The sequence below is a fragment of the Acinetobacter sp. genome (assembly GCF_041911495.1).
Taxonomy (GTDB): Bacteria; Pseudomonadota; Gammaproteobacteria; order Pseudomonadales; family Moraxellaceae; genus Acinetobacter.
In genome coordinates this window covers 1-115,343 of sequence record NZ_JAYROT010000038.1, presented here as the reverse complement: position 1 = coordinate 115,343, position 115,343 = coordinate 1, and the positions used below count along the sequence as shown (strand labels likewise).

Annotated in this window: 92 protein-coding genes, 4 tRNA genes and 1 pseudogene (1 of these 97 running past the window's edge); 56 read left to right on the top strand and 41 right to left on the bottom strand. The window is 42.8% G+C overall.

What is annotated here, in order from left to right:
• Positions 1–911, bottom strand: partial view of a hypothetical protein gene (locus ACE3PQ_RS05130; RefSeq protein WP_298890276.1) — the 5' portion only. 478 nt of this gene lie to the left of the window's left edge; the window shows 911 of its 1,389 coding nt (coding positions 1–911); the start codon lies at positions 909–911; the stop codon falls past the left edge of the window.
• Positions 912–1,061: 150 nt separating this feature from the next.
• A complete protein-coding gene (gene xerD, locus ACE3PQ_RS05125; RefSeq protein WP_374295788.1) occupies positions 1,062–1,982 on the bottom strand; it encodes a site-specific tyrosine recombinase XerD in 921 nt (306 codons plus the stop codon).
• Between the two features lie 274 nt (positions 1,983–2,256).
• Here xerD and ACE3PQ_RS05120 point away from each other — a divergent pair, with 274 nt between their 5' ends.
• The 9 genes from ACE3PQ_RS05120 (at position 2,257) to ACE3PQ_RS05080 (ending at position 13,736) form a co-directional block, all read left to right on the top strand.
• Complete coding sequence (locus tag ACE3PQ_RS05120; protein WP_374295786.1) at positions 2,257–2,511, top strand: ferrous iron transport protein A; 255 nt, start codon at positions 2,257–2,259, stop codon at positions 2,509–2,511.
• A 26-nt stretch (positions 2,512–2,537) separates the two neighbouring features.
• Entirely contained in the window at positions 2,538–4,385 is a 1,848-nt protein-coding gene (locus tag ACE3PQ_RS05115; RefSeq protein WP_374295830.1) for a ferrous iron transporter B, read from the top strand.
• A gap of 70 nt (positions 4,386–4,455) precedes the next feature.
• The gene (locus tag ACE3PQ_RS05110; protein ID WP_374295785.1) at positions 4,456–4,719 is read left to right on the top strand and encodes a DUF6587 family protein; all 264 of its coding nucleotides are present in this window, start codon (positions 4,456–4,458) and stop codon (positions 4,717–4,719) included.
• A gap of 135 nt (positions 4,720–4,854) precedes the next feature.
• Positions 4,855–5,295, top strand: a complete 441-nt coding sequence (locus ACE3PQ_RS05105; protein ID WP_374295784.1) for a cation efflux protein, CzcI-like — start codon at positions 4,855–4,857, stop codon at positions 5,293–5,295.
• Positions 5,296–5,428: 133 nt separating this feature from the next.
• Positions 5,429–6,799, top strand: coding sequence for a TolC family protein (locus ACE3PQ_RS05100; protein ID WP_374295782.1), 1,371 nt, complete (start codon positions 5,429–5,431; stop codon positions 6,797–6,799).
• A gap of 14 nt (positions 6,800–6,813) precedes the next feature.
• Positions 6,814–8,076, top strand: a complete 1,263-nt coding sequence (locus ACE3PQ_RS05095; RefSeq protein ID WP_374295781.1) for an efflux RND transporter periplasmic adaptor subunit — start codon at positions 6,814–6,816, stop codon at positions 8,074–8,076.
• Positions 8,066–11,254, top strand: coding sequence for an efflux RND transporter permease subunit (locus ACE3PQ_RS05090; protein WP_374295779.1), 3,189 nt, complete (start codon positions 8,066–8,068; stop codon positions 11,252–11,254). Before ACE3PQ_RS05095 ends, ACE3PQ_RS05090 begins: the two co-directional genes overlap by 11 nt.
• A gap of 150 nt (positions 11,255–11,404) precedes the next feature.
• Positions 11,405–12,943, top strand: coding sequence for a hypothetical protein (locus ACE3PQ_RS05085; RefSeq protein ID WP_374295777.1), 1,539 nt, complete (start codon positions 11,405–11,407; stop codon positions 12,941–12,943).
• 145 nt (positions 12,944–13,088) lie between these two features.
• Positions 13,089–13,736, top strand: coding sequence for a response regulator (locus tag ACE3PQ_RS05080; RefSeq protein WP_374295775.1), 648 nt, complete (start codon positions 13,089–13,091; stop codon positions 13,734–13,736).
• A gap of 309 nt (positions 13,737–14,045) precedes the next feature.
• Here the strand turns inward: ACE3PQ_RS05080 and ACE3PQ_RS05075 are convergent, their stop codons facing one another.
• Both ACE3PQ_RS05075 and ACE3PQ_RS05070 read right to left on the bottom strand, forming a co-directional pair.
• A complete protein-coding gene (locus ACE3PQ_RS05075) occupies positions 14,046–14,807 on the bottom strand; it encodes a hypothetical protein (protein WP_374295774.1) in 762 nt (253 codons plus the stop codon).
• Between the two features lie 282 nt (positions 14,808–15,089).
• The gene (locus ACE3PQ_RS05070; protein ID WP_374295772.1) at positions 15,090–18,614 is read right to left on the bottom strand and encodes a PAS-domain containing protein; all 3,525 of its coding nucleotides are present in this window, start codon (positions 18,612–18,614) and stop codon (positions 15,090–15,092) included.
• A gap of 204 nt (positions 18,615–18,818) precedes the next feature.
• Between ACE3PQ_RS05070 and ACE3PQ_RS05065 the strand changes: the two genes are divergently transcribed.
• The 3 genes from ACE3PQ_RS05065 (at position 18,819) to ACE3PQ_RS05055 (ending at position 22,085) form a co-directional block, all read left to right on the top strand.
• Entirely contained in the window at positions 18,819–19,181 is a 363-nt protein-coding gene (locus ACE3PQ_RS05065; protein WP_374295769.1) for a DUF485 domain-containing protein, read from the top strand.
• 26 nt (positions 19,182–19,207) lie between these two features.
• Positions 19,208–20,902, top strand: a complete 1,695-nt coding sequence (locus ACE3PQ_RS05060) for a cation acetate symporter (RefSeq protein WP_374295828.1) — start codon at positions 19,208–19,210, stop codon at positions 20,900–20,902.
• A 115-nt stretch (positions 20,903–21,017) separates the two neighbouring features.
• Positions 21,018–22,085, top strand: a complete 1,068-nt coding sequence (locus ACE3PQ_RS05055) for a leucine-rich repeat domain-containing protein (protein WP_374295767.1) — start codon at positions 21,018–21,020, stop codon at positions 22,083–22,085.
• A gap of 83 nt (positions 22,086–22,168) precedes the next feature.
• Here ACE3PQ_RS05055 and purC read toward each other — a convergent pair whose 3' ends face one another.
• From purC to ACE3PQ_RS05025, 6 genes are all read right to left on the bottom strand, one after another.
• Positions 22,169–22,888: a phosphoribosylaminoimidazolesuccinocarboxamide synthase gene (purC, locus tag ACE3PQ_RS05050; protein ID WP_374295765.1), complete on the bottom strand. Its 720-nt coding sequence runs from the start codon at positions 22,886–22,888 to the stop codon at positions 22,169–22,171.
• A 40-nt stretch (positions 22,889–22,928) separates the two neighbouring features.
• Positions 22,929–23,525, bottom strand: a complete 597-nt coding sequence (locus ACE3PQ_RS05045) for a lipoprotein-34 precursor (NlpB) (protein ID WP_374295826.1) — start codon at positions 23,523–23,525, stop codon at positions 22,929–22,931.
• A gap of 80 nt (positions 23,526–23,605) precedes the next feature.
• The gene (dapA, locus tag ACE3PQ_RS05040; protein WP_374295763.1) at positions 23,606–24,511 is read right to left on the bottom strand and encodes a 4-hydroxy-tetrahydrodipicolinate synthase; all 906 of its coding nucleotides are present in this window, start codon (positions 24,509–24,511) and stop codon (positions 23,606–23,608) included.
• A gap of 380 nt (positions 24,512–24,891) precedes the next feature.
• Positions 24,892–26,109: a DUF445 domain-containing protein gene (locus tag ACE3PQ_RS05035; protein ID WP_374295824.1), complete on the bottom strand. Its 1,218-nt coding sequence runs from the start codon at positions 26,107–26,109 to the stop codon at positions 24,892–24,894.
• A gap of 236 nt (positions 26,110–26,345) precedes the next feature.
• Positions 26,346–27,830: a YifB family Mg chelatase-like AAA ATPase gene (locus ACE3PQ_RS05030; RefSeq protein WP_374295761.1), complete on the bottom strand. Its 1,485-nt coding sequence runs from the start codon at positions 27,828–27,830 to the stop codon at positions 26,346–26,348.
• 67 nt (positions 27,831–27,897) lie between these two features.
• The gene (locus tag ACE3PQ_RS05025) at positions 27,898–28,128 is read right to left on the bottom strand and encodes an accessory factor UbiK family protein (protein WP_374295759.1); all 231 of its coding nucleotides are present in this window, start codon (positions 28,126–28,128) and stop codon (positions 27,898–27,900) included.
• Positions 28,129–28,349: 221 nt separating this feature from the next.
• Here ACE3PQ_RS05025 and glnK point away from each other — a divergent pair, with 221 nt between their 5' ends.
• The 6 genes from glnK (at position 28,350) to ACE3PQ_RS04995 (ending at position 35,094) form a co-directional block, all read left to right on the top strand.
• Complete coding sequence (gene glnK, locus ACE3PQ_RS05020; protein ID WP_241570323.1) at positions 28,350–28,688, top strand: P-II family nitrogen regulator; 339 nt, start codon at positions 28,350–28,352, stop codon at positions 28,686–28,688.
• Positions 28,689–28,777: 89 nt separating this feature from the next.
• On the top strand, positions 28,778–30,184 hold the full coding sequence (locus tag ACE3PQ_RS05015; RefSeq protein ID WP_374295757.1) for an ammonium transporter: 1,407 nt from the start codon (positions 28,778–28,780) through the stop codon (positions 30,182–30,184).
• Between the two features lie 153 nt (positions 30,185–30,337).
• Entirely contained in the window at positions 30,338–32,137 is a 1,800-nt protein-coding gene (gene uvrC, locus ACE3PQ_RS05010) for an excinuclease ABC subunit UvrC (protein WP_374295755.1), read from the top strand.
• Positions 32,138–32,260: 123 nt separating this feature from the next.
• Positions 32,261–33,055 (top strand): acyl-CoA thioesterase, encoded by a 795-nt coding sequence (locus ACE3PQ_RS05005; RefSeq protein ID WP_374295754.1) that lies wholly within the window; start codon positions 32,261–32,263, stop codon positions 33,053–33,055.
• A gap of 156 nt (positions 33,056–33,211) precedes the next feature.
• Positions 33,212–33,796, top strand: a complete 585-nt coding sequence (gene pgsA, locus ACE3PQ_RS05000; protein WP_374295822.1) for a CDP-diacylglycerol--glycerol-3-phosphate 3-phosphatidyltransferase — start codon at positions 33,212–33,214, stop codon at positions 33,794–33,796.
• A 143-nt stretch (positions 33,797–33,939) separates the two neighbouring features.
• Entirely contained in the window at positions 33,940–35,094 is a 1,155-nt protein-coding gene (locus tag ACE3PQ_RS04995; protein WP_374295752.1) for a hypothetical protein, read from the top strand.
• A gap of 44 nt (positions 35,095–35,138) precedes the next feature.
• Here the strand turns inward: ACE3PQ_RS04995 and ruvX are convergent, their stop codons facing one another.
• The 8 genes from ruvX to ACE3PQ_RS04955 form a co-directional block, all read right to left on the bottom strand.
• Positions 35,139–35,600, bottom strand: a complete 462-nt coding sequence (gene ruvX / locus ACE3PQ_RS04990; protein ID WP_374295750.1) for a Holliday junction resolvase RuvX — start codon at positions 35,598–35,600, stop codon at positions 35,139–35,141.
• Positions 35,593–36,159 (bottom strand): YqgE/AlgH family protein, encoded by a 567-nt coding sequence (locus ACE3PQ_RS04985; protein ID WP_374295748.1) that lies wholly within the window; start codon positions 36,157–36,159, stop codon positions 35,593–35,595. The genes ruvX and ACE3PQ_RS04985 overlap by 8 nt, the downstream gene beginning before the upstream one ends.
• A 164-nt stretch (positions 36,160–36,323) precedes the next feature.
• On the bottom strand, positions 36,324–38,000 hold the full coding sequence (gene recN, locus ACE3PQ_RS04980) for a DNA repair protein RecN (protein WP_374295747.1): 1,677 nt from the start codon (positions 37,998–38,000) through the stop codon (positions 36,324–36,326).
• 184 nt (positions 38,001–38,184) lie between these two features.
• Positions 38,185–38,442 (bottom strand): hypothetical protein, encoded by a 258-nt coding sequence (locus tag ACE3PQ_RS04975; RefSeq protein ID WP_374295744.1) that lies wholly within the window; start codon positions 38,440–38,442, stop codon positions 38,185–38,187.
• A 38-nt stretch (positions 38,443–38,480) separates the two neighbouring features.
• Positions 38,481–39,053: a M23 family metallopeptidase gene (locus ACE3PQ_RS04970; protein ID WP_298890226.1), complete on the bottom strand. Its 573-nt coding sequence runs from the start codon at positions 39,051–39,053 to the stop codon at positions 38,481–38,483.
• 39 nt (positions 39,054–39,092) lie between these two features.
• The gene (mutY, locus tag ACE3PQ_RS04965; RefSeq protein ID WP_374295742.1) at positions 39,093–40,232 is read right to left on the bottom strand and encodes an A/G-specific adenine glycosylase; all 1,140 of its coding nucleotides are present in this window, start codon (positions 40,230–40,232) and stop codon (positions 39,093–39,095) included.
• A gap of 184 nt (positions 40,233–40,416) precedes the next feature.
• Positions 40,417–40,635: a dodecin family protein gene (locus ACE3PQ_RS04960; RefSeq protein ID WP_241570312.1), complete on the bottom strand. Its 219-nt coding sequence runs from the start codon at positions 40,633–40,635 to the stop codon at positions 40,417–40,419.
• Positions 40,636–41,199: 564 nt separating this feature from the next.
• Entirely contained in the window at positions 41,200–42,555 is a 1,356-nt protein-coding gene (locus ACE3PQ_RS04955) for an alpha/beta fold hydrolase (RefSeq protein ID WP_374295740.1), read from the bottom strand.
• Between the two features lie 422 nt (positions 42,556–42,977).
• On the opposite strand from ACE3PQ_RS04955, the gene parE reads away from it, so the two are divergent.
• Positions 42,978–44,858 (top strand): DNA topoisomerase IV subunit B, encoded by a 1,881-nt coding sequence (gene parE / locus ACE3PQ_RS04950; protein WP_374295738.1) that lies wholly within the window; start codon positions 42,978–42,980, stop codon positions 44,856–44,858.
• 23 nt (positions 44,859–44,881) lie between these two features.
• Here the strand turns inward: parE and ACE3PQ_RS04945 are convergent, their stop codons facing one another.
• Positions 44,882–45,277, bottom strand: a complete 396-nt coding sequence (locus ACE3PQ_RS04945) for a hypothetical protein (protein WP_374295736.1) — start codon at positions 45,275–45,277, stop codon at positions 44,882–44,884.
• A gap of 14 nt (positions 45,278–45,291) precedes the next feature.
• On the opposite strand from ACE3PQ_RS04945, the gene ACE3PQ_RS04940 reads away from it, so the two are divergent.
• Both ACE3PQ_RS04940 and ACE3PQ_RS04935 read left to right on the top strand, forming a co-directional pair.
• Positions 45,292–45,552 (top strand): TonB-dependent receptor, encoded by a 261-nt coding sequence (locus ACE3PQ_RS04940; protein WP_241570308.1) that lies wholly within the window; start codon positions 45,292–45,294, stop codon positions 45,550–45,552.
• A 188-nt stretch (positions 45,553–45,740) separates the two neighbouring features.
• Complete coding sequence (locus tag ACE3PQ_RS04935; protein WP_374295733.1) at positions 45,741–46,136, top strand: hypothetical protein; 396 nt, start codon at positions 45,741–45,743, stop codon at positions 46,134–46,136.
• A 115-nt stretch (positions 46,137–46,251) separates the two neighbouring features.
• On the opposite strand, the gene pyrE is transcribed toward ACE3PQ_RS04935, so the two are convergent.
• Complete coding sequence (gene pyrE, locus ACE3PQ_RS04930; protein WP_374295731.1) at positions 46,252–46,902, bottom strand: orotate phosphoribosyltransferase; 651 nt, start codon at positions 46,900–46,902, stop codon at positions 46,252–46,254.
• 54 nt (positions 46,903–46,956) lie between these two features.
• Here pyrE and ACE3PQ_RS04925 point away from each other — a divergent pair, with 54 nt between their 5' ends.
• Positions 46,957–47,778: an exodeoxyribonuclease III gene (locus ACE3PQ_RS04925; protein ID WP_374295729.1), complete on the top strand. Its 822-nt coding sequence runs from the start codon at positions 46,957–46,959 to the stop codon at positions 47,776–47,778.
• Between the two features lie 24 nt (positions 47,779–47,802).
• On the opposite strand, the gene ACE3PQ_RS04920 is transcribed toward ACE3PQ_RS04925, so the two are convergent.
• Positions 47,803–48,576, bottom strand: coding sequence for an IS5 family transposase (locus tag ACE3PQ_RS04920; RefSeq protein WP_374295820.1), 774 nt, complete (start codon positions 48,574–48,576; stop codon positions 47,803–47,805).
• A 371-nt stretch (positions 48,577–48,947) separates the two neighbouring features.
• On the opposite strand from ACE3PQ_RS04920, the gene creB reads away from it, so the two are divergent.
• From creB to ACE3PQ_RS04890, 6 genes are all read left to right on the top strand, one after another.
• On the top strand, positions 48,948–49,673 hold the full coding sequence (gene creB, locus ACE3PQ_RS04915) for a two-component system response regulator CreB (RefSeq protein ID WP_374295727.1): 726 nt from the start codon (positions 48,948–48,950) through the stop codon (positions 49,671–49,673).
• A gap of 418 nt (positions 49,674–50,091) precedes the next feature.
• Entirely contained in the window at positions 50,092–50,550 is a 459-nt protein-coding gene (locus ACE3PQ_RS04910) for a DUF441 domain-containing protein (RefSeq protein ID WP_374295725.1), read from the top strand.
• Between the two features lie 45 nt (positions 50,551–50,595).
• On the top strand, positions 50,596–51,327 hold the full coding sequence (locus ACE3PQ_RS04905; protein ID WP_374295724.1) for an aspartate/glutamate racemase family protein: 732 nt from the start codon (positions 50,596–50,598) through the stop codon (positions 51,325–51,327).
• Positions 51,328–51,342: 15 nt separating this feature from the next.
• Complete coding sequence (creC, locus tag ACE3PQ_RS04900; protein ID WP_374295722.1) at positions 51,343–52,848, top strand: two-component system sensor histidine kinase CreC; 1,506 nt, start codon at positions 51,343–51,345, stop codon at positions 52,846–52,848.
• Between the two features lie 120 nt (positions 52,849–52,968).
• Positions 52,969–54,375 (top strand): cell envelope integrity protein CreD, encoded by a 1,407-nt coding sequence (gene creD, locus ACE3PQ_RS04895; protein ID WP_374295720.1) that lies wholly within the window; start codon positions 52,969–52,971, stop codon positions 54,373–54,375.
• A 133-nt stretch (positions 54,376–54,508) separates the two neighbouring features.
• On the top strand, positions 54,509–54,826 hold the full coding sequence (locus ACE3PQ_RS04890; protein WP_374295718.1) for a hypothetical protein: 318 nt from the start codon (positions 54,509–54,511) through the stop codon (positions 54,824–54,826).
• Between the two features lie 25 nt (positions 54,827–54,851).
• Here ACE3PQ_RS04890 and ACE3PQ_RS04885 read toward each other — a convergent pair whose 3' ends face one another.
• The 5 genes from ACE3PQ_RS04885 to ACE3PQ_RS04865 form a co-directional block, all read right to left on the bottom strand.
• Entirely contained in the window at positions 54,852–56,471 is a 1,620-nt protein-coding gene (locus ACE3PQ_RS04885) for an ABC1 kinase family protein (RefSeq protein ID WP_374295715.1), read from the bottom strand.
• A gap of 28 nt (positions 56,472–56,499) precedes the next feature.
• A complete protein-coding gene (locus ACE3PQ_RS04880; RefSeq protein WP_374295713.1) occupies positions 56,500–57,195 on the bottom strand; it encodes an SCP2 domain-containing protein in 696 nt (231 codons plus the stop codon).
• A gap of 145 nt (positions 57,196–57,340) precedes the next feature.
• Positions 57,341–58,288: a bifunctional demethylmenaquinone methyltransferase/2-methoxy-6-polyprenyl-1,4-benzoquinol methylase UbiE gene (gene ubiE, locus ACE3PQ_RS04875; RefSeq protein WP_374295711.1), complete on the bottom strand. Its 948-nt coding sequence runs from the start codon at positions 58,286–58,288 to the stop codon at positions 57,341–57,343.
• A 185-nt stretch (positions 58,289–58,473) separates the two neighbouring features.
• Positions 58,474–59,181, bottom strand: coding sequence for a hypothetical protein (locus ACE3PQ_RS04870; RefSeq protein ID WP_374295709.1), 708 nt, complete (start codon positions 59,179–59,181; stop codon positions 58,474–58,476).
• 30 nt (positions 59,182–59,211) lie between these two features.
• Positions 59,212–59,973 (bottom strand): hypothetical protein, encoded by a 762-nt coding sequence (locus tag ACE3PQ_RS04865; RefSeq protein WP_374295707.1) that lies wholly within the window; start codon positions 59,971–59,973, stop codon positions 59,212–59,214.
• Positions 59,974–60,179: 206 nt separating this feature from the next.
• Here ACE3PQ_RS04865 and ACE3PQ_RS04860 point away from each other — a divergent pair, with 206 nt between their 5' ends.
• Positions 60,180–61,619, top strand: a complete 1,440-nt coding sequence (locus tag ACE3PQ_RS04860; RefSeq protein WP_374295818.1) for a phosphate--AMP phosphotransferase — start codon at positions 60,180–60,182, stop codon at positions 61,617–61,619.
• Positions 61,620–61,660: 41 nt separating this feature from the next.
• Here ACE3PQ_RS04860 and ACE3PQ_RS04855 read toward each other — a convergent pair whose 3' ends face one another.
• Positions 61,661–62,173 (bottom strand): hypothetical protein, encoded by a 513-nt coding sequence (locus ACE3PQ_RS04855; RefSeq protein WP_374295705.1) that lies wholly within the window; start codon positions 62,171–62,173, stop codon positions 61,661–61,663.
• 268 nt (positions 62,174–62,441) lie between these two features.
• On the opposite strand from ACE3PQ_RS04855, the gene ACE3PQ_RS04850 reads away from it, so the two are divergent.
• The 6 genes from ACE3PQ_RS04850 (at position 62,442) to ACE3PQ_RS04825 (ending at position 77,149) form a co-directional block, all read left to right on the top strand.
• Entirely contained in the window at positions 62,442–66,104 is a 3,663-nt protein-coding gene (locus ACE3PQ_RS04850) for an exodeoxyribonuclease V subunit gamma (protein WP_374295703.1), read from the top strand.
• Between the two features lie 12 nt (positions 66,105–66,116).
• Positions 66,117–70,007 (top strand): UvrD-helicase domain-containing protein, encoded by a 3,891-nt coding sequence (locus ACE3PQ_RS04845; protein WP_374295701.1) that lies wholly within the window; start codon positions 66,117–66,119, stop codon positions 70,005–70,007.
• Between the two features lie 205 nt (positions 70,008–70,212).
• Positions 70,213–72,018 (top strand): exodeoxyribonuclease V subunit alpha, encoded by a 1,806-nt coding sequence (gene recD, locus ACE3PQ_RS04840; protein WP_374295699.1) that lies wholly within the window; start codon positions 70,213–70,215, stop codon positions 72,016–72,018.
• Between the two features lie 920 nt (positions 72,019–72,938).
• Positions 72,939–73,208 carry a 30S ribosomal protein S15 gene (rpsO, locus tag ACE3PQ_RS04835; protein WP_092616504.1) on the top strand — a complete coding sequence of 90 codons (270 nt, stop codon included), beginning with the start codon at positions 72,939–72,941 and terminating at the stop codon, positions 73,206–73,208.
• A 432-nt stretch (positions 73,209–73,640) separates the two neighbouring features.
• Positions 73,641–75,749, top strand: coding sequence for a polyribonucleotide nucleotidyltransferase (gene pnp, locus ACE3PQ_RS04830; RefSeq protein ID WP_374295816.1), 2,109 nt, complete (start codon positions 73,641–73,643; stop codon positions 75,747–75,749).
• A 179-nt stretch (positions 75,750–75,928) separates the two neighbouring features.
• Positions 75,929–77,149, top strand: coding sequence for a magnesium transporter CorA family protein (locus ACE3PQ_RS04825; RefSeq protein ID WP_374295697.1), 1,221 nt, complete (start codon positions 75,929–75,931; stop codon positions 77,147–77,149).
• 68 nt (positions 77,150–77,217) lie between these two features.
• On the opposite strand, the gene ACE3PQ_RS04820 is transcribed toward ACE3PQ_RS04825, so the two are convergent.
• From ACE3PQ_RS04820 to ACE3PQ_RS04785, 8 genes are all read right to left on the bottom strand, one after another.
• Positions 77,218–77,454, bottom strand: coding sequence for a DUF333 domain-containing protein (locus tag ACE3PQ_RS04820; protein WP_374295694.1), 237 nt, complete (start codon positions 77,452–77,454; stop codon positions 77,218–77,220).
• 144 nt (positions 77,455–77,598) lie between these two features.
• The gene (locus tag ACE3PQ_RS04815; RefSeq protein ID WP_374295692.1) at positions 77,599–79,029 is read right to left on the bottom strand and encodes an efflux transporter outer membrane subunit; all 1,431 of its coding nucleotides are present in this window, start codon (positions 79,027–79,029) and stop codon (positions 77,599–77,601) included.
• Positions 79,030–79,044: 15 nt separating this feature from the next.
• Entirely contained in the window at positions 79,045–81,033 is a 1,989-nt protein-coding gene (locus ACE3PQ_RS04810) for a MacB family efflux pump subunit (protein ID WP_374295691.1), read from the bottom strand.
• Positions 81,034–81,036: 3 nt separating this feature from the next.
• Positions 81,037–82,380, bottom strand: coding sequence for a MacA family efflux pump subunit (locus ACE3PQ_RS04805; protein ID WP_374295689.1), 1,344 nt, complete (start codon positions 82,378–82,380; stop codon positions 81,037–81,039).
• A gap of 140 nt (positions 82,381–82,520) precedes the next feature.
• Positions 82,521–83,510 (bottom strand): DNA polymerase III subunit delta, encoded by a 990-nt coding sequence (holA, locus tag ACE3PQ_RS04800; protein WP_374295687.1) that lies wholly within the window; start codon positions 83,508–83,510, stop codon positions 82,521–82,523.
• A gap of 25 nt (positions 83,511–83,535) precedes the next feature.
• Positions 83,536–84,060 (bottom strand): LPS assembly lipoprotein LptE, encoded by a 525-nt coding sequence (gene lptE / locus ACE3PQ_RS04795; RefSeq protein ID WP_374295684.1) that lies wholly within the window; start codon positions 84,058–84,060, stop codon positions 83,536–83,538.
• Positions 84,061–84,457: 397 nt separating this feature from the next.
• Complete coding sequence (leuS, locus tag ACE3PQ_RS04790) at positions 84,458–87,097, bottom strand: leucine--tRNA ligase (protein ID WP_374295682.1); 2,640 nt, start codon at positions 87,095–87,097, stop codon at positions 84,458–84,460.
• Between the two features lie 169 nt (positions 87,098–87,266).
• On the bottom strand, positions 87,267–87,731 hold the full coding sequence (locus ACE3PQ_RS04785) for a DUF4124 domain-containing protein (RefSeq protein WP_374295680.1): 465 nt from the start codon (positions 87,729–87,731) through the stop codon (positions 87,267–87,269).
• Between the two features lie 593 nt (positions 87,732–88,324).
• Here ACE3PQ_RS04785 and ACE3PQ_RS04780 point away from each other — a divergent pair.
• From ACE3PQ_RS04780 to ACE3PQ_RS04745, 8 genes and pseudogenes are all read left to right on the top strand, one after another.
• Positions 88,325–90,049 (top strand): acetolactate synthase 3 large subunit, encoded by a 1,725-nt coding sequence (locus tag ACE3PQ_RS04780; RefSeq protein WP_374295678.1) that lies wholly within the window; start codon positions 88,325–88,327, stop codon positions 90,047–90,049.
• Complete coding sequence (gene ilvN / locus ACE3PQ_RS04775) at positions 90,049–90,540, top strand: acetolactate synthase small subunit (protein WP_374295676.1); 492 nt, start codon at positions 90,049–90,051, stop codon at positions 90,538–90,540. Before ACE3PQ_RS04780 ends, ilvN begins: the two co-directional genes overlap by 1 nt.
• Positions 90,541–90,616: 76 nt before the next feature.
• The gene (gene ilvC / locus ACE3PQ_RS04770) at positions 90,617–91,633 is read left to right on the top strand and encodes a ketol-acid reductoisomerase (RefSeq protein WP_374295674.1); all 1,017 of its coding nucleotides are present in this window, start codon (positions 90,617–90,619) and stop codon (positions 91,631–91,633) included.
• A 365-nt stretch (positions 91,634–91,998) separates the two neighbouring features.
• Positions 91,999–92,163 carry an MHYT domain-containing protein gene (locus tag ACE3PQ_RS04765; protein ID WP_374295672.1) on the top strand — a complete coding sequence of 55 codons (165 nt, stop codon included), beginning with the start codon at positions 91,999–92,001 and terminating at the stop codon, positions 92,161–92,163.
• Complete coding sequence (locus tag ACE3PQ_RS04760) at positions 92,136–92,363, top strand: MHYT domain-containing protein (RefSeq protein ID WP_374295670.1); 228 nt, start codon at positions 92,136–92,138, stop codon at positions 92,361–92,363. Before ACE3PQ_RS04765 ends, ACE3PQ_RS04760 begins: the two co-directional genes overlap by 28 nt.
• Positions 92,354–92,479, top strand: a complete 126-nt coding sequence (locus ACE3PQ_RS04755) for an MHYT domain-containing protein (RefSeq protein WP_374295668.1) — start codon at positions 92,354–92,356, stop codon at positions 92,477–92,479. The genes ACE3PQ_RS04760 and ACE3PQ_RS04755 overlap by 10 nt, the downstream gene beginning before the upstream one ends.
• Before the next feature lie 75 nt (positions 92,480–92,554).
• Positions 92,555–93,203 (top strand): annotated as a pseudogene (locus tag ACE3PQ_RS04750) (diguanylate cyclase domain-containing protein); the annotation flags it as partial.
• The gene (locus ACE3PQ_RS04745; protein WP_374295814.1) at positions 93,204–94,034 is read left to right on the top strand and encodes a putative bifunctional diguanylate cyclase/phosphodiesterase; all 831 of its coding nucleotides are present in this window, start codon (positions 93,204–93,206) and stop codon (positions 94,032–94,034) included.
• A gap of 115 nt (positions 94,035–94,149) precedes the next feature.
• Here ACE3PQ_RS04745 and ACE3PQ_RS04740 read toward each other — a convergent pair whose 3' ends face one another.
• Together ACE3PQ_RS04740 and ACE3PQ_RS04735 are read right to left on the bottom strand one after the other, a co-directional pair.
• Positions 94,150–95,634: an amino acid permease gene (locus ACE3PQ_RS04740; protein ID WP_374295666.1), complete on the bottom strand. Its 1,485-nt coding sequence runs from the start codon at positions 95,632–95,634 to the stop codon at positions 94,150–94,152.
• A gap of 59 nt (positions 95,635–95,693) precedes the next feature.
• Positions 95,694–96,710 carry a methyltransferase gene (locus ACE3PQ_RS04735; RefSeq protein ID WP_374295664.1) on the bottom strand — a complete coding sequence of 339 codons (1,017 nt, stop codon included), beginning with the start codon at positions 96,708–96,710 and terminating at the stop codon, positions 95,694–95,696.
• A gap of 407 nt (positions 96,711–97,117) precedes the next feature.
• On the opposite strand from ACE3PQ_RS04735, the gene typA reads away from it, so the two are divergent.
• From typA to ACE3PQ_RS04720, 3 genes are all read left to right on the top strand, one after another.
• Positions 97,118–98,953 carry a translational GTPase TypA gene (gene typA / locus ACE3PQ_RS04730; RefSeq protein ID WP_374295662.1) on the top strand — a complete coding sequence of 612 codons (1,836 nt, stop codon included), beginning with the start codon at positions 97,118–97,120 and terminating at the stop codon, positions 98,951–98,953.
• Positions 98,954–99,055: 102 nt separating this feature from the next.
• Positions 99,056–99,244, top strand: a complete 189-nt coding sequence (locus ACE3PQ_RS04725; RefSeq protein WP_374295660.1) for a hypothetical protein — start codon at positions 99,056–99,058, stop codon at positions 99,242–99,244.
• A gap of 397 nt (positions 99,245–99,641) precedes the next feature.
• The gene (locus tag ACE3PQ_RS04720) at positions 99,642–100,328 is read left to right on the top strand and encodes a pirin family protein (RefSeq protein ID WP_374295658.1); all 687 of its coding nucleotides are present in this window, start codon (positions 99,642–99,644) and stop codon (positions 100,326–100,328) included.
• Between the two features lie 78 nt (positions 100,329–100,406).
• On the opposite strand, the gene rnr is transcribed toward ACE3PQ_RS04720, so the two are convergent.
• Positions 100,407–102,959 (bottom strand): ribonuclease R, encoded by a 2,553-nt coding sequence (rnr, locus tag ACE3PQ_RS04715; protein WP_374295656.1) that lies wholly within the window; start codon positions 102,957–102,959, stop codon positions 100,407–100,409.
• 230 nt (positions 102,960–103,189) lie between these two features.
• On the opposite strand from rnr, the gene ACE3PQ_RS04710 reads away from it, so the two are divergent.
• The 5 genes from ACE3PQ_RS04710 (at position 103,190) to ACE3PQ_RS04690 (ending at position 104,739) form a co-directional block, all read left to right on the top strand.
• Positions 103,190–103,281: transfer RNA gene (locus tag ACE3PQ_RS04710), tRNA-Ser, on the top strand.
• A gap of 29 nt (positions 103,282–103,310) precedes the next feature.
• Positions 103,311–103,387 (top strand) — tRNA-Arg (locus tag ACE3PQ_RS04705).
• A gap of 44 nt (positions 103,388–103,431) precedes the next feature.
• Positions 103,432–103,508: transfer RNA gene (locus ACE3PQ_RS04700), tRNA-Arg, on the top strand.
• Between the two features lie 229 nt (positions 103,509–103,737).
• Positions 103,738–104,544, top strand: coding sequence for an alpha/beta fold hydrolase (locus tag ACE3PQ_RS04695; RefSeq protein WP_374295654.1), 807 nt, complete (start codon positions 103,738–103,740; stop codon positions 104,542–104,544).
• Between the two features lie 118 nt (positions 104,545–104,662).
• Positions 104,663–104,739 (top strand) — tRNA-Arg (locus ACE3PQ_RS04690).
• Positions 104,740–104,865: 126 nt separating this feature from the next.
• On the opposite strand, the gene ACE3PQ_RS04685 is transcribed toward ACE3PQ_RS04690, so the two are convergent.
• Entirely contained in the window at positions 104,866–106,218 is a 1,353-nt protein-coding gene (locus ACE3PQ_RS04685; protein WP_374295652.1) for an SRPBCC family protein, read from the bottom strand.
• A 502-nt stretch (positions 106,219–106,720) separates the two neighbouring features.
• Here ACE3PQ_RS04685 and ACE3PQ_RS04680 point away from each other — a divergent pair.
• Both ACE3PQ_RS04680 and ACE3PQ_RS04675 read left to right on the top strand, forming a co-directional pair.
• The gene (locus tag ACE3PQ_RS04680) at positions 106,721–107,218 is read left to right on the top strand and encodes a hypothetical protein (protein WP_374295650.1); all 498 of its coding nucleotides are present in this window, start codon (positions 106,721–106,723) and stop codon (positions 107,216–107,218) included.
• Positions 107,219–107,293: 75 nt separating this feature from the next.
• Complete coding sequence (locus tag ACE3PQ_RS04675; RefSeq protein WP_374295648.1) at positions 107,294–107,926, top strand: fumarylacetoacetate hydrolase family protein; 633 nt, start codon at positions 107,294–107,296, stop codon at positions 107,924–107,926.
• Positions 107,927–108,004: 78 nt separating this feature from the next.
• On the opposite strand, the gene ACE3PQ_RS04670 is transcribed toward ACE3PQ_RS04675, so the two are convergent.
• Positions 108,005–109,270, bottom strand: coding sequence for a YihY family inner membrane protein (locus tag ACE3PQ_RS04670; RefSeq protein WP_374295646.1), 1,266 nt, complete (start codon positions 109,268–109,270; stop codon positions 108,005–108,007).
• A 173-nt stretch (positions 109,271–109,443) separates the two neighbouring features.
• On the opposite strand from ACE3PQ_RS04670, the gene wrbA reads away from it, so the two are divergent.
• Positions 109,444–110,037, top strand: a complete 594-nt coding sequence (gene wrbA, locus ACE3PQ_RS04665; protein WP_374295644.1) for an NAD(P)H:quinone oxidoreductase — start codon at positions 109,444–109,446, stop codon at positions 110,035–110,037.
• A gap of 36 nt (positions 110,038–110,073) precedes the next feature.
• Here wrbA and ACE3PQ_RS04660 read toward each other — a convergent pair whose 3' ends face one another.
• Positions 110,074–111,642 (bottom strand): sensor domain-containing diguanylate cyclase, encoded by a 1,569-nt coding sequence (locus ACE3PQ_RS04660; protein WP_374295642.1) that lies wholly within the window; start codon positions 111,640–111,642, stop codon positions 110,074–110,076.
• Between the two features lie 281 nt (positions 111,643–111,923).
• Between ACE3PQ_RS04660 and ACE3PQ_RS04655 the strand changes: the two genes are divergently transcribed.
• Both ACE3PQ_RS04655 and glnE read left to right on the top strand, forming a co-directional pair.
• The gene (locus ACE3PQ_RS04655; protein ID WP_374295640.1) at positions 111,924–113,165 is read left to right on the top strand and encodes a sensor histidine kinase; all 1,242 of its coding nucleotides are present in this window, start codon (positions 111,924–111,926) and stop codon (positions 113,163–113,165) included.
• A 190-nt stretch (positions 113,166–113,355) separates the two neighbouring features.
• Positions 113,356–115,343: bifunctional [glutamate--ammonia ligase]-adenylyl-L-tyrosine phosphorylase/[glutamate--ammonia-ligase] adenylyltransferase (gene glnE / locus ACE3PQ_RS04650; RefSeq protein WP_374295638.1), on the top strand; the 1,988-nt coding region annotated here is incomplete at its 3' end.

Sequence of the window (115,343 nt, the reverse complement as noted above, 5' to 3'; positions counted from 1 at the left end):
ATAAAACCTAAATCTCCTCGGCTATCGAAAATAGAAGAAACAGTAGTCACTGGATATTTAGATCCATCCTTATCTGTATATGACAATGGAGTATTATCTTTTAGGCAATGTCCTGCTGTAAGTACGCCTTGTTGCCCTGATGAGTGTTTTGCAACAAACCCTGTCATACAATGCAGATTGCCATTATCGGTCTTAACAAGTTTTGAACCACCTCTAGTATGTGTTGCAACAATACCTGATGGAATTACCTCAACCGTAATAGGCATATTGAGGATGCTTTCAGCTATTTTTTGTACACTTCCATTATCCGCTTTAACATATAAAGTAGCCCCACCAGTCACTTCGTTGTCAGCAATCATTTCAAAGGAAGGTATTTTTGAAAGAAGATTTTGCTTTGCTTGCTCTAATATTTTTAATCTCTCGTCTTTATTGTGTTTGGCATTACCACTAAACGAAACTTTGGCTGAAATATTTTGACCTATCTTGGCTTGTGCCTTGTTAAGACTTTCTGTAGCAATACCTAGTTTTTTAAGATTACTATTTAAATTGTGAGTTAATATGTTTTTAACAGATGTTGATGCTTTTCGAATGAGCTCTACATCACTTGGTACATCATTTCCAGTTAAATTAACCTTTAGACCAAAATCTTTACCTTGATCAAAGTATATTCCAGATATTTTTGTCCCATATTCTTGTTGTAGTTGTTTAATTTGATCTGAACTATCATGCATGATCAGTATTCTTCTCATTGCCTCATCTTCTGAGACACCATATGATTCTGCGTAATATTTAGCATCAATGGCAAGCGCTTCTGCTGCACTTAATGGGGTTGAATTTTGATCACTAGCATATGTAGTGACTGGCGAACATATAGCTAGGAATAAACATATTCTTATATTGAAAGAAGTCACAAGAAACTCCATAATTTTAATAATCTGTGTAGAAAAACTCTATCTTAACCTGCACCCTTAATTTGTTAGTTTTGTGTTAATTTGTATTAATTTTTTTGAATCAATATTGTTAGGCTGAAAACTACAAATAAGATTGTAGTAGTCAATAAATTAGCCCCGAGGGTGATGTTGTTTGTGCAGTTGTTGCATACGTGCTTGCGCAACGTGGGTATAAATCTGCGTGGTGGATAAATTGGCATGACCGAGTAGCATCTGCACCACACGTAAATCTGCACCATGATTGAGCAAGTGCGTCGCAAAAGCATGGCGTAAAACGTGCGGTGAAATGTCCTGTTGGATATTGGCTTGCAGAGCGTAGCGTTTGATCGCATACCAAAAGTTTTGGCGTGACATCACACCGCCATGTTGGGTGAGAAAGAGTGCATCGGTTGAATGTTTGTAGAGTTCAGGTCGTGCACTTTGTAGATATTTTTTGATCCAATCTATGGCAATTTCGCCAAGTGGTACAAGGCGCTCTTTGTTGCCTTTGCCTTTGATACGGACAAAGCCTTGCTCGAGATTGAGCATTTGTGTTTGTAAGCCAATCAGTTCGCTGACCCGAAGCCCACAGGCATACAACACTTCAAGCATGGTACGATCACGCAGTCCTAAAGCCATTGAAGTGTCAGGTGCATCAATGAGCTGTTCGACCTCAATATTAGATAAATTTTTTGGTAATGGTCGCCCTTGACGTGGTGTTTTTTGCTCAGCCAAAGGATCGTCTTGGCGAATACCAGTTTCACGTAAAAATTTAAAAAACTGTCGTAATGCGGACATGGCACGTGCAATCGAACGAGGGTTTTTGGCTTGTTCGGTCAATTTTAATAAAACGGCTTGAACGTGTTCTGCGCTCCAATCAGGAATTGCCACGTCACTACATTTTGCACAGAGAATCAGATCAGATAAATAAGCATTACGAGTATGTACACTACTGCTATGGCTGATCAAATAATCACGAAAACCCTGTAAATAGCTAAACTCTGACGGAATGCTGACAGGTGTAGGTGTGCGGACTTTTTTGGCATTCAGCATAAATGATTCAGCATAAAATAGTGTTCAATCGGAAAAATGAAGCGTATGAAGAATTGAGCGATGTAAAAAGTGTTCACTCAAAAAAACAGGTTAAGAGAAAGTCAGAGTTAGCGCAATTCAAAATTTAAAAATCGCTTTTCACATTGAATAAAAACAAAGTGCATCAAAATTGTGCAAAAAAGCAAGCATTCTTCCTTAAGCTGTAATGGAAAAAATTCTCATTTATATTTATACTGTGTGATTAACATTTTACATTCATCCAAAAGGCTGTGCCGTGCGTTTATCTCAACTCAAATCCAATCAAATTGCTCGAATTACCCAAGTGCATCATCACTTGGTTGAAGAGGTTGCTGAAAAAAAAGATGCGATCGCAATACGTTTAACCAGTTTGGGCTTTGTTACAGGCGAAAAAGTTGAGGTGCTGGCTCGAGGTATTTTTGGTGGAGAACCATTGCTGATCAAAATCGGGTTTACTCGATTTGCACTGCGCAGTAATGAAGCAGAACGTATCGAAGTGGAATTAGTTTAAGGAACACGAGCATGAGCGAACAAACCATGAATGACATGCTACGTGTCGCCTTAGTCGGCAACCCAAACTGTGGCAAAACCTCACTCTTTAACCAACTGACAGGCACACGTCAGAAAGTCGCCAACTACGCAGGTGTGACCGTTGAACGTAAAGAAGGGCATTTTAGTCTACCGTCGGGTCGTAATGTGCGGGTTTTGGATTTGCCGGGTGCGTATAGCTTGGAAGCGACCAGTCCAGATGAGGCGATCACTCGTGATGTTTGTCAAGGTGTGCTGAAAAGTGAAGCTGAGCAAGATGCATTGTTAGTCGTCATTGATGTGACCAACTTAAAGCTTCATTTGAATCTACTCTTAGAAGTCGTGGCATTACAACGCCCAATGTTGATCGTCTTGAATATGATGGATGAAGCTCGTCGTCGTGGCATGCAGATTAACGCTCAAGCACTGTCTGAAAAGCTTGGTGTCAGTGTGGTTGAAACGGTTGCTGTACGCACAGGTGGCGTACAAAACTTGTTAAATTCTTTAGATAAAAGTGACTTTGAAGTCCCGACCTATCAAGTACAGTCGAGCATTCACGATTCGATTGATGAGCTACTTGGCGTGACCGTGACTTCTGCTGTACAAGAAGATAGTCGTACCACATTCTTAGATAAATTGTTTTTACATCCTGTGTTGGGTTTGCTCAGTCTTGCAGTGCTGATGTTTGTGGTTTTCCAAGCGGTTTTTGCTTGGGCAGCTCCATTTATGGATGCCATTGAAACCTTCTTTGGTTGGCTTGGCGAAGTGATTGGTGCAAATATTTCGCATCCATTATTACAAAGTTTGGTGGTTGATGGGATTATCGGCGGTGCAGGTGGCGTGGTCGTATTCTTGCCACAGATTTTGATTTTGTTCTTCTTTATTTTGATTTTAGAAGAATCGGGTTATTTGCCACGTGCTGCATTTCTGCTAGACAAGTTGATGTTTAAAGCAGGTTTAAGCGGTCGTGCCTTTATTCCATTGTTATCAAGCTTTGCTTGTGCGATTCCTGGGATTATGGCGACACGTACCATTAGTGATCCACGAGATCGTTTTACCACGATTTTGGTGGCGCCACTGATGACCTGTTCGGCACGTTTGCCTGTCTATGCCTTGTTGATCGCTGCATTTATTCCACAGCAGATGGTGGCAGGGATTTTCAATTTACAAGGTTTAGTGCTGTTTGGTCTGTATATGGCAGGTATTGTCAGTGCGTTGATTGTCAGTTATATCGTCAAGTTGTTCCGCCGAGATAAGTCTGAGCATGCCTTAATGCTTGAGCTACCGAGCTATCGTATTCCTGATTGGAAAAATATCCTAATCGGTGTCTATGAGCGCGGCATGATTTTCTTAAAGCGTGTTGGTGGGATCATTTTTGCCTTGTCGATTTTGCTGTGGTTTTTGTGTACTTTCCCACAACCGCCTGCCGATGCGACCATGTCTGCGATTGATTATAGTTTTGCAGGGATGCTTGGACATTGGATGCAACCGTTCTTTGCGCCGATTGGTTTTAATTGGCAGATTTGTATTGCCTTGATTCCTGCGATGGCGGCACGTGAGGTTGCAGTGGCGGCACTCGGTACGGTGTATGCACTTTCAGGTGATGAAGATGCACAGGCGGAGAGTTTGGCACAGTTGATTAGTGCGGATGGCTCAGGCTGGTCGTTGGCAACGGGATTGGCGTTGCTAGCGTGGTTCGTCTATGCACCACATTGTCTAGCGACCTTAGCAACGGTACGTCGTGAAACAGGCTCATGGCGCAATGTGGCGATCATGACCGTGTATTTATTCGGCTTGGCATATTTGATGTCGTTCTTTGTTTATCAAATCGCCGTGCGTGTTTTTAATTTAGGTTAATTGTAAGTGAAAACTTTCACAGTACGATTTACCTTAACTCTGTTTGGAGAATGGTCATGGGAGAAAAATCATGATTGAGATGCTGATTATTACGCTACTGGTATTGTGGAGTGTGTTGGTCGTATTTAAGAAAGTTTTTTCAAATACGGCAAAGAAAACATTTTCGACATTGTCCAATATGTGTCAAAAACAAGGTTGGTCTACCTTGGCAAAATGGCTTGCACCCAAAGCGCCCGTTGGCTGTGGTGGCGGGTGTGGTTGTGATACCGAGAACGATCCAAGTGATGGGAAATCAGCCCAAAAAATTGAAATCCAAACGGTAAAATGGAAGTAGTTTTTGCAAATCAGTGAAAAAAGCACAGATTAGTTTTGCACATTTCCTAATCTTGTTTACAATCTAGGCAGTATACTTTTTTCACATATTGCGAATCTTTGCGCTGAATTTCACCGACGATATGAAAAATTTGACATGAAAAAACTGCCACTGATCTTGATCATGATGAGTTTGTTCATATTCCAAAGTGCTTGGAATGTGGCGGCAGCGTTTTGTCAGCATGAAAGTGTCGATTTGTCACAAGTTCATAAAACGCATTTTGGGCATCATCAAGTCTTAGAGAAATGTCTAAGTCATACAGATCAAAGCCATTCGCATGATCAAGTCAAGCAGAGCAATGATACGCAAAACAAGTTCAGTGAAAATCAGCTCAGCGAAAATCAGCTGAACCTTTCCCAAGATCATCATGATCATTTGCCATCTATGGGTCATCTGTTGATCCAAGACACACTTGCAGAGATTGTGCAGTCGAATGCGTTTCAGATGAGCCGTACACCACAGTTTGTTTGGAACAATCTATATCAATCTCCAGATCTAGGTTCGATCACGCTACCACCGCTTTCATCCCCGCTATAGGTGGGGTAGCCTCAACATTCCCACCACGACGTTTTTAACCAAGTTAAAAGCAGTTTCGTATTAAAAAATTGTGGGAATACATATGAAAGTTTTCAAAGATCAAAGTCGAACCTATGCTTTCAAGGCATTGTGCATGGCTATGGCTGTAATCTGTGCATCAAATACTTATGCAGACAATACAGAGATGCCAAGCGATTCGACGAAGAATCAATCCATTCAGGCTTCAATTTCAAATCAAAATGCACAGACTCATAGTCTGAGTCAGGCAATAGATCAAACACTACAATATCAGTTGCAAACAGGGTTATGGCAAACACAGCAACAGATTGGTCAAGCCAATCTTGCACAGAGCCAACTGTGGCAAAATCCAAGTTTAAGCATTGAACAAACGGGTTTTGCTAATGATCAAGAACGTGAACTGAGTATTGGTATTGCACAGCCTTTAGATATATTTGGCGTGCGTCAGGCAAGGCGTGATCTTGCCAAACTGTCCAATGCGCAAATCGAACTGAATGAAAAGATCTATCGTGCCAAACTGGAATTGATCGTCAGTCATCTCTGGTCAGAAACGGTGATTGCCGAATTAGAACATCAGCTGACCGAGCAACAACTTTCAACGAGTCAGCAAATCTTAGATGCCACACAAAAACGCTACCAAGCAGGTGCAATTGCACAAGTCGATGTCGATCGCATCAAAATGAATGTGCTGTCTGATGCACGTCTAGCGGTGCAAGTCACACAGCAGTTGCAGGCAGCCAAGCAGAATTTATCGGCACTTTGGGGTGAGCGATCTTTAACTCAAAATACCATGAATGCTTCTGCATTAGCCGTGGAAAATATCTTCCCAAAATGGTCGAAAGATCAAGTCTTAGCACAGTCGAAAAACAATTGGCTGATGCAAAATCTGCAACTACAAAGCAAGCAAAGCTATGCCGAGCTTGCAATGCTCAAATCTGAAGCTCGTCCTCAGCCGACTTTGCTATTGGGTATGACCCAAAACAAATCGCCTGAGCAAGAGAGCAATACTCGACTCAACGTCGGCGTGGAAATTCCGCTGAATATATTTAATCGTAATCAGTATAAGTCAGCGATGGTGCAGGCAAAGCAAACTAGTCTTGAACAGCAGCAACGTTATCAGATCGAGCAAACTGAGTTGAAACTCCAGACCTTGCTTGATCAACTCAATGGACTTTACAAACAGTTTCAGCAGGTCGATCAAGTACAAGTGCCTTTGGCAGAGCAAGTGCAACAGAAAGTCATGCTTGGATTTCGAGCAGGAAAATTCTCCGTCACTGACGTACAGCAAGCCACGCAACAGTTGCAACAAACACGTTTGCAAAAAATCGAGCTACTGCGTCAAGCATGGCAGCGCTTTATCGAGCTACAAAGTATCAGTCAGGGCTTTGAAGCCGATGAGGTGACACAAGCGGATGCGATGTACACGATGAATCAAACCTTTTGGCAAGCGATTCAAAATAATGAAGGCATTGGGGCGGGAGAATAACAATGGATATTCAAATGAAAAATTTAAACATGACAGCAAAAACATCGCAGTTTGGCAAAGCCTCTCAAGCGCTACTCATTGTATTGGTGATCGGCTTAACCGTGGCTGCGATTAGCGCATTCTTGTTATTTTCAAAACCTGACACCGCCTCAGAAGACAGTCACGGTCAAGGTGCAGAAGAGGCGCATGCTGAGGAATCAGCTACAGGAGCAGGACATACCGAAGGTGCGATTGAGCTCACGACGGAACAACTGAAACAGCAAGGCGTAAGCATTGCAAAAACAAGTCTAGGTATGGTAAGTCAAACCACAGCAGTGCCTGCAATGCTCGTTGCCAATACCGATCAGCAAGCACATGTATCCTCGATGTTTTCAGGGCGTGTCGAGTCGGTGTCTGCCAATCTTGGACAACGTGTGGCCAGAGGTCAGCGTTTAGCCACCATTGTGTCACCTGATTTGGTTGGACAACAGTCCAATGTGCAACTGGCACAAAGCAATCTGCAACTCGCTCAGCAGGAATATAACCGTGAAAAACAACTGTGGTCGCAAGGTGTATCGGCAAAGCAAGACTATCAACGTGCCGAAAATGCTTATCGTAAAGCGCAGATCGAACTTAAAGTCGCACAAAATCAGATACAGGCGTTGGGCGGTGCAAAAAGCTCGAATGGTCGCTATACCTTGACCGCACCAATGTCTGGGGTGATCTCGAATAAAGACATTATGGTTGGTGAGTATGTGCAACTTGCAGATCAACTCTTCGTGATTGATGAGCTGAGTCAGCTTTGGCTTGAGTTTGTTTTACCATCACAGCAGAATATTCAACTTGCGCCAAATCAGCAGATTGAATTTACCGTATTACAAAATGGTCAGACGTATCAAGCACGAGTGCAGACACTTGCCAGTCAAGCTGATCAAGCCACAGGTCGCCTACAGGTTCGTGCGGTGGTGTTGTCCAAAGATATGGCACTGCGTCCAAATCTGAAAGTCAGTGTGAATCTGCCGACGTCATCGAGCAAACAAGTGCTACGTGTACAGAAGCAAGCGGTGCAACAGATTGATGGTAAAAATGTGGTGTTTGTAGCGACACAGCATGGGGATAATGTGGAATTTTATCCACAAGAGATAGACTTAGGGAGCTTATCTACAGTACAGCAGTCAAGCGATCAACAATGGGTTGAAGTCCGTAAAGGATTAACAGCAAATCAAAGCTATGCCAGTCAAGGTAGCTTCTTGCTGAAATCTGAATTGGAAAAAGGAGAGGCGGCACATGGACACTAATCCTAATTCCGAAAATAAAACTGCCAATGACGATCATTTACCTGTAGACGGTTGGTTTGATCGGCTGATTCAATTTTCCATCAATAATGCCATTTGGGTAATGCTCTTTATCGTAGTGTGGATCGTGGTCGGGGTATGGAGCTATCAAAAACTCCCGATCGATGCTGTACCTGACATTACCAATACCCAAGTGCAGGTTAATAGCCAAGCCAATGGCTTTACGGCATTGGAGATGGAGCAACGGGTCACCTATCCGATCGAAACCGCAATGGCAGGTATGCCAAAGCTGGAATATACCCGCTCGATTTCACGTTATGGTTTGTCGCAAGTCACCATTGTCTTTGAAGACGGTACGGATATTTATTGGGCAAGACAGCAGATCAACCAACGGCTACAAGAGGCGCAAGGCGATTTGCCTGAGCAAGTCGAAACCAAAATGTCACCGATCTCCACAGGATTGGGTGAGATTTATCAATGGGTGTTACTCGCAGAGCCTAATGCGAAAAAAGAGGATGGCACACCTTACACGGCGATGGATTTACGAGAGTTGCAAGATTGGGTAGTACGTCCACAGCTACAACGTGTTGAAGGTGTGGCGGAGATCAACAGCATCGGTGGTTTTAATAAGACCTACGTAGTGTCGCCAGATTTTAATACCATGCAACAACTGCAAATCAGTCTTGACGATTTGCAAACTGCGTTGTCAGACAATAATGAAAATCGTGGTGCAGGCTTTATCGAGGAAAATGGTCAGCAAATTACCGTGCGTGTACCGGGTGTATTAGGTTCGGTCGAGGATATTGCCAATGTGGTCGTGAGTGAGCGTTCGGGTGTGCCGATTCGAGTAGCTGACATCGCCTCGGTGTCGATCGGTCATGATCTGCGTACAGGTGCTGCAACCTACAACGGTGAAGAAACCGTGTTGGGTGTGGCAATGATGATGATGGGTGAAAATAGTCGTAGCGTCGCCATTGATCTCGATCAAAAAGTCAAAGAAATACAGCAGTCTTTACCCAAAGGCGTGAAGATCGAAACGGTCTATAACCGTACCACACTGGTGGAAAAAGCCATTAAAACCGTGCAGAAAAACCTTGTCGAAGGGGCGATCTTAGTTATCGTGATTCTGTTTGTTTTTCTTGGGAACGTCCGTGCGGCATTGATCACTGCTTGTGTGATTCCACTGTCGATGCTATTTACCTTAACAGGCATGGCAGAGCAAAAAGTCAGTGCCAACTTAATGAGTTTGGGCGCACTGGATTTCGGGATTATCGTCGATGGTGCGGTGGTGATCGTGGAAAACTGTATCCGACGACTCGCAGAACAGCAAAAGCATCTTGGCAGAATCCTGACACGACAAGAACGCTTTAAAGAAGTCTTCCTCGCTGCCAAGCAAGCTCGTCGTCCGCTCATTTTTGGACAGACCATTATCATGGTGGTGTACTTGCCGATCTTCGCTTTGACAGGTGTGGAAGCCAAACTGTTCCACCCGATGGCATTTACCGTGGTGCTTGCGCTACTTGGTGCGATGATTTTGTCGGTGACTTTTGTTCCTGCGGCGGTGGCGTTATTCGTCAAAGGTGAAGTCAAGGAAAAAGAAAGTCGTTGGATGGCGTGGTTGAAACAGCGTTATCTCGCTGTTTTGGACTGGGCGTATCAATTTAAATATTTCGTCGTGGCGACCGTGAGCTGTGTACTGGTTTTTACCGCAGTGCTGTTTAGCCAAATGGGCAGTGAATTTGCACCGCAGTTGCAAGAGGGCGACTTTGCAGTTCAACAACTGCGTGCGCCAAGTACAGGTTTAGATCAGTCCTTGATCATGCAGGAAAATACTGAAAAGTTGCTCCTGAAAGAATTCCCTGAAATCAAAGCGGTATTCTCTCGCACAGGGACGGCAGAAGTCGCCACCGATGTCATGCCACCGAATATTTCCGATGGTTTTATTATCCTCAAGCCAAAATCAGAATGGGAAAATCCTAAACAAAGCCTCGATGATTTGCGTAATCGCATGCAGGCTTTCTTGGCGACTTTACCTGGGAATAACAGTGAATTTTCACAGCCAATTGAGCTACGCTTTAACGAGTTAATCTCAGGTGTGCGTAGCGATATTGGGGTCAAACTATTTGGCGATGACATGGAAGTGCTTGGTGCAGAGGCAGAAAAAATCGCTGAAAAAATCAAGCAAATCTCAGGCGCATCAGCAGTCAATGTCGAGCAAACATCAGGCTTACCACTGCTCAATGTGGCAGTGAATCGTGATCTCGCAGGGCAATATGGACTGTCCAGTCGTGATATTCAAGACATCGTATCGGCAAGTATTGGCGGTGAAAATGTCGGGCAAATGCTGCAAGGCGATCGCCGTTTTGACCTCGTGGTGCGTCTTGATGATGCACAGCGTACTGTGGCGCAATTGGCACAACTCCCAATTGCATTGCCAAATGGTGGTTTGATCCAACTGCAAGATGTGGCAGAGGTTGAAAACATCATGGGTATCAATCAAGTCAGCCGTGAAAATGGTAAACGTCGCATCGTGGTGACTGCCAATGTTGAAGGGCGTGATCTCGGTTCATTCGTGGCAGAGATTCAAAGTACGCTATCCAAGCAAGAGTTGCCGTCAGGCTATTGGCTTGAGTACGGCGGTCAGTTTGAAAATCTCGCTTCGGCAAAAGCTCGAATGCAGATCGTGATTCCATTGGCATTGATCTTGATCTTTGTTTTGCTCATGGCGGTATTCTCCAATGTCAAACAAAGCCTATTGGTCTTTATGGGCGTACCGTTTGCCTTGACTGGTGGCGTTGTGGCGCTGTGGCTTCGTGATATTCCGCTGTCTATGTCGGCAGGTGTTGGCTTTATCGCCTTGTCAGGTGTGGCAGTGCTCAACGGTTTGGTGATGCTCAGCTTTATGCGGGAGCTTCGAGAGCAAGGCATGTCGATCGTTGAGGCGACGTGGCAAGGGGCAATCCTGCGCTTACGTCCTGTATTGATGACGGCATGTGTGGCGTCGTTTGGCTTTATTCCGATGGCGATTGCCACTGGTACAGGTGCTGAAGTACAGCGACCATTGGCAACGGTGGTGATCGGTGGAATTATTTCCTCGACATTACTGACTTTGGTGGTGTTGCCAGTGTTCTATCGGTGGATGAATAGCAAATCAGAGCAGGCTTTAGCCTCTAAAACCTAAGCAATTTTAAGCAAAATAAACCTCACAGATTCGGATTGGGTCTGTGGGGTTTTTCTTTGGGAAATGAATGGTTTAAATTTGAAAAATTTAAGGATATAGTAGAAAAATCAATGATGTTAATGCACTGCTTGGACTAAAAAGGATAATGACTTGAGTCAGATTTGTAGTTTTGAAGATTGTGAAAGAGTTGTTTTTAAGAATCGGCAAGAGTGCGTTTTGCATTGTGAAAAGAAAGATTACTCTTCTGATTGGAAGGATGGAGTGTTATCAAATTTTTATAAGGAATTGATTGACTATATTATTAATTTTATATTTGAAAATATATATAAAAAACAATCGCTTGATTTGGATGCGGTTACGGCAAAAAATTATTTAGAAAATCATGTTCAACGGGGGGCTGGATTTTTTAAATCAGAAATAATTGTTTTTACACACATCTTTTTCCCATGTAGAGACGATAGAGACCATTTTGACTATTTGAAATTATTAAGAAAATTTCAGGGGATTCATTTTAATTACTGTAAATTTTCTGGACATTCGATTGATACGCCACAGGTAGAGTTGTTTTTTCAAGATTGCGAATTTTTTAAATATTGGGATATTACACCAACTAAATTACTTGGAAATATAAATAGTGTTCTCTATCAAGCTTGTGTATTTAATGAAGATGTGGATGCTTTATTTGAGCCTGATGAAGACAGAGTTTTACAAAACTCTTTATTTCATGATTGTTTGTTTAAAAAAAAGCTCACACTAAGTAATCTTAGTATTATGAAATCAGTATTTAAAAATACAGAAAATATAGTTGTTGAAATACCTGAACTACAAATACTGAGATGCAATTTTGAAAGTGAATTTTTGTTAAGTGATTTAAAAACGAATTTATTACATATTGAAAAATCTATATTTTTATTTAAAGTGGAAATGCAGAAATGTAATATTGCGGAAGCCAAGTTTATTGATTCTGAGTTTAAATCATCATTTGATGTCTATGGAACGAGCTTTGGAAAGTTTTTTGCTGCCACAACCATTTTTAGTGATTTTGCAGGATTTGAACGATGTGAATTTGGCAAAGTAGGAGATGAGAATGGTGTAGCTCAATTCGAATACGTCACTTTTTTAAGCTTTGCGAATATTCGAAATACGATATTTCATCAAGGCTTAAATTTAGAAGATACCAATCTCAAAGAAGCACCGAACTTTTTAAATATTCAACTTTTATCTGACAATACCAACCGTGAAACCTACCGCATCATCAAACATTCTTTCGATAAAATTGGTAATCACATCGAAGCCAACCGTTTCTATGAAAAAGAAATGGATAAGTATCAACAGAGCTTAAAAGACAAACCGATTAGCCAAGAAAAAATCATTTTTTGGCTCAATAAGTATTCTTCAAATTTTGGGCAAAGCTACTTGTTACCTATTTTTTGGCTTTTTGTGTCATGGGCAGTGTATGCGCTCATTACAGCACAATGGGCTACAAATTTACTCATTGAACATTTTCCAAAGGTTCATGGCTTGATTGCTTGGATTAATGACTTTTTCAATGATTTCTTTAAAAATGCGATTCCATTTAACAAACTTTTAGTAAAGGATTTAGAGTTTATTAGCCTGATTTTTTATGTGATCTGTGCAAGTTTGCTATGGCAAACCATCGTCGCATTGAAGCGACACACGCAACGATAAATAATACTTTGAGCAAGCCTTACCATACCAAGCAATGTAAATAATTGTAGGTAGAACTAGCGGAAACAATTCTTTTTATTGTATTTTATGGTGAACGACAAATACCCTTTTGTCGTCAGCTCTTTGGATGGAACCAAATTTTTCTATGAACATTCTCATTGTTGATGATCATCCCTTATTTCGACATGCTTTGATCCAAGCGGTTCGATATAGTCTGCCACAAGCTTCGATTAGTGAAACGGCATCGGTTGCCGAGTTGTACCAACGCCTAGAAACAGGCGCAGAGCCTGATTTGATGTTGCTCGATTTACATTTGCCGGGTGCATCTGGGTTTTCTGCTTTGGTGCATGTGCGTTCGCAGTTTCCTACGATTCCGATCATCGTCGTATCGGCACATGAAGAAGCCAATATTATTCAGCGTTCGATTGCGCATGGGGCGATGGGTTATATCCCAAAATCTGCGCCACCTGCCAATATTGGCGAAGCGATCAAAGCAGTTTTAGAAGGTGATATTTGGTTGCCACCAAACTTGGCGCATCATCCGAATGACCCACGTGCTGCCAGTGAAACAGAGCTCGCTGACAAGATTCAGTCGCTGACGCCACAGCAGTTCCGTGTTTTGATGATGGTGGCGGAAGGTTTGTTGAATAAGCAAATTGCTTATGAGCTAGATGTATCAGAAGCGACGATTAAGGCGCATGTCACGGCGATCTTCCGTAAGCTTGGCGTACAAAATCGTACGCAAGCGGTTTTAGCGATTGGGGCATTGACCATCGAAGAGCCGAAGTTCTAAAAATATTCTTCGTATTTTTTTACTGTCACGACTAACTGATGAATTTAAGTTAGCAAATTCAGTTGTTTATAAGCTTTATTCCCGTATTAAAAAACGAGGCTGTCTCAAAATCCAATTGTCAACCCCACCTAACCTCCCCTTAAAAGGGGAGGAATTCTAACCATTTTATTTTATTAAGTGGTCTTCCCCCTGTGAAGGGGGATGAGGAGTACAGTCCGCAAGGGGTTATATAATTTTGAGACAGCTTCGTTTTTATGAGGTTGGTGACTTCGTCCGCAATCCCCGCAACGAATTTTAATGAAATGGCTTTTACACAAGATAGTCTTGTTTTGCACGTTGATCAGCACAGTTTAGCGGATTCATTGCACATTCCAGTTCGTCGATTTGCGCTTCAGTCACCAAGCCTTTTTCAATAAAGAATTGTGCCACTTGCTCATCTTGCATGCTCAGGAACACAGGATCATAGACACCAAGCTGACTAAATAGCAGAGCCGTTTCTAAGCAGTTGAAGCGATCCAAATACACGCTGTCTTCATAGATCAAGAATAAATGTTCATTCTTAGACTCGCTATCGACACGCAGTGCTTTGGCAAGGGTATCAGGTTTGGTTTTGATCCAAAGCAAGTCAGATAGCTCATCGAACTGTACAAGGTCGATGCCAAGCTGACCAGTTTTGACCAACCCTAGCCATACTTTAAACACAAGCACCGCACCACCACGAAGCAACATGCTCCAAATCTGATGACGTGTATCGTGATCAAGGTCTTCTGCAGCGTTGTTAAGAATGTCGATAAAGCGTTCTTCTTGTTTTGCCAACTGATCAAATAAGCCCAAACCTTGTGGATGAAACGCAGCAGGCGCAAACACATCAAAATTCAGCCGTTTAAAGACGGTGAGTGCAAGTGGAATCGCACTTTGATAAATCGTGTCTAATGCCGTGATCTGCGCAGGCGTAAGCTGTTGCTGTGCAGATAGGCTTTGCCAGTCGATCGACGGCAAGATTGCATTTTCTGCATATTGGCGTTGTAGGCTTTGCATTGCTTCTGGACGGTGATTCGATTGGATATACATGATATTGTTCCTTTTGGCAGGAGAATCTTGTTGCATTAATTGTTGTATTTGCAAAAAGTCAATAATATTGGACTAAAGTATGAACTACGTATTTTCGAGTATTTTAATATATTGAAATCATGAACTTAGTGTAATTGTAAGAAAGTGTACAATTGTTCACTTAAGTAAAGAAGCACTTTTGCCATATCTAAGCTTAAAAAATTGCTCAAATCACTGATTTGTTGATTGGATCGACAGAAGTGCTGAGCAAAAATGTCATTATTCAGCACTTTTATCTATGATTTATGGATTTTGCAGTTTAATACTTGATAAGAACGCTCGAAGTGCAGCAGGTTTTAGTGGCTTTTTCAGTAAGGCAATGTTCATTGCTTTAAGTTTTTCAGGTAGATCAGGGTCACTATCTGCGGTGATCAGTGCCGTTGGGATATGCTTTTGCTGATGGTTTTGGATAAAGTCGAGTCCATATTGTTCATCATTGAGGTGTTGATCAATTAGCCATACATGGATTTCATGGGTGTTGAGCACGTCTAAAGCTTGGGTGGTATCTAATGCGGTATAGACTTGATAGCCCCATTTTTGCAGTAAGTTTTGCATACCGTCTAAGATGGTTGGATCATTGTCCAAGCATAAGATATTTAAAGATTTTTGTGGTGCGGTGAAGTTGTTAGGCGTTGCTTGTTGTATCGCAGGTGCCACCACCGTCGGTACTTCTAAAATAAAGCTTGAGCCTTTACCGACTTGAGAGTTGACTTGTACTAGATAGCGCAGTTGATTGGTCATACGCTCGACGATGGCAAGTCCTAGCCCCAAGCCTTGCTCACCCCACGGTGACTCGTGTCCACCACGTTCGAATTCTTTAAACAATTTGTGTTGTTGTGCTTCAGGAATCCCAAGTCCTGTATCCCAAACCCCGATTCGAATATGACCATCTTGATTGGCACTGCGTAATACACCGACCACTATACGCCCTGAAGCGGTATAGCGCAAAGCATTGCTGACAAAGTTCTGCAATATACGACGTATCCACTGCGGATCGGTATCAATCCAAAAGTGCGTATCATGAATGTGAAGCTCAATCTGACGTTGTTCTGCGATCGCACTGAACTGTAATCGCAAATCGCTGAGTAAATCTTGCAGATTATAAGCACGTCGATTTGGTTTGATTGAACCCCCTTCGAGTTTAGCAATATCAAGTAATGCAGAGAGCATACTTTCTGCACCAAACAAGGCACGATCGAGTTGCTCTAAGGTTTTTTGATCATCGGTGTGAAAAGCACTTTGTTCTAATGAGGCACTAAATAGTCGTGCGGCGTGCATCGGTTGCAAGAGGTCGTGACTTGCCGCTGCGAGGAAGCGACTTTTTGATTTATTGGCTTGGTCGGCTTGTTGTAGCGCGAGATGTTGTTCATCTAAGGCGTGTTCAAGCTGTGCAGTACGTTCACTGACACGTGCTTCAAGGATGGCTTCATTTTCACGGAAAGCGGTAATGTCTGCATAGGTGGTGACAAAGCCACCGCCTTCGATCGGATTACCTCGCATCTGAATCACACGACCATCTTCACGAATCCGTTCAAATTCGTGGGCACTGCCTTGTTTCATCCAGTTGATCCGTTTATTGACGTGTTCTTCAACTTCTCCTGGACCACATTCGCCACGTTCTGCATTGTATCGAATCAGATCGGCAACAGGGCAACCGACGTAGACCAGCTCTTTAGGATAATCAAACAACGTCAGATATTGGCTATTCCATGCCACGAGGCACATATTGGCATCGACCACGCTCACCCCTTGCGTCATATGGTCGATCATGGTCATGATCAGATTTTGGTTAAAGCGTTGCCATTGTGAAGCTTGGTCAAGAATATTCGCCACTTGTCCAAGTGCTAAGCCATTATCCACCAGTGCTGTGGTCAACAGGGTGCGTGCTGATGCTGCGCCAATCGCACTGGCTAAAAACTGCTCGCTAAATCGCCACCATATGCCATTGGCAAGTTGTTGTGGATCGAGGTAAAGCATTTGCTGACGTGCGAATTGCTTAAAGGCATCCTTAGTGCTTCGCTCTCCTGCGATACGAGAGCAGAGTGCGATTAAGTCGGCGATTTTTAAGCGTGACACTTGTTCATTGGCGAGGTATTTGAGGTTCGATACGGTTTCTACCGCTGTGCTTTGCGTAAGTGCTGTGGGTACAGCTGGTAAGGGTTTGGCATCATAAAAGAAAAAACTTTCCGCTTGGATTTGCTCTGCCACACTTGGACGATAACGCCTTGAGAATCTATAGTAGCAAAACATATTTGCACCCAAAGACCACAGCACGCCATGCGTAAGCGGCGCAAGTGAGCTAAAACCAAATAATGCCTCAGGTCGTAGCCACGCTTGATGATAAGGACCATGATCAAGAATATGCTGTCCCCAAGCAAGGTATTCGGTCGGTAAACTGCGTAACACGGTTGGCAAGAGGAGGGTATAGACCCAAACACTAAAGCCAACGAGTAAACCGATATATACACCTTGCTTACTACCACTGCGCCAATATAAACCACCGATCAACGCAGGAGCGAATTGCGCCACCGCACTAAAGGCAAGCAAGCCAAACACAGAGAGTTGATTGATATCTGCAAAGAAATGATAAAAAGAAAAACCGAGTAGCATCACAGCGAGAATGGAAATTCGACGCACCAATTTCAACATCTGTGGCATACGTGGATCATGACGAGAGATGATGTTAAAACGCCATAACACAGGCATGATCAAGTCGTTACTGAGCATGATCGATAAGGCAACAGAAGATACCAGTAGCATGCCTGTCGATGCAGAAAATCCACCTAAGAATGCAAGTAAAGTGAGCCAATCATTACCATAGCTCATCGGGAGCATTAACACAGCAGCATCAGCAACAGTAAGTACATTGCTCGGTGCATGAATCGCCCAACTGGCAAGTGGAATAATCGCCAAAATGGTGAGAATTAAATACGCACCAAACCAACGTCGTGCGCCATTAATATAGTTTTCATCTTTCAGCTCAACCACAGCGACGTGGAACTGACGAGGTAGACAAATCATTGCCAATGCAGCAAGTAGCGTCTGAATCCAAAAAGTATCAGGCACACCGACTTGTTGTACAAGATTGACCGTTTCAGCAACGTCACGACTGACTTGATGCAGATTGTCTTTTGATGCAAATAAAAAGAACACTGCCACAGCGATCAACGCAAATAGTTTGACAAAAGACTCGAACGCCACAGCAAGCATTAAACCGCCGTGTTGTTCGGTATTGGCGATGCGCCTTGTCCCAAACAACATGGCGAGAATGGCAAGCAGACCAGTCAACAGCAAGACGCTATTGGTCACAGCAAATGGGCTACTGTGTTGCTCAAGAATGATATTGGTACTCATGGCGATAGCACGCAGTTGCAATGCCAAATAAGGCAAAATTGCCAAGACCGCAAGTAAAGTCACCAATGTCGCAAGCGAGCCCATCTTGCCATAACGTGCGGCAATAAAGTCTGCAATCGAGGTCACGGTATGATGCTGGCGTACACGCCCTAAACGTCGCCAAATATCATAACCAAAAATCAAAAAGAGTAGCGGACCGAGATAGATTGGCAGATAGATAATACCATCACGTGCCGCCGCACCAGTTGCACCATAAAAGGTCCAAGATGAACAATAGACGCCGAGTGTTAGACTAAAGAGAATCATCCTGCCACGAGGACTCAATCGACTGGCATGGCGTTCACCATAAAAAGCACACGCAAATAAAATAAGTACGTAAATAGCTAATATGCCTAGAATTAATCCTGCATTCATCCGTGCTTCGCCGAGTTTGATTCCACTACATCATACCTGAAATTTGCACAAAATCGTGCCTGTAGATTGTTGAAATCTCGACCAAAGTCTAAGTGAACAGTTGCTAAGCAGTTGCTAACGTGGCTTACATCAAAAAAAGCAATGGCATTTGCCGTGAAGGAAAATTGACTAAGTTTTAGTCATACACGTTAGGAGAAATGAGATATGGATGATGCTCATGTACAGGAAATTTTAAGGAACCCGAAGTTCCAAGAGTTGGTGCAAAAACAGCGCAAGTTGAGTTGGGCGCTGACCATCTTAATGCTAGTGATTTATTTCGGTTTTATCTTATTGGTCGCTTATAACCCAGAGTTTTTGCATAGCTCATTCAGCGGTGTGATCACGTGGGGGATTCCGCTCGGTATCGGTGTGATCGTCGCATCGTTTGTACTGTGCTGGGTGTATTCCGTGATCTGTAATAAAGCATTTGATCGTTTGAACAGCGAAGCCATTCGTGAAGTGAATGAAATTTTGCATACGCAGAAAAATGCAGCTTCACAAAACAGCGCAAACAAAGGAGCTGAATAATGATCAAGGTCAATAATACTTTGAAAATGATGCTCACCACAGCATCAGCAAGCATGATCAGCTTGAGCGCATTTGCAGCGCCAACGGTCGGTGAAACTGAAAAACAGGCGACCAACTGGATTGCCATTATCATGTTTGTGCTGTTCGTCGGTCTGACACTATTTATCACCAAATGGGCGGCAAAACGTACTCAATCGACCAAAGATTTCTATACCGCAGGTGGTGGGATTACAGGTTTCCAAAACGGTCTGGCGATCGCAGGGGACTTTATGTCGGCGGCATCCTTCCTCGGGATTTCGGCGATGGTGTTTAGCTCGGGCTATGATGGCTTGCTCTATTCACTCGGCTTTATGGTCGGTTGGCCAATCGTCCTATTCTTGATTGCGGAGCGTCTGCGTAACCTCGGGAAATATAACTTCTCCGATGTCGCATCATTCCGTTTGGAAGAGCGACCAGTACGTGCGATGGCAGCGGTGAACTCATTAGTTGTTGTCGCATTCTATTTGATTGCACAGATGGTTGGTGCAGGTCAGTTGATCAAATTACTATTCGGTCTAGACTATAACATCGCCGTGGTCATCGTTGGCTTGCTGATGATGGCGTACGTGATGTTCGGCGGTATGCTTGCAACGACTTGGGTACAAATTATCAAAGCGGTAATGTTACTTTCAGGTGCGACATTCATGGCATTCATGGTGATGAAGCATGTTGGCTTTAGCTTTGCGGAAATGTTTAACCAAGCCATTAATGTGTTTGGTGAAGTGCATAACAAAACCACAGAAGAAGCCACTCAAATCATGGGGCCTGGTGGTCTAGTCAAAGGACCACTTGATGCGATCTCACTTGGTTTAGCATTGATGTTTGGTACTGCAGGTTTGCCACATATTTTGATGCGTTTCTTTACTGTAAAAGATGCGAAGGAAGCTCGTAAATCTGTGGTATTTGCCACTGGGTTTATCGGTTATTTCTACCTATTGACCTTTATCATTGGTTTCGGTGCGATCTTACTTGTTGCGAATAACCCTGCATATATTGATCAAGCAAAAACTGCTGTCACAGGTAGCTTGCAGTTGATCGGTGGTAGTAACATGGCTGCGGTACATTTGGGTCATGCAGTCGGCGGTAATATCTTCTTAGGCTTTATCTCTGCGGTTGCTTTTGCAACGATCCTTGCGGTGGTTGCAGGTTTGACTTTGGCAGGTGCGTCTGCGGTATCGCATGACTTGTATGCTAATGTTTTCAAACGTGGTCAAGTGACAGAGCAACAAGAGCTCAAAGTATCTAAAATGGCAACGCTTGGCTTGGCGATCTTCGCTATGCTACTTGGTATCATGTTTGAGAAACAAAACGTGGCATTTATGGTTGGCTTAGCATTCGCAGTTGCTGCATCTGCAAACTTCCCAGTATTGATCTTGTCCATGTTCTGGCGTGGTTTAACGACTCGTGGTGCGGTCATTGGTGGTTGGGCTGGTTTGATCAGTGCTTTGATTTTGATCTTCCTGACCAAAGCGGTTTGGGTGGATACTTTGAAGCTTGGCGAGCAAGCACCAATTGATATGAGTAATCCTGCATTGTTCTCGATGTTGATCTCATTCTTTGCATGTTGGTTCTTCTCGATCACGGATAAGTCTGCTCGTGCACAACAAGAACAAGCGAAATATGATGCGCAGTTCGTGCGTTCAATGACAGGTATCGGTGCATCAGGTGCGTCAGATCACTAAGTTTGATCAACGAACAGTGTAAAATTATTCAAATCATTAAGAAGCCGATCCATTGTGATCGGCTTTTTTGTGCTTAAAATATGGGAATAATTCGAATATTCAGCGTGGAACAACGATGTCGAAACTCGAACAAAACCTTAAAAAAATTGCCAAAGATCCTTTAGCGATTCGATCGCTATATTTTGAAAATTATGATGATGAAATTCCAAAGCAAGTTGCACAATGCTTAAATCTTGAAAAGCTGAGTATTGCTTATTCGGATATTTTAAAGATTCCTCAGTTTGTCAGTGAATTGCCAAAACTCAAATCGTTTGATTTTTGCGGATGTCGAGATTTAGATTGGGTCACAAATCTAGCTGAATATTCTGAATTAAAAACTTTGGGTGCACATTGCAAAACCATTGGACAAGTCGAGCAGATCGCTGAATTAACACAGTTAGAACATTTGACGATCACAGGGAATGTCCGTCAGCTTCCTCAGAATTTTAGTCAACTCAAAAATTTGCAGTCATTAGAATTGTTTGCGTTGCCGTTAAAGACATTGCCAAATGTATTGTCTGAATTAGCCGATCTAAAGACTTTATCTGTGAATACGGGCGATAGCAGTCTTGATTTTGATGAAGTGGTCGCTGTGTTAAAGCAATGTCAAAAATTAGCGAGCTTAAAATTAGTCACGTCAAATTTAAAACTGAATGAGAAAATATCAGCATTACAACAACTGAAAAAGTTAGATTTGTCAGGTAATGGATTACAAAAAATTCCTACGGAACTGTATCAACTGCATGAATTAACTGAATTGGATTTAGGGTTGAATCAGTTGCACAATGTGCCTAAAGGTATTGGGCAATTATCTAATTTAAAAGTTTTAAAGCTGAATTCAAATTGGCAAAATAAAATTGATTTAATCAATTTGATGAATGAGTTGCATCAATTCACAAAGTTAAAAACATTACACCTTTGGTCATGTCAAAGCTTAAAACAATTACCTAGCAACATTTCGGCATGTACACAGCTTCAAGAGTTGGATGTAGACAATAATCTGCTGATCGATGTCCCTGATTCGCTTTATGAGATGTATTGGTTAAAAAAGCTAAGGCTTACAACCAATCCGATTCAAGATGATACAAAGCTAAAGTTACGAGAATGGGCGGAACAAAATGCTGTGCGGTTAAGCGTAGATTAAAGTTGAGCATAGATTGAAAATAAAGGGGCAAAAAAATACCGCTAAATAGCGGTATTTCGTGAATCGCACAATTAAGATTTCAATTAAATATCTGCTAAATCAATCCCAATACGAGTTGCAACTTCTTCATAAGCTTCAACTACACCGCCTAAACCTTGACGGAAGCGATCTTTATCAAGCTTCTTCTTGGTGTCTTTGTCCCATAGACGGCAACCATCTGGAGAGAACTCATCACCAAGCACGATGCGATCGTGGAATACACCAAATTCAAGTTTGAAATCCACCAAGATCATATTGCCTTGATCAAAGATTTTAGTTAGCACATCATTCACTTGATAAGTGAGTTCTTTCATTTTTGCCAATTGGTCTTCAGTCGCCCAACCAAGTGCAATCGCTTGTGATTCATTGACCATTGGATCGCCCAACGCATCATCTTTAAAGAACAACTCAAAAGTTGGCGGTGTAAGCTGTTTGCCTTCTTCAACACCAAGACGACGGCAGAGTGAGCCTGCAGCATAGTTACGAATCACACACTCTACAGGGATCATGTCGAGCTTTTTCACCAAAACTTCGTTCGGGCTGAGCAATTCTTCAAAGTGAGTTTCGATGCCTGCATCAGCCAATTTTTGCATGATGAATGCGTTGAAACGGTTGTTGACTTTACCCTTACGGTCAAGCTGTTCGATCTTTTCGCCATTGAATGCCGATGCGTCATCACGGAACACCAAAATCAGGTGGTCAGGATTGTCGGTTTCATAGACTGATTTTGCTTTTCCAGTATAGAGCAAGGCTTGTTTAGACATGGGTTAACCTTAATGTAGTGAGGCGTCAGTGGCGTACAGTTTAAGCTGGCCAGTTTTGATAGATCAGCGCAAGGATTTCACTCGCAACATCACTATCTGCAAAATTATTGTCCGTATTATATACGCCTACGGTATTACTTGCACCTGATGGGGTCAAACGAAGCTGATAATTTTTATCTTGATAGCGAATCTGTGCGACGTTACTGGTTTCGCCATTTTTACCATTGAGGTTAGAGGCGCTGACTGCAGCAGTGACATATTGCCAAACTTCATTGGCACCACCATCGACTTTGAGTAATGGAATGCCATTACCATCTTGTACCAGTTGTGGGCGTGATGGTGCTGCACCAGTACTTGTTGCAGTCGCCGCTGCGACTGGCTCAGGACGAGGCAGGTCAAAGCGATTGCCTTTTTTATTGCTGAAGTTTGGTGCTTGCTCAAGCGCGCGTGGATCAACCTCAGGCGCAGGATATAGTGCATGTTGTGGACGCATTTGCAGGCTTTCAGGGACTTTTAAAGGTGGCACTGTTTTTGCCGATTTATAGTCCAAAGAACTGTTGTCCATCGCAAGACGAGAACAACCCAACAAACTCATCGATACCAGTCCAAGTACGACCACAACACGTAACTGCATAATTTTTCGCTCTATTTATTTCGATTTACGTCGATTCAATTGCCATTAACTCAATTGTCATCATCAGCTTAACATGACATGAATCATGTAGATTCAATGATGTACGTTGCCTGTAATGCTTCACGAATTGGCGTGCGATATTGCTCTGCCAAAGGCGTTAACGGAAGGCGAATACCTGTACCCATTTTGCCCATTTCATGTAGCGCCCATTTTACAGGGATTGGGTTGGATTCACAGAATAAAATGTCATGCAATTGTGCGACTTGTGTATTGAGGCGATGTGCTTCAGCTTTGTTATCACTGAGTGCAGCTTCACACATTTGGCTCATGGCATATGGTGCGACGTTTGCGGTCACAGAGATGTTGCCTTTTGCACCTGCAAGGATTAGCTCCCATGCAGTTGGGTCGTCGCCTGAATAGACCACCATGTCAGCGACATCTAAGTGGTGCATCAATTGAATGCCACGAGGGATATCACCTGTAGCATCTTTGACACCAATGATATTAGGGATTTTTGACAAACGCACCACGGTATCATTGTCCATATCGACACCTGTACGACCTGGAACATTATAAAGAATCTGTGGTAAATCAACTGCTTCAGCGATGGCTTTATAGTGCTGATACAAGCCTTCTTGAGTTGGTTTGTTATAATACGGCGTGACCAAAAGCGCCGCATCAGCGCCAACATCTTTTGCCGCCTGTGTCAGTTCGATCGCTTCACTGGTCGAATTTGCACCTGTGCCTGCGATAATAGGAATGCGTTTGTCTGCAACACGAACGATCTCAGCGATGACTTTGATGTGTTCATCCATACTTAAAGTCGATGCTTCACCAGTCGTACCAACAGCAACGATGCTGTGCGTACCTTGTTCGATATGCCATTCTACAAGCTGCTTTAGCCCAGCCCAATCCACGTTGCCATCTTCTAACATTGGGGTGACAATTGCGACGATTGAACCATGAATGGTTGTTGCTAGCTGAGTCATTTTAAAACACGATCCTATAATGACATCCGAAACGAAGCTATTTAATCACAGCCGAAGTGTGCTGACGACGAGCCCAAAGTAATAACCAGTAATAGAGTGCTCGTGCGCTAAGAAGCGGATGCTTTTCATTTAAAAATTTTTATGTAGATCAATACGCAGTGATAAAGTTTGAATAAATCAAAGCGAGTGTTGATTGATCACAATGACCTTGAATTATGAACTATGCCGAGTTGAAGAACAATAGTGTTTTTGCATGTGCAGTGTTATCAAATATGGTGATCAACAGGATGATAAAGGTGAAATCTAATAGATAAAACCGTATTCAAAATTGACAAAGGGCTTTTCGATAAAAGCCCTTTGTATGTCATGAACAGATCAGTTTAAAGCATAAACAGAATTTGCATTTCACCGACCAAGAAGCCAAGCACAGCACCAACGATGATCAGTGACCATTCATCTTCTTTGAATGCAGGACGCAGCATGCCCTCAAACTCTTCTGGTGTCAGGCGCTGCATACGTGTGATTAATGTATTACGGATATCCATCGCATCTTCTGCATAAGATTCCATCGACTTCATCGTTTCAGGCAGACGCTCCATGATACGCTCAGAAACTTTGGTTTTGAGCACTTGGTACTTTGCACCACCAATGGCATATACCACGAGCGGACGAATGATCCCTGCCTCAATGTCGATCTCTTGACGGACATGACGATTGACCAAGTTGATCACGCTGTCTGAGCGAGGTCCTGTGAATAGCTCTTCGATCAAATGACGAGAAGTTAATAATTGCTTAGAAATCAATGCAGCATAGTCTGCGGCAACTTCATTTTGACGCTTTAAGAACAAACCCTGCCACGTATAGCCTAAGACTTTCTTAGGTTTCAATGGGCGAAACATCATCTGCAAAGCAAGCCAATCACTAAAGAAACCAACAAAGCCACCAAACATTGGGAGCATCCACGGATATTTACCCTGTGTCACAATCCAGCAGGTCATCTGAACCAAACCGATGGCAAAGCCAAAAACAAAACCGACGTTCATAAAGAATTTAAATTCTTCTTTACCGACTTTTTTGAAAATTTCATTTAACAGGCGTTTGTCTTTGAGTAAGTTGCTGACCACCATATGTTTGATGTCGAAATATTGCACAACATCTTTTTGAATCTCTGCCATCACTTGTTGCACGATATCAGGCGCTCGTGATTTTACACGGTTAATCAGCTTTGCACGTGCGAACTCTGGCATACCTTCCCAAAGTCCAGGATGTTGCTCCTGCGCAACCTCTCGGGTGATATCTTCAGCGGCCGCCATAAGAGGGGCTTCGATTTCTTTTGCGATGCGTTTTGGATCAAGTCGAGCAAAAATTTCCTCAGGTTTGATCAACTTTGAGGTCATGAGTTCGACAGCAACGGTTGCCATTTTTTCGGCTTTGCGTGGCACGATGCCTTGCCAACCAAAAATCGGTTTGATGCCTTTAAACTCCAGTGGAGAAAACATCATATGAATCGCCACCACTTTCGTCACATAGCCAATGATGCCACTGATAAATGGGATGGAGATGTACAGCCAAAAATGTTGCTGAAAGTCAGCCCACATGGATTCCAACATTTTATTTTCCTTAATACACTGGGCGTAGATACAACATATGCACAAGTGATCGAGTAATAGAGCCAATGTTCACAATCAAATAATCGAGCTAAGCGATGTGAACTAAATATCTTGCATGATCAAATTGGTGATTTTAACAGCAAATTTGCCTAAAGAAACTAACGTAATTAAATATAGTTCTACGATTTTTGGTCAATACATTGCAACAGCACGAGCAGGATTGATCATTGTGCAGCTCTATAAGACAATGCCTCGCTGATGTGCATGGTATTAATTTGTTCAGACTGTGCAAGATCGGCAATAGTGCGTGCGACACGTAAAATACGATGATAGCCACGTGCAGAAAGCTGTAAGCGTTGTTGTGCCATCGCAAGAATATTCTGACTTTGTGCATCGAGTTGGACGTATTGGTCGATTTGTTGTGGTGTGAGTCCTGCGTTCAGATAGCCTTGACGTTGGAGCTGTTGTTGATTGGCTGATAAAACACGTTCACGTACCGATGCAGAGTTTTCACCTGCTTGTTGCTGTTGAAGCTCTTGTGCAGACAGTGGAGGGACTTCGATATGCAAATCAATCCGATCAAGTAAAGGTCCTGAAATACGATTTTTGTAGCGTTTGATTGCTTCGCTTGAACATTGGCAACGACTATCTTGATGGAAGGCGTAGCCACATGGGCATGGATTCATCGCTGCAATGAGTTGAAAATTGGCAGGATAGCAAATCTGTCTTGACGCTCTCGAAATTACGACTTCTTTTGATTCCAAAGGTTGGCGCAAAACTTCTAATACTTTGCGATCAAATTCAGGCAACTCATCCAAAAACAATACACCTAAGTGCGATAAGGTGATTTCCCCCGGTTTTGGATTGGAGCCACCGCCAACCAATGCCACCGCCGAAGCCGTATGATGTGGCGCTCGGAATGGGCGCACGCCAAAAGCATGATTTTGATTGGAAATCGAGTAAATACTCGCAACTTCTAAACTTTCGCTATCGGTGAGTGGTGGCAAGATACTTGGTAGCCTAGACGCAAGCAGGGTTTTTCCTGTCCCTGGTGGTCCTGTAAATAGTAACGAGTGTCCCCCTGCAGCGGCAATTTCTAAAGCTCGGCGAGCTTTGAGTTGTCCTTTGACATCTGCAAGGTCAGGCAAATTATCAAGTAAAGTGTGATTCGGCTGATAATGGTGCGCAGGCTGTTGTACTGTTCCCGTCAAAATATCGCAAACGGTTTTTAAGTTACTGGTCGCATAGACCGTTAAATCTCGGATACAGCAGGCATCATCGGCATTTTGTTCAGGGAGTAACAATTGTCGTCCTGAGCTTTTGCACGCATGGGCAATGCTGAGAATTCCTGAGATTGGACGAAGTTGTCCATCTAGGGCAAGCTCACCAAGTAACTCAAACTGACTTATACGATCATCAGCGATTTGTCCTGATGCAATCAAAATCCCAACCGCAATCGCCAAATCTAAACGTGAACCATCTTTGGGTAAATCGGCAGGTGCAAGGTTGATGGTCAGACGTTTATTGGGAAATTGAAAACCACTATTAATAATTGCAGATCGGACACGATCTTTACTTTCACGAACGGCAGCTTCTGGTAAACCAACAATGGTTAAAGCAGGTAAGCCTTGACTGGCGTGCACTTCAACTTCGATTAACGGTGCACTTAATCCGAGTACACTGCGTGAATAAACTTTGGCAAAACTCATTTATTGTTCCATTATTGTGCGTTTTTATAAAAAAGTGCTCTGTTTTTGATCGATGTTGGCGCAATTGTTACTTTTTGAGTTGATTTTGCAACGTGTCTAATTGCTGTTGCAGGGCATTCATACGTTGGTTGGCTTGTTCTAGTGCAATTTTTTGGCGTTCAAGCTCTTGTTTCGATACCAAGTCCATTTTTTCCACCATTTCTGCCAAAACTGCACGAATATTGTGCTCAAGGTCTGCCTTTGGTGCAGCAAGTTGTTCTTTTAAAGCCTGAACGAAGGTATCTAATGTAGGAGTCATGGTTTTTCATCAAGGATTTATCAATTCAAAATCAAGATACAATAAATGTAACTGAGAAGATAGGTGTAAGATGGATAATTCAAAGAATACTGGTAAACTGTAGGGATAACATAGCTTTAAATTGTGCGAACTTTGGAATTTCCCCAACCTTTCTTAAGTTTGGCACGAAAATTGATATGTAAAAACCACTATTGGTATGAGTAAACCCAAAGGAAGATAACATGAAGCTCGTAACAGCAATCGTTAAACCGTTTAAGCTTGATGATGTCCGTGAATCACTTTCAGAAATCGGTGTACAAGGTATCACTGTGACTGAAGTCAAAGGTTTCGGTCGTCAAAAAGGTCATACAGAACTTTATCGTGGTGCAGAGTATGTGGTTGATTTTTTACCTAAGGTAAAAATCGAAATCGCAATCAAAGACGATATGGTTGATGGCGTCATTGAAGCAATCACTCGTGTGGCAAGCACTGGCAAAATCGGCGATGGTAAAATCTTTGTTTCTAACTTAGAGCAAGTGATTCGTATCCGTACTGGTGAAACTGGTCCAGACGCAGTCTAAATCAAAATGGCATGACATTTGCTAATTTGTATTTATGAATTTTTAGCTTAGCAAGTCAGCACAACTTAAATTGAAGGTTGGGGGATCTAATGAATAAATTGCTACTGGCGTTTGGTCTATCGACTGCGCTACTCGGTACATCTCCAGTATGGGCCGAATCCGAATCTACAACTGCGCCAACTGAAGAAACAGTTTTGGCAGTTGAAACAACAGAAGCTCCAGAAATGGCAGCTGTTGAAGCGACTCCAGTGGAAGCGGCTGTGGTTGAAGAAGCAGCACCAGCGGAAGAAGAGCCGACGCTTGACTCAGGTGATACAGCGTGGATTTTGACATCTACTGCACTTGTACTCTTGATGACTATTCCTGGTTTGGCGTTGTTCTACGCAGGTATGGTGCGTAAGAAAAATGCTTTGGGCACAATGGCACATAGCTTGACGGCTGCTGCTGTGGTGAGTATTGCATGGGTTGTGATCGGCTACAGCTTGGCATTCACCGAAGGCAACAGCTTTATCGGTGGCTTTGAGAAGATGATGCTCTCTGGTATCACGACAGATGCACTCAGTGGCACGATTCCTGAAATCCTATTCGTCATCTTCCAAATGACCTTTGCGATCATCACTGTGGCGATCATCAGTGGTTCAATTGCAGATCGTATGAAGTTTAGCGCATGGCTTGCTTTCATCACCATTTGGGTCATCGTTGTATATGCACCGATCACACACTGGGTATGGGGTGGCGGTTGGTTAGCGAATGACGGCGCACTCGACTTTGCTGGTGGTACTGTTGTACACATCAACTCAGGTGTAGCGGGTCTAGTTGCGGCATATATGCTTGGTAAGCGTATGGGCTACGGCAAAGAAGCAATGGCACCACACAACTTGACTTTAACTGTAGTCGGCGCAAGCTTACTTTGGGTGGGTTGGTTCGGTTTCAACGGTGGTTCTGCTTTGGGCGCAAATGGTTCTGCAAGCTATGCGATCATCGTAACGCAAGTTGCAGCGGCAGCGGCGGCACTATCATGGTTGCTTGTTGAACGAATGGTACGTGGTAAAGGTTCTGTACTTGGTGCAGCATCTGGTGCGGTGGCTGGTCTTGTGGTGATTACACCTGCGGCTGGTTTCGTCACAGTTGGTGGTGCATTAATCATGGGCTTGATCGGCGGTGTAGTGTGCTTCTGGGGTATCAGTGGTCTAAAACGCTTGTTGAAAGCAGACGACTCGCTTGACGCATTTGGTCTACACGGTGTGGGTGGTATCGTTGGTGCGATCTTAACCGCAGTATTTGCAAGTGAATTCATCATGGGTGAGAACGCACCTACTGATATGATGCATCAATTGTGGGTACAAACTGAGGGTGTATTGGCAACGATTGCATACAGCGCAGTATTGACCTTCATCATCTTGAAAGTAATCGACTTGATCATCGGTATCCGTGTGGAATCTGACGATGAACGTATGGGTCTTGATCTTAGTCAACATGGCGAACGTGTAGAGTAATTCTCACCACGTGCAAGATTCGAAACTAAGAAAACTCCGCTTCGGCGGAGTTTTTTTATGTCTGAGTTTTGATTGTTTTCATTCAGATGCCTTGAATGTTGCACCACAACACAGCATATAATGATTGATAAAATAAGCCATGATTCAATACTTGTGAACCCAAACGCCAAAACCCATATTGAAAATCTACTGAGCCACATGACCACTTTGCCAGGTATTTATAAAATGCTTGGTAAAGATGGTGAGCTGTTGTACGTGGGTAAAGCCAAAAATCTTAAAAATCGCATCTCTAGCTATTTTGTCAAAACCATTGAACATCCTAAGACACAGGCGCTGGTATCACGGATTTATGATATTGAAACTTTGGTGGTGCGCTCAGAAACTGAAGCCTTATTGCTCGAACAAAATCTGATTAAACAGCATCGTCCGCCGTATAACATCATTCTTCGTGACGATAAATCCTATATTTATATTTTTGTTTCAGCGGATAAGCCGTATCCACGCATTGCCAGTGGGCGAGGTAAGGGCAAGCATCAAGTCGGCAAATTTTTTGGACCATATCCGAGTGCATATAACGCCCGAGATATGCTGCTGAGTTTGCAGAAATTATTTAATGTACGCCAATGTGAAAATTCTTTCTTTGCACAGCGCAAGCGACCGTGCCTACAATATCAAATCAAACGCTGTTCGGCGCCTTGTGTCGGTCTGATTTCCCCCGAAGAGTATGCACAAGATGTGCAAAATTCGATTCGCTTTCTTAAGGGTGATACTAAAGAGCTGAATACCGAGCTGATTGCAAACATGGAGCAAGCCGCTGAAAAGCTGGAATTTGAAAAAGCCGTGTTTTACCGAGATCGTTTGGGACTGTTGCGTGAAGTGCAGTCACAGCAAGCGATCTATAAGCTTAAAGGCGAAGCAGATATTTTAGCGATTGCCTATCAGGCAGGCGTGGTCTGTGTGCAGATTATGCACGTGCGTAATGGACGAATGCTTGGCGGAAAAAGTTATTTCCCTGATATTCAAGGTGAGGATCAGGCAGAAATACTTAGTGAATTTATAGCCAATTTTTATTTTCAGGTGGCTGATGAAATTCCTAGCGAGTTAATCGTCAATGTGGCGTTACCCGATCAAAAACTATTAGAAGATGCGCTCAAACAGCATTTTGATAAAAAAATTCAGATTAAACATCAAGTCCGAGAAATTCGGGCGGAATGGCAACAGCTCGCTGAAATGAATGTGCAACATGCCATCAAAGGTAAACTTACTAATCATTTGGAACTCAATGAGCGCTTCCATCAACTAGAGCAAGTGCTTGATCGACCGATCGACCGCATTGAATGCTTTGATATTAGTCATACTATGGGCGAGTCGCCGATAGCGTCGTGTGTGGTGTTTGATCAAGGTGGGGCACGTAAGCGAGATTATCGCCAGTTTGCCATTCAAGACATTACAGGCGGTGATGACTATGCGGCGATGCGTCAGGCGTTGACTCGTCGCTATAAGAAAAATATGTTGCCTGATTTACTATTGATTGATGGCGGTAAGGGTCAGCTCCACATGGCAATTGAAGTCATGCAAGAACTTGGTTTAGAAGCCTTTATGGTCGGTGTGTCCAAAGGCGAAGGGCGCAAACCAGGTTTAGAAACTTTGCACTTTACCGATGGCACCAAAATCCAATTGGCAGAAGATCATAAAGCCTTGCATTTGATTCAACAGGTACGTGATGAAGCGCACCGTTTTGCCATCACCAAGCATCGTGCCAAACGAGATAAAAAACGTGCAGGTTCAGTACTTGAAGTCATCCCTGGTTTGGGGGAAAAGCGTCGTCGGGATGTGCTCACGCATTTTGGGGGGATACAAGGCGTACTGCGTGCCACTGAAAAAGAGCTGATGGCGGTGAATGGCATTGGTAGTGCGATGGCTCGGACGATTTATAAAGTGTTGCACGAGTGATGGGTTAATTTAACGCTGTGTATTGACCAAAATGTTCAATAGATCTAGACAAAATGATCATTCACAAATGGCAAGGTAATTGTCACTATCTATGCACTTTGTTGTATTTATTTTTAGCATCTTATGAATTTTGATCAAGCTGTAGCATACATTTCCCAAAATGAAGAATTTGACATGCCGACAGGCTGGGGACAGGGACGCACTGTATTTGGCGGTTTTGTTGCGGCGCTATTGATGGCGAGAGCACAGTCGGTACTTGGTGATACATCTCGTAAACCACTCAGCGCCAGTTTTACCTTTGTGGGTCCTGTGCAATATCAAATTTCAAAAATAACGGTAGAAACTTTACGCGTTGGTGGTTCTGTGACCACCTTAGAAGCTCGACTATGGCAGAACGGCCAAGTGCAGACCATCATGGTCGCAAGCTTTGGCAAAGCACGGAAATCTGCGGTAAGTATTGATGCTTTACCTTCAATACCGAACTTTCCGGAGCGCAGTACCTTAGCGAAAATGCCTTATATCCAAGGCATGATCCCAGAGTGTTTTCAGCATTATGATCTGTATTGGGCAGAAGGCAGCATGCCATTTCAAGCAGGCGATTCGGCGGACTTTGGCGGTTGGTTTCGCTTTAAACCTGAAGTCAGCCAAATGGATATGCAAGCACCGCATTTGATCGCTTTGGCGGATATTTGGCCACCCGGTGTCACAGCAGTGTGTCGTAAACCATCACCTGCCAATTCATTGACGTGGCATCTGACTTTTATTGGTGATTACAGCCTAGAGAGCAATGCTTGGCTACAATATCGGGAGCATACAGAGTTTGCACAACATGGCTATGCCACAGAGCAAGCGCAGATTTGGGATGACGCAGGAAATCTATTGTTGCTCAGTCGGCAAACCGTCACAGTATTTGCTTAACTTATGTGGTTGAATTGTTAAGCAGGCTTTTAAAAACGGAGCATTTCGAAAGCGTGCACAGCTCGACAGTTTTATCAATATGGTATAGAGTGCGTACAGCATGATAGAAAATGCATGCATCATTTTTTCTTGGGGAAGGCGTCGCAGGCGGTGTATATGACAGGTCGTATCCTGAATATTCCAAATATCTTAACTATTGCTCGAATCGTCCTTATTCCTGTTTTTCTATTAATCGCCTATTGGCCACCTGCACTCGAGATCAATGGTTACGAGGGAACGATGTTCCGTCATAGTTTATTGACAGGGATTTTTGTGCTTGCGGCGATCACAGATTGGTTTGATGGATATCTTGCTCGTGCTTTGAATCAAAGCTCGGCTTTTGGTCGCTTCCTTGATCCTGTAGCGGATAAGCTGATGGTCGCAGCGGCATTGATCGTCCTTGTGCAGTGGCAACCGACCATTATCATGGCATTTGCGGCGATCGTGATTATTTCGCGTGAAATCACCGTATCTGCTCTGCGTGAATGGATGGCAGAGCTTGGGGCACGCACCAATGTTGCTGTATCTACGGTGGGTAAATATAAAACCGCCTTTCAAATGATTGCGATTACTGCATTTTTGCTCAATTGGCAACCTATAGAATGGATTGCATATACGTTGCTGTATACAGCCGTGATTTTGACTTTGTGGTCGATGTTTATTTATCTTAAAGCGGCTTGGCCATATTTAAAACAGCCTTGAATTACAGCAAAGCTCTATAGTAATGATCTACAGCAATCTATGTGGCGTTGAATAATACTTCGCAACAGAAGTACGACCGCACGCTATACAGAATTCGCTAATATTATTTTAGAAAAAATAACTTAAATCCTTGAGAGGTTTTAATGTTTCCGATTTTTTATCTCAGTAAAAAAGCATTGAACTATCATTATGATCAAAAAGACATCGTGATTCCGTGTCAGGCGATCGACAAATATAAAAAGAATCTTCAAGAAATCAAACAGCGTAAATCGTGGAAGAATAGCGGTGCAGGTGCACAGTTTATGGGCGCATTTCAACAGCAAGAAAACAATGAGGCGATGATTTTTGCCACAGATGTGCTGATCGCATCGTCGGAACGAATTATTTATAGTGCTTGCCTGCAAGATGGTACGGCGATTTACTCCAAATCACTCACAGATTTTAATGAGCCTGAAGCACTGATTTTGCGTAAAAATGACTATCTCACTTTTGATATGGACATTGATCGGGTCAATCAACGACTGGTGCTGTCAGGTGCTGATTTGAATGGTTATGTGCAAAATTTAAGCATTCTAGCGATTGATGATAATCGCATTCAATATATTACCGAAGGTGAGTGCGTGGATGCGCATCCGTGCTTCGATCCGCAAAATTCGGATCTGATTTATTATGATTCGTGTGGTTTTGGTGTGGATGATCGAGGTTCGATGCGTCTAGGACCGAAAGAAATTTGCCGTCTAAACCTAAAAACTGGTGATCTCGAAACCATTTTGGCTTCGCCTGAGTTTGACTATTTCAAGCCACAAATTGATGCACAGGGTAATCTGTACGTGCTTCGCCGACCATATCAATATCGCAAAGCCAGTACGTGGAGTTTAAAAGATATTGCATTGATTCCCGTGAAAATTTTTAAAGCAGTTTTCAGTTGGTTGGACTTTTTTACCCAGCGCTACACAGGGGAATCGTTAAAAACCTCATCAGGTGCAAACCCTGCCAAAGCACAGCAAAAGTCGGAAGAAGATATTTTTATCGAAGGCAATCTGATCAAAGCACAGCAAACCACTGCACAAAATGCCAAGTCAGGTGAAAAATTCCCTGGATTGATTCCAAATAATTGGCAACTGTTAAAGATTTCTGCGGATGGGACACAAACGGTGTTGAAAAAAAGCGTGATGAGTTATGTCATTAAAGAGGATCACATCATCTATTCCAATGGTCGTTTTGTGGTGCAGATGAATCCTGATCAAAGCGAAGTCAAATTGGTTGAAGGGCATTTGATTGATAAGATTGTGTGCTAATTATTTGAGCTTTCGTACATTGACTTGGCATGAAGTTTTATCATTTATGGCGTAACACCGTGCGGCTCACGATACCAACTTTCTAATAATAATCCAGCCGCCAAACTGTCCGCCTGAATACGCTTTGCTTGACCTTGTGCGTGCAGATTTGCCAAGTCTTGCCGTGCATCTCGGGTGGTCAGGCGTTCATCAACCATCCATGTGTCGATATTGGTTTGATGGCGTAGACGACGAGCAAACTTCCGTGCTCGACGAGATAAATCTGATTCTGAATCATCCATATTGAGTGGTAAGCCGACTAAGAAAAGGTTGGGTTGCCATTGCTTGACGATTTTTAACAGCTCATCCCAGTTGGGAATGCCATCTTTCATGGGGAAGAGTGCCAGTGGATTGCTGTTTTGTATCAAGCTTTGACCCACAGCGATGCCCATTTTCTGCGTACCAAAGTCAAATGCCATAATGGTTTGTGCAGTTACGTTCATATCTAGCGTATCTGAATCAGGCATGACCAATCTCATCGGCAAGCCAAATTGGATTGACTCCGATTTTTTCATAAGCCGCATTCCAGCGCAGGTCATACGGTAGATTAAAAATCAAATCCATATCCGCAGCGCAGACTAACCAATCGCCACGAGCGATTTCTTCTTCAAGCTGTTGTTTGCCCCAACTGGCATAGCCCAGTGCGACTTGATATTGATCGACACCTTCATTGTGGGCGATGGCATCGAGAATATCCTTACTGGTAGTGATGCAGACATTTTCCCCAATCGCAATTGAGGAGTGCCACGTTGGTTGTCCTGTATGGAGTACAAAACCCGCCTCAGGACGGATAGGACCACCATGAAGTACCGCATGTGGATTGACATGATCGGCATCAATATCTAGATCGTTAAGAAGTTCACGAATTTGTAGCGAGGATGGGCGATTGAGGATAATACCTTGTGCGCCGTCGGCATCATGACGCGCTAAGTAAATCACACTGTGCGCAAAAAAATCATCTGCCAAATGTGGTGGTGCAATTAAACAACGATGTTTTAGGTATTGTTTGGAAAATTGTTTTGCCACCCATTCAATCTCCTTTTAAGAAATTTTTTATAGAATCAAAAAGTTTGTACTTCCAACATACTCGACGTGCGCGAGAAAGCCAATGCTTTTTGGTAATCTAAACCCTAGATTATGAAGAAAATTAGCGTAATGAATAAAAAATAAACGACGCTAAGAAATTGGTACTACTTCGAGGAAAATTTCAGCTCTCGAAGTTGTCTAGCATGTTGTAGCGTGGTGTCGTTGATCTCTACACCGCCTGACATGCGTGCCAATTCATGAATACGCTCAGCTTCATCCAAAACGAGAATGGTACTACTGGCAGGATCGGTTTGTTGTTTTTTGACGAGTAAATGTTGATCCGACTGTGCTGCGACCTGTGCCTGATGAGTAATACAGAGGATTTGTACATGATCGGCGAGATTTGCCAGAAGGCGACCGACGATCTCCGCTGTCCCACCACTAATCCCGACATCAATCTCATCAAATACCAACACCTCAGCATCGGCTTTGCTGGCATTCATCACTTGCATGACTAAGGCGATCCGAGACAGTTCACCACCCGACGCAACACGTGCTAGCGGTTGTGGTGGAATGCCTTTATTCGCACTAAACAATAATTGAATCGCACTCAGACCTTCTGCATTCGGGGTGTCAAAAAGTTGAAAATCAAATTTGAACAATGCTTCAGGCAGTGCCAAAGGTTTTACTTGTTCACTTAATTTCTGCGCAACATCATCTGCAACGGCTAAGCGTGCATCATTGAGTTGCTCTGCGTCATTTAAGAAAGTCTGTTCAAGCTCTGCGACATGTTCAGCCAATTTCTCAGGATTATCCAAAAAATTCAGTTGCTCGAGTTCAGCTTGCCAAATCGCTTGTTGTGCGATGAGTTCATCAGGTTGAATGCGATATTTACGTGCAAGGCGATGGAACTGTTCAAGCTGTTGATTCAGGGTTTCCATGCGTTCAGGATCGAAACTTTGCCGATCAACGAATTGACGTAGTGTTGCACTGGCATCTTCCAGTTCACTTTGTGCATTGACGATGCTGTTGTAGACCTGTTCAAGCTGTGGACTGCGAGATTGTTGCGCTTCGGCACGGCGTAAAACATTGCCAAGTTCTTGGAGTAAATTTTGCTCTGACTCATCCAGTGCATACATGATCGAAGCACAGTCTTGCATCATGGTTTCATGATGGCTCAAGCGATCGTATTCTTGCTCGATGTCTTGATAATTAATCTCTAATAATGGTTCAACATCTTCAAGCTGTTGTTCAAGCAGTGTAATCTGTGTGGCGCGCGTATGCTGTGCATCCAGTGCAGATTGATATTGTTTGGCGGCTTTTTGCCATGCTTGATGCGCCTGTTTGACTTGTGCCGCCTGTGCTTGCAGTCCGCTATAACGATCCAGCCAACGCTTCGGATAAGGTGGGTCGAGCAGTTGTTGCTGACTATGTTGGCTATATAGAAGTACCAATAGGCGACCTAAAGTTTTTAACTCTGTTAGGCTAGTTGGGCGACCATTAATCCATGCTTTGCTACGACCTGTAGAGAAGATCACTCGACGAATCACGATCTCGCCTGACTCATTTTCGAGTTCATGGTCTTCGAGCTCATGCTCTTTGAGCCAAGACTGTTCAGGACTGTTTGCTTGATAGCCAAATGTTGCAATGACTTCCGCTTTTTCTTTGCCATAACGTACTTGTGTGGCATCACTACGCTCACCTAAACATGCCGAAAGCGCATCAAGTAATAAAGATTTCCCTGCACCAGTTTCACCCGTTAGGACGTTGAAACCTTGATGAATTTCAAGTTCGAGATGGTCGGCAAGGGCAAAATCAATAAGTGTGATGTGGCTAAGCATAGGCGACTAATTTTCTAAATACGGATTGTGATTGTGTGAGTTTTTGGATCAGTTCTTTGGATGAGCAATCGTTCAGACTGCCTAAACCAACCACTTTATACTACTGTATTTTGTTGAAAAAATGATATGTCCAGCTGTGAAGATTTGAAAAAATCTCAGTAAAATTTACATTCGTTACTTTTATTTAATCATTCAAATGAAAAACTGCCCAGGTATCATTTTGATTATCCCAATAGAATAACTCTGCGGTGATTAAGTCTTGATGCGTGATCCACTGATCTTTACCCACTTTATCCGAATAGCCTGAGCTGATGAGTAGGGCTTCGTCAGTGATCTCCATCACCCAACCTTGAATGATTGAGCCATTTGCTAGTTGGATTTTTTGTTGATTGCCTGCTTCGGCAAATGCAATCAGACGCTCAACAAGCTGTTCAGTATTCATATCGTTTGATTTTTAACAATTGGAAAATTCAAAGTATTTTAGCGCAAATAAGGATATGGATTCACAGCATTACGCCCCTTACCCCCCAAATAAATCCCATAATGTAAATGTGGTGCGGTACGACTTGCATTGCCTGTGCTACCAACATAGCCGATCAAATCACCTTTGCTCACGCTATCACCGACTTCCAAGCCACGTTTGTGCTTTTGTAGGTGTGCATAATAATGCCATGAGCCCGCAGGTCCTCTAATCCAAATCACTTTGCCACCCAAGCGATTATCTTTCATATCCGCGATGATGCCTGATGTGGTGCTAAACACTTTGGTGCCATGTTCTGCCATGATATCGATGCCTTCATGAGTTCGACCACTACTGCGAGATGCGCCCCATGTGTCACGTAATGCCTTGCGAGATACACCATTCACAGGGACAGGAAGACGAGTTGCCAAGTTTTGGCGTTGCAGTTGTTGCACTTTGGATGGATCAAGTGGCGTGCGCTTCACTGGTTTTGAGGCACAACCAACGACCAATATGGCTAAAGTAAAAACTGTAAAAAGATGAATCAGTCGCTTTTGAATCTTGAAGTGATAAATTTGAAAAAATCGCAACATGATTTGAACATCCTTATTTCTAATTTGGCAGTATTTTGCCTAACTCTCTCTGAAATGATTAACGACTTTTTGCATCGCAGTAGGAATCGCTACACTTTCTAGGTCTTGTATAGCATAAAATTGCGCTGAAAACTGTTGCTGTAATTGTTTCGCTTGATCTGCTGCAACGATAAAACGATGACAATTTAAAAGCCAAGTAAAATGGGTAAATTGATGTTTAATCTGCACGGTATCAGATGCTTGTAAGTTATATTTTCCAATCAGAATTTTAAATTCATCTTCCTGCGCATTGGTTTTCTCACGGCTTTGCTCAATGATTGGTAAACAATGTAGTCCACCCCAAATGCCTTGCTCAGGGCGTTTGTACCATAACCATTGTTGCTCAAACTCGATGATCAGTACATCAGCGTGTTTAATCGGAACAGCTTTTTTCACTTTTTTCTGTGGAAAATCAAGAACCCGATCTTGTGCGAAAGCTTGGCAATCTGTCTGCATCGGACAGTACATACACAGCGGTTTTTTGGGTGTGCATAATGTTGCGCCAAGATCCATGATTGCTTGCGTATATTCTGCATGGTCGGTTTCTGGAACGAGTGCAGTGGCAAGTTGCCAAAGCAATTTCTCATTTTTTGAGCTACTCAAATCACCTGAAATGGCAAAGAAACGAGATAGCACACGCTTCACATTGCCATCTAGAATGACACCAAACTGTCCTAAACCGAGTGACATCAGTGCGCCTGCGGTTGACCGACCTACACCTGAAAGCGCCATCCAACCGTCTAGATCACGTGGCAAACTCCCTTGCGAAATCAATTGTTGAGCGGCTTTATGTAGATTGCGAGCACGTGCGTAATAGCCCAAACCTGCCCAATACGGTGCAACCTCGTCCCATTCTGCTTTTGCCAAATCTTGCACCGTCGGAAAACGCGCCATAAAACGATCAAAATAACGTAACACAGTTTTCACTTGAGTTTGCTGAAGCATGATCTCCGATACCCACACTTTGTAGGGATCATCTTTGACTTGCCACGGTAGATCGTGGCGACCATGCTGTGCAAACCATTTCAGTAAATTTTGGCTAAAAATCTGTTGATAATGCGCACTGTCTGTAGTCACGTTGGCAACAAGTTGTGCGAATTCATTGTTTGGATTTTCTGGCTGAATAAGGCGATTTGGCATGAATTAAAAGGAAATTGCATTGATCAAATGAAATATTGGTAAAATTTTATCATGCTTTAAATAGAGAAATTGAAATCATAAAAAATGAGCATAAAAGACCGCACACACAAAAACGGGCGCAAAAAACCGAGCATAGTGCTCGGCTTAGATTATCTGTGATTCTATAACATAAATCACGTACAACTTATTTTAAATCATCATCGCCATCAATCACAAAGCTAACGATCATCATCACATTGTAGCTTGTGATGGTGCCATCTTTGATACGGACTTTTTGCTCTTTGATCCACGCACCTTCGACATTTTTCACCGTCTTATTGACACGTGCAATACCTTGCTGAATAGCATCTTCAAAACTCTTGCTTGAGCTACTACTAATCTCAACATTCTTAGCAACTGACATGATACAACTCCTTGTTTTATGATCAAAAAATAAAAATCAGAGAATGAGTTAAAAATTGACTGTTTAGATATGTGTTGAAGTAATGCCAAGACATTTCATCTTGGGACAAAACAACGTGGTACAAAAATTAAACTAACAGGAATCGCAAAGTTTTAAAAAATATAAGATGTAAAGGGCGTAACAATGCACAATAGTTGTGCTGTGCTTTGGTAATTTTTTAACCTGAGTTCGAAAAGTTATGTCGTGCATGGTTTTAAAAAGCTGAGCATTTTAGGCAAGGTCTTGAGGTTTATACTCGTATTACGGGATTAACCTTCGGTTCGACCTACTTTCCTTTCGGGGAAAGTAGGCAAAGCCATTTGTCAGTCGCAAACTCGGTCATACACTAAAATTTATCCAATGCTTTGAAGAACGTCACTTTGCGAAATTTATCCTGTCCTCGAACAATGCGACTGACGTTACCACGAATCAGATAGATTTTACTCATCTCATGGAGAACTGAGACTACTCAAAAACGATCAATTTTAAAAAAATCAGGCGAAAAGCCTGATTTAATGAACTGCATTAGGTTTCGGCGATTCCTGCCATTTCATACATCGCTTTACTTTGTACGTGTTCATGCTCTGCTTGGGTAAGGTTTTCGATCCGATGTGATGATTCAGACAAATTCTCAGGATAAAACCAGCGTGTGATTTGTTCCGCAACCTGTGAGTGGTACTGAATTTCCATATGGTTTAAACCATAGAAAACCGCTTTGTGTGGCTCAGGCACATTTAGTTGATATTTTGGATTTGGATGTTCACCGAGTGCACTACTGACACTCACCAAATAGTCGCCAACCACTTCCAAAGCTTTGGATTGTTTTGGCTTGGTTTCAATAGTGCCAGCGACCAAGAAGCTATTAATACGGCTTGGTAAGGGTGCTGTTTTACGCACATCGGTCAGCGTACCTGTACGGACTTCAAGGTGTTCCCAATCGTCATCACGGACACTACCGTAGCGTAAGTCGAGAATACCGTCGCTTCGAATCTGCGTCAGGCGACCAATACGATTGAGAATCGGGAAACGCCCTAAACGATCTTGAAGCATAAAGCCAAGGCGCTCAAGCACAGCACCATGATGCGGTGAGCCGATACAGACCAAATTGCCAACTTTGTTGATCCAATGGTGTACGTTTTGTTTACCGTAGAACAGCGCACTGCGTGATACTAGACCGCCCATACTATGACCAATCAGATCGATACTGGTAATCTCAGGATTTCGTTGCAACAAGTCTTCGATCTGACGTGCTAAAGTTTTGCCATTGGCAGAAATGCGACGTCCAGTGTTGTAGTTCAGATAGATGATGGTGTTGTTATCACGCTGAGCAAGTAGGTGCTCACCAATGCCTGCGTGACTACCTTTCGCCCAAGTCAGGTGATTCATACATAGACCATGTACCAAAATGACCACACGACCTTTGAGGTCGCCACTTTGCAATTGCCCATAGTGATCATAAAACACCATCGGTAGGGCGATCGGGTTGTGATGACTACGCAGATAGTTACCCATCACACCATTAATTGCACCAACGACATAATGCATCGCAGGCGACATGGTTTTTTCTTGAAGCTTGGGGAAACGAAAATTGATATGGCGCAAAGCAGGCGCCAAGATGTGCGTCCCATAGTTTTGTGCAAAGCCATAACCATGACGAAACATCTGTTGTACTAATGGTTTTTCTAAAATTCGGTTGGATTGTTCTTGGGTAAAGCCCAAAGTCTTGAGAAACACTTCACGATGGATCATCTGCATAGTATCGTGAATACCAAGTAAGTTCACCGTTACCAACTGTGCCAAACCTTCAAGTACATCGGCTTGATGTGGTGGTGTAGAATCCCAACGGCAGTAGGTTTCTTGTAACGGTGTTAAGCTTGCCATAGTGTATCCTCGGCGGTTTGTGAGGCTTTTGCACGTCCTTTATGCAAAGTCACAAATCTTATTTTCGATCTGTCCAATTTCTTTTATATCGCATTCACTCCGATCATAAAGTGATTCTTGTTAGACAATATCTCTTGTCAAAATGACAAATTACATTGATCAACATCTATGCGATATGTTGCATATGCTTGAATATAACACGTTCTCGGCTTTCGGCAAGTTCGACTAAAGTGTTTATGTAAAAAGAGAAATTTGCCTGAACAATAATGAAAAATAACCGACAAAAAGCGCAATAAGCAGTCAAGATTTGTCGTGCTAAAACGAGCAAATCGTACAAACACTTTTAAAAGCTTAAAAATTACTGTAAAAATACGCACAGTATTGAAAAAACAGTTTCCGCCTTTTAAAGGAATAAGCATAACGTGTCATATACCGCCCAATCACTCGAAGTCTTATCTGGTCTTGATCCTGTACGTCGTCGTCCAGGCATGTATACCGATACCACTCGACCAAACCATTTGGCGCAGGAAGTGATTGATAATGCGGTTGATGAGGCACTTGCAGGACACGCTAATAAAATCAAAGTCGTGGTACATGCAGATGGTTCATTGTCCGTTGAAGATAATGGACGTGGTATGCCTGTCGATATTCACCCTGAATATGGGCAAAGTGGCATTGAAATTATCCTGACCAAACTGCACGCAGGTGGTAAGTTTAGCGATAAAAATTACGAATTCTCAGGTGGTTTGCACGGTGTTGGTATTTCAGTTGTCAATGCGCTCTCTACGCAAGTCAACGTCACGGTTCAGCGTGATGGCAATCTCTATAAAATGGACTTTGCTGATGGTGAGCCGACCCAGCCATTGCAAGTGTTCGAAGGCAAAGCGCCAAAACGTACCACAGGGACAACGGTTCATTTCTTACCGAATCCAAAATATTTTGATAGTCCGAAATTCGCCTTAAAAGCACTCAAACATAATCTCAAAGCCAAAGCGGTACTCGCTGCGGGCTTGCATATCGAATATTTCGATGAAATTAACAATGAAAAAATCGAATGGCAATTTGAAAATGGCTTGCTCGATTATCTTCGAGATGAAGTGCAAGACCGAGATATTCTTCCTGAAATTCCCTATGTATCGAGTGGTAAAGTCGATAAATCGAGTTGTGAATTTGCTATTTGCTGGAATGTCGAAGGTGGTGAAGCCATCCAAGAAAGCTATGTTAATTTGATTCCAACTGCGCAAGGCGGCACACATGTCAACGGCTTGCGTTCGGGCATTACCGATGCACTGCGTGAGTTTTGTGAATTGCGCAGTTTGCTCCCAAGAAATTTAAAAATTTCCCCTGAAGATGTTTGGGATGGCGTGAACTTTATTCTGTCGTTAAAATTCCAAGAGCCACAATTCTCTGGTCAAACCAAAGAACGTCTATCGAGCCGTGAAGCTGCAGGGATTGTACTGAACATTGCCAAAGATGCTTTTGCACTGTGGCTGAATCAATATCCTGACATCGCCACACAACTTGCCGAGCTTGCCATTGCCAAAGCAGGACGACGACTCAAAGCCGCAAAAAAAGTTGAACGTAAAAAAATCACTTCAGGACCTGCATTACCAGGGAAATTGGCAGATTGTGCAGGATTAACCCGTGAAGATTCAGAGCTGTTCATCGTCGAGGGTGATTCTGCGGGCGGAAGTGCCAAGCAAGCTCGTGATAAGAATTTCCAAGCGATCATGCCGATACGAGGTAAGATTTTGAATACTTGGGAAGTCGCTTCGGATGAGGTACTCGCTTCACAAGAGGTGCATGATATTGCGATTGCGATTGGTGTCGATCCGGGTAGTGATGATCTGTCCGAGCTACGCTATGGCAAAGTCTGTATTCTTGCTGATGCGGACTCGGATGGATTGCATATTGCGACCTTGCTCTGTGCTTTATTCGTGCGCCATTTTCCAAGTTTAGTGGAAGAAGGGCATCTGTATGTTGCCATGCCACCGCTATATCGGATTGATATTGGTAAAGATGTGCATTATGCGCTAGATGATGATGAGCTAGATGGCATCTTGAAAAATGTCAAAGGCAATAAAAATCCGCAAATTACCCGATTCAAAGGATTGGGTGAGATGAATGCGATTCAACTGCGTGAAACGACGATGGATCCCGATACACGTCGTTTGGTGCAACTGGATTTGGATGATATTCACTTTACCGCAAGTTTACTGGATAAGCTACTTGCCAAAAAGCGTGCACCAGATCGTAAGCAGTGGCTTGAGCAAAAAGGCAATTTGGCGGATATAGGGATTTGAGTTACAACAGGATTCTCTGTGTTTTAACGCATTATCACCAACAACACTGCAACAAGGAAAACCACCACAGCAATCATCATCCATTTATTGCTCGACGATTTGGTCATATCCTCTACATCTGCTTGCTGTTGCACAGGCTCAGAGTTCCCATGTTGTGCAGATTGAAGGCTAAAACTGCTACTTAGATGATGTGATGTAATCGTCTGACCTTCTTCGTGGTTTTTAGCATCATTAATTGCTTCTTTAACCCAATGATCTTGCTTGGCTTTATCTTGAAAAAATGCTTCAACATTGGCAAAACTTTTATGATAAAAATGCGCCATGATTTCATCCCATCTAGGATGTGTTTCATCAATCTGTTCTTTGCCAACATTTTCAAAAAGCACATAAAGCTGACGTGTGCCGTGTTTAATGCGCAAAGTTTTGAATTCACATGGCGCATGGGTTTCATACAGCTCCAGGGGTGAATTATCAGAGCGAGCAAGTTTTTTCTAGATATAGTGCAATCTCAGCAACTCAGCCTGCATTTGCTTTAGTGAACTTGATGGCGAGCTACCCGATCAATGAAAAATTGACCGTTTCTGCAAATGCTTATAATGTTTTAGATGAAAAATATTATTCGTATGTGACCGCAACATCGAATCGTTATGGTGAACCACGTAATTATGCGTTGACGCTACGTTATAAGTTCTAACATAGATTTGATTTAAGCTGAACATGCAAAATACCCAAACCACCGTGTTTGGGTATTTTGTTTCATTGTGATGAAGAAATAAAAGGACTGTTAAGTAAATTAGACTAAGCAGTTCTGTATAATTACTAGACATTTTTTCACAGTGACCTATCATTAAGGCATTGCTAACTCTTGTCAGGTAATTTGCCATGAAACTCCAACAAAACACGCTTCTCTCCCTTGCATTCTCATTCGTTGCAACTTTTGCGACAAGCCAAGCATTCGCAGGTGCTGCAGATGGTTATTGGGCTTTTGATAAAGTCGAAGATGGCATTGCCAATGTGACTGAGCTTCGTAATGGTAAAATCACCATGTATGCGTTCGACTGCGAAGATGACTCAAATGAAGCCATTGACCAAGAAGAATATGACTACACCGTAAACGGCAAAAATGTCGAAATCCGTGAAGATGGTGAAGTGACGCAAACCTTGACCATTAATACCTTGAGTGCGACAGATTTGATTCTTGAGCAGAGTTTACCAGAGGGTAAATCTGCACAGCTTAAATATAAGCGTATCGAAAAATTGGCACCTGTTTGCTCATAAGTTTTCAAAATATACGCTCCGCTTAATATCGTTGAGCATATAAAAAAACCACAGCCGAACCATCGTGCTGTGGTTTTTGATTTTTAGATCATCGATTCTTAAAAATTAAAAATCCTTAAATTCCATACTGCTTACGATATGCCTGCATATTTTCCAAAGATGCTGTTTCGCCTTTTTGATCCAAATAATCCATTAAATCCTTCATGGTAATCAAAGCATGAACTGGAATGTTCAGCTCTTTTTGCACTTCTTGAATCGCAGACAATTCACCTTGACCACGTTCTTGACGGTCTAAAGCCACTAATACGCCAGCGATTTCAGCACCTGCATTTTTCAAAATCGTCACCACTTCACGAATCGCTGTGCCTGCAGTGATCACATCATCAATGATCCAAACTTTTTTCCCTGCAACGCTTGCACCCACCAAGACGCCACCTTCGCCATGATCTTTGGCTTCTTTGCGGTTAAATCCCCACGGCACGCTTTTTTGATGATTCTGCGCCAATGCAACAGCGGTCGCTGCCACAAACGGAATGCCTTTGTACGCAGGTCCAAAGATCACTTCGACATCTTCACATTGCATCAGTTGATCGGCATAACCATTGGCAAGTAATGCCAAAGCCTCACCATCATTCAGTAAGCCCGCGTTGAAGAAATATGGGCTGACACGACCAGACTTTAAGGTAAATTCGCCGAACTTGAGCACACCACCGGATAATGCCAATTCGATAAATGCTTGGGCTTGAAAAGTATTGATCGTCGTCATGTGTTATGCTCCAATTTTTAACCATGTGAATCTGAAATAAGGATACTGCTCGGCATGATACCAAAGGATAGCTATCCAAGTGAGACAAAAATTTTACGTGTCGTTTCAATCAACGTGAATGGACTACGTTCGGCGCATAAAAAAGGCTTTTTTGAATGGCTCGAACAGTCCGAAGCCGATGTGGTCTGTATGCAAGAAACACGCATCAGCGAACATCAATGGACGGATGCCTTTAAACCTGAGGGTTGGCATGTGCACATGTTTGAAGCGCAAAAAGCAGGCTATGCAGGCACGGCGGTGTATAGTCGTCTGCCTTTTGTCAGCGTCACTAATGGTTTAGGTTTTGAGCTTGCCGATACACAAGGACGTTTTGTCAGTGCCGAGTTTGATTTAGGTCTACCTGAAAATGTTTTTATCTGCTCATTGTACTTGCCATCTGGCTCATCGGGTGATGAGGCGCAAGCTCGCAAAGATCATTTCCTTGAGCAATATCAACAAATATTAAGTGATTGGCGCAAACAAAATAAATCCATCATCGTCTGTGGTGATTACAACATCGTGCATAAGCGCATCGACATTAAAAACTGGTCAGGCAATCAAAAATCGTCAGGCTGTCTACCGCATGAGCGTGCGTGGCTTGATCATATTTATGATGATTTGGGTTATGTCGATACTTTCCGTGTGGTACGTGATGAAGCGGAGCTGTATTCGTGGTGGTCGAATCGAGGGCAGGCTCGTGCCAATAACGTCGGTTGGCGCATTGATTATCATGCTTGCTCTCCAGATTGGAAAGACCGCACCGTCAATGCTTGGGTGTATAAAGAGCAATGGTTTAGCGACCATGCACCTGTGATTATTGATTATAAAATTGATTAACACAGATTAGGGTCTGTTGACATTTCATAAAGGCAACCAAATATAGATACAAGCCAAAGCGACAGCACTTTTAAAGTTACGCTTTAGCTTATCAAATCGCGTAGAAATTCCTCTAAAATGCTTTAATCGACAAAACGCATTCTCTACTAAGTGTCTGATTTTATATAGATACCAGTCCATATGGTCATTGTTCGATTGCGTATTAGACTTTCTAGGAATATTTGCTTTGGTATTCGTATTTTGAATCTGTACTCTCAAATATTCAGAATCATATCCTTTATCTGCGCACATCGTTTCAGTTTCAGTAAGGTCTAATTGCTGAACTAAGATTGGCGCAACTTTCATATCATGAGTTGTCCCATCAGAAATTATAAACTCAATAGGATTACCATTAGAATCAACAGCCAAATGGATTTTTGAACTATTACCACCAATACTTTTTGAAATATCCTGATCTTTTATTCCTGAAGAATGTTGGTGTGCTCTCACGTGACTCCCATCAATGAATATCCATTCAATATCTGCATTATTAGCAAATAACTTAAATATTTTCATTAATTTATGATTATTAGACCAACGATTATATTTTTGAAATATTGAGTTTGAATTACCAAATTCTTGAGGTAAATCACGCCAAGGACAACCTGTTCTTATACGAAACAGTATAGCTTCTACAATATTTCTCAAATTTGGTTTGAGATAAATATTAAATTGAAGGAAAATGTTTTGTATCTTTGACCAATGTTGATCATTTAGCTTTGTGCGAGGCTTAGCGAGTGTAAACTTGGGTTTGGCGATTTAATTTTACTATCTCGCTATTTTTTTATACAACAAATGTCAACAGACCCTAGTTTTGTTGAAAACGATGGTTGAAATGTCACCAAATGCGAAACCATCGGTTTAATTTTACATTTTGGCATGGATTTTTTTGTAAAAATGCTTACACTAAGTCCATTCATATTTTATCCGAATATGAGTGATTGAGACTGATCCATCGCCTCGATCAATGCGTCCTGTAGTGTTGTGTTGTATCCCGTCATGATTTTACAGGGCACGGTTATCTCAAAAGCCGTATTGATTCTAAAAAATAATTTCTAAAAGAAAGATCACTTGTGAAAACCAGCCGTTTTACTTAATCTTAAAATCATTATTCCTCAAACAAATCTCTTATGACCACTGCCAAACAGATACTCTATGTCGAAGATGATGCTGCCATTGTCATGCCATTAAAATATGCGCTAGAGCGTGAAGGTTGGCAAGTGACTTGGGTCAGTCAAGGGCGGTTGGCATTGGCGGAAACACAATCTCGCACTTTTGATTTTATTATTCTCGATGTGGGTTTGCCTGATATTGATGGCTTCGAAGTCTGTAAACAACTGCGTCAATATTGCCATACGCCGTTACTATTTCTGACTGCTCGTGATGATGAGATTGATCGGATCGTTGGGCTAGAAATTGGTGCCGATGATTATTGTCATAAGCCATTTAGCGCAAGGGAAATTATTTCTCGGATTAAATCGGTTTGGCGACGCATGCAACTTTCGCACAATTCTGTATCAGTAAATTCACCCACAACAGCCTCCGTAGAGATTGTTCAAGAACAACAATCCGTTTGGCAATGTCATCCCGAGCGTTTGCAGATTTTATATTTTGGCGAAGCCTTGCAATTGACTCGTTATGAATATGGTTTACTGAAATTTTTGATTGATCATCCGAGTCAGGTGTTTAGTCGTCAGCAGTTGATGGATCAAGTTTGGGAGCATCCTGATCATAGTCTTGATCGGACAGTGGATACGCATATCAAAAGTCTACGTGCCAAGCTGAAAAAGGTCCGTAGCGAATTAGAGCCGATTCAAACGCATCGTGGCTTTGGCTATAGTTTAGAATTGCAATAAATTACAGCAATTAAAATTAGCCTGACTTCGATTAATTATGAGATGTATAGTATTGAAAAGCATAATATTTTAGACAAGGTTTTGCAGTTTATGCGCCTATTTTGGGATTAACCTTCGGTTCGAGTTACTTTTCTTTCGGGAAAAGTAACCAAAACCATTTGTCAGTCGCAAACTCGGTTATATGCTGAAATTTATCCAATACCTTGAAAAACAGGAATTTACCAATGCTATTCTGCCCTCGAACAGTGCGACTGACGCTCCCACGTAGCATACGGTTTTTAATCATCTGATGCCTAATTATTAAGGTTAAAATTATCAAAGTGATCGAACTAACAAAGTATTACGCTGAAGTCGAATAGCGGTTTAGATCGCATTCACGCATAATATCGGCTTCCTGCTCAGTATTTCATTTTTAATCATGTTTTTTCTTTCCACACATGCGATTTCTTTGTTGCTCCTTGTTTTTATTGCTTTGGGTGTGATTAGCCATAACTCCTCGATCACTATTGCTTCGGCAGTTTTACTGATCGTGTTGCATACGCCGTTGGTGCAGTATGCGCCGATGATGGAAAAGTATGGTTTGCATCTTGGCATTATCATTCTGACTATTGCCGTATTGTCACCTTTGGTCAGTGGCAAAATCCAAGCCGAAGACATGATGCAAGTCTTTACCCACTGGAAAACCATGGTTGTGGTGATCGTTGGGGTGTTGGTGGCTTGGCTTGGTGGACGAGGTGTGACCTTGATGGTTGATCAGCCGACGGTGGTGACAGGGCTATTGGTCGGGACGATTATTGGCGTGACCTTTTTTCGTGGAGTGCCTGTGGGTCCATTGATTGCGGCGGGAATTGTTTCAGTGCTATTGTGGACGAAATAATCAATTCAGCGTCGTCTATGATTTGACAATGCGATGGAGTAAAACATGAAAACCATCGGACTGATTGGCGGAATGAGTTGGGAATCGACACAGCTTTATTATCAATTCATCAACCGCAAACTGAAGCAACAGCTTGGTGGTTTAAACTCTGACAAAGTGATGATCAATCGTGTTTATTTCGCCGAAGTCGCTGAATACCAACAACAAAACCGTTGGCAGGATGCAGGCGAAGCATTGGCTGAAAATGCAAAACAACTGCAACGTGCCGATGCCGATATGGTGCTGATTTGCGCCAATACCATGCACAAAGTTTACGATCAGGTACAGTCTGCGCTAGACATTCCTGTGCTACATATGGCGGACTGTGTTGCAAAAGCCATTGTACAAAAAAATCTCAACACTGTGGCTTTGCTCGGCACCAAATATACCATGCAACTGCCGTTTTATCGGGAACGCTTGGCAATGCACGGCATTCATGCCATGACCCCTGATGAGGCAACCCAAGATCAGTTGCACCAGATCATTTATCAAGAGCTGTGTTTAGGGATTGTGAATGCAGAGTCTGCAAAAAAATTCCAAAGTATGATTGACGATTTAAGCGCTCAAGGTGCGCAAGGAATCATTTTGGGTTGCACCGAATTGGTCTTGTTGACTGAACAATTGGAGTTAAACACAGCCATTTTCGATTCAGCGCAGATTCATGCGGAAGCGGCAGTGGATTTGGCGTTGGGAAATGCAAAATTCAGTGATTTTTCGGTCACAGAAACGCTGACTTAGTACGAGAAAAATAGCATGTCGATCTTTGTGCGCATTTGGTTTTTCTTTAGCCTGATTTTGATCGTGGTGCTGTGGTTTATGCTTTACACCATCAATCAGCAGATTAAACCCAACGTGCGCCAAGTGGTTGAAGACACGCTTGCGGAAAATGCCAATATCGTGGCGCAACTGATCGCCGAAGACGTGCATTCGGGCTATGTCAACACGCCTGAGTTTAATGTAAAAATTCAACATGCCTTATCTCGTGATTTACATGCGCAGATTTGGCAACACAGCAAAAATCAAATTCATCAGCAGATTTATATTACCGATGCGAAAGGCATTGTGCTGTATGACTCGACAGGTGTGGGCACGGGACAGGATTATTCGCAGTGGAATGATGTCTATCTGACCCTGCGAGGGCGTTACGGCGCACGTTCGACTCGTACCAATGTCGATGATGAACAAAGTAGCACCATGTATATTGCGGCACCGATTATTTATGATAGTCAGCTCATTGGTGTGGTCAGTCTAGGCAAGCCCAATTTTTCCGTACAGCCGTATATTAGCCGTGCGCAAAAGCATTTCTTAGAAAAAGCCATTTGGGTGGCGATCATCAGTCTGCTGTTTGCTAGTATCGTGGCATGGTGGTTGAGACGTAGTATTGATCGGGTGCGCCGTTATGCGCAGGCACTTGCACCTGTCAATGAAGCACCGCATTTTTATTCCGCCAAAGAGCTGAATCAAGTCACCCAAGCTGTGACCGAAATGCGTGAAAAGCTCGAAGATCGTGCCTATGTCGAGCATTATGTCAATACGCTCACCCATGAGCTAAAAAGTCCACTGACGGCAATCCAAGCCAGCGCAGAGATTTTACAAGACCCATTACCATTCGATCATCAACAACATTTTGCCCGTAATATCGAAGAGCAAAGTAAGCGCCTGCGTGATTTGATTGATCGCATGTTACTCCTCACTCGTTTGGAAAAATCAGCGAAGAAATTTGAACGAGAACGGCTGAATCTTTCTGTGCTTATCGAAAATTTAATCGAGGCACAGGGTAGTCGGATTCAACAGAAAAAAATCCAGTTGATACAACAGATTCAGCCAAATTGTGAATTAAACAGCGACGCCTTTTGGCTCAAACAAGCGGTGAATAATGTCTTGGATAATGCCCTAGATTTTACGCCAAATGAAGGCGTAGTGATCGTGCAACTCACTGAGCAAGAGCATCATTTTCAGATCGTTCTGTTTAATCAAGGCACATTGATTCCTGACTTTGCCATGACGCATATTTTTGAGCATTATTATTCTTTGCCTCGCCCTGAGACCCAGCAACGTAGTTCGGGCATTGGCTTGACCATTGTTCAGCAAGTTTTGGATGGCTCGGGCGGAACGATTCAGATTAAAAATGTTGAATCCTTGCAAAATCATACCAATTCGCCTTTTGAAGCTAGTGTGCTTTCAGCCATTACTGAAAATAATGCTCATGTTAAAAATCTACAAGGCGTTCTGGTGGAGATTCAACTAAAAAAATCCTAAACTGAAATTGCATTAGCCAGAAGTTCACCAAAAAATCACCTTTTCCACATTAAGCACTCCTAAAAAACACATGTCATCTTCCGAAAATATAACTGTCAAATAACTACAGTGGGATGTGTCATGAAACAACGTCAACTCTTTTTAAAACTTTTTATCTTGGGTGCTTTGCTCGGTTTGTTTGCGCTAGGGCTGAGCTTTGTTAATTATATTGTTTATGAACGGGAGGGTTATCAAAATCAAGTGGTGCGGGAGATCGAGCGCAATCAAATCGACTCACAGCGATTGGTTAGTCCATTTATTACTGTGCCGTATACGCAGATGGTGGCATGTGATTATCGGGAAAATCCAGCGCTGAAAGATAAGCTCTGTGCTGAGTCAGGCGAACAACTGTTTTTCCCTGAACAGATCGACTGGGATGCTAAGTTTGATGTCAGTGATGAGAAGTATCGGCGCACGATTTATGCTGCTATCAGTTATATGGCGACTTTAAAAAGTCAGGGGAAATTTCGTCATGTGAATGAACAGGTGGTCACAGCAAATCAGCGCACACTGGATTGGCAGTCGGCTCGATTTGTATTACCGATTAAAGATTTACGTGGTGTGCATCAAAAGCCGATTTTGACCATCGGTGGGGAAAAGCGCCAACTTGATTTTTCTGAATATCAAAAGACAGGTTCTGGTGGTGGCATTTCTTATCTGAGTGTGGCTTTACCGAATCTTAGTCTGAATGATTTTGATTTTACGTTGGATATGAGTCTAGAGGGTTTGCAGGTGTTTAGCCTCGTGCCCACCACTGAAAAAACCACATTTAATGCCACAGGGAATTGGGCAGATGCCAAATACTTTGGCGATAGCCTGCCAACTCAGAACAGTTCATTTGATCAGCATTTTAGTGCCAAATGGCAGAGCATCACACTGGGCTATCAAAACCGCCAAGACTATATGCGCTGTTGGAATGCGATGAACTGTAGTCAATACAATCATCAGAGCAGTGACTACTATGAAGACAAGACGGGCGAAGTTTTGTCTGAAGCATCAGGTTTTGCGGTGGAATTTATCGAACCAGTGAATGTTTATAGTCAGACCGATCGTGCGATTAAATACGGCTGGATGATTACTTTAATCACCTTTGCCAGTTTTTTCTTGTTCGAAAGCCTGAAAGGCTTAGCGATTCACCCGATCCAATATCTGCTGGTCGGAATTGCACAGTCGGTATTTTTTCTGCTGTTACTTTCCTTTAGTGAGCAATATAGCTTCCTCAGCGCCTACAACATCGCCGCCATTGCCTGTATTGGCTTGATCGGTTGGTATCTGCGCTTTGTGATGGGCAAATGGCTTCATGCAATTTTGTTTAGTGTGCTGTTGGGCAGTCTGTATGTGGTGATGTATGTGCTCCTACAATCTGCGGAAAAAACCTTCTTTATGGGTTCGATCTTTGCCTTTGTACTGGTGGCTGCAGTGATGTTTATTACCCGAAATGTGGATTGGTATCAGATGCGTCTGAAACATCCCAAGTCGAACGGTTAAGCGAAAGTTACTCAACCAAAATCATTAAACCGAAATCATTAAACCAAAATCATCAATTCAAAATTAAAAAATGTGTGCTGTATGACCAATTCGACATACAGCACACCTCAGGATTGAATCAAAGGATAAAGTCATGAATCATATCGCCAATCATTTCATGCAAAGCAATTCACACAGCATCAGTTCATACTACGCTAATTCAAATCAGATCATGTCACTTTCACAGCGTCAATTGTCACAGCTTGGATTACACCAGCAACAACTCTTGCAAGTGTTGGCGTATGGCACAAGCAAAGCATTTTGTTTAAATATTTTACGAGTTAAACAGATTGATTTTTTAAACTTAGGTAGTGTGGTTTACTGCGCCAATTTAAACTTGCTCTTACAGTTTCGAGCACGGCGATTGGTGGGATTTCAGATTTTAAAATTCGATGTAAATTCAACATCCTAAGTGTAGATTCAAGGCAAATGATGGGTTAATTCATCACTCGCCAAATCGCCACCAATGCCGCCAAGATATAGAAAATAATACCAATAAATATCGGCGTAATCATGGCAAGGCTGAGTAGAAAAATAAAAACACTGCCAAAAATCCAATTACGTCGTTGTTGTTGCGCAACCTGTAATCGTAATGTTTGTAATTCACGGATTTGGCGATCGTGCCATACGGCTTGATTTTTCAGTCCATTGATGCTGTCGATCAACATACTTGGTAAGTCCTGCGCACCGAGTAACAGATCAGGAATTTGCTGTCCTAGCTCTTTGAGATTCTTGGCAGGATTCATTTGTTGTTTGACCCATTCGGTGAGAATCGGTTTTGCCAACTTCCAAATGTCGAGCTGTGGATAGAGGTCAGTGCCCAAGCCCTCGACATGCACTAAAGTTTTGAGCAATAGCATCAATTGCGGTGGAATTTCCAATCGGAAACGACGTGCAATATCCATGATTTGCAGCAGAATCCCCGCAAAATCAAGCTGATCCATCGGTTTGGATACCATTGGACCAACTGTGCGTCGCATCTCACGTGCCAAACCATCTTGATCGGTATCAGGCGGAATCCAACCTGCTTGATGCACGATCTGAATCAATTGCATAAAGTCGCTATTCATCACCGCAAGGAGCATCCGAGCAACAGTCATTTGATCGGCTTTGGACAGTTCGCCCATGATAGCGCAGTCGAGCGCAATATAGCGTGGGTTTTGCGGATTTAAGGTTTCAACAAAGACATTACCAGGGTGCATATCAGCATGGAAAAAGTTATCCCGAAAAACTTGGGTGAAAAAGATAGTTAAGCCTTTTTCCGCCAAATCTGCACGATCCATACCGAGTCGATCAAATGTTTCTGTGTCGGAAATCGGCACACCTGTGATGCGTTCAGCGACCATCACATCGGTACTATCCATATAGACTTCAGGCACATACATCATGCTTGAGCCAGTGAAGTAATGACGCATACGGCGAGTATTATCTGCCTCAATGGTCAGATCAAGCTCATTCAAAATCACCGCACGATATTCTTGAATAATCTCGCTAATATGCAAAGCACGAGCCGCTTCAAGGCGCTGCTCAAGCCAAGTACCAAGCCACGTCAAAATCTCAAAATCACGTAAAATCTGCTTGCGAATCTCAGGACGGGTGACCTTGACGATCACCTCTCGTCCATCATGAAACGCTGCGGTATGCACTTGCGCAATCGAGGCGGCAGCCAGTGGTTGCTCATCGAAGCGTTGAAATAAAGTATTTAGATCGGCTTTAAAGGCATCACTAATGCGAGTTTTAGCAACATCCACCGCAAAGGGTTTAACCTGATCTTGCAACAAAGTCAGTTGCGATAAAATCTCAGGCGGAATCAAATCACGGCGTGTCGAGAGCAATTGTCCCATCTTGATCGCCAATGGTCCCATGTCCTCTAAGGCTTGTTTTAACTTCAGTGGATTGCGCTTTTCACGAGATGACCACGCCGCAGGATTGGCACGAATCAACTTGACGATCTGGCGTGCTTTTGCAGGCAATTCATCGGCAGGAATCAGTGTATCCAAACGATAATGCGCCGCAATGCGCCATAGTTCTAAAAGTCGAGTCAGATGTGGCACCATACCGAGCAAATCCTAGTCTAATGTTTTTTCAATGGGGTTGATTATGTTCAGAGTCAGTTGAAAACCCTGCATTCAGTTCAGCCATTTTGGCTTCTAAGCGGTCTAAGGATTGATTGAGCTGACGGGTTTCTCGCTGTAAATCATCCATCTGCCATCGTGATGCAAATACGCCTGAATCTTCTCGAATACTGTCGCTAAACATAAACTCAGCGCTTTTCAATGTCTTGGCGAGATGGTTTGGCACATTCTGCACTTTGCCGAGCTCATGCGCAGCCGTTGCACCAATCCACGGACTTAAGCGTGAAGCCAGATCAATATCAAGCTGAGCAATGATTTCTTTTAAAGCAAAGAGCAAATGATAATCACCCTGCAATGGAACCGTACCGAGTTGATCACTATCTGTAGTAATGAGTTTGATCAATTCCACCACATTTTTCACATGCAAAGTGGCTGTGGCTTCCGTGACTTTTTCTGCATGATCAAATGGACGTTGCTCAAATATGCTCGGTTTAGAAAGATGCTTTTCTGCCTGTCCAAGCGCAGTTGGTTCAAGACGGATTTTACCTTGATCAAAAAACGTATCGACACTGAGCTGTGGCTGATCGATCACCACACGCAAGCATTGCCCGTGTAGTGCATCGAGCTTGAGTCGGGTGATGGCATCACTATTGATGATGCCATTGATGAGTTTTTCACATGCACCGAGCGCAAGGATTGACCACATGTCTTTATTTTTTCCCTTTTGAATGGAATGGCTTGTTGATTTATATAGTCTATGAAATTAATTTCTGATACAAGGCAACCGAGCGAAGGTGTACAGATAGTACTTCAAGCGAGGTTAACGCTGTAGCAGGATTTAAGTTCTCTGACTATAGTTTAAAGCCACGATGTACTGCCACTATACCACCGGTCAGATTGTGATAATCACACTGATCAAAGCCTGCATTTTGCATCATTTGTTTTAAGGTGTGCTGATCTGGGTGCATACGAATTGATTCAGCCAAATAGCGATAGCTTTCTGAATCATTGGCGACCAATTTCCCCATCACAGGCAAAGCGGTGAATGAATACAGATCATAGAGTTTTGATAATGGCTCAAAGATCGGTTTTGAAAATTCTAAAATCAACAAACGACCGCCTGGCTTGAGTACACGATACATCGCAGCCAGTGCCGCATCTTTATCCGTCACATTACGTAGACCAAAGCTGATGGTCAGGAGATCAAAACTATTATCAGCAAATGGCTCTAAAGTTTCGGCATTGGCAAGGACGAAATCGACATTGGTACAACCTGCATCAAGCAAACGATCACGACCGACATTGAGCATGGATTCGTTAATGTCTGAAAGCACCACATGACCAGTCTCACCGACTTCACGGCTAAATACTTTTGCCAAGTCGCCTGTACCGCCTGCGATATCGAGCACATGCTGACCACGACGTACACCTGACATTTGAATGGCAAAACGCTTCCAAAGACGATGAATACCAAAAGACATCAAGTCATTCATCAAGTCATATTTACTGGCAACGGAGTGAAAAACTTCTGCGACTTTTTGTTCTTTCTCTGTGCTATCGACAGTTTTGTAGCCAAAGTGCGTGGTTGCACCGACATTGCCTGTATTGGCACCACGAGGTAGGTTGTATTTTGGAATTGCGCCTGTATTGGTTTTACTTTCACCAACACCGCCAAGTAATTCTAAGCTTTGTTGCTGACCTTGTGGTGTGCCTTGTGGGAGTGTTTCAGTGAGAAATGGACTGGTCTTTTGCTGATTATTTTTATCATGGCTATCGCTGTTTTGATTGTCGCTAGACATATCGCACTCCTCAGGCGTTTTTAATACGGACATAAATAGATGTTGAAAAGATAACATAATCAAAGTCCATCAACATGCCTATATTTGCAAATTTGTGCAAGCAATCTACGCGCTGTTAGCAAGTTGTTGATGTAAACGACGATCATGACAAAATCAATCGCTGTGACCGTATCTCAATATTTTGATTAAAGCTGAAATGGCGTTGGATGTCCTGAATGTACGGCATCAATGATTTGCTTTTCTTTGTTAGTAAAAGTCGCAATGAAATCCTGAGCAGAACCGAGTGGTGCCATCGCCTTAAAGCCATCATCAATAAAGTCATAAATGGTATTTGCTTCATAGCGATAAGCAATGCCTTTAGACAGTTTAAATGCTGTTTTGACCATGGTTGAACGGACATATTTATCGAGTTTCGTGCCGAGTAGCTCTAATAGCTCCATTTGATGTAAGCGAGGTGCGTACTGATCGACTGCGAGATAGGCACGGCGCATCATTTCGTCATCAAGTGGGGTGTCGGTAGGATAATTTTCCAATAAATACTTCGCCACTTGTTCATCAAGCTGAATCGCCAAAATCGCAAGTTCAACACCTGCATCACCTGTTTGTAAGGCAGATTTAGGGATAATTTTTTCTACAGTGTGTGAGTTGCGAATAAAACGGTCAATTTGACGTGCTAATTCATTGAAGTCATCTGCACCATACAAACGATTGAGAAAATAATGAGCCATTGGCTGATGTTCAGGTATTGCAAAAAAATCAGCATGTGTGTGTTGCATGCGTGCTTTTTGCCATATTTGGACTTGTAATAATTTCGACGCTAAAGTTTGATCTTGGTGGCTTTGTAGGTTTTGATAATCGGTAAGTTGTTGTTGTAAAAAGTCAAACTTAGACATAGAAACCTCAAAAAAAAAGAATAAAAAAGTTTAAAGCGGTTGTGCGGAAGATTCGATGTGCTTACGACATATTTGCTGAGATGCAGCATCATAATATACATTGAGGTCAGTTGGTTTGACATTGACCAAATAATCTAAAAAGCATTGTTCTTGTTGTGCATAATGAATAAAAAAATCTTTGGCTTGGCGATTACTTCTCATCACTCGAAAACTATGATCGAGATACTGGTACATCGGTGCAAAGCCACGCTCTTTGAGTTTGGATTTTGCCAGTTTTAACGAAGTACGAAGCAATAACGATTGTGCATGTCGTGAGAGTTGGTGACTGACACTTTGAAAGAGTTTAAGCTGACGTAAGCGATTTGCTTTTTGATTGACTTCGAGCGAGATGAGAATGAGATTTTCATCGTTGAGTTCACGTTTTTGACGAATCAGATGTATTGCAAGTTGTTGATCAAGTTTGATGGTCAGCAGTGCCAATTGCATCGCTTCGACGAGAGATTCCAAAATTTCATTCGGAAGCCAGTGATCAAGTTTCACCTTTTGTTTCAACATGAGTGAAAGTTGCCCATCAAGCACATCTAAGGCATCGAAATTGTATAATTCTGTTTGGAAAAAATCGGCAAGTTCTTGATAAGCCACGTTTTGAAATAAGTTGCCATGCACGTTTTGCATGCGCTGTTTTTGCCACAGGGCAACCTGCCATGTCAATGACTTCAATTTTGGTGACTGGTGAAATCTGAGCTGTTTATATTGCTTTAGGTAGTGTGCAAGTTGTTCAGTTTTTAACATATTTTTAACATGACATGTGGCTGAAAAGAGTATAAAAGAAAGTGGTGGGATTTGAATAGTGTATTTTTAGCGCAAATATTTTCGCAGTCCTTTGATGATTTTTTAGAAGGGTTTAGATTCGGAGTAAATACAGCATGTCAACGTCAAAAAATAAACAAGCTGATCAGGCGGGGCAAGGGGAAATCGTAGAAAACTTGCCACGGTTGATGCCGTGTCTAAGCGCCGAGCAATTGGGAAAATTAGCAATCCGTGATGAAGATGAACTCTCCGCAGATTTGATCGAAGCACAGTTTCAACTGCGAGAAGGGCGAGGCAGTATCAAAGGCAAAAGTGTCTTGATTCTCATCAGCGGTATTGAGCTTGCGGGCAAAGGAGAAGCTGTGCAACAGCTTCGTGAATGGGTTGATCCACGCTATCTGATGGTGAAAGCCGAAGTACCTCATCCATTGACGCAATCGCAACCATTTTGGCAACCTTATGCAGGTTTTATTCCTGCCGAAGGTCAGATGAAGCTCTTATTTGGCAATTGGTATAGTGATCTGTTGGCGACGGCTATGCACGTATCCGAGCCGATCAATACCGAACAATTCAAAAATTATGTACAAAACATGCGTGAATTTGAGCTCGATCTGCAAGCCAATCATGTGCATGTGGTCAAGATTTGGTTTGATCTGTCTTGGAAAGCTTTGCAAAAACGCTTAGACAAACTTGATCCAAGCGTACAAAAATGGCAACAACTGCACGGTTTAGATTGGCGTAGTCAAAAGCAATATGACACCTTGCAAAAATTGCGCTCACATTTCACCGACGATTGGATTTGTATTGATGGTGAAGATGAAGAACGGCGTGATCAACAATTTGCCCAAGTCGTACTCTCTGCATTAAAGCAACCCTTATCTGAAATTATCCCTGACGCCATCACAGGACGTTGGAAAAAATCAAAAATTCCAGAAGAATTGACTCAATTTGACGAAGAAGTGCTCGCTGAAGATGACTATAAAGATCAGCTCAAAGCATTGAGTAAAAAAGTCGCCAAAGCCATGCGTCAAGATGAGCGCAATGTGGTGATCGTGTTTGAAGGCATGGATGCAGCAGGCAAGGGCGGTGCGATCAAGCGCATCATCAAAAAACTTGATCCACGTGAATATGATATTTATACCATCGGAGCGCCAGAAAAATACGAATTACGCCGTCCGTATCTTTGGCGGTTTTGGACGAAACTACCTAAAAACGGTGACATTACCATCTTTGACCGTTCTTGGTATGGGCGGGTCTTGGTTGAACGACTTGAAGGCTTTGCCAAGCCCTTTGAATGGAAGCGTGCTTATGCAGAAATTAACCGCTTTGAACAAGATTTGATGGACAACCAAACCGTGTTGATTAAGTTTTGGCTGGCGATCGACAAAGACGAGCAAGAGAAACGCTTTAAAGCCCGTGAAGTGACACCGCATAAACGCTTTAAAATTACCGATGAGGATTGGCGTAATCGAGAAAAATGGGATGAGTATCTACAAGCGGCGGCGGATATGATTGAGCATACCTCAACCGACTGCGCTCCGTGGCAGATCGTGGCGACTAATGATAAAAATAGTGCTCGGATTGCGGTACTTGAGCATATCCTTGAGCGATTAAAAGCCTCTAAGTAGAGGCTTTTTATTCATTTGAGATTTGCATATTCAAGAGAATTTTACTGCGTACCGACCACTTTACGATTACTTGAATCTTGCAATCGTTTTGCTGTTTCATAGCAATCTTCGATATGAGTTTCAGCGATCTTCTTCAGGATCATGTAGCCGAGCGTTCCTGCGACCAATGAACCACCAAACGGAATAAACTTAGTCACTTGTTTGGTCACAAATTTTCCAAGTAGACCATTGATGGATTGCTTCACTGCGGTGCGGGCGACGACAAAACTTGATAATTCAAAGCCACGTTTACGCAGTTCTTTCCAGTTCACCTCTTTGGTTTTAGGGTCGTAAACACTGACTTGTTCAGGCGCCAGTCCAAACTTGGCATTGATCTCGGGTAATAATGTACTCAGCACACCGAGATCGACCACCAAATCAAATAATGGAATCGGTACCATCGCAGCACCTGCGGACACATAAGCACGCTTATTAATTAGCTCTAAACTGTCTTGGCGTGCTTTTTCAAGGTCAAGATTTGGGTCGATAGCATTCGGTGTGTTTTTAATTTTCACGAAGTCTGTCCTTGTGCTGTAGATTTAAAATGTAAGCGTTGAATTTAGCTGAAAATTACTTTGCCATGAAATTGCAAAAATGTGTAGTACTTCTCTATTTTCAATATGTATCTGAGAGGATTATGAGAAAAAATGCTTCAACTTTATGACGACAATACGTGTCGTTTATTTAATGAATTTCAACCTGAAATGATGGTCAGTTGCCATAAATTTGGTTAGGATGAATACCGTTCATTTTCCAATAAATTTATAAATTTTAGAGCTAAATATGGGCATTGATATTCTGCAAAGTCAGCGACCTGAAGTGTTACTCCACACTTTGATGCAGGATGCATTTCAGCCGAAAACTTCTGCGCAAAGTCTTTTGCAAAGTACCCAAATTGTGGTGCCAAATCACGGCATTGGACAATGGCTCCAACAACGATTCGCCGAGCAACAAGGCATCAGCGCCAATATCGAATTTAGTCAATTGCGTACTTTGCAATGGCAACTTTATCAAGCGGTACTTGGACAAGAGCCGATTTTAAAAGCCCCGCAAATGCTCAATATGAAATGGCGTATTTATCTATTTTTAAATCGTTATTTTGAAAAAAAAGTACCAAGCGATCATGCCTTATATGGATTATTTCAACGGGTACGACAGCATAGTGATGCCATCGAAAATGCCTTACAACGCAGTTTAAAACAACAAAATCTGCTGTATTGGATTGCTGATCAGACTTCACGCTTATTTGCCAATTACATCGTCTATCGTGGGCAGTGCGTACAGAGCTGTGAACAGCTTTACGGCTTGAGCAAATCGGGCGCAGCGCAATGCCGTTGTCGACAGAATTGGCTACATCGTTGGGGAAATGATCAAGAAATTCTAGTGCAGAAATGGCTACGCAATCCTGAAAAAGTTGGGCAAAAAGACTCGGAAAAAGTCCAACCCGAAGCAGTGAATTATCAAGTCCAACAAGCCCAGCAACTGGAACAGTGGCAACGCTTTATTTGGCATGAGGAATTTGCCGAAGATTTCCAGCAGATCGAAAGCATTGATCAGGCATTTTGGCAGACCTTATCAGGTGAATTTGCCGAGCAAGCGGTTCGCCGTTTACCAGCGCAGATTTATATTTTTACTTTGTTGGAATTGCCACCGTCACAACTGAATTTTTTAAGACGATTGGCGCAGTACACCCAAATTAAAATTTACCATTATGCACCGTCGCAAGAGTATTGGGCGGACAGCGTCGATCCCTACTGGAAAGCCAAGTATGAGCTGAAATATCCCGATGCGGCGGTCTATTACGAATCTCGTCATCCGCTACTGACGAGGCTCGGTAAGCAAGCCCGTGATATTGGCGCATTGCTGAGTCAGCTTGCAGGCGGTGAAGAGGGTGATTGGCAAGATCACTTTGTCGAGATTGAACCACAGCATTTACTCTCGAAAATTCAATCCGATATATTGCATTTACGTGAGCCTGTAGCGGACAGCTATGTTTTAACGGATGATGATCGTTCGATTCAGATTCACGTCTGCCATTCGACCATGCGTCAGCTTGAAGTGCTGAAAGATCAACTCACCCAATGGCTCAGTGCCGATACAGCGCAGATGCGTCAGCCGAGTGATATTGTGGTACTTGTACCGAATCTATCTGAAATCGAAACGCAAATTCGCACCGTATTTCATTCAACGCATCAAACGACGCATCATGCAAATTTATCCGTCAATTCAGCAGTTAAAAATGATGCGTTAATTCCTGCGCCGATGCTTCCAGTAAAAATCGCAGGTGTGCCGATTCAAGATGCTTTGCAACTGTGGCAATCCATTACTTTGCGCTACAAACTGTTGCATCAGCGTTTTAGCCTCGAATATTTTGCTGATTGGTTGAGTTTACCTGCGACTTTACAACGCTTTTCCCTGACCTTTGAACAAGTACAACGCATGTTGGAACTGCTTGAATTGGCAGGATTTAAACGTGGTTTTGATCAGGTGCATCTTGCACAAAGTCTTGCGTCAGATGATCAAGATTTTCGCTTTAGTTTTCGCTATGCGCTAGATCGACTAGCATTGGCGATTGCCATGCCTGAACATGCCTTGTTTGATGAGATTTTGAGTTTAGAGGCCGTGCAAACTGCTGATTTTGAATTGATCGGCAAACTGATTGAAATCCATCATGATTTAGACAGTCACCGTGATTGGCTCACACCGCAAGCGATTGATCAGCAACAGACTTTGTCAGAATCAGTTGCTTTACTAGATACGGATATTAGCGATTTTGAAATTTGTACAGGCTGGCGTTATGTGCAAGATGCTTTGCATCAGTTTAAGCGCATTATTGAAGTTACGGATTCGCAGTCAGTGCGGTTGCCTCTGTCTTTCGTCTTAGACGAGATTGAATCCACGCTATCGCACAAAGTCTCGCAAACTGAGCCAACAGGGCATATTACCTTTGCGCAGATTGGACAGCTACGTCCACTACCGTATCAACTCGTCGTTTGTCTGAATATGGATACAGGCACGTTCCCGAATCGTGATGCACATATTCCGTTTGATTTGATGGAACTATTGCAAGCGGAACTTGGTGATCGCTCACGGCTTGAAGATGATCAGGGTGCGTTTTTGGATGCCTTATTGCAGGCGCAGGATCAATTTTGGCTGTTTTATAATGGCTTCGATGTGCAAGATGCCGAGGTGCGTGACCCGTCGAGTATCGTGCAAGAGTTGGTACAACATCTAGATTTGATCGTGGCAAAATCATCAGATCAACATGTTGAGCAAAAACCATTTATCGAAGAATCAGGCTTAGTGATTCCACGTCATTTATCATCGATCTATAAAGTGCATCCATTACAACCTTTTGATCCAAAAGGCTTTACCGATGCCAAAGTTCAACGTTATCGCTCGCAGTGGTGGCAAGTGGCACAGCAGATTCAACAGCCGTCTGATACGCAATTCTTTTGGTTGGATCAGCCACCTGTAGAAACAAGCACAGCCGTACAAATCATGGATGCGTCGCAATGGATCAAAGACTTGTCGCATCCTGCACAGCATTTCTTGCGTCACGCAGGCATTGCCAATGTGGGTAGTGTTGATGCTTTTGAAAGTTTTGAGCCATTACAATTGGGCGGTTTGCAAAAATATGCAGTGCGAGATTATTTACAGCAGTGCTTTTTAGAAAATAACACACTAGAGAGTGATGCAGTTTTATCGACTGAATCCACCGATTTACTGTTATTACAAGACAAAATGCCGATTGGCAAAATGCAAAATGCCACATGGCAACAGGCGCAGAGTGAACTCGATCAAGTGCTGGAACGGCTCAGTAATTTTGGTGGTCAAGTCACGCCATTAACCACCAAAACCATGCCTTTGGACGAACAGCTACAACTCAATATTCAAATTCCAAGTGATGAATCCGCCACGAATTGGGTTAGCCTGACCGCATCAAGCTGTCATGGTGCACGTGCGCTGTCGATTTGGTTGCAATATCTTTTATGGCGTGCTTATGCCGATCAAGCTGATGATTTGCAGCGCATTGCGCTATTTAAAAATATGACATTAATTTTCTCAGGACTTAGCCAAGAAAAAGCGCAGGAACATCTACAGGATTGGCTTGAAGTCTGGACTATGCAACAAAATCAAGCCTTTGCCTTGCCACCTGCGATTTTTGCCCAAGTCGGTGACAAGCAGTTGAAGTTTGACGTTGATGATGATGGTGTGGAATATGTGGCTAAGTTTAAAGACATCGAAAAACGCTGGTTAGGACAAAACTATTATCACGCTGATTTTGAAAATGCCTATAGTGATCAAGGCTCATCATTATCGCCTGATTGGGCTTTAGTAATTGCACCTGACGAGGCGGCAAAACTGCTCAATCAACATACCGAGCAGTATGCGGTACGCTTATATAAACCGATGCTAAACCATCTTAAATTGATTACGGCATAGGAGCGAATACGTATGACTTCCAATATGAAAGCCTCTGTGCACTATCAAGATCAACCGCTGAAGCATTTAACACTCAGTGGTCTGCATCTGATCGAAGCCTCAGCAGGGACAGGCAAAACGTGGACGCTATCCAGTCTGATGGTGCGTATCTTGGTGGAGAAGTATTTGCCTCGCCAAGTGATCGCCACAACCTTTACCCGTGCAGCGGCGGCGGAACTAAAATCTCGGATTCGTAAGCGTCTACAGGAAATTTACAGCCATGCGAAAGTGTGGCAGTCGTTTCATCGCGAGGAGCAAATCACACAGGCGGAAGCGTCGCTTAATGATCCTTTGGCGCAGATTATTTTTAAGCAGTTTAAACTGGAAAATTCCAATCAAAATAATCCGCAAGAGGATGAAAATTCAACACACAATTTTGTCTATTTAGCCAATCGTTTAAAACTGGTGATTGACAGTTTAGATGAGCTGTTTGTTGGTACGATTGATAGTTTTATTCAAAAGACGTTGCGTGAATTTGCCTTTGATAGTGGCGAGGTGCAAATACGGCAAATCGCTGAAAATGAAAAACAATATCCCTATCAACTGGTGCATGACGAGCTACGTGCATGGCTACAACAGCAGCCTCAAGAGTTGGTCGATGTGCTACTGATGAGCCGTCATCTCGGATCGGTAGATCATTATCTCAGCACCATTCAGAACACCTTGAATTTTAACCAAGCCAAGTTGCAAGCAGTCGATGAACCAAAGGTTAATTTGGCAGATTTTCAACCTTATGTCGCTGATGTGATTAAACATTATAATGAAAATAATTTGTTTGAACTTGCGCCATATTTTGATTTAAAAGGTGAGTATTATGCCTTTGTCAGCAAGCAGTCTTTTCGCAATGATAAATTTCATCATATTTTTGCTGATGTCGTGCCCAAAGCCATTCAGCAACTCGATAAAAATCATCCATTAAGCTATTTTCAAGCCTCAGTACAAAGTGCTTTTCAACAGATTTATCAAATCTTTTTAGACTCTAAAGGACAAGTCCGAGAAACGATTTTTTCAAAAAAATGTCCTGAAGATGTCTTACAAAAATTTTATCAAAATCCATTGATTCAAGCCTTATTTGCGCTCTGTCAACAGAGCCAAAAAATCCATCAGGAATTAACACAGCTTGATGTATATCTGCATTATTACCTGACTGTTCAGGTTAAACAAAAGCTCCCACATTTGTTGTATCAGTCAGGTGAAACCACCTTTAGCCAACAGACTCGTAGCCTGAGCGATGCATTGACAGGCGAGCGTGGTAAAGTCTTGGCAGAGGCGATTCAGCAACGCTATCCGATTATTTTGGTGGATGAATTTCAAGATACCAACCAAGAACAAGACAATATGTTGCAAGCGGTGTGGCGTGATGCGACACGTTATACGCAAGGTTGTTTTATTGCGGTCGGCGATCCGAAACAGGCGATTTACGGCTTCCGTGGCGGTGATGTCTTGACCTATCTCAATGCCTTTAATGATATTACCTCGAAGCAGGGTAGTTTCTACCGCTTACAGCATAATTTTCGTTCTACACCTCGCTTGGTTGAAGCGGTCGATGCGCTGTTTCAACGGCAAATGCAATTTGGCGAGGAAATTGATTATTATCCTGCACACGCAGGTAAAGATGGCTCAAGCTATTTGGTAGAACATGGCAAACCTGATTTGCAACCATTACGCTTTGTCGAGCTAGAAAAAGATGCCAATGAAGCCTATCTGATTGCGCATAAAATCCGTGAATTGTTGATTTATGCGCAACAAGACAAACTGTTTCTACAAGATGATGATGAAAAAATAAAGATTGAAGCCAGTGATATTGCCGTACTTGCCAATAGTCATCATCAACTCAGCGAAGTACAAAAACAGTTAGAAAAACTTGGCATTGATGTCAATCGCACGGCACAGCGCAGTGTCTTTGAAAGTGCGGCTGCGAAAGATGTGGCAGCGATATTGGTGGCGATCGAACGCCCTGAACGAGATGCGGTGCTCAAGCGTGCATTACTGACGCCATTGATCGGCGTAAAAGCATCGGATTTTCTGCGATTTTCCAATGATGCCGATGCTTTAAGTCAACATATGCAACAGTTCCGCCAAGCAAGACAACTGTGGCTCAGCAAAGGCTTTTTGGTGGCATGGCAATATTTGGCGACGCAGTATCAATTTTGGCAAAACCTTGCGCAGAATATGGGGATGGATGCCGAGCGAAGTATCGTCAATACACGACATATTGTTGAGCTCATCAGTCAGCAATCGGGGCAACAGTCGCATGGTTTACAGCATGTGTTGCATTGGTATCAACTGCAACTCGGTTCGCCTGCACAGCGGGAATGGGAACTTGAGCGCAAGCTGAGCAGTGAGTCAGGTGTGCATTTGATGACTATTCACAAGTCGAAAGGTTTGGAGTTTAAAATTGTTTTTCTGATGAAAGCCAGTCAAACCATCGACTTGTCCAAACAAAAGCTCGCCTTTTATCAATCGGATAAAGATGGTGTCGGCACTGAAAAAGACAACAAAGCGCAAGAGCGGATTATTGCCATTTCCCAAGCAGCGATTGCGGATAATGACGAAGCGCAACAAGCCAATATTGAGAAGTTTTGTGCGGAAAATCATCGGCTGTGGTATGTGGCGATCACCCGTGCCAGTTATCGGCTCTATGCCTATTTCCCTGTCGTTTCCAAGCCGAAAAAATATAAAGGTGGGATCAAGTTTTGGCTCGATGCTCAGGCGGATGCGTTTGAGCACGAGAGTTTAAAAGCGGAAAATTTCCAGATTCCACAAGCCATCATGGATCAGCGCTATGTGCCAAGCAAGCACCAAGTACAGACCTTAAATGCGATGGATTATCCAACACAGCGTTTTTATCCGAAGACTCGCACCAGTTTTAGTGCGATTGCCGTGCATCAGCAGGGCGGTCATGGACAATTACTTGATCAAATTGCAGATAACACCTTACAAATAATGCCTGCCGAAGATGAAATTGCACTCGAAAGTTCAATTATTTTTACGGAAGAAGTTTCGACGATTGCACCGATGCAAGCAAGTGACTTGACCCAACTCGATTGGATTCGTAGGCATTTTCCCAAAGGCACTAATGCAGGAAATTACTTACATGAATTGTTTGAAGTCATTGATTTTCAAAACGATCAATACTGGACGAAGCAATTGCAATCCAAGATGAATCAATACGGTTTATGGTCAACTTTGTGCGATGCCTATGCCAAAGATTTCCCAGAATCTGATGCAGAAGAAATGAATACGTGGCTAAAAAGCGCACTACATCTGTGGATAACACAAGTGTTGTCCACACCATTGCATGATGGTCTGACACTGGCGCAATTACAGCGTGGCAATCGTAGCCATGAGTTTCCATTTTATCTCGCATTGGCAGATCGGCGTTTTGACACGGATCGCATTCATCAGCTGTTTGCAAAGCATGGTTTAGATTTGCCTGAGTTTGATCATGCCGATACTGCACGCTATCTGAATGGCTCAATCGATTTGGTCTATTTTGATGGTATGAAATACCACATCGCTGATTTTAAAAGTAATTTTCTAGGCGAATATGTGCAAGATTATGATCATGCACAGATCAGTGAAAATATGCGTCATTCGAGTTATTGGCTTCAAGCATCGCTTTATCTTATTGCATTACATCGCTATTTATCGACACGTCTAGCGGATTATCAGCCTGACAATCATCTTGGCTCGGCGAATTACTTATATCTTCGAGGGATGCAACCCACGGAATTATCAAGTCATCCACAAAAAAGCTATGGTGTACTGCATTGGCAAGCGGATTTAGATTTAATTCTTGAGTTAGATCAATTGCTTGGTGGCAATGTTGTAAATAATGGTGCTGTGGATAACTTTGTGTAAAAGTATGTGCAAAACCATGTGTATAGTGCGCTAATATCGGTGAAAAGTACTGTAATTGTCATCATATTATAAATTTCCAAAAAAAACAGTGGATAACTTTGTTTATAAGGGTGTTGACAGTCTTGTAGATAACTATGTCGATAAGTGTGTGGGTAACTCAGTGGATAAGTATGCGGATAACGATATATTGAAAGAGGATAAATGAGTGATTAATCAAAAGTTAACATCAACTCAAAACGATTCTGAAACACCAACATGGGCGACTTTGTGGAGTGGCTATTTATCTCAAATCAATACACAAAATCATCATTTAAACAAAGAAAATCAATCGCTTGTGAAAAATTATTTACTTGCTTTAAGTGAAGCATTAGAACGTGGTGATAGCTGTATTGCACTGACTGAAAAACCGCAAAATATCAACGACTTTTTATTAGATGTCAGTGAATATCAAGCGCAAGAATTATTTACTATAAAGCAATTAAAACCGATGTTTTGGGGTCATGGGCGATTGTATTTACAGCGTTATTGGGCGTATGAGCAGACTTTGGCACAGCGCATTGCAAGCTTATTGTCAGAGCAAGTGGAGCAAGTGGATTTAAATGATTATCGCAGTTTATTTGAAGATCCTTATCAACAGCAGGCACTTGCTCAGGGTGTTAATTCTGCATTCAGTTTAATCACAGGTGGACCGGGGACAGGTAAAACATTTGTGTTGACGCATATCGTTGCGGTGTTGAAAAAAATCTATCCAGACATGCGCATCGCCATGGTTGCCCCGACAGGAAAAGCGGCACAGCGTATGCAAGAGGCTTTGCAAAAGGCTTTTCAAAATCCGAAACTGCTAGATGCGGGTTTATACCATCCTGACTTTGCCCACCAAAAGACACAGACCATTCACCGCTTACTTGGTATTGGCGAACGTGGTGTATCACGCTTTGATGCGTCACGACCATTGGGCTTCGATGTGATCGTGGTCGATGAAGCATCGATGCTGGATTTGCACTTGGCGAAGCTATTATTTGATGCGATCCAAGCACCAACTCGGGTGATTATATTGGGGGATGCGAATCAGCTTACATCTGTAGATGTCGGTTATGTACTCGCAGACTTTCAGCAAGTCCCTGCATTGCAACAGTGCCATGTGCAATTGAAGCATAGTCGCCGTTTTGTCGATGATGCCAAAATTGGTCAATTTGCCAAATTGATCTATGCTACAGATCGACCGAGTTATGCAGATTTTCTAGAAAAAGCTCAACCGCAGATGCTTAAAATCGGTAATGAGATTCCAAAATTAGAGCAGGTCAATGTCGATTGGTTGGGTTTTTATCTACTGGAGCAATCTGAAAATACGCCACTCAGCACATCTACGTTGATTTCGATTTATCGACAGTTGGCACTTGGCTATCAGGCATATTTTTCGATTTTAAAAGATTATCTTGAAGGCAAAGTGAACCATCAACATGTTGCTCAAATTTTTGATCAATATCGGATTTTGGTGGCAATGCGTCACGGCGCACTCGGTTTAGCGCAGCTTAACCTTGCCATGACCCAACATCTCAAACACGCCTTAAATCTGGTACAAGACAGTGAATGGTTTGTGGGTCGTGCGGTGATGGTGAATAGTAATGATTATCAGCTTGGCTTGTCGAATGGCGATATTGGCATTTGTCTACCGCACCCCGATAAGCGTGAACAGCTTGAAGTGTATTTCCCGAGTCTGGACAAATGGCTTGCTGTGGCGAGATTGCCACAAAGTATTCAGACCGCTTTTGCGCTGACTATTCACAAATCACAAGGCTCAGAGTTTGATCATGTGGCAGTGGTGCTCGATCAATCGGCTCAGCGATTAATGGGTAAAGAGTTACTTTATACAGCGATTACTCGGGCGAAGAAAATGGTGAGCCTATTCAGTTCCGTCACCATGCTTGAGCATAGTCTAGCCGTGCGGACACAGCGTCAGAGCGGGCTTAGCGCACAAATTATTCGGGCGATCGAAAGTAACGGATTGTAAAACTTGCAAGGAAAAAGCAACGATGAGAACAATAATGTTGCGAACGTGTAAGTAAATGCTTACAACAATCAGGGTGATTCGCCACTGGTCGGATTCGCAGACTTTTGCGATGATGAACTCACTACTTAGTTATGGATGATTAAGCGTACCGCAACCAAATAGTACAAACGGTCGAGAGACTTTGCGGACTTACAGTGACGTAAGTGAAACTCTATCTCAGCAGAGATTGCAGTACCTTAAGCCTTATAGTTTTGGGAGAGACTATAGGGCTTTTATTTTGCCTGAAATAGATCATTGATACAACTTCATCCAAAACGCATGAGGACCACAGTATTTTCGCATCAAATTGTATGAAAATTAATCAAATTTATTGACTAATTACGACAAATGTCAAAAACTGTCATATGACATAAAAAGTAAAATAATGACAATCTTTGGAAAATTAAAAAGCGATAACATATTGAAATTATTATATATTATATATTATATATTTGTGTAAGTAATTCCTTACAACCAATGTCCAATATTTCTCATGCTCCTGCAACGCATCATTTGACAAAATGCGTCTATCAAATCGATTTAGCACAACTAAATTGGTTTTTAAGAACACAGGGGTGTGTTACAACAGAAAGAGATGAATCAAAGCAGGTCTTAGGGATGAGATCGAAAAAATAATAATAAAATAATGTTGTTAGCCTAAACAATAACGCCGATCTTGAAAGGGATCGGCTTTATTGTTTTGCAGCTTAAAATATGTTGGAAAATTACCACAATGTTTTTGCAAAGAAAGCCGAATTACATTAGAATGTCGCACTTGCTGTAGTGATGCACGGCATAGGTATTTTTGATGAATCGTTTCAACTCATCTGAACTACTTGAAATATCGCTCATAGAACTTTTAAGCATCTCGGAGATACATGATGGCTTTAACTAACCAAGATCGCGCAGAAATCATCGCAAAATTTGCACGTGCTGAAAATGACACTGGTTCGCCAGAAGTGCAAGTTGCATTGTTAACTGCTCAAATCAACGATTTACAAGGTCACTTTAAATCACACAAACACGACCATCACAGCCGTCGTGGTTTGATTCGTAAAGTAAACCAACGTCGTAAATTGCTTGACTATCTAAATGGTAAAGATCATGCACGTTATGTTGCATTGATCGGTGAGCTAGGTCTTCGTCGTTAAGCTGTTGCTTACTAAGACGAATAGACTGGTATAAATTGAAGGGGCGATAAGCCTCTTCTTTTGTTTGTCGTGAAAGATTTTGTTCGGGTTTTTATCTGATCAAAAATCGTATAAGCTTGAGCCACAAATGAAAATTTGTATCTTGAGCGAAAAAAAGAGAGTCGGTTAGTCGGCTTTCATTGTATGAAGTAAATTGGTTTTAATGGTTGAAAACAGCTTCTAAGCTTTGCCATGGCATTTCATTCAGTATTTCGAGATTTATATCGTGTGTTACCGCGATTAAAATAGAAATAAAAAAGATTGATGCAATGCCAAACCTTAGGGGCTTTCTACCAAAGATAAAACCAGTATTTGGGAATATCGAAAAAGTTGCCAAGATAGGTTGCTTTTCGAAGTCCCCATTAAACAATTAGGAAAAAATAAAACATGTCTATGTTTAATCTTGTTCGTAAAGAATTCCAATATGGTCAACACACGGTTGTTTTAGAAACTGGTCGTGTTGCTCGTCAAGCTAACTCTGTGCTTGTCACTATGGGTGGCGTCAGTGTACTTGTTGCAGTGGTTGCACAACCAACAGCGAAAGCAGGTCAAGACTTCTTTCCACTCACTGTAAACTACCAAGAGAAGCAATATGCGGCGGGTCGTATCCCAGGCGGTTATGGTAAGCGTGAAGGTCGTGCATCTGAAGCGGAAACGTTGATTTCTCGTTTGATCGACCGTCCAATCCGTCCATTGTTCCCTGAAGGTTACTTTAACGAAGTGCAAGTAACCGCTTCTGTGGTGTCTTCTGACAAGACTATGGAGGCTGATATTGCAGCGATGCTTGGTACATCTGCGGCACTTGCAATCTCAGGGACACCGTTCCGTGGTCCAATTGGTGCGGCTCGTGTTGGTTTGATCAATGGCGAATATATTCTGAACCCAAGCCATGCGCAAATGGCTGAATCTGCACTTGACCTTGTGGTTGCAGGTACAGAAACTGCGGTATTGATGGTTGAATCTGAAGCGAAAGAACTTTCAGAAGATCAAATGCTTGGTGCAGTACTGTTCGGTCATGATGAGCAACAAATTGCCATCAAAGCCATTCAAGAATTTGCAAAAGCAGCGGGTGCAACAGAGTCTACGTGGACTGCACCTGAGAAGAATGAAGACCTTCGTGCAAAACTCAAAGATGCTTTCGAAGCAAAAATCTCAGAAGCGTATACCATTGCAGTGAAACAAGATCGCTATGCAGCACTTGATGCGCTTCAAGCGGAAGCAGTTGCGCAGTTCGTTCCTGAAAATGACGAAACAGGTATTGCTGACGAAGTTAACGAATTATTTGAAGACCTCAAATACCGTACCGTACGTGACAATATCTTGTCAGGTAAACCACGTATCGACGGTCGTGACACCAAGACTGTTCGTCAGCTCGATGTACAGGTCGGCGTATTGGGTCGTACACACGGTTCTGCATTGTTTACCCGTGGTGAAACTCAGGCGCTTGTGACTGCGACTTTGGGTAATACTCGTGATGCATTGATGGTCGATACCCTTGCTGGAACAAAAACTGACAACTTCATGTTGCACTACAACTTCCCTGCATACTCAGTCGGTGAAACAGGTCGTGAAACAGGTCCAAAACGCCGTGAAATCGGTCATGGTCGCCTAGCGCGTCGTGGTGTACAAGCAGTCCTTCCTGCAGCAGATCGCTTCCCATATGTACTTCGTATCGTGTCTGATATTACGGAGTCTAATGGTTCATCTTCAATGGCATCTGTCTGTGGTGCATCGCTTGCATTAATGGATGCGGGTGTGCCTTTGAAAGCACCAGTTGCAGGTATTGCAATGGGTCTAGTAAAAGAAGGTGAGCGTTTCGCAGTCCTTTCTGACATCTTGGGTGATGAAGATCATCTTGGCGACATGGACTTTAAAGTTGCAGGTTCTGCCAATGGTATTACTGCACTGCAAATGGACATCAAGATCGAAGGCATCACTGAAGAAATCATGGAAGTGGCATTGAACCAAGCCTACGCTGGTCGTATCCACATCTTGAACGAAATGAACAAAGTGATCTCACGTGCTCGCCCTGAAATCAACATGTTCGCGCCGACATTCCAAGTGATCAACATCAACCCAGATAAGATTCGTGACGTGATCGGTAAAGGTGGTGCAACCATCCGTTCAATCACTGAAGAAACTGGTGCAGCGATCGATATCGAAGACAACGGTACAGTACGTGTATTTGGTGAATCGAAAGCCTCTGCAAGTGCAGCGGTTGCCAAGATCCAAGCACTTACTGCTGAGATCGAACCGGGTACGATTTACACTGGTAAAGTGATTCGTATCGTTGAATTTGGTGCGTTCGTGAATATCATGCCGGGTACTGATGGCTTGCTTCACATCTCACAAATCTCTAATGAGCGTGTAGCAAATGTCTCTGATGTCCTTAGCGAAGGTCAAATCTTGCAAGTCCAAGTACAAGATGTCGACAACCGTGGTCGTATCAAATTGACTATGAAAGACATCCCACAAGAGCAAGTTGCACCAACTGAAGCGTAATTGCTCAGTATTCAATTATTTTAAATTGCGCAAATTTGCTTAACAGAAAGTCCTCACTTCGGTGAGGATTTTTTTATAGGGGAAATTGATGTGAAGTTGAGTTAGTCTATCTATGCTGATTAAATGCACTAACTTTGATATTTCTTCTGTTTAAACCCATTTTTAAAATTTGAGAACTCATGCAAACCTATTATTTTTATCGTCATACCACGGAACAAAGTGTCTTTTTGGCAGAGCAAAGTTGTACTGAGCATGAGCTTTTATTTAAATGGGTGGACTGTCTACGCAGTGAAGTGGTGCAGCATAAAGAACAGTGGCAACAGCATATCCACCAGCTGACAGATATTTGTATCAATGAGTTTCATCTTCAAGATATTCTCAATATTGAACATCCTTGTGTGTTTGATCCTGTTGAGGATTATGATCTATTAATTTTTCGCAAACTGATTACCCCAGATGATGAGATCGGTACTGCGCAAAACGCTGCTGAAACGCATGATAATGTTTTTGGCTTGGCATCCACGCCAGTGAATTTTTTGCTCAGTCAGCATGCCTTAGTGACTGTGCGAGAGCAGGGCAATCGTCCGATCGAAGCCTATATTCAACGCTTTAATCAGGTGCTACAGCGCCAAATCGATGAGCAAAATAAGCCCCGCAAATTATCCAGTACACCAATTGATTTGGCGCTTCGATTGCTCAATAGCATGGTCGATGGTTATCTGGATATTCGTAAACCATTGACACGTCGTGTCGAATATTGGCAACAAGAATTGTTACAAGGTAATCGACGCTTTAAACAGTGGCAACAATTATTCCAAGAAGATATGGCGTTTCAACAGGTGGAAAATCTGTGTGAAGAACAGATCGAAATGCTACAAGAGCTACGTGATGAGATTGTTGATAATTTTAATCATTTGGTCGATGCAAAACAGGCGATGACGCAAGAACTGTTATTGCTGCGAGTCAATGATCTGATGAGCCATGTTGAACGGATTCAAAAGCACACGCATCGATTGGGCGGTGCGATTCAGTCGGCGATTGATATTCACTTTAATGCGATTGCCAATCAGACCAATGAAAACATGCGCATCCTCGCCATTATTACTGCAGTGTTTGCACCGTTGACCTTGCTGACAGGGATATATGGCATGAACTTTGATGTGATGCCGGGAGCGCACTCACCACAAGGTTTTTGGATCATGATGGCGGTGATGGTGTTTACGGCGGTGATCTTGCTGTATTACTTCTATCGTGAACATTTGGTGGGACGTGGTGAGCGTAGTGTGATTGATCTGTTGGCAGATCAACATCGTCAGCGTTCGATCAATCTCACGTGGCTGTTGGACTATGAGCCGATTAAACAAACCATCAAAGAAGTGGAAAAAGTGGTGAAGCGTTAAAAATCACAAGACTTTGCTTGTGGCGATTTGGGCATTAAGCACACCGATTTAGATCGGGCGCATCGGTATTATTTTTCTGGATGGTTTTTACGGAAATAGTCCCATTCATCAACTACTTCACCTGATGGCAATTGGCAATAACCTGCGTCACCTTCAGGCGTTTTCTTAATGATGGTTTTGCCACCAACTTCAGCGCAATAGACACTGGCAGGATTCGCCATGCCGATTGGTTTTTCAGGCTGTGGTGCGGTGTTACATGCTGAGATTAATGCTGTAGTTGCTACTACTAATAAAAGGTTTTTCATGATTAATACTTTGTAATAAAGAATAGCAACAAGTTTAATTCACTTTAAATGTAGCTAAAATTGCAAAAATTTTAAAGCAAATCCACACTGCTTGAATAAGGTGTGGATTAGACTTTGAAAATAATTAATTACTACCCATAGTGATCAATTGTTTGCATTACTCGGCAATGCTTTGAGTGGCGAACCACCTAACGCTTGCATCAATGTCACATAGGCAGTGTATTGATTGTAACGCGTTTGCGCCAAAGACACTTCTGCACTACGAACGGATTCCTGCGCATCTAAGACATTCTTCAAGGCAATTGCACCATTGCGATAGCGTACTTCATTCAGTCGAGCACTTTTTTGTGCCAGTTCTAAATTTTTCTGTTGATCGCTAAGCTGGGCATTGGCTTCGATACGACCTGAGAGCGCATTGTCTACGTCGGCAAAAGCCTGATACAAAGTCTGACGGTAGCTAATGATCGCAGATTCATAGTTCAGTTCGCTGATCGCAATGTCTTTTTTCATATCGTTATATTGCAAAAATGGCAAACTCAAACTTGCACCGAGCGCCAATACAGGATTTTGCAACAATTCTGTCAAAGATGTGCTACTTGCACCCAGTGAACCAGTTAAGCTAATCGACGGATAATAGCTCGCTTTAGTCGCATCTCTAGTTGCAAGGGTTTTGCGTAGGCGAAGCTCTGCGGCTTGTAAGTCAGGACGACGTGCGATCAATGTTGCAGGAAGCCCTGCATCAATATTTGGCAAAGTGGACTGCGGTAGCTTTTTAGGAATTTCGATGCTGAGTTGTTGCACTGGTTGATGGAGTAGTACAGCCAACGCAGTTTTCGCCTCGACGACTTGTTGGCGTAGTTGGCTGAGCGTGGCTTTTTGGCTTTGTACCGCTTGCTCTGCTTCAGTGAGTTCAATGCCTGATACTGCACCTGCCTGATACTGCACTTTGACTAGATCAAATAGTTTGTTACTGGTCGCTAGACTTTGTTCGGCAGCGGTCATACGCTCATTTAAATATGCCAATTGCCAATAGAGATTACAGGTTGTCGCAATTAGACTTTGTGCAGTCGATTGTAAATCTTGCTCGGTCGCCAGAGCTTCCCAACGCTGTGCTTGGGTTTGATTGGCAAGCTTGCCGAATAGATCAATTTCATAGCTGACGTTGCCACTTAACGATAGACCATTGGCACTGTCAGTACCTGAGTTTAAATCAAAACTGTGTCCAGTCGATACGCTTGAACCGACACGTAGACCTTGTTGATTTGCAGTGAGATCAGCTTGTAAACGAGCTTGCTTGAGCGCAATGCCTGCGACTGCAAGATCAGCGTTTTTGGCAATCACTTGATCCACTAGGGCATTCAACTGAGCATCATTAAACAACGTCCACCATTGGTCAGACCATTGTTCAGCATTCAATCCAGTGGAGGTATTTTGATATGCAAAATTTGTCGGCACAGTGGTATTGGGTGCTTGATATGGCGTTTTTACTGTTGCGACACAGCCAGTAAATAAAATAGGTAGAATGATCAATGCACTAAGCTTTGGGAGTGCTTTGATTTGGAAAGAGTTCAACATAAAATTCAACCTTATTTATTCACGAGCAAGTGCATTGACAGGGTCAAGCTGTGCGGCATTTTTTGCAGGGAGATAACCAAAAATAATCCCGATCATACTTGAGCAGACAAAAGCGGCGATCATCGAGGTGCTTGAATATGCCATTTGGAATGAGTCACCTGCGATTTTATTAATAATCTGCCCAATGCCAAGCGCCATGAGTACACCCAAGATACCACCCAAGATACAGACCAGAATCGCTTCGATGAGGAATTGTTGCAAAATATCACCTTGTCGTGCGCCAACTGCCATGCGGACACCAATCTCTTGAGTACGTTCAGTGACGGAAACGAGCATAATATTCATCACGCCAATACCGCCGACGATCAAAGAAATTACGGCAATGGATGATACAAGTAGCGTCATGGTTTGCGTGGTTTGTTCAATGGTTTCACGGATACTGTCAGAGTTCTGCGTAAAGACATCTTCTGCACCGTGACGTTGTACGATCAATTTTAAGATGGCATTTTCAGCCGCAGCACTCGAATATTCGTCTTTGACACGGACAATGATGCTACGGACATTGGATTGTCCCATAAAGCGACTGAGTACGGTCGAGTACGGTAAATAGACATTCAAGCTATCACTATTACCAAAGCTACTTTTCTCTTTGTCTAAAACGCCAATCACACGGCTTGGTACACTACCAAGTAAAATCACTTGACCAATCGGATCGGTACCATCACTAAAGAACGTGTCTTTGGTATTTTGATCAATGATCACGTCTTGGCTCATCTGTGTGGTACTACGTTCATCAAACGCCTGACCACTGACAAAGGTTAAACCTTTGACATCGAAATAGCTTGCACCCACGCCATTGACTGTTGCTGAAGCTTCAGTTTCTTTAAAACGTGCAGTCACGGAGGTATTGACACTCGGACTCACTGCTTCGACATAAGGTTGTTCTGACAAGGCTGTTGCATCATCGGGAACGAGGGTTTTATTGGAGGCGGTTCGAGAGTTATCACCGAATCCCCGACCTTGATAGACGGTAATGGTATTGGTGCCCAAACTGCTGATGTTTTCTAAAATTTGCTTTTGTGAGCCATTACCGAGGGCAACGACGGATACCACCGAAGCAATACCAATGATAATACCAAGCATGGTCAAGAATGTACGCATACGATGTGCATTCATGGCGATCAGTGCCATGCGGAATGCTTCACCAAGACGATCTAAGAATGAACGTAGTGGCGAAGATTTCTTTTTCTTTTCACGAACTAAGGTTTGGCGTTCTGTGATCAGTTGTTCATCGTCTTGATACGTTGGTTCATTCGGTTGGTCGGAAATGATTTTCCCGTCACTAATTTCGATAATTCGTGTAGCGTTTTTCGCAACATTAATATCATGGGTGACTAAAATGACCGTGTGTCCTTTGGCATTCAGCTCACGCAAAATACGCATCACTTCAAAGCCACTGTTCTTATCCAATGCGCCTGTTGGTTCATCGGCGAGGATCACATCACCGCCATTCATCAAGGCACGAGCGATCGACACACGTTGCTGTTGACCACCAGATAATTGGCTGGGACGATGATCAAGACGTTCACCGAGCCCAAGATCACCGAGAATCTTTGATGAGCGTTCGTGGCGTTCGGTGGGATTCACGCCAGAATAAACCGCAGGCACTTCGACGTTACCTGTTGCCGTCAAATCACCAAGTAGATGATAACGCTGAAAAATAAAGCCAAAATATTCACGACGAAGCTGAGCCAATTGATCAGGTTCAAGTTGACCAGTTTCTTGACCATTGACCTTGTAGCTACCTGAGGTTGGCTTATCCAAGCAACCTAAGATATTCATCAGGGTGGATTTACCTGAACCTGACTGACCAATGATGGCAACCAATTCGCCTGCATAGATTTTTAGATCAATGCTTTTGAGAATCTGTACCGAGGTTTCGCCTGCGGGGAATTCACGGATCAGATTGTTGACCTCAAGTAGAGGTTGTAGATTCTGACTCATGGATTACATTCTCATTGGACCACGGTTGTTACGTTTTGCAGCGTCATTCGAAGTATCTGCGCTGTCTGAGATCACTACCTCGTCACCTTCTTTTAAGCCTTTGAGGACTTGTGCGGTGACGCGGTTATTCAATCCGACCAATACAGGGGTCGGCTTTGCAGTGCCGTCAGCCTGTAAGACACGTACCATTGCACGAGTCGCTTTGCCTTGCTCAATGAGGGCTTGTTCAGTAGCGGTTAACTGTAATGGTGTCGGACGATTCGAGCTTATGCCATCTTTAGCAGTGTTTGAACCAGCGTCTTTTTGACTTGATGCAGATTGTTTATTAGTTGATGAGGAAGTCTTGCTGCCAGAAGATTTTGTTTCAATCGCTGAAGATGGGATAGTCAGCACATTTTTAGCTTGATCAATAATGATAGACACTTGTGCGGTCATGTCGATACGCAATTTTCCATCTTCATTTGGGACATCAAACAGTGCATTGTAGTAAATCGCTTCACTTGAGCTAGAACTTGAACTGCTTGAAGAATCATCACTGATCGACTCAGGCGCAGGCTCGATCTGACGTAGCGTAGCGTAATACTTTTTCTCGCTATCACCGAGTGTGGTGAAATAGACAGATTGACCTTTTTCCACTTTCATCACGTCGGCTTCAGAGATTTCTGCATTCACGGTCATGGTGTCAAGTTTTGCCAATTTGACAATGGTTGGTGCACTTTGATTGGCATTGACCGTTTGACCTTCTTCAGTCACGATTGCCACCACTGTGCCGTCCATCGGTGCAACAATACGTGTATAACCAAGCTCTTCTTGGGCTGTCGCCAATGTTAAGCGAGATTGTTCAATCTGCGCATTGAGTGCCACGATTTCCGCTTGAGCTGTTTTATAGCTTGCCAATGCAGATTCAAGTTCGGCTTTTGAGGTAGCATCTTGCGCATACATATTCTTTTGACGGTTATATTCTGCTTGCACCTGTGACAAAGTCGCTTGTCGAACAGCCAGTTGCGCTTGTTGATTTTTGATACTCGCCTGTGCAGTTTGGATTTCGTTTTCTTGGGTCACTGAGTTGATTTGTGCGATCAATTGTCCTTGTTTGACTTCGTCACCAAGCTCGACATACATTTTTTTCAGCTGACCAGACGCCTGCGCACCGACGCTGACGATTTTCGTCGCTTCGAGTAAGCCAGTTGCGATCACACTATTTTCAATATCGCCACGCTCGACTTGAGATGTGATATAGCTTGGCAGTTCTTCTTTGGGTTTTAAAAACCACCATGCCAATAAGGCGATGATTAAAATGGCAATAATCGTAAAAATAATTTTTGAGCGTTTGGACTTGGCAGGCATGTTGAAACAGTCTAAATGAGAGTATTTGCATTAGTATAGGTTTGAATTAAGGATAAAACATGAATATTTATATTAAATTATCCTAACTTATCATGAGTTTATTTAGTAAAGTTTAACAATTTGAGTGAAGCAAATTAATCTTAATGTTCAAAAATCTTTTTACCACTCAGCGCACAAACCAATTGTAATAATAAATCATCAGGATTTTCATCGCCCAAGCCCTTAATCGCTTGATCGGTACGCAGTAATAAATCTGACCACCTGAGTAATTGTTGTGGTGTAAAACGTCGTAGAGCATTTTGATAAAGTGACAGCTTATTTTTCCAAATGCCGAGTTGCAGTGCATTTTGCGGTTGTTCAAACAGTTGCAGAATCAAACGCATTTCTTTTTGAAGTACCCAAAAGATCAGTTGCAAGGCTTCGCCTGATTCAATCAGAAAATTCAGAATTTTTACCGCTTGTGCCAAATCGCCTTTTAAGCAGGCATCGCCAAGATCAAAGGTACTGAAGCGAGATTGATCCTGTACGCTTTGCTCAAGCTCCGCAATGTCAATTTGTGTAAGATCAGAAAAGCTATCGGCTAATCCAAGCAAAGTATTGCGAGCAGAAAGTAAATTATTTTCATGGTGAAAAATTAGCCATTGCCAAGCTTGTATCGTCAGTCGAATACCGATTTTTTCTGCTTCAATTTGCAAGATGCGTTGCTGTTGTTGTGCGCCATAAGCACTTAGCGCAACCACAGAGGCATTGGCTTCAATGGCTTGGAAAAATGCAGATTTTAGGCTTTGACTTTCTTGCTTGGGAAAGACGATCAGCAAGAAATTATCCATCGGGTCTTGAAGATAACTTTTCAGCAGTTTTAGGCTTTGTGCATCAGGTTTGATATTGCCGTGCACTTCGATGGCAAGCTGACTGGAGAATAACGATAAACTATTTAGCGCAGCAAAAACCTGCTTCCAATCTTGCACATTTTGCAGTTCAAAGCGTTGTCGTTCAATGCCGTGTGATTGCCAATGTTCTCGAAATGCTGACAGTAGATTTTGCTCAAGCAAAGGCTCACCACCATGCACAAGCCAAGCGCCTTGTGCATCTGCAACACGGTTTAGGGCTTGTTGGTAGTCGAGTTTCATTTAGGCAAAATCAAAATTAAACAAATTATTCAGGGGCTTGATCAAGCACAGCCGTCGGTAAGCGATTGGTGTGCAACTGACGGATGATCTGTTGAGCGATATCTTCGTTCATGACTTTGATAAAGAATTGCTCTTCTTGACGCTCGGTGTTGACGGTCGCAATATCATATTGATAGGTGCGTTGTGAGATCACCGTGCGAGGTGCAGTCAGTGGTTCACCTTGCATATTTTCGATTTGAAAAGTTGCTGACATATGCAACTGAACTTCAGTGAGCTTGCCACGGAACTGACGACGTTTGAGTTCGTAATCCGTCACCTTGAGGCGAGTCAAAGCATGTGTTTGGTTGACCTGTGCACCAAGATTACTGAAATAAACTTTTAATGGTTTTTCTAAATCTTGGGCATTTTCAGGCAACGTCAATTGTACCGACTGGTATTGCGTTGGTAGAGCTTTAATTTGTGCGCCACGGAGTTGAAAACCACAGCCGACAAAACTCGCACTTAATCCAAAGCTTAGAACAATGATTGCAAAACGTCGAATCAAGTGCATTATTTTTTCCTTATTCATTCATCTGAGATTATTCGTTTTAATCAATTTGCTTTGAATTAATGCAAATTTGAATAAATATTTAAGACAACATAAAAGCATAATCGTTTCGACGAAGTCGTGTCAGAATTGCTCAGATGTCGGAATTAACCACGTTGCCTTACACTTCGATTGAAATACATTTCAATCTTGTTCAGGTTCGACCTACCTTGCGAAATATATTTCTCATTTCGGGAAAAGTAGGCAAAACCATTTGTCAGTTGCAAACTCGGTCAAATACTAAGTGTCTATTCAATAGAGTTCAGAACATTATTTTGCAGATTAAATGCTGTCCTCAAACAATGCAACAGACGCCCCTAAGTATCAGGTGATTTTTGCTCACCTTATGTTGAGGCTATGTTTAAACAACTAAATTCACCAATTTATTTGGCACCACAATTTCTTTCTTGGTTGGACCAATTAAGAATTGTTGAACCTCAGGCAATGCCTTAGCTTGTGCAAGTAGATCCTCTTTGGCAATGTCTACAGCCACTTCCAATTTACCACGCAGTTTACCATTGACTTGTACAACGATGGTTTGCATATTACGAGTCAATGCAGAAGCGTCAACTTCTGGGAACAAGGTCGCCGTGAGATCAATCTCAAACTGTGCTAACAACGTCTGGCTCAAATGTGGTGCAAATGGTGCAAGCATGGTGAGTAAGCTGATGATTGCCTCACGTTCTACAGCAGCATCGCTGTCATCTTTGGCCTCAAACTTGGTGATGCTGTTGAGTAATTCCATCTGTGCGGCAATGGCAGTATTAAAAGCATGACGACGTTCGATATCATCACCAACTTTGGCAATGGTTTCATGCACTTTACGGCGTAGGTCTTGCGCATCTTTGGAAAGATTTGCACCATCAATGTCTTGAGATGTATTACCTTTTTCCAAGAATGTCGTGGTCAAGCGCCATACTCGTTTTAAGAAACGGTTTGCGCCTTCTACACCTGCATCCGACCATTCTAAAGATTGATCAGGCGGTGCTGCAAACATCATAAATACACGTGCAGTATCAGCGCCATATTGATCAATAATCGACTGTGGATCGACACCGTTGTTTTTAGATTTGGACATTTTTTCTTGTCCACCAATCACCACAGCTTGACCATCGCCTTTATATGTTGCAGCGGTGATGCGACTTTTCTCATCACGCTCAAGCTCGACATCGGCAGGGTTAAACCATGTTTTCTTGCCACTGGCATCTTCACGGTAGAAGGTATCCGCCAAGACCATGCCTTGTGTTAATAGATTGGTAAATGGTTCTTTACCTTGCACTACGCCTTCGTCTCGCATCAGTTTGTGGAAGAAGCGCGCATATAAAAGATGCAAAATTGCATGCTCCACACCACCGATATATTGATTGACTGGCAACCATGATGCAGCGGCTTCAGGTTTGATCATGCCATCGGTGTAGTCAGGTGAAGCATACCGTGCGTAATACCATGAAGATTCGACAAACGTATCTAAGGTGTCAGTTTCACGTTTTGCATCTGCGCCACAGCTTGGGCAGGTAGTTTGATAAAACTCAGGCATTTTCGCCAATGGATTACCCGAACCATCAGGCACCACATCGGTCGGCAATACCACTGGTAACTGATTTTCAGGCACGGGCACTTGACCGCAAGACGCACAGTTGATCATTGGAATTGGACAACCCCAATAACGCTGACGTGATACGCCCCAATCTCGCAGACGGAATTGCACTTTTTTCAAGGCTTGACCTTGCGGTTCGAGCTTAGCAATTAACGCATCAAACGCTGCTTGGAAAGTTAAGCCGTCAAATTCATCAGAATTGATCAATGTGCCATTTTTCGAGCCGTACCATTCTTGCCATTGTGTTGCATCAAAGTCTGCATCATCTGCACCTTTAGCATCAATCACTTGTTTAATTGGCAAACCAAATTTATTGGCAAATTCAAAGTCACGCTCATCATGCGCAGGCACAGCCATCACAGCCCCTGAGCCGTAAGTCATTAACACATAGTTGGCAATCCACACTTCGACTTGCTCGCCAGTTACAGGATGCTTGACGAATAAGCCTGTCGGCTTGCCTTTTTTCTCGGCGGTAGCAAGATCGGCTTCGGCAACTGAACCATGACGACATTCTTCAATAAATGCCACCAATTCAGGTTTTAATTCTGAAGCTTTTTTCGCTAAAGGATGATCGGCAGCAACCGCTACATAAGTCACACCCATTAAGGTATCAGGACGAGTAGTGTAAACGGTTAAGCCATCAGCATAGATCGACGGATCGGCGGATGGAAACGTGATTTCCATGCCTTCCGAACGACCAATCCAGTTGCGTTGCATGGTCAAGACTTGCTGTGGCCAACCGTCTTGGAGTTGGTCTAAATCGTCCAAAAGCTCTTGCGCATAATCAGTGATGCGGAAGTAATACATAGGAATATCACGCTTTTCCACCAATGCACCCGAACGCCAACCACGACCATCAATCACTTGCTCATTGGCAAGTACGGTTTGATCGACAGGATCCCAGTTCACGGTAGAGAGTTTGCGGTAAATCACGCCTTTCTTATATAGCTGAACAAAAAGCCATTGTTCCCAGCGGTAATATTCTGGTGTGCAGGTCGCAATCTCACGATCCCAATCCACAGATAAGCCAAGACTTTTCAATTGATTGCGCATGTAATCAATATTTTCAAAAGTCCATTTTGCTGGCGCAACTTGATGGGCGATCGCTGCATTTTCCGCAGGTAAACCAAACGCATCCCAACCCATCGGCTGTAGTACAGTTTCACCTTTTAAACGATAAAAACGACTGATCACATCGCCAATGGTATAATTGCGCACATGACCCATATGCAGTTTGCCACTAGGATAAGGGAACATCGACAGGATGTAGCGATGCTTGCCTTCGACTTGGTCGGCAACCTTAAAGACTTGGCGGGTTGCCCAGTCGTTTTGGATTTGTGGTTCAATGGCACTGGCTTGGTATTCAGCGGGAATAGTCGTTGCAGATGAATGCGTCGTGGTCATAGCTCTAAATAAACTCAAAAACGGTAAGCTAGCTTAGCTACAAAAATAAGGAAAATAATGTGGCACAGCATAGCGCAAATTGAAAAAAAATGCGCAAATTTCGTGGATTGATTTGCGCAACAATCCACTCAGCTGATGTAGATTATGACTGGAATTTTAGAGATTCGGTTTAAAGTCGACTGGTGCCTGAGCCTAGAGGGATGACATCATCGGTTGGGTCGCTAGTAACTTTGGGTAATGGAATACGCTCAGGGTTGTTGCTGTTCGAGGTGTTGCTGGTTGGTGCGTTATTGTTTGGTGTTGCATTATTTGCAGGTGTGGCACTCGTGGCGTTGTTACTGTCAGTCGCTGTGTTTGGTGTTTCACGACTGGCATTATTATTGGCAACAGCAGAGCTGGATAGATCGTTGTAGGTGCTGATTTTACCAAGTTTTTTGGCATTTTTCGGCGGTGGTGTGGTGGTGTAATGTGTTGAGCCTTTGGCATCGACCCATTTATAGAATTTTTCTGCATGGCTGAACTGCGTGGCGCCTAAAACAAACAACACGGAGAGCACACTACTGGCAAACTGCCATTTGACAGTGCGAGCGTTGGCGGTGCGAGAAGAGGTAACACGATTAGGCAATATTGACATTATTTTTTGGCTCCGAGCATTACTTTTGATATGCATTCGATTGGTGGTGCTATTTTAAACATTTTATGCTGTGATGTGCACAAATTTTACCAAATCACGCTATAGATGAAGAAATATCATGAAAACCAAGAATGTGAAATGCCGCACAATTGTGCCTTTGAAAAATCATCAGCGTAAAACCGCACAATAGATGTGAAAAAGCGTGAATAAAATGTACAGAAAACTTGACTTTCAAGGCAATAGCATCAAAAATGCTCGCTTTAGTTTATGTATATCGATTCGATCACCCTTCGAGTCCATATCATAGCCGTGATAAGCCTTGAAACTCTAGACGAGCAGGGCATTTAACTTGATCTTCTTCCACCCGAAGCGATCCTGTCATTGTTGGAAAAGTAGTCCACGCAATGTGTATTTTTACATCACGGTTGAGCTAATCCCTTATCAGGCGACAATTTAATGTCGCCCGAATATTTTATGAATATTTGTTTTTTTAAATTTGATGTAGTCGATGCACGTATTTTTGGGATGAGAAGTTTCTCGAATATCTAACTACGTGCGTAAGTACTGCATCCAGAAAGTCTAGGGTGAATACGTTGGAACTTTTATCAGGTGGTGAGATGCTCGTTCGCGCTTTGGCGGACGAAGGTGTTGAACACGTTTTTGGTTATCCGGGCGGCGCAGTACTGCATATTTACGATGCGCTTTTTCAGCAGGACAAGATTGAGCACTACCTCGTGCGTCATGAGCAAGCAGCAGGGCATATGGCCGATGCATACTCTCGTGTCACAGGGAAAACAGGTGTCGTCCTCGTTACAAGTGGTCCTGGTGCAACAAATACGGTCACACCGATTGCGACTGCCTATATGGATTCGATTCCAATGGTGATTTTATCTGGTCAGGTGGCAAGCCACTTGATCGGTGAAGACGCCTTCCAAGAAACGGACATGGTCGGTATCTCTCGTCCGATCGTGAAGCACAGTTTCCAGGTGCGTCATGCCAGTGAAATTCCTGCCATTATCAAAAAAGCATTTTATATCGCTGCATCTGGTCGTCCAGGTCCAGTCGTTGTTGATATTCCAAAAGATGCGACCAATCCTGCTGAGAAATTTGCATACGAATATCCTGAAAAAGTGAAGATGCGTTCGTATCAACCACCAACACGTGGTCACTCAGGTCAGATTCGTAAGGCGATTGATGAGTTACTCACTGCAAAACGCCCTGTGATCTATACAGGTGGTGGCGTTGTACAAGGTAATGCATCTGAATATTTGACAGAAATTGCACATATTTTGAATTTCCCAGTGACCAATACCTTGATGGGGCTTGGTGGCTTCCCGGGTGATGATCCGCAATTTGTCGGTATGCTAGGGATGCATGGTTGCTATGAAGCAAACATGGCGATGCACAATGCCGATGTGATTTTTGCGATTGGCGCACGTTTTGATGATCGTGTGACTAATAACCCTGCAAAATTCTGCCCGAATGCACGTGTCATTCATATTGATGTTGATCCTGCAACGATTTCAAAAACCATAACTGCGCAGATTCCAATCGTTGGTGCAGTTGAGCCTGTGCTTCAAGAAATGTTGGCACAAATGAAACAGCTCAATGTGTCGAAGCCAAATCCTGAAGCGATTGCTGAATGGTGGAAGCAGATTGACGACTGGCGTGCTGTACACGGTTTACGCTACAAAGAAGCAACCGATAACAGCATGAAACCACAGCAAGTGATTGAAGCTTTGTATAAAGTCACGCATGGTGATGCGATCATTACTTCAGATGTGGGGCAGCACCAAATGTTTGCTGCTTTGTATTACAAATACAAGCATCCACGTCAATGGATCAACTCAGGTGGTCTAGGTACGATGGGTGTTGGTCTACCGTATGCGATGGCTTCAAAATTGGCCTTCCCAGAGAAGCAAGTGGTCTGCGTGACAGGTGAAGCATCGATTCAGATGTGTATCCAAGAGCTGTCGACCTGTAAGCAATATGGTATGAATGTCAAAATCTTATGCTTGAATAACCGTGCTTTGGGTATGGTGAAGCAATGGCAAGACATGAACTACGAAGGTCGTCACTCAAGCTCGTATGTCGATTCATTACCAGATTTTCCAAAGCTGATGGAAGCTTATGGTCATGTCGGTATTCAAATCGATCGTGCGGATGAGCTCGAAGCCAAGCTTGAAGAAGCAATGGCGATCAATGATAAGTGCGTATTTATCAATGTCATGGTCGATCGTTCAGAACACGTTTATCCAATGTTGGTTGCAGGTCAGTCAATGCGTGACATGTGGTTATCAAAAGGGGAGCGTACCTAATGCGACATATTATTTCTGTACTCATTGAAAATGAAGCAGGTGCGCTATCACGTCTCGTCGGTTTATTTAGTCAACGTGGTTATAACATCGAAACATTGAATGTTGCGCCGACTGATGATGAAACCATGTCTCGTCTAACTTTGACGACCTATGGTAATGAACACAAGATTGAGCAAATCACCAAGCAACTCAACAAATTGGTTGAAGTGGTGAAAGTAGTTGATTTATCCGATGGTGCGCATATCGAGCGTGAATTGATGTTAATCAAAGTGCGTGCGCTTGGTGCATCCCGTGCCGAGATCAAACGTACAGCGGATATTTTCCGTGCGCAAATCGTTGATGTGACACCGAATACCTATGTCATTCAAATCGCAGGTGCGACCGATAAGCTCGATGGCTTTATCGACGCATTGTCTGAAAATACGATTTTGGAAGTGGTGCGTTCAGGCGTTTCTGGTATTGCACGTGGTGAAAAAGTTTTAAGTATTTAACTCAATCCCCCCGAGGTTGAACGCATTGAAAGTGCATTCGGGGAGATTAAAAAAAGCATTTTAGCGGAGAACACAAATGCAAATTTTTTATGATAAAGACTGTGATTTATCAATTATCCAATCTAAGAAAGTTGCCATCGTTGGTTATGGTTCACAAGGACATGCACACGCATTGAACTTGAAAGACTCAGGTGTTGACGTGACTGTTGGTCTACGTGCAGGTTCTGCATCGTGGAAAAAAGCTGAAAATTCAGGTCTAAAAGTTGCTGAAGTGCCAGAAGCGGTTAAGCAAGCTGACTTAGTGATGATCTTGACGCCAGATGAGTTCCAATCTCAACTTTATCGTGATGTGATCGAGCCGAACATTAAAGAAGGCGCAACGTTAGCATTTGCGCATGGTTTCTCTGTACTTTATAACCAAGTTGTACCTCGTGCTGATCTTGACGTAATCATGGTTGCGCCAAAAGCACCAGGTCATACCGTACGTTCTGAATACCAACGTGGTTCAGGTGTACCTGATTTGATCGCGATTCATCAAGATGCGTCTGGTAATGCACGTAATGTTGCATTGTCTTATGCTTCAGGTGTTGGCGGTGGTCGTACGGGTATCATCGAAACTTCATTCCGTGAAGAAACTGAAACTGACCTATTCGGTGAGCAAGCAGTTCTTTGTGGTGGTGCAGTTGAATTGGTTAAAATGGGCTTCGAAACTTTGGTTGAAGCGGGTTATGCACCTGAAATGGCTTATTTCGAATGCTTGCACGAGTTGAAATTAATTGTTGACTTGATGTTCGAAGGCGGTATCGCAGACATGAACTATTCAGTATCAAACAATGCTGAATATGGCGAATATGTAACTGGCGTTGAAGTGATCAACGACCAATCTCGTGAAGCAATGCGTAATGCATTGAAACGTATCCAATCGGGTGAATATGCAAAAATGTTCATTCAAGAAGGTGCGTTGAACTACCCATCTATGACTGCTCGTCGTCGTCAAAATGCGGCGCACGGTATCGAAGTCACTGGTGGTAAGTTGCGTGCAATGATGCCGTGGATTCAAGCAAACAAAATCGTAGACAAAGAAAAGAATTAAGTTTTAGCTTTATCTTTCAAGAACCCTTGTTTTTACAAGGGTTTTTTGTTGGTAATATTTTTGTTGCGTGCTTAGCGAAACACAGTTTCGCTCTTGCGTAGAGGGAAAGCGATGCTTTCCTAATCTCTGCTCATTCCTTGGATTCAAGCAAACAAAATCGTAGACAAAGAAAAGAACTAAGTTTTAGTTTACTCTTTCAAGAGCCCTTGTTTTTACAAGGGCTTTTTTAGCGCTGTGTGCGAGAATTCACTCAAATTGACCTAAATTTGTAAACTGAAGTCTAAAAAGTCAGAAAAAATGATGAGTGCGCTAGAGTAAGTCGAATTATCATGCTATAACGCAAAATAATAGTGGTTTTAAAATAAATGTGCGAGCAATGCATCATGCATGCTGAATATGACGTCTGGCTGGTTTTATTGTCGATTGCGGTGGCGATCGGGGTAAGCTTTGCTGCTTTTAGCGTTGAAAATTTATCGTATTATAAAAAAATACGCATCTCGCCGTGCCAATCAATATCGCAACAGGCATGATTTTTGGTTTGGCAATTTGGGCGATGCATTTTATCGGTATGTTGGCGTGTCATATGCCACATGGTTATCGCTTTGATGTGACCTATACCACGTTGTCTTATATCATCGCTGCCCTTATTTCGATGTTTGCACTTTGGCTAAATACCCTCTATAGCCTTCCTGTATCACGGGTGATTTTGTTGCAGTGTTTATGGGGCTAGGCATTTCTGCGATGCATTATACAGGCATGGCTGGAGTGATTTTTGAACATCATGTCATGATTTATCAGCCGATGATTGTATTGCTTTCTATTGCGATTGCGATTCTTGGCGCATGAGTTACTTTTTATTTATCACATCGTTTTAAATCGACGTCTTCTTACCATATTTCACCGAGAATTTTCGTCGCTGTGATGATGGGCTTGAGTATTGCAGCAATGCATTACACAGGCATGTCAAGTGTGTATTTTGTTAGTGTCGATCAAGTGCAGCAGTATGAATTATTTCAATCCAATCATGCTTATTTCGTCTTGGGGATGCTATTTTTATTGGTTTTGGTGATTATTGTCGGTGCAAGCTTTTCATGGTTTGAAAAACAAATTGCGCTCAAGAAACAAGATGTGGATCGCCTGAATGTTGAGATTGTGAATTTAAATACCCACGTTCAATTGACGCAATTGCCAAATCGATTGTTTGTTGAAGATCATATCGGTGAAATATTGCAGCAACATCGTGCTGATAACCAGCAACTTGCCTTTTTGTATATTGATCTCGATCGGTTTCGGATGATCAATGAAATCTATGGGCACAAAATGGCAGATCAGCTCTTTATCGAGGTGGTAAAACGGGTGAAGCAAACCTTGTGGCGTAATGTCAGGTTGGCACGCTTTGGTAGTGATGATGGTGTCCAATGCGACGGGTGAGGAAGCCAAAGCTTTAGCCAAACAGGTGAATGCTAAGATTAAGCGCAATTATCGAATTGGTGATCAAACCATTGCACTGTCTGCAAGTATCGGGGTTGCGATGTTTCCTGAGCACGGCAATAGTTTTAAAGAACTGGTGATGAATGCCGATCTTGCGATGCTGCAAGCCAAGGCGCGGGGTGGTAATGGATTTTACTATTTTGATGAAAACTTGGAAGCACAGCGTGTACGCCAAGAATATAATCTCATCAATGATTTAACGACTGCGATCATACATGATCAACTGGTTTTACATTATCAGCCAAAATACAACGCCAATTTGCAATGCTGTGGCGTGGAAGCGTTAATCCGTTGGCAACATCCCAAGCTTGGATTACTGACACCATATCAGTTTATTGATCTTGCGGAGAAGTCGGGTCTGATTGTGTCCATTGACCATTGGGTACTTGAGCAAGCTTGTAAGCAAATTCAACTTTGGCAGACATCAGACTTTCCGTTAGTGCCGATTGCGATAAATTTTTCTGCATCGCAGTTTGAGCATGATGAGTTGTTCGAAGTGTTGGATGAGTTATTAGAAAAATACCCAATCGATGCCAAGTATCTCATCATTGAAGTGACTGAAACCACCGCCATGCGCAATGTGAAGCTGTGCGTACAAAAATTTGAGCGACTCAGACAGATTGGTTTGCAGATTGCAATTGATGACTTTGGTACGGGTTATTCGAGCTTTTCATATCTCAAAGATTTGCCGATCGATGAGTTGAAAATTGATAAAGTCTTTGTCAGTCATCTTGATGGTGAAAATAAAAAAGATGAAATTATCCTTGCAAGTATTATCAATCTTGCTTCACAGCTCGGGTTGATTGTCACTGCTGAAGGTGTAGAAACAGAGCAACAAGCAAAAATTTTAATTCGACTGGGCTGTCATCAGTTGCAAGGTTACTATTTTTCCCAAGCCGATGCCGATTGAAGACTTGGCGCATTCGAAGTTTGATTTGCAGAAAGTATAATTAAACACTCAAACACCATGAGATTTGAGTAATGAGCTTACTCATTTCAAAATGGCATTTGTGCGAGAGTGATGATTACGCATCGTCGTCAATTTTTAAGGGTTGTACATCCATCTTCGAGTATGGAATCAGCTTGGTTTTATATTTCCATTTATAGCCCAGCCAAATCGCCAAGAACAGTGGAATACTGATGTAGGTTGAAACTAAGCCGAGCCAATCTACTTTGCCACCAAGTAATGCTTGATAGTTTTGACCGAGGATAATCAAGCTACAGAGTATAAAAGCAAACCACGGCGCAAAAGGGAAAAATTTGGCACGATACGCCAGATCATTTAACTGATAGCCTTGTTTGAGATAACCTTTGCGGAAGCGGTAATGTGATAAAGCAATCCCGAGCCACACGATAAAGCCACACATGCCCGAAGTATTTAGCAACCAGTTAAATACCGCTTCTTCACCAATAAATGTGGTGAGGAAACAGAGCGCAGCCACCGCAGTCGTCGCATACAGTGCTTTCATCGGTACGCCACGACGATCCAGTTTGGCAAAAACTTTCGGTGCACGTCCTTCTCTTGCCATGTCGTAAAGCATACGTGTCGAAGAATACATGCCCGAGTTACCCGCAGAGAGGATCGCAGATAAAATTACCGCATTCATCACACTGGCTGCGAAGGCAAAACCTGCTTTTTCGTACAGTAAAGTAAATGGCGATAGCGCAACATTTTCAGTCTTTGCTGCATGCAGTAACATCGGATCGTTATAGGCCACCAATGTGCCGATGATGAAAATACATAAGACATAGAACAGCAGAATTCGCCAAAAGATCTGTTTAATCGCCAAAGGAATGGTTTTATGTGGTTCTTTCGATTCACCTGCTGCCACACCAACCATTTCCGTGCCTTGGAAGGAAAATCCCGCGATCATGGCAATCCCGATCATAGCTTGTAGTCCGCCGACAAAAGGTGCGTCGCCAGTAACCCAGTTTTGCGTGATGCTTTGCATCGGATCGAGCATGATTTTACCAATGGTAAATAAACCGATCGCAATAAAGACAATGATGGCGATTACTTTGATCATGGAAAACCAAAATTCACTTTCACCAAAGCCTTTGACCGTTAGCGCATTGATGCCAAAAATCACCGCTAAAAACAGCGCACTCCAGTAGAAGCCTTCGATTTCAGGAAACCAAAACTTCATGACGAACTGTACAGCGACTAATTCAAAAGCAACGGTGATCGCCCAGTTGTACCAATAGTTCCAACCGAGCGCAAAGCCAAAACCCTCATCGACATAACGACTTCCATAGGTAAAAAATGCGCCTGAACTTGGATAATGCGTTGCAAGCTCTCCTAGACTGGTCATCAGGAAGTAAATCATTACTCCAATGAGTGCATAAGCGACTAATGCACCACCCGGTCCTGCGGTAGCAATCGTTGCACCAGAAGCAAGGAACAGTCCAGTACCAATCGAACCGCCAATAGCGATCATATTCAGATGGCGTGCACTGAGTTTACGCTTTAGGTGCAGTGTTGCAGTGTCTACTGCTTGGTCATTTTGCATATGAAGTCCATCTTGCATGTGTGCTTTTTACATGAATGCTTTGCAGTCGCATGCAAATTTTAGCTTTGGGCATATAAAACTTTAAATCCCTGACTGTCGGCTTTTTGCATGCACTGTGCAAACTGGGCTTCGATCAAGGAAGGGTAATTCAAAAAACGATTGGCAACGATCCACAATTCCCCTTGAGGACGAAGTCGTTGCTTGGCAAATTTACACAGATTTTCGCTAGCTTGATAATTGGTCTTGATGCCTTGATGAAACGGTGGATTGCTCACCACCACGTCGAATTGATCTGAAATGTCTTGAATGTCGGTAATCGCAAGCGTCGTGAGTTGCTCACTTAGCTGATTCTCTGCAAAAGTGAGCTCGGTTGAACACAGTGCAAAAGCATCAATATCGACAGCAGTCATTTTTCTCGACGAATCTTGTTTTGCTAAAACGGCTGAAATGATGCCTGCACCACAGCCGAAATCTAAGACTGAGCCTGATTTGACGTGTTTAAGATAAGGTAAAAGTTGTGCTGTACCGACATCAAGATGGTCTTGGCTAAACACCCCAGGTAGGGCGCAAATTTGCAAAGTTTCATCATTTATTGAAATTGGATAACGCTTAATCCAAGTTTCTAAATGACTTGCTTTTTCACTTGGCAGTTTGTCAATCACCAGTTGCCATAATTGGCAGTGTCGTGCGCTATCGAGTTTGATGGTTTTGCCAAAGCTTTGCACTTGTTTGGCACTACGTTCGATGCCAGCTTTCTTCTCACCGACTAGATAAATTGATTTGCCTATGCCGAGTAAGCGAATGCATTGCGCCAAAATATAGTCGAGTAAAGCCTTAGCTTTGGGGATAAAAATAATGATTTGATCATAATCATCTGCTTTTGGCTGAACATCAAAAGTGCTTTCGAGATGATTGTTAAAAAAGCTATGATCTGCAAAATTCCACGTCCATACCGATATTTGTGTCGCACCGACATTTTGTAATGATTGAAAAAGTTGATCTTGTGGCGGATTGACCAATAAGATACGACCCTGCCAATGGTCGTGGCGTAGAATTACTTCACTTTTTGCATCCATTGGCGATACTCATCTGCAAACAAACTATTGGGTGGGGTGGCGCTAATCAGTTCCTTGAAATGAACAATTAACAATTTCAAAAAGGCGACTATTTTAATCGACTCGACCAATAAGGCAAACAAAAAAAGATAAAGGGCTATTTTGCAGGGGGGGTTGATCGCTGTTAATCATATTGCTATGCCTGATAAATAGCTTAAAAATGGATAAAATCTGTCATCTGATTGCAATAAAAAATCCAATCAATTTGCGTAATGGGATAACTTGAATTGTATAAAATTTAAGAACTGTTTTGATTTTTAAAAAGAAATAAATAAAAAATCTTAGAGGATTTGTCGTCAAACTGTCACTACTCAATGTTATGCTTTTACTGTATAATTTGTCCTCAAATTTTTTAGTAGCATTTTTCCATGTCAGATATTAAAAATCTTCGCAACATCGCAATCATTGCGCACGTCGACCACGGTAAAACAACATTGGTTGATAAACTACTCCAACAATCAGGTGCTCTCGGTGATCGTGCAGGTGAGATTGAGCGTGTCATGGATTCAAATGCGCTAGAAAGCGAGCGTGGCATTACCATTCTTGCAAAGAATACAGCGATTTCATGGTTGGATAAACGTACTGATACCACATATCGTATCAACATCGTGGACACCCCAGGACACGCCGACTTCGGTGGTGAAGTGGAACGTGTAATGTCGATGGTAGACTGCGTATTACTTCTTGTTGATTCACAAGAAGGTCCAATGCCTCAAACTCGTTTTGTAACTCAAAAAGCCTTTGCACGTGGTTTGAAGCCAATCGTAATTATCAACAAAGTAGATAAGCCAAGTGCACGTCCAGACTGGGTAATTGACCAAGTATTTGACTTGTTTGATAACTTGGGTGCGACAGATGAGCAATTGGACTTCCCAATCGTTTACGCATCTGGTCTACGTGGTGTTGCAGGTCCTGCGCCTGAAGAGCTTGCAGAAGACATGACGCCGCTATTTGAAACTATCGTTGATATCGTTGAACCGCCTGCGGTCGATGTTGATGGTCCATTCCAAATGCAGATTTCATCACTTGACTATAACAGCTTCGTGGGTGTCATCGGTGTTGGTCGTATTCAACGTGGTTCAGTGAAATTGAACACACCAGTAACTGTGATCGATAAAGAAGGCAAAACACGCAACGGTCGTATCTTAAAGATCATGGGTTATCACGGTCTTGAGCGTATTGATGTAGAAGAAGCATCTGCGGGTGACATTGTATGTATCACTGGTATTGATGAATTGAACATCTCTGATACGATCTGTGATCCAAAAAATGTTGAAGCGTTGCCACCGTTGTCTGTAGATGAACCAACAGTTTCGATGACTTTCCAAGTGAACAATTCACCGTTTGCTGGTAAAGAAGGTAAGTTCGTGACTTCACGTAATATCCGTGAACGTCTTGATCGTGAATTGATTCACAACGTGGCACTTCGTGTAGAAGATACGGACAGTCCTGACCGTTTCAAAGTATCAGGTCGTGGTGAACTTCACCTTTCAGTATTGATCGAAAACATGCGCCGTGAAGGCTTTGAGATGGGTGTATCTCGTCCGCAAGTGATCATGAAAGAAGAAAATGGTGTTAAGCAAGAGCCATATGAAAACGTAACTTTTGATGTGGAAGAACAACATCAAGGTTCTGTCATGGAGCAAATGGGTCACCGTAAAGGCGAACTCACCAATATGGAAGTTGACGGTAAAGGTCGTATCCGTATCGAGGCAACTGTCCCATCTCGTGGTTTGATCGGTTTCCGTTCAGAGTTCTTGACTATGACTTCGGGTACAGGGATCATGACGTCAAGCTTCTCTCATTATGGTGATGCGAAGCAAGGTACTGTTGCAAAACGTCAAAATGGTGTGTTGATCTCAATGGTACAAGGTACTTGCTTGGGTTATGCACTATTTACGCTACAAGATCGTGGTCGTTTATTTGCGAAGCCACAGCTTGAAGTATATGAAGGCATGATCGTAGGGATCAACTCTCGCTCTGACGATATGGTTGTGAACCCAACGAAGGCAAAACAGCTGACTAACGTCCGTGCATCTGGTACAGATGATGCGTTGACTTTGACACCTGCGATTGAATACACGCTTGAGCAAGCACTAGAATTCATTGAAGATGATGAGCTAGTTGAAGTAACGCCAAAGTCGATCCGTATCCGTAAAAAATTCTTAACGGAAAATGATCGTAAACGTGCTTCACGTAGTTAATTGACGTTTTAAGTCTTTTGCTCTGCGGAGCGACAAAAACCGATTTCGAAAGAAGTCGGTTTTTTATGCTATTTTATGAGTGATCAAATGTAGAGCATTCATATGAAGCAACCGAATCAACCTTATAGTAAAGCTGGGCTATGGAGGATTCGTGTGGTACAAGTCATTTTGGTGCTGACCGTACTATTTGCACTGTTGATGATTTTGGCGTTGATTCGAGGCGATCAAGAACCGAGGATCTATCAAATAGATCAACATAGCCAATATGGTGGCACAAGCTCGCAGATGTGAAGTATGACATTTGGCAAAAAGGCACGCTGTGGCGAAATCAAAATCGAATCTAATATTTTGCTGAGCTTGGTCAAAGACAGCTATTCAAAAGTGCAGTCTACCAAGTGATTAATGCACCAAGTGTGCAACGCCTACATGGAAGCGTGCGAGATGATGATATTCGCCGTATGATCTATGATGAAAAGCTCATCATTCCAAAAAACTAAAGATCCGATTCAAGCCAAAGAAAAAGTACGATTCTGCTTTTCTTTTAGTGATTAGCTAAAGAGTTGTTGATAGTTTTCAGGCAATTGTTGCAGTGTTCTAAATACAAGACAATGTATGTTGATTTTGTAATATTAATAAAAATTAATTAATATATAATTATGGTTAGAGATAATTAATATTGGTGAATCCTATGCAAGCCTATCTCCATCGCAGTGAAGATCGTGGACATGTCCAAGCAGGTTGGTTGGACACTCGACATAGCTTTTCTTTTGGCAGTTGGCACGACCCAAAATATATGGGTGTCAGCGCACTTCGAGTCATTAACGATGACCATATCGCAGGAAATCAAGGCTTTGGCACCCATCCGCATGACAATATGGAAATCTTGACCTGCGTACTTTCAGGTACGATTTCACATAAAGACAGCATGGGCAATGAAGGTGATATCAAAGCAGGCGAATGGCAACTGATGAGCGCAGGCACTGGTGTGCGCCACAGTGAAATGAACCGTTATGATGAAGCGGTGCATTTGCTCCAGATTTGGGTCATTCCGAATATACGGGATGCCGAGCCGACCTATCAACAAGTGGCGTGCGACCCGAATGATGCGCCAAACCAATGGCATTTGATTGCTGGAACAAACGATCAAGCGCTGATGCAAATCCGCCAAAATGCTGAAATCCACAGTGCTGTGCTACACGCAGGTCAAAGCCTAAATGTGGATGAGGTAAAACGGGTCAACTATGTGCATCTGATCAAAGGTGAAGTCAACATCGGCGAGCATACGGTGAAAGCAGGTGATGCCTTAGTCTTTGAAGAAAATGCGGTGATTGAAGCGAGTAAAGATAGCCAAATGATTTGGTTTAATTTGCCGTGATTTTCAAATCAAATGCATTTTTAGAATACGTAAAAGCGAGCCGAGGCTCGCTTTTTAGTGTGCATACTTTAGAAAAGATTACTCCTCTCTTGCCTTCGCATTCGACTTTTTGACTTTCTTGGTCGATTTTTTGGCTTTGGCTTTTTTCTTCGACTTCGCTTTTGCGACCACTGCATCTGATTTTTTCGCCTTTTTCTTCTTCGGCTTTTTATCAGTCGGCTGCTCGAAGATTTGCGCTAAATCTTTTTCTGCCTTGTCGGTTGTTTCCAGATTTGGCAAGACTTCTGACACAGGTTTTTTAAGGCGTGTGCTATTTGGGCGAGCGCTTGTCGGATTGCTACCGTTTGCATTACTAGGCGATTTTGAACGTGTCGGACGCTTACCACTTTGATTTGCATTAGGTGCCTGATTGCTTGCACTATTTGCACCAGAACGATTGCTTCGTGGCGCACGACTACGCACGGCACGACCTTCACTGGTCAGTTGTTTGACCAAATCAAAATCAATTTTGCGTTCTTCCAAATTCACCTGAGCGACTTTGATTTTAATGGTGTCACCCAATGCAAAAGTACGTCCATGATGTTGACCGACTAAGCGTTGTAATGGTGCATCGTAAACAAAATAATCATCACCCAACTGACTGATATGGATCATGCCATCGACATACAAATCTTTCAGCGTAATAAATAAACCAAAATCAGTCACAGTGGTGATCACACCATCGAATTCCTCACCGATATGCTGTTGCATATAGTGGCATTTTAGCCAACTGGTCACATCACGTGAGGCTTCATCGGCACGGCGTTCAGTCTGTGAATAATGCTCGCCTGCGGCATCCAGTGATGCGCCTTGTAGCGGATAAGGCTTACTTGCGAGTTTGGCTTTAATCGCACGATGTAGAAGTAAATCAGGGTAACGACGAATAGGCGAGGTAAAGTGAGTGTATGCTTCATACGCCAAGCCGTAATGTCCTGCATTTTTCGGGCTGTAATAGGCTTGCATCATCGAACGAAGTAGCACCGAATGAATACTTGTGGCATCAACACGATCTTTAGTCGCTTCAATCACACGTTGATAATCCGCTTGTGTTGGCTGTTCAGGGAAACTTAAACCGAGCAATTTGACAAAATCACGGACTTTTTGAATCCGTGAAAACTCAGGTGACTCATGCACACGATACAGTACAGGCACATCTTGTTTTAAAGCAAAATCTGCGGCGGCAACATTGGCAAGCAACATACATTCTTCGATCAGACGATGCGCATCATTGCGTGAACGTGGCAAAATCTGCTGAATCGCACCTTTATCATCAAAGGTCATATAAGTTTCAACGGTTTCAAACTCCATTGCATGACGCTCTTGGCGCAGATCAAGCAAAGTTTGATAGAGTTGGAACAGCGTATTGACTGATTTATGGATCGTTTTATCATCAGGAAGGGCTTTGGTATGTCCTGATAAGTAGTCTGCGACTTGCGTATAGGTTAGACGAGCTTTGGAATGCATCACTGATGGGTAAAACTCATAACCTGTGACTCGACCAGTGCGTGAAAGGGTCAAATCGCAGACCATACATAGGCGATCAACGTTCGGATTGAGTGAACATAAGCCATTCGATAGGGCCTCAGGGAGCATCGGCAAGACATAATGTGGGAAATATACCGATGTGCCACGTTGCTGTGCTTCTTCATCGAGCGGTTGATCAACTTTGACGTAATGGCTGACATCGGCAATCGCCACCACCACACGGTAGCCACCGCCTGCACGTTTTTCTGCAAAAACGGCATCATCGAAATCTCGGGCGTCTTCACCATCAATGGTGACTAAGGGTAAATCTCGCAGGTCAATGCGACCTTTGCGATCTTTTGCAGAAGGTTCTTTGTAGCTTTCGGCTTCTTTTACCACTTCATCAGGGAATTCATAGGGCAAGCCATATTCCAATATGGTTGCAGGAATAATGATTTGCGTATCGGCGTGATCTGCCATCGACTTGATTACATGCCCTGTGGCGAATTCTTCACGGGATGGATAATCATCAATGGCAATACGCACTGCATCGCCGATTTTTAAATTGGCATGTTCAACCAATTCTTTTTCTAAGGTAATTGGTTGATGCGTATTTGGTGTATTCGGTTGAATAAAAAATTCACCCTCATGCTCACACAACTCGCCAATAATTTGTTGCACTTGATGCTTAATGACTTCTGTAATAAAGCCTTGCTGTTTGCCTCGACGGTCAATACTGGTCGGGCGGACACGGATACGATCACCATGAAATACGAGGCGAAGTTCACGCTCTGTCAGTACCAAATCATGATGATCTTTAATCACCGCAAAGCCTTGACCACGATGATTTATTTCCACGGTGGCATCAAACTCTTGATCATCATTGCATAGCTGATAAGTCTGACCGATACGTAGCAACTGCCCATCACGCACCATTGCGCCAAGACGGCGACGTAGGGCTTCGAGATTGTCATCATTATTTAAGGCGAATTTTTCTGCAAGATCGTCGTAGCTTAGACCTTGTTCTGCTTGCTCAATGTGTGAGGAGATCAGCGTTCGGCTTGGAATCGGGTTGTCATAACGCTGTGACTCGAGTAAGGCTTCGGGATCGTTCCATTTTTTTATCATGATTTATATACCCACGCATCTCATCAAAATCTGTATATCGAGCAATAGTTTAGCATATTGTCGGTTGCGCTTTGTGTGAAATTTGATTGCAAGATCATGACCAAATGGGTTTTATCACTTGGCGATGATTAATTGCGCAAAAAGCACGGCTTCCTTGCGCTAAACTCAAAAAAAAGCATTGCAACACTTGATGCGGGCGCATTTAATTTGTATTATGGCGACCTCGTTACGGTGAGATGTCCGAGTGGCCGAAGGTGCTTCCCTGCTAAGGAAGTGTGGGTTTTATAGCTCACCGAGGGTTCGAATCCCTCTCTCACCGCCAACGAGATAATGTTTTTGACATGACCTGATGCGCTCATAGCTCAGCTGGATAGAGCACTTGGCTACGAACTAAGGGGTCGGGAGTTCGAATCTCTCTGAGCGCACCATCAATCATTGCATTGATCTAAGTCTGTCTACATTATTTTGAAATGCGCTCATAGCTCAGCTGGATAGAGCACTTGGCTACGAACTAAGGGGTCGGGAGTTCGAATCTCTCTGAGCGCACCATTCATATCGATGTTTAGATTTTTAAATTAAGACTTTTAAGTTAAAATTGATCGAAGATGAAACTGATTAAACCGCAATCGCATGATGAGCGGTTTTTTTTGTGCTTAAAATTTTTAAGTGATTAGCAAGAGGTTGTTTTAAATGGTTGACCGAGGCGTCTAAAAAGCCAGCTTTTCAAAGGATGATAATCTATGCAAAATGTTTCATAACATGAAGAATCAAGCTTCTTATGAACATTACTGAATTTGAAATTCCAGTTTCTGATCCAAGACTCCCTGATCAAGTAGGCAGAGTCTTTGCAAAGTCCTGGCAATCTGCAGACTGCAAAGCTGAGCTTGCGCCTATTGTATTGATTCATGAATCTTTGGGTAGCGTGGCGCAGTGGCGTAATTTCCCAGAGCTTTTGGCAGAGCAGACCAAACGACAAGTAATTGCCTATGATCGCTTGGGTTTTGGACAGTCATCTGCGCTAAATGATCCTTTGGATTTAGATTTTGTGATTGATGAAGCGAAAACGACTTTTACTACATTAATTCAAGCGTTAAATATCCAAAAGTTTGTGGTCGCAGGGCATAGCGTCGGTGGTGGAATGGCAGTTGCTGTCGCAGAAAAGTTTCCATTACACTGTCTAGCAGTGATCACCATGTCTGCGCAATCTCAAGTTGAGCAGATCACTTTAGATGGTATTCGTGAAGCAAAACAACTCTTTGCTGATCCAAAGATGCTTGCAAAACTAGCAAAATATCATGGGGATAAAGCGCAGTGGGTGCTCGATGCGTGGACGGAAACATGGCTTGATCCAAAGTTTACCACGTGGAATTTGGATGCTTATCTTGCTCGGATACAGTCGCCAATTTTGGTGATTCATGGTGAGCACGATCAATATGCGACTTTGGCACAACCTAGCCGTTTTATCCACTTGGCACAGGTTGAAAAGCAATTGGAGATTTTACCAAACTGTGGGCATTTTCCCCATCAAGAGCAAACGCAGCAAGTCTTGGTGGCTATTGAAAAGTTTTTACAGCAGATGCAATAGGTGCGAAATTAATCATCGGCATGTTATGATGGATTGTATGTGAATTGAGCAATTAAATGGATTGATTCGAATAAAACTATGCAACCTCGAAAAAATCCGTATAATTCCCACACTTAATGCGCTCATAGCTCAGCTGGATAGAGCACTTGGCTACGAACTAAGGGGTCGGGAGTTCGAATCTCTCTGAGCGCACCATTCATCTCAATGTTCAGATTTTTAAATTAAGACTTTTAAGTCAAAACTGATGAAAGATAAAGTCGATTAAACCGCAATCACAAGATGAGCGGTTTTTTTGTGCCTAAAATTTATTGCTGTAGTCGTTTACAGTCCAAGTTTTGTTTCGGCTTTGGCACTGACCACGCTTGCCATTGAGGCGGATGGCAACACATCATGGTAAGGCAGGCTACGCATTGCTCGGAGTAAGAATGGCGCATCATCGTCGATTTTACCTGCAGCAGTGATTTTCCAGACTGAGCCTGAGCCAAAGTCTTTGACCGACATGCGTGACTTCATAAACTTGACGTCACCGCCCACCGCATACATATCGACTTGATTCTCCGCAAGATCAACAAAACGAATCCGTGAGCTAAATGGAATATTAATCACACCCAATCCGACACGAATATCATAGATCGCATCTTGCGATTTCAATTGATCCTGATTTTGAATCAATTTGACACTTTTCACTTGATTGCTAAAAAGGGTCTTAAATACATCAGGTGAAAATAGTTGTTTCGATTTGTCACGATTTGCAGAAAAATAATGATAACTGGTGCTAAAGCGTAAGTCCTCATCGCCATGCTTATATGGGATTGCATAAGGACGATGGACAAAAGTAATCGGTTGTTTGGTATTTTTGCTGAGTTGAATAAGGTGTTGATATTCTGCAAGCGTGGTTAATTTCTCAGGCATTTTTCCTGCGCCGAGTTTAACTGCTTTGGCTTTGCCATTAAATTTTTCATTCAAAGCTTCTAAAGCAAAGGTGCTACCACCATATGGAATCCCTGTTTTGATCTCAGGCATGGCTTTGAGTAGGGTCGTTATGAGAAAGCCTTTGGTCACATCGAGATCATTCCAATGCGTGAGCGTGACCAAAGTTTTATTGTTTCCCAGTGCGAACCATTCAAACTTGCCCATACCGTGTGGAAAAGGGGAGTCAATGATCAATGAGCTCATGCTGTTTTTAGTTAAGTGGTGCTGTAAGGTCACATCTTCATTGAAATTCAAGACTTTGATTGGCGTCGGTACGCTGACACGATATTCCACTTGGCTGATTTCTTCTTGCGCTTTGGTATCGTCTTTATTGCTTTCTAAGACTTTGGCTTTTTTTAAAGTGGGAAATAGTCCGACATAGCCAGAGTAATCTTTTAGAGTGTTATATACCTGTTCAGGTGTGGCATTAACCACGAGTGCAGCCGAGCTATATTGCGCACTTTTGTAGCTACGAGTACCTGACTTATCGGTATATTTGATCGCTTGTGGCACATGGCTATAGATAAAAATATCATCATTAGCGACGTTTGCGACTTGTTTTGCACTGTTATTAAATGGTGCAAGTGCGCTCGGTGTCGGGTCTTGCCAATCGACTAATTTGGCATAAGTGCAGGGTGGCATCATTGCCAAAGTGAAAATGAGGTACGTGCGGATATATTTCGGCATATAACGGTTTTGCATATGAACTCCATGTTCGCATTTTTTGTTTTACTACTAGGGTCTGTTGACATTTCAACCATGCATTGCGTTATTGGCTAAAATAACATAAACGAGGCATGAAACGCAGGGAATGGTCACTCCCTTGCCAAGTTTTATAACGAAGTTTATGGCAATTTTAGCCATAACCCTTCGGGACAAGGATGCTTTTTGACGCTACGTCGTTATGAATGAATCATTTAGAATGGCTAAATTTCCTCATTCATGCCTAGTATCGTCTAAAAAGCGTCCGTTGTCGCAAGCATCTGTGAAACGTCAACAGACCCTAATCTTTACTACACATCAATTTTGCTAGATTTGGAACGGTAGATTTGGGGAATTTGAGTAAGTATTAAATCACAATCAACGTAGTGAATAATGCATAAAATGTAGACGAATGCAGTGTTGTTGTTAAATTTGTTTTGGCTTTTGTATTGTCTACACTTCCTTGCTAAAGTAAGGTGACATTTTTTAATGATTTACGATCATGACTGAACAAGCGAGTTTTAGTTGCCGTTATCACCTGACTTTGGAAGAGTCCAAAGAGGGCTTTGCTTTGGCGACATTTGGCAAAAAGAAATTTACCCGTTATCTGACACCGCTACTGAGTGTGGGGATTATCATTTGGGGATTTTATCTCGGATGGCAAGGCATTGGTCAGGTGTATATTATTTTAGGTTTTTCTTTTTTATTGCTTCAATTGCTGATGCGATTTGTGATCTTACCGAAGCTGTTTTCACGTCAGTACGAGCGTTATAAATATGGTCAAGTAGAGCAGGGCATCGACTTGTATCAAGACTCAGCGGTATTGATCGCAGCGGATCGACAGCATCGTTTTGCCTATAGTGATGTGGTGCGACTGATCAAGGGTAAAATCAGCTATGTGATTGAGCTGAAAGATAAAACGGTGATTATTTTGTCGAAGTCGGCGATTGAGGCGACGGGTCAGCAGGATGTGTTTGAATCAGCTTTCCGTAAACATTAAGTGACCAAGTTTCAAATTTACGGATTTTTAAACTTAAAACGATTCTATTAAAAACCTTAAGCCTTAGGACATCTTATGCAAAGCCCTTCAAAAATCATCTGTGTCGGTCGTAACTATGCCGATCACGCAAAAGAGCTCGGTAATGCTGTGCCTGATAGCCCTGTGCTATTCCTTAAGCCACCAAGTAGTCTGCGTACTTTGCAAGATGGTATTGTGTGGAATACCGATCTGGGTGAATGTCATTTTGAATGTGAGTTATGTTTACAGATCGCCAAACCACTTTCACAGGTAACAGATAAAGTTGAAGCTTTGTCTGCGATCGGTGCGGTGACTTTAGGCTTGGATTTGACCTTGCGTGATGTACAAAATACATTGAAAAATAAAGGTCAACCGTGGGAACGTGCCAAAGCATTTGACGGTTCATGCGTACTTGCAGAGTGGGTGGATTATCATCCTGCGATTGATCTAGATCGTTTGACATTTCGCCTTGCGCAAAATGGCGTTGTGAAACAGCAGGGCAATACGCAAGATATGATTTTTGATATTGCGACTTTACTGGTCGATATCAATCAAGTATTTCGCCTAGAGGTTGGCGATGTGATCATGACTGGGACACCCGCTGGTGTCGGTGCGTTATCTGCCAAAGATCAGCTTGAGTTGACGTTGAATTATGGTGATGTACATCAGTGGACGACGTTTTGTAAATAGTGTGCACAAAGCAAAAAACTATCCAAGTGTTCAGATATTTGGATGGTTTTTTTTATGTCAAAAATAGTGGCTAAAAATTTAAACCGTATCTTCCAAAGTGTTTTTGGAGTCGAAAATAGTCGCTAAAGGAATCGCTAACTTCTGTGCCAAATACGCATCGGACTCCGCCAAAGTTGAGCCTACGACTTGCATGACATGATCATTTGGGGAGCTGCCATTCAGTTCACTGCGATGTGGTAGTGCATACGGTAGATTCTTCACAAATTGCCAAAGATCGACTTGTTCAAGGTTGCGGATCAACACGTATTCGTTGCTATCTGTACGTGTGATGAGGTTTTGTTTTTCCAATAATTCAATGAAATACGGCCACTTCCCAATCTCACCACGCCCAAGAATATTCATCGCCTCACGATCGGACACTGTGCCACCACGTTTTTGCTTTTGATGAAAAAGTTCTAAGACATCAAGAAGCATTAATATCGGATGGCGCTTAGTCGTCTTGTCTGAATGAAAAGCCGTGATGGCATAGCTTATCTGTACACCAAGTAACACCACCAGCCATGAGGTATAAATCCACAATAAGAAAATAGGTAATGCTGCAAACGCACCATAGACCAACTGGTAACTGGTAAAGTTACTCATGATAAAGCCGAATAGATTTTTGAGTAGCTCAAACACCACACCACTAAAAATTCCTGCAATTACAGCAGACTTGATCGGCACACTACGGTTGGGGATCGTCCAGTACAGTAGGCTAAAACCTAAACAGGTCAAGGCAAACGAGATAAAAAGTAAAACATACGCAAAATCAAACTGATAGCCTGCAACGGTATTGCTGAGCAAGTTCATCGAAGCAACAGTTGAAGATAATACAAATGCTGTTCCTAGAATGATTGGACCAAGAGAAATGATCGTCCAATAGCGCATAAAGCCGACAATACCACCACGAGCCTGACGCACTCGCCAGATGCGATTAAACGCAAGCTCGATACTCGAAAGCATCAATACCGTAGTCACGAATAAAAATAGAATACCGATAATGGTCAGGTTGCTTGAATTTTCAGTAAAGGCGTTGAGGGCTTTATCAAAGGCAATGGAGGTTTTGGGTAGGAAGTTGCTATAAATCCACGTCTGCATCTGCTGTCGCGCAGGCTCTAAAGCCTTGATAGAAGATACGATTACTAAGAATACGGTGAGCATCGGCACAATGGCAAACAAGGTGGTATAGGTCAGTGAACCTGCAATTTCTCGACAACGATCAGCCTCAAAACGATACAAGACAAAACGGATAAACTGTATCCATTTCTGATCAAGTATTCCTGAAGCTTTCAGTTTATCAAACATGCAGACCTATCCTTAACAAGTTCACAAAAAGTCGGTTATATGCATTAAACAACACATTGCATTAAAAAACATTAAGATTTACATCGTATTACATTACACACTGCAAAATACTGAGGAAATTGCGTATCATGCTGAAAACGATGATCATCAATCAATTTTAGGAATATGTTGCGATGCAATCTTATGTTTTAGTTCTTTATTATAGTAAATATGGTAGCACACGTGAAATGGCGCACTTGATTGCGCAAGGCATTGAGAATCAAGGGTTGATTGCAAAAATCCGCACCGTTCCTGAAATATTTCCTGCGATCGCTACAGCTGAGCCTAGTATTCCCGAGCAGGGCGATGTGTACTGCACTTTAGATGATTTACAAAATTGTGCAGGCTTGGCATTGGGTAGCCCAACACGCTTTGGCAATATGGCAAGTCAGATGAAATATTTTTGGGATCAGACTACTAGTCTATGGCTCAGTGGTGCGTTGCATGACAAGCCTGCATGCGTGTTTACGGCGACAGGCTCAATACATGGTGGGCAGGAAACCACTTTGCTGAGTATGTATTTGCCACTTCTCCATCACGGTATGATGTTGCTTGGCTTAAAAAATAGCGAAGCAGCGTTGTCAAATACAAAATCAGGTGGCACGCCATACGGTGTAAGCCATGTTAGCGGCCCACGACATGATCAAGCGATTTCTCAAGATGAAAAACGCTTAGCGATCGTACAAGGTGAACGTTTAGCTGAGATTGTCAAAAAGCTCAACGCTTAAAAGCTCGATGCTAAAAATTGGGTTGAAACTCAGAATTTAACGAATACAATTCCGTCCATCCGCTTTTGCTTGATACAGGCGTTGATCCGCTAATTGCAAAGTTTGATCAATGTTTTGATGGTGAGTCGGCCAATGCGCAATGCCGATAGATACCGTCACCTGACCGATACCTTCGATTTTATCTTGTGTGCGATTTTGCAGGATTCTCGATGCGACTTTCTGAGCCAATGAGTGAGATGCATTGGGTAGCAAAACAATAAATTCTTCACCGCCAATACGACAGCAAATGTCCTGATCTCGACACTGTTCTTGGATTTGCCAAGCGATGTGTTGTAAAACGCGATCGCCCTCAGCGTGCCCATATTGATCATTAACCGTTTTAAAATGGTCGATATCGATTGCCAAGATGGCAAAATTACTCTGTTGCTTTTCAAAGGTGTCGATATACAATTGCATACCACGACGGTTGTAAAACCCTGTCAACGAATCTGTTTTGACGATGGTGTTGAGCTCATCAACGGTTTGTTGAAAGTGATCTGCGCTGAACAGTAGGGCTTTTTGGAATTGTGCGACTTCAAAATACCAAGGACGAATTTTACGAATATTTTTCTCGGCATCGGGCTGATTGAGTTGACTTGCAGAGTCTGCCAAGTCTGAGAGTGGTTGTGCGATCACATAGGAAAAGCGCCAAATCACAAAGAACACAAACGCATAAAAGAACAACATGCCTAAGATGACTTTGTAGAGCAAATTGGATGCTTGGTCGAGGAGTTGTTTGGTGGGTTGCTGTGAAACCACGACCCAGTTTGGCGCACTTATTTTTGAGAAACCTGCAAGGCTATCAATGCCTTTAGTATCTACCAAACGCAGATTGCCGTAAGGTTCATTCATTAAGGTGTTTAAACCCGTATTTCCGACTGCAGAATCTCCAATACGACTTGGGTCGGGGTGGAAAATAATCCGTTGCTGACTATCCAGCACATATATATAATTGTCTTGATAGCCGTATTGGCTCGATAAGAGTTGGGAAATAAAGTTCTGTTCTTTTAGATAAATTGTACCGCCGACGTAGCCAAGATATTGTCCAGATGCATCGACAACAGGTTCAGAAATATAAATCAAAAAATTCTTTAAAGCAAAGTTATAAGGTGGTGTGATCAGCGATTCTTTATATTTTAAAGATAAGCGTGTGGTAGTGGTGTCCATAACTTGTCCCTTTTTAAAAGGGAGTGTAAGCGGGGCAAAGCCAGCCAAGTGACCATCTGCTCTAACAAAGGTAACACTATTAAAGTATTGAGATTGTTTGAGAATTCGTGTGAGTTCTTGGTCGATGATTTGATTGTTATTTGGTGAAGTTGCTAGCACTGATGCGCTGTATTTAAGCTCAAGTTGAATACCGTGAAAATGCAAGTCGGTACTGGTAGCGATTTTGTGCGCATATTCCTCATTGACTGAAAGCGCGCTACTTAATAGTTGATTGCGCTGAATAAAATAGTTCACAAACAAAGAAATGACGAATAAAGTCGCAATACTAAACAACACCAAAGAGATAATGAGTTTCTTTAGGTTGAGTCGAGTTAAGCGATGTAAAGGCTTTAATGTCATCGTTGATATGAAAAAAAACTATTCAATTTGCATGATACTCAATTTGTGCAAAAAAAGCGCAGAAAAAAATCTACAATTTCTAAGTAATTTCAGGTAAATTGACCACGCAAAGAGAATATGTTATGTCGTTCGTCGAAAAGTGACGAAAATTTGCCAGCTTCTGTCAATTTTGGTTGGAATCTTTTCAATGTGATGTTAGATTGTTGAAATACGTAACCAAAATGTTGTTGTTTAGTTGTTTTGCATCTCTGTCCTTCCCCTATATGCACAGGCAATGAATTATGCAAGTTAGAGCGCCGATATCGACGTACACACCAACTCCTGCTCCTGAAGGTCTTCAGGCGGAGCTTTCAGTTATTGTGTCTGAGCATATCGATGCAACCGTAGATTTATTGTGCAAATTAAGCCGTTACAGCCACGCCATTTATTATTATCAATATAAAGACATGGTGGTGGCGAACTCCACCACTGAGTCCATTCCAAAAGAAACCGTACAAGAAATTTGCCAGCAGGTAGCGCATTGCGCCAAAGGCGAACAGCTCGATACTCAAAGTACGATTTTTGAAAAAGTCCAACGTTCATTTGAAGTTACACATGACTTTATTCCAGAATCGATTTATGTTGTCGGTAATGCGACTGCATCGATTGCATCGACTGAGTCTACGCTGAGCATTATTCTTTGTGCGGATAAAACACGGTTGATTCCAGCGCACATGCAGACTTTTTTAGATGAATACATTTTACAGCGTCATTCATCACTTCAGATGATCATAGATAGTAAAACCGCATATCGACAGTTGGCTGATTTAGAAGAGATTAATGCCAGTCGGAGCAAGTATTTTTCGATTATTGCGCATGATTTACGAGCGCCTTTTCACGGTATTTTAGGCTGTGCGGATATCTTGGTGCATGAGCGTGACACGCTAGACGATGAGGCCTCACTGCGGTTGGTCGAGTATATTAATGATACTGCCCAGTCCACTTATAGTTTGCTAGAAAGCTTGTTGAATTGGTCGATGGCAGAGGGTGGTCGTTTTCACTTTAAGCCTGTGCATTTCAATGTCAATGATGTGGTGCAATCGGTAGTCGATCTACTCAACTCATCTGCCTTTAAGAAAAAGATTAAACTGAAATGTGATGTTGCAGGTCAGCTCTATGCTTTTGGTGATGTGCGGATGATGACTTCAGTGATTCAGAATCTGACCTCGAATGCGCTCAAGTTTACCGATGCTAATGCAGATAAAGAGATTTTAATCTGCGCACAGCAAGATCAAAATTGGGTCGAGATTCGTATTCAGGATCAGGGCGTAGGTATGACGGAAATGCAAAGTGAAAAGTTGTTTCAACAAGACACTATTCCAAGTACACAAGGCACTTCAGGCGAAAAAGGCACAGGGCTAGGCTTGGTGCTGTGTAAGCGATTTGTCGAAAATAATGGCGGTACGATCGCTGTAGAATCTATCAAAAATCAAGGCACACGGTTTATTGTGCGTATCCCAGTGGGAAGTATTGATTTAGTCTAAATAGTTTTTACCTTGAAGATTTAAAATTGAAAGCTTGATGTGTATTGGACATCAAGTTTTTTAATTACGAAAGTTTTTTTAAATTTGACCATTAAAGAAAGCATTGCAAGCTTATCAAATCTACGTAATTATGCGGATATAAACTTTTTCCGTATTATTTTAAATATTCGTAGGACAGGTCGGTTTCGCAATGAATCAACAACAACTAGAAAGAACACAATTCAGTAGCCTATACGCCACACAAGTGATGCAAAACTTAGATGGCATTTGGCAATCAGATTATGAAATTGACCAATTTTCACAGCCGCTAACCCGACAGCAAATTGCCACATTTCTTAAAGATAATTTGGATGCGAATAGTGATGAAGCGACATGGATGCGTCAAATCCGTCAAATTCGTGCACGGCTGATGTTGCGCTGGATTTGGCAAGATTGTAATGATTTGACCGATGTCCGCACTTTGACCCGTGAGCTTTCTGATTTTGCCGACCTTGCCGTAATCGTAGCGAAAGATTTTGCACGTCCTGCATTAATCGCCAAGTATGGTGAACCGATCGGTGAAGATGATGGCAAAATACAGGATTTAATCGTGATCGCCATGGGTAAGCATGGCGCGCAAGAGTTGAATCTCTCCAGCGATATCGACCTGATTTTCGCCTTTGATGAAAATGGTGTAACCAATGGGCGAAAATGTGTGGATGTACAGCAATTTTGTATTGCTTGGGGACAGAAGATTATTCAACTACTCGAACAAGTCACCGCTGATGGTTTTGTGTTTCGAGTCGATATGCGTCTGCGTCCTTGGGGCGATGGTAGTGCGCTGGCACTCAGCCATGCTGCACTGGAGAAATACCTCATTCAACATGGACGAGAGTGGGAGCGATATGCGTGGATCAAGGCACGTGCCATAACAGGCGGTAAAAAAGCGGAAAGCCTGATGCAAATGGCTCGACCTTTCGTCTTCAGACGTTATGTCGATTACAGCGCCTTTGCTGCCTTGCGTGAAATGAAAGCCATGATCGAAAAAGAGGTCATGCGACGCAATATCGAAGAAGATGTCAAACTCGGCGCAGGCGGGATTCGAGAAATAGAGTTTATCGTACAAGTGTTTCAATTGATCTATGGCGGTTCGCGCTTCGAGTTACAAGACCGACAGTGTTTGGTGGCACTGAAACATTTATTAGATGATAATTTTATTGATCAGCAGGCGTTTGATGAACTCAAAGATGCGTATTTATTTCTACGTCGTGTCGAGCATGGCATTCAAGCCCTTGAGGATAAACAAACGCAAAGTCTGCCACAAGATGAGCAACTTCGAGCACGGTTAATTTTTGCCTTAAATTTTACGGATTGGGACAGCTTCCAAGCTGTGCTGAAGCAGAAGCGCAGTCGTGTCAGCTACTATTTCGATGCGCTGATTCAAGAGCGTATTAATGTGATTGATACCCCCACCGTTTCGGGGGAATTACAAGAATTACAACCTTATCTTGATGAAAGCTCGTATCAGCGCATTGAGGCATTTTGGCAAAGTAATGCGGTGCAACGCTTACCAAGTACAGCGCTCAAACGCTTAAAAGACTTTTGGCCGTATCTGGTGCAAGCAGTGATTGATGTGGAGCAGACACAAACTGCTTTGATGCGTCTATTACCGCTGATTGAATCGATTCTACGGCGTAGCGTCTACATTGTGATGCTGATGGAAAATCGGGGTGCATTGCAACGTCTTGTAAAAATGGCAAGTGTCAGTCCGTGGATTTGTGAAGAACTGAGTCGTTATCCTGTATTGCTCGATGAGTTTTTGTCGATGGATTTTGAGTTGCCACAGCGGCAAGATTTGCAAAATGCTTTACGTCAACAACTACTGCGCATTGAGCTTGATCAAGTGGAAGACTTGATGCGGGTGCTTCGCCTCTTTAAAAAATCCAATGTGCTTTCAGTGGCAGCCAGCGATGTGCTGGCAGAAAGTCCGTTAATGCGAGTATCTGATGTGCTCACTGATATTGCGGAAATCACTGTGCATTCCGCATTGCAACTCGCTTATCAAATGGTGGCGAAGCGTCATGGTTATCCACTGGATGTCAATGATCAGCGTTGTGGTTTAGATCATCTCGGCTTTTCAGTGATTGGCTACGGCAAGCTCGGCGGTATTGAGTTGGGTTATGGCTCGGATTTGGACTT

What these genes read in the sequence shown, in the direction of transcription:
- holA (WP_374295687.1), bottom strand. Translation starts at nt 83,510, where the DNA reads ATGAAACTCGACTACCAACAAGCCCTAAACCGTGTTGCAGATGCACAA.
- dapA (WP_374295763.1), bottom strand. Translation starts at nt 24,511, where the DNA reads ATGACTCAGCTAGCAACAACCATTCATGGTTCAATCGTCGCAATTGTC.
- ACE3PQ_RS04925 (WP_374295729.1), top strand. Translation starts at nt 46,957, where the DNA reads ATGATACCAAAGGATAGCTATCCAAGTGAGACAAAAATTTTACGTGTC.
- ACE3PQ_RS04660 (WP_374295642.1), bottom strand. Translation starts at nt 111,642, where the DNA reads ATGACATTAAAGCCTTTACATCGCTTAACTCGACTCAACCTAAAGAAA.
- ACE3PQ_RS05025 (WP_374295759.1), bottom strand. Translation starts at nt 28,128, where the DNA reads ATGACTCCTACATTAGATACCTTCGTTCAGGCTTTAAAAGAACAACTT.
- ACE3PQ_RS05115 (WP_374295830.1), top strand. Translation starts at nt 2,538, where the DNA reads ATGAATGACATGCTACGTGTCGCCTTAGTCGGCAACCCAAACTGTGGC.
- ACE3PQ_RS04890 (WP_374295718.1), top strand. Translation starts at nt 54,509, where the DNA reads ATGAATCATATCGCCAATCATTTCATGCAAAGCAATTCACACAGCATC.
- ACE3PQ_RS05035 (WP_374295824.1), bottom strand. Translation starts at nt 26,109, where the DNA reads ATGTGGGCTGACTTTCAGCAACATTTTTGGCTGTACATCTCCATCCCA.
- ACE3PQ_RS04860 (WP_374295818.1), top strand. Translation starts at nt 60,180, where the DNA reads ATGCCGTGTCTAAGCGCCGAGCAATTGGGAAAATTAGCAATCCGTGAT.
- ACE3PQ_RS05030 (WP_374295761.1), bottom strand. Translation starts at nt 27,830, where the DNA reads ATGAGTTTTGCCAAAGTTTATTCACGCAGTGTACTCGGATTAAGTGCA.
- ACE3PQ_RS05070 (WP_374295772.1), bottom strand. Translation starts at nt 18,614, where the DNA reads ATGAATGCAGGATTAATTCTAGGCATATTAGCTATTTACGTACTTATT.
- ACE3PQ_RS04825 (WP_374295697.1), top strand. Translation starts at nt 75,929, where the DNA reads ATGCAAACCTATTATTTTTATCGTCATACCACGGAACAAAGTGTCTTT.
- ACE3PQ_RS04755 (WP_374295668.1), top strand. Translation starts at nt 92,354, where the DNA reads ATGGGGCTAGGCATTTCTGCGATGCATTATACAGGCATGGCTGGAGTG.
- ilvN (WP_374295676.1), top strand. Translation starts at nt 90,049, where the DNA reads ATGCGACATATTATTTCTGTACTCATTGAAAATGAAGCAGGTGCGCTA.
- ACE3PQ_RS04655 (WP_374295640.1), top strand. Translation starts at nt 111,924, where the DNA reads ATGCAAGTTAGAGCGCCGATATCGACGTACACACCAACTCCTGCTCCT.
- ACE3PQ_RS04880 (WP_374295713.1), bottom strand. Translation starts at nt 57,195, where the DNA reads ATGTGGTCAATCCTTGCGCTCGGTGCATGTGAAAAACTCATCAATGGC.
- purC (WP_374295765.1), bottom strand. Translation starts at nt 22,888, where the DNA reads ATGTCTAAACAAGCCTTGCTCTATACTGGAAAAGCAAAATCAGTCTAT.
- xerD (WP_374295788.1), bottom strand. Translation starts at nt 1,982, where the DNA reads ATGCTGAATGCCAAAAAAGTCCGCACACCTACACCTGTCAGCATTCCG.
- ACE3PQ_RS04940 (WP_241570308.1), top strand. Translation starts at nt 45,292, where the DNA reads ATGGCGCATGGGTTTCATACAGCTCCAGGGGTGAATTATCAGAGCGAG.
- rpsO (WP_092616504.1), top strand. Translation starts at nt 72,939, where the DNA reads ATGGCTTTAACTAACCAAGATCGCGCAGAAATCATCGCAAAATTTGCA.
- ACE3PQ_RS05110 (WP_374295785.1), top strand. Translation starts at nt 4,456, where the DNA reads ATGATTGAGATGCTGATTATTACGCTACTGGTATTGTGGAGTGTGTTG.
- ACE3PQ_RS04675 (WP_374295648.1), top strand. Translation starts at nt 107,294, where the DNA reads ATGCAAAGCCCTTCAAAAATCATCTGTGTCGGTCGTAACTATGCCGAT.
- typA (WP_374295662.1), top strand. Translation starts at nt 97,118, where the DNA reads ATGTCAGATATTAAAAATCTTCGCAACATCGCAATCATTGCGCACGTC.
- ACE3PQ_RS04865 (WP_374295707.1), bottom strand. Translation starts at nt 59,973, where the DNA reads ATGTTAAAAACTGAACAACTTGCACACTACCTAAAGCAATATAAACAG.
- lptE (WP_374295684.1), bottom strand. Translation starts at nt 84,060, where the DNA reads ATGCACTTGATTCGACGTTTTGCAATCATTGTTCTAAGCTTTGGATTA.
- ACE3PQ_RS04670 (WP_374295646.1), bottom strand. Translation starts at nt 109,270, where the DNA reads ATGTTTGATAAACTGAAAGCTTCAGGAATACTTGATCAGAAATGGATA.
- ACE3PQ_RS04995 (WP_374295752.1), top strand. Translation starts at nt 33,940, where the DNA reads ATGTTTCCGATTTTTTATCTCAGTAAAAAAGCATTGAACTATCATTAT.
- ACE3PQ_RS04805 (WP_374295689.1), bottom strand. Translation starts at nt 82,380, where the DNA reads ATGCCTGCCAAGTCCAAACGCTCAAAAATTATTTTTACGATTATTGCC.
- mutY (WP_374295742.1), bottom strand. Translation starts at nt 40,232, where the DNA reads ATGCCAAATCGCCTTATTCAGCCAGAAAATCCAAACAATGAATTCGCA.
- ACE3PQ_RS04845 (WP_374295701.1), top strand. Translation starts at nt 66,117, where the DNA reads ATGACTTCCAATATGAAAGCCTCTGTGCACTATCAAGATCAACCGCTG.
- wrbA (WP_374295644.1), top strand. Translation starts at nt 109,444, where the DNA reads ATGCAATCTTATGTTTTAGTTCTTTATTATAGTAAATATGGTAGCACA.
- ACE3PQ_RS04680 (WP_374295650.1), top strand. Translation starts at nt 106,721, where the DNA reads ATGACTGAACAAGCGAGTTTTAGTTGCCGTTATCACCTGACTTTGGAA.
- creD (WP_374295720.1), top strand. Translation starts at nt 52,969, where the DNA reads ATGAAACAACGTCAACTCTTTTTAAAACTTTTTATCTTGGGTGCTTTG.
- ACE3PQ_RS04910 (WP_374295725.1), top strand. Translation starts at nt 50,092, where the DNA reads ATGTTTTTTCTTTCCACACATGCGATTTCTTTGTTGCTCCTTGTTTTT.
- ACE3PQ_RS04810 (WP_374295691.1), bottom strand. Translation starts at nt 81,033, where the DNA reads ATGAGTCAGAATCTACAACCTCTACTTGAGGTCAACAATCTGATCCGT.
- ACE3PQ_RS04850 (WP_374295703.1), top strand. Translation starts at nt 62,442, where the DNA reads ATGGGCATTGATATTCTGCAAAGTCAGCGACCTGAAGTGTTACTCCAC.
- leuS (WP_374295682.1), bottom strand. Translation starts at nt 87,097, where the DNA reads ATGACCACGACGCATTCATCTGCAACGACTATTCCCGCTGAATACCAA.
- ACE3PQ_RS04970 (WP_298890226.1), bottom strand. Translation starts at nt 39,053, where the DNA reads ATGTTGCGATTTTTTCAAATTTATCACTTCAAGATTCAAAAGCGACTG.
- ACE3PQ_RS04885 (WP_374295715.1), bottom strand. Translation starts at nt 56,471, where the DNA reads ATGGTGCCACATCTGACTCGACTTTTAGAACTATGGCGCATTGCGGCG.
- ACE3PQ_RS04725 (WP_374295660.1), top strand. Translation starts at nt 99,056, where the DNA reads ATGAAGCAACCGAATCAACCTTATAGTAAAGCTGGGCTATGGAGGATT.
- ACE3PQ_RS04960 (WP_241570312.1), bottom strand. Translation starts at nt 40,635, where the DNA reads ATGTCAGTTGCTAAGAATGTTGAGATTAGTAGTAGCTCAAGCAAGAGT.
- ACE3PQ_RS04975 (WP_374295744.1), bottom strand. Translation starts at nt 38,442, where the DNA reads ATGAATACTGAACAGCTTGTTGAGCGTCTGATTGCATTTGCCGAAGCA.
- ACE3PQ_RS05105 (WP_374295784.1), top strand. Translation starts at nt 4,855, where the DNA reads ATGAAAAAACTGCCACTGATCTTGATCATGATGAGTTTGTTCATATTC.
- ACE3PQ_RS04720 (WP_374295658.1), top strand. Translation starts at nt 99,642, where the DNA reads ATGCAAGCCTATCTCCATCGCAGTGAAGATCGTGGACATGTCCAAGCA.
- ACE3PQ_RS05080 (WP_374295775.1), top strand. Translation starts at nt 13,089, where the DNA reads ATGAACATTCTCATTGTTGATGATCATCCCTTATTTCGACATGCTTTG.
- ACE3PQ_RS05060 (WP_374295828.1), top strand. Translation starts at nt 19,208, where the DNA reads ATGATGCTCACCACAGCATCAGCAAGCATGATCAGCTTGAGCGCATTT.
- ACE3PQ_RS04905 (WP_374295724.1), top strand. Translation starts at nt 50,596, where the DNA reads ATGAAAACCATCGGACTGATTGGCGGAATGAGTTGGGAATCGACACAG.
- ACE3PQ_RS04815 (WP_374295692.1), bottom strand. Translation starts at nt 79,029, where the DNA reads ATGTTGAACTCTTTCCAAATCAAAGCACTCCCAAAGCTTAGTGCATTG.
- ACE3PQ_RS05015 (WP_374295757.1), top strand. Translation starts at nt 28,778, where the DNA reads ATGAATAAATTGCTACTGGCGTTTGGTCTATCGACTGCGCTACTCGGT.
- ACE3PQ_RS04870 (WP_374295709.1), bottom strand. Translation starts at nt 59,181, where the DNA reads ATGTCTAAGTTTGACTTTTTACAACAACAACTTACCGATTATCAAAAC.
- ilvC (WP_374295674.1), top strand. Translation starts at nt 90,617, where the DNA reads ATGCAAATTTTTTATGATAAAGACTGTGATTTATCAATTATCCAATCT.
- ACE3PQ_RS04735 (WP_374295664.1), bottom strand. Translation starts at nt 96,710, where the DNA reads ATGGATGCAAAAAGTGAAGTAATTCTACGCCACGACCATTGGCAGGGT.
- ACE3PQ_RS04740 (WP_374295666.1), bottom strand. Translation starts at nt 95,634, where the DNA reads ATGCAAAATGACCAAGCAGTAGACACTGCAACACTGCACCTAAAGCGT.
- ACE3PQ_RS05100 (WP_374295782.1), top strand. Translation starts at nt 5,429, where the DNA reads ATGGCTATGGCTGTAATCTGTGCATCAAATACTTATGCAGACAATACA.
- recN (WP_374295747.1), bottom strand. Translation starts at nt 38,000, where the DNA reads ATGCTTAGCCACATCACACTTATTGATTTTGCCCTTGCCGACCATCTC.
- ACE3PQ_RS05075 (WP_374295774.1), bottom strand. Translation starts at nt 14,807, where the DNA reads ATGTATATCCAATCGAATCACCGTCCAGAAGCAATGCAAAGCCTACAA.
- ACE3PQ_RS04695 (WP_374295654.1), top strand. Translation starts at nt 103,738, where the DNA reads ATGAACATTACTGAATTTGAAATTCCAGTTTCTGATCCAAGACTCCCT.
- pgsA (WP_374295822.1), top strand. Translation starts at nt 33,212, where the DNA reads ATGACAGGTCGTATCCTGAATATTCCAAATATCTTAACTATTGCTCGA.
- pnp (WP_374295816.1), top strand. Translation starts at nt 73,641, where the DNA reads ATGTTTAATCTTGTTCGTAAAGAATTCCAATATGGTCAACACACGGTT.
- ACE3PQ_RS04820 (WP_374295694.1), bottom strand. Translation starts at nt 77,454, where the DNA reads ATGAAAAACCTTTTATTAGTAGTAGCAACTACAGCATTAATCTCAGCA.
- ACE3PQ_RS05090 (WP_374295779.1), top strand. Translation starts at nt 8,066, where the DNA reads ATGGACACTAATCCTAATTCCGAAAATAAAACTGCCAATGACGATCAT.
- ubiE (WP_374295711.1), bottom strand. Translation starts at nt 58,288, where the DNA reads ATGTCTAGCGACAATCAAAACAGCGATAGCCATGATAAAAATAATCAG.
- pyrE (WP_374295731.1), bottom strand. Translation starts at nt 46,902, where the DNA reads ATGACGACGATCAATACTTTTCAAGCCCAAGCATTTATCGAATTGGCA.
- ruvX (WP_374295750.1), bottom strand. Translation starts at nt 35,600, where the DNA reads ATGCCTGATTCAGATACGCTAGATATGAACGTAACTGCACAAACCATT.
- ACE3PQ_RS05065 (WP_374295769.1), top strand. Translation starts at nt 18,819, where the DNA reads ATGGATGATGCTCATGTACAGGAAATTTTAAGGAACCCGAAGTTCCAA.
- ACE3PQ_RS04685 (WP_374295652.1), bottom strand. Translation starts at nt 106,218, where the DNA reads ATGCAAAACCGTTATATGCCGAAATATATCCGCACGTACCTCATTTTC.
- ACE3PQ_RS05095 (WP_374295781.1), top strand. Translation starts at nt 6,814, where the DNA reads ATGAAAAATTTAAACATGACAGCAAAAACATCGCAGTTTGGCAAAGCC.
- ACE3PQ_RS04745 (WP_374295814.1), top strand. Translation starts at nt 93,204, where the DNA reads ATGAATGCCGATCTTGCGATGCTGCAAGCCAAGGCGCGGGGTGGTAAT.
- ACE3PQ_RS05055 (WP_374295767.1), top strand. Translation starts at nt 21,018, where the DNA reads ATGTCGAAACTCGAACAAAACCTTAAAAAAATTGCCAAAGATCCTTTA.
- ACE3PQ_RS04785 (WP_374295680.1), bottom strand. Translation starts at nt 87,731, where the DNA reads ATGTCAATATTGCCTAATCGTGTTACCTCTTCTCGCACCGCCAACGCT.
- ACE3PQ_RS04765 (WP_374295672.1), top strand. Translation starts at nt 91,999, where the DNA reads ATGTGCGAGCAATGCATCATGCATGCTGAATATGACGTCTGGCTGGTT.
- creB (WP_374295727.1), top strand. Translation starts at nt 48,948, where the DNA reads ATGACCACTGCCAAACAGATACTCTATGTCGAAGATGATGCTGCCATT.
- glnK (WP_241570323.1), top strand. Translation starts at nt 28,350, where the DNA reads ATGAAGCTCGTAACAGCAATCGTTAAACCGTTTAAGCTTGATGATGTC.
- ACE3PQ_RS04935 (WP_374295733.1), top strand. Translation starts at nt 45,741, where the DNA reads ATGAAACTCCAACAAAACACGCTTCTCTCCCTTGCATTCTCATTCGTT.
- rnr (WP_374295656.1), bottom strand. Translation starts at nt 102,959, where the DNA reads ATGATAAAAAAATGGAACGATCCCGAAGCCTTACTCGAGTCACAGCGT.
- ACE3PQ_RS05005 (WP_374295754.1), top strand. Translation starts at nt 32,261, where the DNA reads ATGAATTTTGATCAAGCTGTAGCATACATTTCCCAAAATGAAGAATTT.
- ACE3PQ_RS04955 (WP_374295740.1), bottom strand. Translation starts at nt 42,555, where the DNA reads ATGGCAAGCTTAACACCGTTACAAGAAACCTACTGCCGTTGGGATTCT.
- creC (WP_374295722.1), top strand. Translation starts at nt 51,343, where the DNA reads ATGTCGATCTTTGTGCGCATTTGGTTTTTCTTTAGCCTGATTTTGATC.